Below are 113,981 nucleotides of genomic sequence, written 5' to 3'. Positions count from 1 at the left end.
CCGGCATCGCCGACCGCATGGCGCTGATCAACCGGCAGCGCCGCCACTACCTGGGGCTCATGAGCGACCTCAACGACCTGCTCGCCCGCACCCCGCCCACCGACCGGGTGGCCCTGCTGCTCATCGAGGGAGCCATGCTGCACCTTCAGGCCGATCTTGACTGGCTGGAGCGGTGCCAGGAGGATCTGGCATGACCTCCGTGGTGAAAACGGTCAACCTGGTCAAGATCTACCAGGACGGCGCCGTGCCGGTGCCCGCCGTGCGCGGCGTGGACCTCCAGGTCGAGCCGGGCGAGTTCGTGGCGATCATGGGCCCTTCGGGGTCCGGCAAGTCCACGCTCGTCCACCTGCTCGGCGGCCTCGACACCCGCACCAGCGGCGAGATCTGGCTCGACGGCAAGCGGGTCGACACGCTCTCCGAGAGCGCCTGGGCGGTGCTGCGGCGCAAGCGCATCGGCTTCGTCTTCCAGTTCTTCAACCTGGTCGCCAACATGACCGTCGGCGACAACGTCGAGCTGCCCGCCCTGCTCGCCGGAGCCTCGCCCAAGGTGGCCCGCGAGCGGCGCGAGAGCCTGCTGGCCGCGCTCAACCTCACCGACCGCGCCGACGCCGCGCCCGCCCAGCTCTCCGGCGGCGAGCAGCAGCGCGTCGCCCTGGCCCGCGCCCTCGCCAACCAGCCCGCCCTGCTGCTGGCCGACGAGCCGACGGGCAACCTCGACAGCCGCAACACCCGCGACGTGCTGCGCCTGCTCGGCAGCGTGCACAAGGAGGGCCAGACCATCGTCATGGTCACCCACGACGCGCGCGTGGCGAGCCTGGCCGACCGGGTGGTCTCGCTGTTCGACGGCGAGATCGTCGACGACGGCCGCATCGCCCGCCGCCGCACCCGCACGGCCGGCGAGGTGATCGACCTCAGATGAGCACCGCACGCGCGGGGAGCCGGTGGATCAGGGCCGACCTGCGGGCCCGCAAAGGGCAGGCGGTGCTCACCGTGCTCGCCGTCGCCGGCATCGTGGCCGCGCTGATCACCGCGGCCACCCTGCTGGAGGACGGCACCAACCCCTGGCGGAGCCTGTTCGGGCAGACCGACGGCGCGCACGTCTGGCTCTACACCGACGACAGCCCCGACGTGTCGCTGGCCGGCATCGACGGCGTCACGCAGGTCGCGGGCCCGTACCGCGCGGCGCCCGTCACCGTGGCCCAGGACGGCAAGAAGGAGCCCGCGGCGCTCCGCGCCATGCCGGCCGCGCTGCCGCGAGTGGCGCACCCGGTGGTGGCCGAGGGCCGCTGGCTGGACCCGGCGCAGCCCGACGGCGTGGTGGTCGAGCGGTCCTTCGCCGAGACGCTGCGGCTGCGGGTGGGCGCGCCGTTCACGATCATCGCGCTGGACGGCAAGCGGCACACCCTGTACGTGCGCGGCATCGCCGACTCCGCCGAGCAGGGCTTCTACCCGCAGTGGACGCCCGGCCTGGCCTACGTGCTGCCGCTCATGCTGGACCGGATCGAGCCCATGCTCGGCCGCAGCGAGTGGGTGACCGGGCTGCGCCTGGCCGACCCCGACGCCACGCAGGTGGTCGCGCAGCGCGTGGTCGTCATGCTGGAGGACAAGCTCCAGCGGGTCTACACCTGGCGTGAGGTCAGGGCCGCGATGGAGCTGGACAACCGGCTGCTCGGCACGCTGCTGGCGCTGTTCGGCGTGGTCGGGCTGGTGGCCGCCGCGCTGGCGCTGGCCAACGCGGCCGGCGGCCGGGTGCTCACCCAGCTCCGCGACCTGGCCACGCTGAAGTCCCTGGGCTTCACCAGGGGCCAGGTGGCGCTGCTGCTGCTGGTCGAGCACGGCGCGCTCGGCCTGATCGGCGTCGGCGCGGGCGCGCTCGCCGGCTGGGGCGTGATGGCGCTGGTGCTGGGCGGCACCTCGGTCGCGCCCGTGCCGGTGCTGGCCATCATCGGCGGCACGGCGCTGGTCGTGCTCGCCGCCGTGGGGCTGCCCGCCTGGCGCGGCGGGCGCACGCCGCCCATCCCCGACGTGCCGGCCGGGCCGCCGCGCGGCCGGCTGTCCAGGCTGGCCCGGCTGGCCCTCCTGGTACGCCTGCCGCCCGCGCTCGTGCTCGGCACCCGCGACGCCTTCACCCGGCGCACGCCGGCCTTCCTGACGGCGTTTGGGCTGGCCGTGCCGATGATGATGATCACCATCGGGCTGGGCGTGTGGGCCACGCTGGACGACTTCGCCGACCATCCCGAGCAGGTGGGCCAGCACGCCTCCCTGTACGTCCGCCCGGGCAAGATGGAGCCCGCCGAGGCCAAGCGCATCGCCGAGGGCGATCCCGAGGTGGCCGCGGTCTACCCCGGCACCGAGGTCAACGCCCTGGCACCGGGAGAGGCCCGCTCGGTCCGGGTGCGGGCCATCGGGGCCTCCGCGCGGCCGTACCCGTTCCCGGTGGTCGAGGGGCGCATGTACGGCCGTCCCGGCGAGGCCGTGGCCGGGCAGGGCCTGCTCGACCTGCTGGGGGTCAGGATCGGCGACCGGGTGCGGCTCACCGTGGGCGGCACGCCGCTGATCGTGCGGATCGTGGGCCGCAACGTCGAGCCCGACCTGGACGGCGAGGTGCTGTCGGTCGGGCTGGACAGCCTGGCGGCCAAGGACTCGGTGCCGCCGGAGTTCTACGCCCTCGCCCTCAAGCCGGGCGCCGACACCGCCGAGGTGCGGGGACGGCTGCTGGCCGAGTCGGCCGAGGGCCTGGACGTGCAGGTGGCGGTCAACCCGGCCGACCGGTTGTCGATCATCCGGGTGATCATCGTGGCGCTGATCGCGGTGCTCGCCCTCATCGGCCTGGCCAACCTGCTCACCGCCGTCGGGCTGGGCCTGCGCGACCACGCGCTGGACCTGGCCGTGCTGAAGGCCATGGGGCTGACGCCGCGCCAGGTCATGGCCACGCTGGTGACCGGCACGGGCCTGCTGGTGGTGCTCGGCGTCGCCGCGGGCGCGGCGGCCGGCATGTCGGTGGTGACGGGCCTGATCGACTACCAGGGCGCCACCAGCGGGGTGGGGGCGGGCATCGGCCGCGCCCCCTCGGCGCTGACGCTGGCGATCGCGCTGCTGACGGCGGTGGGCACGGCCCTCGCGGTGGCGCTCATCCCCGCGCGCCGCGCGGCCCGTGCCCAGGTGCCGGTCACCGCTCGCTGACGACCTCCGCCGACTCCCTGCGGGCGGCCGCGCCGCGCTTGAGCGAGAACCAGTAGAAGCCGTGGCCCGGCAGCGTCAGCAGGTACGGCAGCTGGCCGACCGGCGGGAACTGCACGCCGCCGCGCGCCTCGACCGGCGTCATGCCCTCGAAGCGGCGCAGGTCCAGCTCCACCGGCTGCGGGTACTTCGACAGGTTGTTGACGCACAGCATCACGTCGTCGCCGTCCTCGCGGACGAACGTGAGCACCGACGGGTTGGAGGACCACATCTCCGTGTACGCGCCCGTGCCGAAGACCGGGTGCTTGCGGCGGATCTGCAGCATCTTGCGGGTGAAGTGCAGCAGGGAGCCCTCGTGGCGCTGCTGGGCCTCCACGTTGACCGCCTGGAAGCCGTAGATCGGGTCCATGACGGCCGGCAGGTAGAGCCGCCCGGGGTCGGCCGTGGAGAAGCCCGCGTTGCGGTCGGGGCTCCACTGCATCGGCGTGCGCACCGCGTCGCGGTCCTCCAGCCAGATGTTGTCGCCCATGCCGATCTCGTCGCCGTAGTAGATGATCGGCGAGCCGGGCAGCGACAGCAGCAGGGCCGTGAACAGCTCGATGCGGTCGCGGTCGTTGTCGAGGAGCGGCGCCAGGCGGCGGCGGATGCCGAGGTAGGCGCGCATGCGCGGGTCCTTGGCGTACTCCTTGTGCATGTAGTCGCGCTCTTCCTCGGTGACCGTCTCGAGCGTCAGCTCGTCGTGGTTGCGCAGGAAGATGCCCCACTGGGCGTGCTCGGGCAGCTTGGGGGTGCGCGACATGATCTCGGAGATCGGCTCGCGCGTCTCCTTCTTCACCGCCATGTAGATGCGCGGCATCAGCGGGAAGTGGAAGGCCATGTGGCACTCGTCGCCGCCGGTGGTGGGGTCGCCGAAGTACTCCACGACGTCCTCGGGCCAGCCGTTGGCCTCGGCCAGCAGCACCCGGTCGGGGTAGAGGCGGTCGACCTCCGCGCGGATGCGCTTGAGGTACTGGTGGGTCTCCGGCAGGCCGGCGCAGGCGGTGCCCTCCCGCTCGAACAGGTAGGGGACCGCGTCCAGCCGGAAGCCGTCGATGCCGAGGTCGAGCCAGAAGCGCAGCACCTCCAGCATGGCCTCCTGCACCGCCGGGTTGTCGTAGTTGAGGTCCGGCTGGTGGTGGAAGAAGCGGTGCCAGTAGTACTGCTTGCGCACCGGGTCGTAGGTCCAGTTGGACTCCTCGGCGCCGATGAAGATGATCGGCGCGTCGGGGTAGCCGCCGGGATCGTCGGACCAGACGTAGAAGTCCCCGTACGGGCCCTCGGGGTCGTGCCGCGAGGCCTGGAACCACGGGTGCTTGTCGCTGGTGTGGTTCATGACCAGGTCGGTGATGATCCGCAGGCCGCGTTCGTGGGCGGCCTCGATCAGCTGCACGAAGTCCCCGAGATCCCCGAAGTCCGGAAGGATCTTCATGTAGTCGGAGATGTCGTAGCCGCCGTCGCGCAGCGGCGACTCGTACAGCGGCAGCAGCCACAGGCAGTCCACGCCGAGCCATTCGAGATAGCCGAGCTTCTCGATGAGGCCGCGCAGGTCGCCGGTGCCGTCGCCGTTGGAGTCCTTGAACCCCCGGACGAGAACCTCGTAGAACACCGCCCGCTTGTACCAGGCTGGATCCTCCGAGACGAAGGCCTCGGAGATCGGCTCCGGCGTTGGGGATGCGTTGATCATATGTCGCTCACAGGAAGAGATGTGGGCAGGACGAAGTCACCGGTTCCCCGGCGTTCTTGATTGGTGACCGCGCCGCCTGGAGTCGTCATCCCTGCGAACTCCATGCCCTCGAACGGGATCGGATTTGTGATCCGCTGCCCGTTTGTTGCGGCGCTTACGGGCCGAACACTACCAGCCCGGTGGCTTTCCGGAACCCGCTTCTGCTGTGCAGCCTGTAATACCCGCGAGATCCGTATGTAATCACCCTGTTACCCAGGGTTCATCAAAAAGGTGTAGCCAGGTCTGACAGGTCGTTCTCGAAGTCACTCAGCCAGAGTCCGAAGAGTACCAATCCGCGCACCCAGAAGCGGTCGTTCCAGCCATTGAACCTGGTCAGCGCGTCCGGGCCGCCCGCGATCACCTCGTGCAGCTCCTCCGACAACAGCCCAGGAACCCGGTTCACCACCGTCTCCAGCATGGCGTGCGCATAATTACGGGCCGGCGCCGCCGTGGAACGCAGCGGCACCCGCCGCAGCGGCTGCTTGACGACATTCGTCGAAGGAAGCGCCGCCACCCGCGGATGGGCCGCGTGCAGCAGCTCCCGGTAGAAGCGCCCCTTGTCCTTGCGCGCCACCCCGACGGAAAGCGCCGCGTCGAAGAATTCCGGATGGATGAACGGCGCGGCGAACGACGCCTCCGGGCCCACCAGGTTGACCGCCGAGCGCGCGATGCCCCGCACCGTCCTGGTGTGCAGCACCGACAGCGGCAGCTCGGCCCGGTGCCCGTGCAGCATCGAGGTGGCCGCGGCGAACTGCTCCCGCACGGTCGCCTCCATCCACTCCGCCGCCGCCCCGGACAGGAACGGCCGCGACGGCGCGCCCAGCGACAACGACCCGAGCAGCGCCGCCGACCGCTCGGCCTGCGTCCTGGCCTCCAGCGCGGCCCCGCTGACCATGAAGTTCTTCAGCAGCGGGCCGCCGGCCAGGCCGTCCACCAGGATGCGGCCGGCGCCGTGCACCTCCTTGGCGAAGGGGGCGTACCAGGCGTGGTGCGGCGTCAGGTACTCCAGCCTGCGGGCCACGTCGGCGGCGTCCTGCGGGTAGGCGGCCGGGTCCTGGGTGATCACCCGGTGCGGGATGCCCAGCTCCTTGGTGATCGCGCGGGCGAAGGCGATGTCGGTGTCGGTGCCGTCGTCGGGGCTCGTGGTCCACGACTCGACGTCCGCGCCCCGGGCCCTGGCCACGCTCGCCAGCAGGCGGGAGTCGTAGCCGCCGCTGACCGGCACGAGCAGCTTGCGGCCGTCGTACTCGGCGTAGGCGCGGTGCAGCAGCTCGACGAGCTCGGCGGGACTGATCCACGCCTCGTACGGCTCGGTGCGCAGCCAGCGCGGCAGCCGCCGCTCCACGCCCGCCCGGCCGTGCCGCCACACCAGCGCGCTCGACCCGGACAGCCGCTTGACCTCGGTGTACGGCGTCGCCTCGCCCAGCGGGAAGGTGACCTGGAGTATCGCGGCCCAGGCCGCCCAGTCGATCGCGATCGGCACCAGGCTGAGCAGCGGCTGGATCAGCGAGGAGAAGTAGACCGCGTCGCCCTGGCGCACGTAGTAGACGTCCACCAGGCCGAGCGCGCCGGCGTGCAGGATCGCCTGGTCGGCGTCGCCGATGAGGCCGGGCGTCTCGTACGTCTCGGCCACCGCCATCCAGTCGTCGGCGGCCTCGGGGCGGCGCTCGCCCCAGGCGAAGGCGTAGGAGTCGCCCGTGCGGTGGTAGGGCGGCAGCGGCGAGGAGCTGAACAGGGCGGCCTCGGGCGTCTGGAGCGCCGGGCGGACGCGGGGGCCCGCGCCGGTCAGCTTGCCGAGCATGGCGGTGTCGATCCGGCCGAGAGCGCCGCAGACGTAGGGCCGCACGTTGAACTGCACCGGATGTCATCCCTTCAAGCCGCTTTCCGGAAAAGAGTATCCTTTGCGGGCTGAGGGAGCGGAGGTCCGGAATTGTCCACTGAGCTTGAGAGCACGCGGCGAGCCCTGAGGGACGCCGTGGCGCAGGCCGCGCGCGCCGCCGAGCTGGCCAGGCTGCTGGACGCCGCCCAGGCGCGGCTGGCCGAGGCCGAGCACAGCGTCGAGGAGGCCCGGGCCCTGGCCGAGCGGCTGGCCGACACCGAGGCCGCGCTGGAGGCCGAGCGCGCCGCCGCCGACAAGCTGCGCAAGGAGCTGGCCGAGCAGCGCTTCCAGGCCGAGGTGGCCAACTGGAAGCTGTCGTCGATCAAGGTGGCCCGCTGGAACCGGCTCGGCGACGCGATCAAGAGCGGCAAGAACAACCCGGTCCGGCTCGCCAAGGGCCTGCGCGGCGCGGCCAAGCCGGTCAAGCGCCCCACCGCCCCCAAGCGCAAGCCCGTCGCCCCGGCCGCCAAGGCCAAGGAGGAGCGCCCGGGCGCCGCCTTCCAGGCCACCACCTCCACCCGCACCCTCGGCGGCGCCTCGTTCAAGCTCAAGCCCTTCCGGGTGCCGACCGGGCCCAACACCCGGCCGCACCTGACCGCCGCGGTGATCGCCGACCCGCACGCCGAGGCCCTGCTCCGCTACGAGTGGCGCCAGACCACCGGGTTCACGCCCCGCGACTTCGCCCGGGTGCTGCCGCTGGAGGTGCCCCACCTGCTCGTGGTCGAGTCGGTCACGCAGGGCCCGTGGGCCGAGGAGATCACCGGCGAGCCCGGCGAGGGCATCCGCGCGCTGCTGGCCTGGTGCGCCGAGCGGGGCATCCGCACCGTGTTCTGGCACACCCAGGGCGACGTCGCCGCCTACGCGGCCACCGCCCAGCTCTTCGAGCACCGCTTCACCAACGACCTGTCGGTGCCCTGGCCGCGCCTGCAGTTCGGCGTGCAGCCGCGCGTGCACAACCCGCTGCCGCTGGCGGGCGGCCGTATCGATCGGGTGCTCACGCTCGACCAGCTCCTGCCCGCCCACCTCACCTACCCCGACGTGCTGACCTCCTACCGGTGGCCGGCCGCGGCCGACTGCCCGCCCGGCACCCCGCAGTGGCGGCTGGCCGAGATCGCGGCCTGCGGCACGCCCATCGGCACCGAGGCCGACACCCGGCGGGCGCACGTGGCGCTGCGGCGGGCGTACCAGATGGGGACGATGACCGAGCGGGTGGACGAGATGCTGGAGGCGGTCGGGCTGCCCAGCGCGCGGGCCACGCTCGACACCTCCGTGCTGCTGCCGATCACCGACCCGTACCTGATGGAGCACGGGCTCGCCCAGGTCGCCAAGCAGAGCGGGGTGGCCCAGGTGATCGTCATCGGCCCGCCCGAGGCCGAGCTGCGCGCCCGCGACGTGCTGCCGGACCTGGAGGTGAGCTACCGCCGCCCCCACCCGTCGATGAGCGAGGGCGCGATGCTCGCCGCCGGCCTCGACCTGTGCGAGGCCGACCTGGTCGCGGTCATGGACCCGCGCGACGTCTACGGCCCCCACTACCTGTCCGACCTGCGCCGGGCGTTCCTGTTCTGCACCGCCGACATCGTCGGCAAGGCCGCCTACTACGCCCACCTGCGCAAGCCCCAGGCCACGCTGCTCAAGCAGCCCGAGGCCGAGTACTCCTACCTGCCGGAGATCGCCGGCGCCACGCTCCTGGCCCGCAGGAACGCGCTGCGCGAGATCGGCTTCGCCGACCTCAGCGAGGGCTGGGACGAGGTCATGATGCGGCAGTGCCGCACCGACGGCATCAGGGTGTTCTCCGCCGACCGGTTCGGCTACGTGCGGGTGCGCGAGGAGGACCGGTGGCTGCTGGGGGCCGCCCAGCTCGTCGAGTACGGCTCCGCCGAGCCGCACGCGCTCATCTGACCAGCCACAGCAGCAGGGCCAGGGCCATGAGGGCGTAGCCCGCCACGGCCCGGTGACGCCGCGTGCGTCCGCGCGGCCCGGGCGCGGGCCCCGTGATCGTGGGTGCCGTGATCGTGGGTGCCGTGATCGTGAACACGGCGAGGGCCACGGCGACGGCGAGGGTGAGCAGCGCCAGGTACGGGCTCCAGGCCACCAGCAGCCAGGGGGCGATCTCCCCGGCGATCCCGCCCAGGGCGACGACCACGCCGTCCCTGGGCGGCTCCGGGCCGTCCGGCCGCCCGGGCGGGGCGGTGAGCGCGGCCCCGAGGCCGAGCGTCAGGGTGGGGATCGCGGCCAGCAGCGCCGCCCACGCCGCCTCCCCGGGGCCCACCCCCGACCAGGTGACGAGCGCCAGCCGCACCAGCTCGTGCAGAGTGACGGTGACCAGGACGACCGGCGCCACGCGCCGGGGCGCCGGGCCGGCGAGGACGTCCGCCCGGGGCAGGAGGAGCCGCCCGGCGGCCACGCCGCCGGCCAGCGCCGCCACGACGTACGCGAGCCCGAGACCGGCGCTGAGCCAGGTGGGCCCGCCGGCCGTCAGCGCCAGCACGGCGGCGACGGCGAGGTGCAGGAGCAGCAGGCGCGCGAACGCGGCGGGCAAGCGGTTCAAGTGGCCCTCCTCCGACGACCGGTCAACGGCCCGGCGGGCCCGGCGGTTCCCCTAGGCTCGGCGCCGTGACGTTCCGGGAGCTGGCCGAGGCGCTGGGGGAGCCGCCCGCGCCCGAGGGGACGTGGGAGCGGCGGGCGCTGCTGGTCTCGGCGGCGGCGCTGCGGCGGCGGGTGCCCGCGGAGGAGCTGGCCGGCCGGGCGCGGGCGGTGCCCGGGGTGGCGGCGGTCGCGGTGCGCGGCAACGGGCTGCTGGAGGTCGAGGTGCGCGCGCCAGGGGAGCTGCTGGAGTCGTTCGAGCCGCCCGAGATCCCCGAGCCCGGCTGGCCCGACCTGCCCCGCACCTGGGACAACCCCGGTTTCGTGGTGCGCTACGGGCACGTCAGGGCGCGGGCCGTCGCGCGGTGGGCGCGGGAGCTGGGGGTGCCGGACGAGGGGTTCGACCCGGCGGCGCTGGACGGCCCCTGGGACCGGGCGGTGCTGCGCGCGCTGGCCGAGCTGCCCGGACGGGCGGGCAGCCGGGACCCGGGGTGGGCGGCGTACCTGGTGCGGCTGGCCCTCGCCTACCACGACGCGCACGAGCGCGCGCCCGCCGTGCCGAGGGGGGACGAGCCGGCGCGGGCGGTGCACACGGCGCGGGTGCGGCTCGCGGCGGCGGTGGCGCGGGTGTTGATGGGCCCGGAACGGCTGTGATCCATCACAAAATATCCGGCGAAACGGCGATAAATCGTAAAAATATCCCTCGTAGCCCTTGATCGCGTCTCGATACGTGGTCACCGGGTCATGAGGAAGTGGCGCTTCCGATAGCCTCGATCGGGTGAGTCGATTCGCCCATCCCGCCGGGGACCGGCACGCCGAGATGCTGCCCCACGAGCGCCCACCGCAGGCGCCCGCCGACCTCAACCGGATCAACCCCGCGATCTGGCCCCGAACGTCGACCCGGACGGAAGGCGCGCTCACGATCGGCGGCGTGGACGTGCGCGACCTCGCCCGCGACTTCGGCACCCCGCTCTACGTCATCGACGAGGACGACGTGCGCTCGCGCATGCGCGACTACGCCGCCGCCTTCGCCGGCTCCGACGTGCACTACGCCGGCAAGGCGTTCCTGTGCAAGGAGGTCGTGCGCTGGCTCCAGGACGAGGGCCTCGGCCTCGACGTCGCCAGCGGCGGCGAGCTGGCCGTGGCGCTCAGCGTCGGCTTCCCGCCCGAGCGCATCACCGTCCACGGCAACAACAAGTCCGTCGCGGAGCTGGCCAGGGCGCTGGAGGCCGGCGTCGGCCACATCGTGGTCGACTCCTTCGAGGAGATCGCCAGGCTCGGCTACCTCGCCCAGGAGACGGGCCGGCGGCCCAAGGTGATGATCCGGGTGACCACGGGCGTCGAGGCCCACACCCACGAGTTCATCGCCACCGCGCACGACGACCAGAAGTTCGGCCTGTCGCTCGGCCACGGCGCGGCGGCCGAGGCCGTGCGCCGGGTGCTCGCCCTGCCCCAGCTCGAGCTCGTCGGCCTGCACTCCCACATCGGGTCCCAGATCGTCGACACGGCCGGGTTCGAGGTGGCCGCGCGCCGCCTGGCCACGCTGCTCGTGCAGATCAAGGACGAGCACGGCGTCGTGCTGCCCGAGCTCGACCTCGGCGGCGGCTACGGCATCGCCTACGTCGAGGGCGACGAGGCGCCCGACATCAAGGAGCTGGCCGACGGCCTGCGCGAGATCGTCACCAAGGTCTGCGTGGACGCCGGCCTGCCGGTGCCGCGCCTCACCGTCGAGCCCGGCCGCACCATCGTCGGCCCCGGCGGCATCACGCTCTACGAGGTCGGCACGGTCAAGGACGTCGAGGGGCTGCGCACGTACGTGAGCGTGGACGGCGGCATGAGCGACAACGTCCGCACCGCGCTCTACGGCGCCGAGTACACCACGGTGCTCGCCAGCCGCGAGAGCGACGCCGAGCCCATGCTGAGCCGCCTGGTCGGCAAGCACTGCGAGAGCGGCGACATCGTCGTGCGCGACTGCTACTACCCGGCCGACCTGGCCCCGGGCGACCTGGTGGCCGTCTCCTCGACCGGCGCCTACTGCCGCTCGCTGGCCAGCAACTACAACTACCTGCCCAAGCCCGCTGTGGTGGCCGTCGCCGACGGCAAGGCCCGGGTCATCGTGCGGGGCGAGACCGAGGACGACCTGCTCAGGGGGCAGCTGTGAAACGTGAGGAGGCGGCCGTGAAGCCGCTGAAAGTGGCCCTGCTGGGCTGCGGCGTCGTCGGCTCGCAGGTCATCAGGCTCCTGCACGAGCAGGCCGGCGACCTCGCCGCCCGCGTGGGCGCGCCGCTGGAGCTGGCCGGGGTCGCGGTGCGCCGCCTCGGCCGCAAGCGCGACGTCGAGGTCGATCCCGCGCTGCTCACCACCGACGCCGAGGCGCTGGTCGCCCGCGACGACGTCGACATCGTGATCGAGGTCATCGGCGGCATCGAGCCGGCCCGCACGCTCATCGTCTCGGCGCTGCGCGGCGGCAAGTCCGTCGTCACCGCCAACAAGGCGCTGCTGGCCGAGGACGGCGCCACCCTGCACGAGGCGGCCAGGGCCGGCAACGGCGACCTCTACTTCGAGGCGAGCGTGGCCGGCGCGATCCCGCTGCTGCGGCCGCTCCGCGAGTCGCTGGCCGGCGACCACGTCAAGCGGGTGCTCGGCATCGTCAACGGCACCACCAACTACATCCTCGACAAGATGGACTCCACGGGCGCGTCCTTCACCGACGCCCTGGAGGAGGCCCAGACCCTGGGCTACGCCGAGGCCGACCCGACGGCCGACGTCGAGGGCTTCGACGCCGCCGCCAAGGCCGCCATCCTCGCCGGGCTCGCCTTCCACAGCCGGGTGACGGCCGCCGAGGTGCACCGCGAGGGCATCACCGAGATCACCGCCACCGACGTCGCCTCGGCCAAGGCCATGGGCTACGTGATCAAGCTGCTGGCCATCTGCGCCCGCTCCGACGACGGCCGCTCGTTCGGCGTGCGGGTGCACCCGGCGATGATCCCGCGCTCCCACCCGCTGGCGGGGGTGCGCGAGGCGTACAACGCGGTCTTCGTGGAGGCCGAGTCGGCCGGGCAGCTCATGTTCTACGGCAAGGGCGCGGGCGGCGCGCCGACGGCCTCGGCCGTGCTCGGCGACCTCGTGGCCGTGGCCCGCAACCGGCTGGCCGGGGCGCGGGGCCCCGAGGAGTCCACCTACGCCTCGCTGCCCGCCCACCCGATGGGCGAGACCGTCACCCGCTGCCACGTGGCGCTCGACGTGGCCGACAAGCCGGGCGTGCTGGCGCGGGTGGCCGAGCTGTTCGCCAAGCACGACGTGTCGATCCAGACCGTGCGCCAGGAGGGGCACGGCGACGACGCGCAGCTCGTCATCGTCACCCACCGCGCCACCGACGCCGCGCTCACCGCGACGATGGAGGGGCTGCGGGAGCTCGACATCGTGCGCGCCGTGGCGAGCGTCATGCGCGTCGAGGGCGACGAGTAGCCGCGCTCAGCCGCCGGGGAAGGCGATCCTGCGCACCCGGCGGACGGCGCGGCGCAGCACCGTGCGGTCCTGGGCGCGGGCCAGCTCCACGGCCTCGCGCCGCCAGGTCTCGGCCTTCTCCCGCCAGCGGGCCGCGTCCCTGGCGTGCTTGCCCGCCTCGCGCTTGAGCTGGGCTAGCTCGGCGCGCAGCGCGGCGACCCGCTTACGGTGCAGGGCCAGCTCCCTCTCGTGGCGGGCCGCGAGGAGGGCCGCTTCCGAGGGCCTGCGGCGGCGGGGCGGGTAGACGGCCGGGCGGCGGCGCAGGCCCCAGCTCTCGCCGTCCGCCCACTCCAGGCCGAAGACGGCGTCGAGGACGTCGTCGGGGTCCTCGCCCGGCGCCGCCACCAGGGCCGTCCTGGCGAGCGCCGCGGTGCGGTCCAGGCGGGCGGTCGTGACGCCCGTCGCCGTCTCCTCCAGCGCGATGAGCAGCGCGCCGAGGTCGTGCTCCTCCAGGTGGCCCACCAGGCGCTCCAGCGTGTCCGCGGCCGGGACCCAGCCGGGCGGGAGGGTCAGCAGGAACGGCGCGCCGGTGCCGGCCGGCCCGGCGGCCAGCCGCACCCGCGGGTCGTGCTCGAACGTGGCCCGGATCAGCCGCAGGTCGAGGTCCGGGTCGCGGAGCGGGGAGCGGCGCCCGTCGTCCAGCGACTCCCACGGGCCGGTGATCGTGACGCCGACGTCGGGCAGCGAGGAGGCCAGCAGGCCGTCCACCGTGGCGCGGACGTCCTCGTACGGCCCGGCCGGCACCGTCGCGTCCACGTACTGGACCAGCCACTGCCGCCCGGGGTCGGTGCGCAGGTAGCGGCGGTAGGGGACGCGGTCGGCGACGTACGGGTCGTTGTGCCGCTTCAGCGCGGCGTGCTCGCGCATGGCCGTCGGCAGGCCGAGGTGCCAGGCCCGCGCCTCCGGGTCCGGCACGAACGCCGCGCCCGCCTGCGTGAGGCGGTAGCCCAGCTCGGTGTCCTCGGCCAGGACGAGCGCCGTGTCCAGGCCGCCGATCGAGCGCAGCAGCGCCGCCGGGTACGACGCCGTCGCCCCCACGTGCACGCGGGAGACCAGCGAGCTGGGGGCGGTGCGCAGCCCGTCGTGCTCGGCGATGATCCGCTCCGCCCAGTCGTGGCGGTGCGGGGCGAGCGGGAACAGGTCCGCCTCCCGGCCGGCGGCCACCGCCCGCCGCACCTCGGCGGGGGAGGGCGGCGCGTCGGCGGCGGTGAAGTCGATCCAGCCGAGCACCACCGCGTACGGGACCAGATGGTGCCAGCGGAGCTGGGCCTCCACGTGGTGGCGGTGCGGCACCATGTCGGCGTCCAGCACGAGGATCACCTCGCCGGCGGCCGCGTCGAGGCCCGCCTGGACGGCCCACGCCCGGCCCCAGCCGCCCGGCGGGCTGCTGATCAGCTTGGTCCGGCCGGGCGCGAGGTCGGGCAGGCGCAGCGGGGTGGCGCTGCCGTCGTCCACGACGACGACGTCGAGCAGGTGCTCCGGGTAGGACTGGGCGGCGAGCGCGGCCAGCGTCAGCTCCAGCGTCTCCTGCCGGTCGTGGGCCGGGATGACGACGGTGACGGTGCGCGACGGCTCCCAGGCGCCGAGCGCGGGCGGGGTCAGCACGCCGAAGTCGTTGCGGCGGATGCGGATCATGGGGTCTCGTCCAGCTCCATCAGGGCGTTCGGCCGGAAACCGCGCCACTGGCGGCGGTTGCGCTGCAGGAACGTGCCGATCGGCTCCTGCCAGGTGTGGTTCGCGGCCGGGCCGCGGCGCAGGATGTAGCCGAGGCCGTGGGTGCGGTAGATCTGGCCGCCGGCCGCCTGCAGGGCCTCCTGGAACTGGGTGTCGACCGAGCGCCGCAGCGGGCGGAAGCCGCCCACCGCCTGGAACGCGGAGCGCTCCACCAGGATCGTGCCGCCCGCGACGAAGCTGGTGATCTGCTCGGTGACCTGCCTGCGGTGCACGGTGACGCCGATGGCGGCCAGGTACACGAACTCCGGGACCGTGCCGACCACCTGCGCGCCCGAGTAGGAGTGGGCGAGGAGCAGGTCGGACAGGAAGTCGGGGCCGTACCAGTCGTCGTCGTCCATCTTCAGCAGGAACGAGCCCGACGCGCGGGCCGCCGCCTCGTTCAGCACCTCGCCGAAGATCTCCTCGCGGCCGGCCTCGTACACGGTGAGGGGGTGCTTGAACGCCGCGACCGCCGCCGCCACCTCCGGATGCTCCTTCGGGACGCCGTGCAGGGCGAGCACCACCTCGAACTGCGCGCCGCGCTGGCGGGCGGCCTGGCCGAGGGCGAAGGCGACCATGTCGGCGCGGCGGGTGGCCAGCAGGATCGAGGTGAGCGGGGGAGCGGGCGGCGGCGCGCCGAGCTGCTCCCAGCGGGCCGCCACGCCGTGCGTGCGCAGGGCCGCCCGGCGCAGCCGGATGCTGTGCTCCTCGCGCCGCAGGTCGTCCGACAGGTCGGGGCGGCGCTCGATCAGCTCGATGACCTCGTCGCCGAGCGCCCCGGCCCAGCGCGGCACCCGCTCCGACACCAGCGGCACCCCGGCGGCGGCCAGCCCGGCGAGCACCCGCACGGCGGCCAGCGGGCCGCTGTGGGCGTGGTGCCAGCCGACCTCGACGGCGCGGATCTGGCGGAGTCTGGCCACGTCCGCGTCGGTGACGCCGCCCGACTCCGCGAACGAGGTGACGGCCTTGCCGTCCAGGACGACCGACCAGCGGCCGTCGCGCTCCAGCAGCGCGGCCGTGCCGCGCGACGGGGTGGTCACGAAGCCCTGGGGGTTGACCAGGCGCTCGTCCACCGGGGGGATCATGGAGGGGTCGGACAGGACGTCGGGGTCGGCGAGCGGCGAGCGGGCCATGCCGGGGCGGCCCAGGAGCTCCCAGCTCACGGCCTGGACGGCGGGGCGCTCGATCGGCTGCTCGTCGCCGGCCCAGGCGGGGGTCTCGTCCCCGCTCCAGGCGGGCGCGCCGGCCTCCCCGCCTGGCCCGGTGCCGGGCGGCGGCTCGTGGTCGTCGCCCGTCGTGCGCAGCACCATGTCGCCGCCGGGCGCTCCCACGCGCTCCGGGACCGGGCCGGTCAGGTCGGCGGGGGTCGCGTTCGGGTCGCCGGGACGCCAGTCGGCGGCCCCGACGCCGGCGATCGCCGCCGCCGGGGCGGTGATCACGTCGAGGCGGTGGCCGGCGAAGGCCCGGGCGGTGGCGGTGACCGTCCGGCCCGACGGGACGGGGGCGGAGAAGCGGGCGTCCACCACCCAGACCCGGTCGCGCGGCCGGTGCACGCGCAGGTCCGTCAGGGCCCGCCACCGGTGCGCGGGCGTCGGCGTGGGGACGGGCGCGGGGTGCGCGGCGGGCGTGTCCAGCACCGCCACGACCACCCGCGCCGACTCCGGCAGGAGCTTGTGGAGGGTAGCGGCGCGGCGCAGGTCGGCCGGGGTCCTGGCGAGGACCAGCACCGCGCGGGCCCGCCCGGGCCCGGCGTGCGGCTCCAGCAGGTCGTGGTCCAGGTCCACGACGCGGCGCCGGTCGCCGGCCGCGCGCAGCGGCTCCGGGTCGTCGAGCCCGGCGTGGAAGACGCTCGCGTCCGGGTGCTCGGTCAGGAGCTCGCGGATCATCCGGCGCTCCGGAGCTGCCGGATCAGGGCGGCGAGCGGTCCCTTCCCGTCGTCCTCCTCCTGGGGTTCGGCGGCGGACAGGCGCTCGACCTCGGCCCGCAGCCGCTCCACCGTGCGGGTCAGCTCCTTGATCTCGCCGAGCCGCCGTCCGGCGAGGGCCCGCCACTTCGCCGGGTCGCCGCCCAGCGGCTCGGCCTCCTCGGCGGTGGCGAAGCCGTACTCGGCGCCGCTGACCCACTCGGAGCCGTACATCTCGTGCACGAGGTCGTCGGGCGCGCCCGGGAAGAGGGCGGCGCGGGAGAAGGCGGCGGTGCGCTCCAGGCGGGCGGCGACGACGCCGTCCCGTCCCTCTGCCAGGGCGGCGCTGACCAGCCCCAGCGTCTCGCCGCCGGCGTGCTCGACGAGCCTGGCGAGGGTGTCGGCGCCGAGCACCCACCCGGTCGGCAGGCGGAGCCGGAACGGGGTGGGCGCGGCGCTCGGCGCCACGCCCTCCGCGAACGCGACCCGGGGCTCGTGCGCGTACAGGTTGTGCAGCAGCCGCAGGTCGAGCACGGGGTCGTCGAGGCTGGCCCGGCGTTCCCCGGTGAGCCGTCCCCAGGGGCCGACGAGGGTGACGGCGGCGTCGGGCAGCGTCCCCGCGAGGGCCGAGTCCACGCTCGCCCGCGTCTCCTCGTAGCCGCCGGCCGTGACGACCACCTCGACGTACGGCACCCGCCAGCAGCGGCGCGGATGGCTCCGCAGCCAGCGCAGGTCGGGGATCAGGTCGCCCAGGTACGACCAGTTGTGCCGGTGCACCTCCTTCTCCCGCAGCATCACGGTGGAGGGCCCGACGTGCCGGGCCCGCGCCTCGGCGTCCGGGACGAACACGGCGCCGGCCTGCGCCAGCCGGTAGCCCAGCTCGGTGTCCTCGGCCATGTTGAGCGTGACGTCCACGCCGCCGGCCGCGCGCAGCAGCCCGGCCCGCACGGACGCGGACGCGCCCGTGTGCAGCAGGTACGCCCCGCTCCCGGCCCGCCTGAGCCGGTCGGTGGCCGCCAGCCGCTCGCGCACGTACGCGGACTGCTCGCCCTCCTCGCCCGGCTCGCGCACGAACCGCGTCTCGCCCATCACCACCGCGTAGCCGAGGAGGTGGTGCCAGCGCATGTGCGCCTCGACATGGTCGTCGGCCGGCAGCATGTCGGCGTCCAGCCAGAGCACGACCTCGCCGGTGGCGGCGAGCTGCCCGGCCTGCCGGGCCGCGCCGCGTCCCCAGCCGTCGCGCACCCGCACGACCCGCGCCCCCGGCGCCTCCAGCGGCGGCTCGCTGCCGTCGTCGGCGACGACCACCTCGACCAGTTCGGCCGGGTACGTCTGCCGCGCCAGCGCCGCGAGCGTCCGCTCCAGCGCCTCCGCGCAGTCGCGGGCCGGGATGACCACGGAGACGGTCATCGACGGCCGCCAGGTCCCCGGCGCGGGCGGGCGGAGCACGCCGTAGTCGTTGTGCCTGATCCGGGGGCCGGGGTCCCGGCCGGCGAGGGGGCCGCTCATCCGCCGTCCCCGGCCAGGGCGCGGACCTCCGCGCGCAGCTCCTCCACCTCGCGCGCCCGCGCCATGGCGTTCACCCGGTCCTCGCCGAGGGAGGCGAGGATCGCGCCGATGTCCTCGGCCCGCCGCGCGGCGGACTCCTCGACGGCCTGCACCAGCAGGCCGAGGCGGGTGTCGATGGCCCTGAGCGCGGTGGTCGTGCGGGCCAGCTCGGCCTCGTACTTCTTGACCCGCAGGTCGATGCGGTGCGCCTTGCCGTCCAGGCGGCGCACGGTGACCGCGAGGAAGGCGAGGGCCGCCAGCAGGACGAGGAACGCCGCCGTGGCGGCGGCCACGCCGGCCGTCGTCCGTCCGGCGAGGACGAGCGTCACGAGGGCGGCGGCGGCCACGACTGCGAGGAGTGCGCCGATCGCTGCCAGTCGGCGGGGCGAGGACATCCGCGCATACCTTTCGTAGAGCACGCCTTCTACCACAAGGGAGGCGCTACGGACATGAGGGGATTATTGACACCCTAATCAACGGCGGCCCCTACCGTGCCACAAGTTCCTGGAGGAACCCTGGCAACCCGCGACCTCCCGCCACGCCCGGAGTGCCTGCTCTGCCGGAAACGCCACTCCACGGTCGGCACTTAACAAACGGGCGTAAGGTAGGCGCCGATCAATCCGCCCCGTGGTCCCGAGGAGCACCTGTCTCATGTCCGTCACCCCGTGCGGCTTCGTCCGCACGCCGGAGAAGGGCCTGGCCCGCCTGCACTGGGCGGGCACCGGCTGGGCCGTCGACGGCCGGCCGCCCGACGTCGCCGAGCTGCGCCCGCTGCGCGGCCTGGAGATCGAGTGGCCCGACGGGCCCGTGCCCCTGGACGGGCTGACCGCGCTGGCCGCGGCCGGCGTCCCGCTGACCGCCGAGGACGCCCCCGCCTGGGCCCCCGCCGACCTCGCCGCCCTGCTCACCGACCGCGACTGGCTGAGCCACGCCGCCGACGGCAGCCTCCGCTCCCTCGCCGACCTGCGGCGGGAGGAGCACAGCGTGCGCCTGCGCCGCCTGGCCCACCCGCTGCCCGAGCCCGGCCCGAGCGTCAGCGTCGTCATGTCCACCAAGCGGCCCGGCCTGGTCGGCGCCGCCCTCGCGCAGATGGAGCGGCAGCGCGGCGTCACGGCCGAGGTCGTGCTCGGGCTGCACGGCGTGCCGTTCGAGCAGGTGCGCGAGGCCGTCGAGAGCTGCGCGCTGCCGGTGCGGTGGGTGGCGGCCGAGGCGTCCGTGCCGTTCGGCGAGGTGCTCAACCGGGCGGCGGCGCTGGCCGAGGGCGACTACCTCGCCAAGTGGGACGACGACGACTGGTACGGCCCCCGGCACCTCGCCGACCTGTTCATGGCCCTGACGTACGCGGAGTCCGACGTGGTGGGCACCACGGCCGAGTTCTTCTACCTGGAGCCGCTGAAGGCCACGATCAGGCGCACCACGTTCGCCAGCGGGGCGCGCTACCCCAGCGAGGTGTACTCCGACCACGTGGCCGGCGGCACGATCATGGTCTCCACGGCGACGTTCCGCGAGACGGGCGGCTTCCCCGGCGTCGCGCGCGCGGTCGACCTCGAATTCCTCAAGGCCGCGAGCCAGGCGGGCGCCCGCGTCTACCGCACCCACGGGCTCGGGTACGTCCTGCGGCGCGGCCTCAGCGGCGACCACACCTGGCAGCTCCCGCTCGCCCACTTCCTCAAGGTCGCCGCCAACCAGTGGCGCGGCTTCCGGCCCAGCCTGCTCATGGAAGCCGTATGAGCGCACGCGCGCCCCGCGTGCGCGGGAACGACTACCGCACGATCCGGCCGCCCGCCCGCTTCACGCCGGAGCTCACGGTCAGCGTCGTCGTCCCCGCGTACGGCGGGCAGGACAAACTGGACCTGGTGCTCGCGGCGCTGGCCCGCCAGACGTACCCGGCGGAGCTCACCGAGGTGATCGTCGTCGACAACGGCAGCGAGCCGCCGCTGCGCCTGCCCGCCGACCGGCCCGCCCGCACCCGGCTCGTCGGCTGCCCCGAGCCCGGCCGGGCCACCGCCCGCAACGCCGGCCTCGCCGCCGCGACCGGGCAGGTCATCCACTGGCTCGACGCCGACGTGGTGCTCACGCCCGGCGCGCTCGAGGCCCACATGCGGTGGCACCACGCGGCGCCGTACCTGGTGGTCACCGGCTACCTCAGGTTCACCGAGGCCGAGGTGCCCGCCGAGCTGCCCGCCGACCTGGCGGCCGCCTTCGAGCCCGCCGAGCCGCACGCCTGGATCGTCGACCTCGTCGAACGCACCGACGGGCTCACCGACAACCCGCAACGCCCCTTCAGCCTGCACGTCGGCGGCGCGACCTCGGTCAACGCCCGCCTGATCGCCGCCGCCGGGCCCATGGACGACGACCTCGTCCTCGGCCAGGACACCGAGCTCGGCTACCGGCTGGCCCAGGCCGGCGCCGTCTTCGTGCCCGAGCCGGAGGCCCGCGCGTACCACCTCGGGCCCACCATGCGCATGCGCGACAAGCAGCCGATCGACCGGGTGAGCCACGCGTTCGTCGCCGACCGGATCCCGGCGTACCGGTGGCTGCGCGGGCATCCCGGACGGCAGTGGAAGGTGCCGTACGTGACCGCCGTGGTGGACGGCACCGCCGGCTACGACGCCGTGCGGGCCGCCGTGGACGCCCTGCTCGCCTCGACCGTGCCCGACCTGTCGGTGCTCGTCCTCGGCCCCTGGGACGACCTGCGCCGCGACCGCCGCGCCCCCCTCCTCGACCCCGCCCTCGACCTGGTGCTGGTCGAGGGCCACTACCGGCACGAGGGCCGGGTACGGCTCGCCGCCCGCGACGACGTGGACCCGGCCGTGCCGTTCGTGCTGCGGCTGCCCGCCGGCTGGGTGCCCGGCGAGGACAGCGTCGCCCGGCTGCTCGACCTGGCCCGCGACGACGGCCTCGGGCTCGTGGCCGTGCTGCTGCACGAGTCCGCCGACGGCGTCGTCGCCGCGCGGCTGGAACGCTCGTCCGCCTTCGCCCGGGCCCGGCTGGTCGCCGAGCCGGGGGAGGACCTGGACGACGTCGTGGACGAGGTGTCCGGGGTGACCTGGGTCGAGGGCGAGACGTACGGGTTCACCGCCTGCTCGCCCGGCGCGGCCGTCGCGCCGGTGGGGCGGCGCAGCGCGTACCGGGCCCGCGTGGAGGCGCGGGCCGAGGCCGAGCGGCTGGCCAAGGAGAACGAGCGGCTGCGGGAGCAGGTGGCCAGGTGGAAGGACGAGGCGGGGCGGTGGCGTAAGTCGGCGGTGGAGCTGCGGCGGGAGGTGGGGGCGCTGCGGCGGCAGCTGGCCGCCGCCGACCGGGCCCAGCGGAGCCTGCGGGCGCTCGTCTCCACCACCATGCGCCGCGCCCTCACCAAACGCCTCCGCGACTGACCCCGCCCCCGTGGCCGGACTCCTCCTGGCGGCCGTACGCACGCGGCCCTCGGTCGGTCACCCGCGTGCTCGGGCCGGGGGTGGGTCAGTTGGGGCGGAGGGCGGATTTGAGGCGGCGGAGGAGGGTCCGTTCGGCGGGTTCGACGGACACGGTCACCGGCTCGGGAGCCGGGATGGTGACCGGTTCGGGTTGCCGGGGCGCCGGCCAGAAGCGGTCCGGCGCCTCGTGGCGCACCCCGTGCGTGGCGTCGACGACGGCGTCCAGGTCGCTGCCGGGCTCGGCGAGCAGCAGCGCCCGCCCCAGCGCCGAGGTGCGCTCCAGCCGCGCCGTCCGCCCGTCGGGCAGGTCGACGACGAGCACGCCCGCGAGGTCCTTCTGCACGGACTCGACCATCCGCTCCAGCGTCGCCCGGTGCAGCGGCACGTCCACCGGCCCCCGGTAGCGGAACGGGCACGGCGCGGGCGTCGGGGCGGCCTCGTCGATGAGCCGGATGCGTTCGTCGTGCGCGAACAGGTCGCGCATGAGCCGCAGCTCGAAGCACGGGTCGCCGAGCACCGACCGCCGCCCGTCGCGCAGCCGCGACCACGGCCCCACCAGCGTCACCACGACGTCCTGGAGCTTGCCGCCGAGCGCCGCCGCCACCGCCTCGCGCACGACCGACTCGGAGGTGTCGGTGACGTCCAGCACCACCTCCACGTACGGCACCAGCCACCGCCGCCCCGGGTCCTTGCGCAGGTCCCTGCGCAGCGGGACGCGGTGCGCCAGGTACGGCTCCACGGCCCGCACGGCCCGCTCCCTGTCGCGGTGCTGCGCCGGCAGCCCCAGGTGCACGGCCTGCGCCTCCAGGTCGGGGACGAACACCACGCCGTGCATGGCGAGCCGGTAGGCGAACTCGGTGTCCTCGCCGCGCACCACCGTCGGGTCGAGGCCGCCCACGGCGTGGAAGACCTCGCGCGGCAGGGCGAAGGTCGGCCCGGTGCACACGTGGTACGGGTTGCGGCTCTTGCGCAGCCCGTCCGTCTTGGCGATCGTCGCCTCGGTGGAGCTGGCCACGGCCTCCTCCAGCGGGAACACCTCGCTCAGGTGCCCGGCGCGGAAGACCTGCGCCGGCGTGACGTCCGGCGGCTCGACGAACTTCTTCATCCCGATCGTGACCAGGTAGTCGGTCACGTGGTGCCAGCGGGCCAGCGCCTCGATGTGCTCGCGGCAGGCCACCATGTCGGAGTCGAGCCGCTGGATGATCTCCCCGTCGGCGGCCTTGGCGCCGGTGTTGACGGCGTTGGAGATGCCCCAGCCGTCGCGCACCCGGACCAGGCGCGTGTTGGCCGGCCGCAGCTCGGGCAGCCGGAGCGGCGGCTCGCTGCCGTCGTCGACGACGAGGACCTCCATCAGATGGTCCGGGTACGTCTGCGCCGCCAGCGCCGCCAGCGTCAGAGCCAGCTTTTCCGCCCCGCCGTGCGCGGGTATGACCACGCTCACGGAAAGGGCGGGTGACCAGGCGCCCAGCGTCGGCGCCTCGATCGGTGAGTAGTCGTTCTGCCACAGAGCAGGACGCGCGTTCATGGTCGTGACCCCCTGCCGAGACCTTATCGGGAGATGCTGAGAATTTCCTCAATAGCGTCGCTGTCCAACCGATAAGTCCGACCGGTGGACACGGCTCCGCGCCGGTCGCCCGCACCCCGTACACTCGGTGCCCAACACCGCAGGTAGGGAGTCATCATGAGCAGGTCGTGGCGTGGCCTCATCGAGGAGTACCGCGAACGTCTTCCCGTGACGACGAGGACGCCGGTCGTCACGCTGCTCGAAGGCGGCACGCCGCTGGTGCCCGCGCACCGCGTCTCCGCGCTCACCGGGTGCGACGTCTACCTGAAGGTCGAGGGGGCCAACCCCACCGGCAGCTTCAAGGACCGCGGCATGACGATGGCCATCAGCAAGGCGGTCGAGGAGGGGGCCAAGGCGGTCATCTGCGCCTCCACCGGCAACACCTCGGCCTCGGCCGCGGCCTACGCCGTCCGCGCGGGGCTGACCTGCGCCGTGCTGGTGCCGCGCGGGAAGATCGCCATGGGCAAGCTCGCCCAGGCGCTCGTGCACGGGGCCACGCTGCTGCAGGTCGAGGGGTCGTTCGACGACTGCCTGGAGATGACCCGCAAGCTGTCGTCCAGCTACCCGATCGCCCTGGTCAACTCGGTCAACCCGTTCCGGCTGCAGGGGCAGAAGACGGCCGCGTTCGAGATCGTCGACACGCTCGGCGACGCGCCCGACATCCACTGCATCCCGGTCGGCAACGCCGGCAACATCTCGGCGTACTGGATGGGCTACCAGGAGTACTTCACCGACGGCCTGGCGGCGAAGAAGCCGCGCATGTTCGGCTTCCAGGCCAGCGGCGCGGCCCCGATCGTCCAGGGCGCGCCGGTGACCCGCCCGCACACCATCGCCACCGCCATCCGCATCGGCAACCCGGCCTCCTGGTCGCTGGCCACGGCGGCGCGCGACGAGTCGGGCGGCACCATCCAGTCGGTGACCGACCGGCAGATCGCGGCGGCGTACAAGCTGCTGGCGCAGGAGGAGGGCGTGTTCGTGGAGCTGGCCTCGGCGGCCAGCGTCGCGGGCCTGCTCCAGGCGCACGGGCAGGGCCTGGTCGAGCCGGGGCAGCGCATCGTCTGCACGGTCACCGGCAACGGCCTGAAGGACCCTGACTGGGCCATCTCGGGGGCGCCCGCGCCGACGGTCATCCCCATCGACGTCCACGCCGCCGCGGCGGCGCTCAACCTCGCCTGACGGGGGTCACGGGGAGTGAGGATCTGATGTCCGAATGACGACCGTTCATGTCCGCGTGCCCGCCACGTCGGCCAACCTGGGCCCCGGATTCGACGCGCTCGGCCTGGCACTGAGCCTGTACGACGAGGTCGAGGCCACCCTCACCGGCACGCCCGGCGTCGAGGTGAGCGTGGCCGGCGAGGGCGCGGGGGAGGTCGATCTCGGCGAGGGCCACCTGGTCGTGCGGGCCATGCGCGAGGCGTTCGGCCGCATGGGCGTCCCGCAGCCCGCGGGCATCCGGCTGCGCTGCCACAACCGCATCCCGCACGCGCGCGGCCTGGGCTCGTCCTCGGCCGCCGTGTGCGCCGGCCTGCTCGCCGCCCGCGCGCTGAGCGGGGCCGAGTGGCCGGACGACGAGGTGTTCGCGCTGGCCGCCGAGCTGGAGGGCCATCCCGACAACGTGGCGCCGTGCCTGGCGGGCGGGCTGACCGTGGCCTGGTCCGACCACTCCGGCGTGCCGCGTATGGTGAGACTGGCTCCCGACCAGCGGGTCCGTCCTGTCGTCCTGATCCCGTCCGCGCGGCTGGCCACGGAGACCGCGCGGGGGCTGCTGCCGAAGGACGTGCCCCACAAGGACGCCTCCTTCAACGCCGGCCGGGCCGCGTTGCTGATCGCCGCGCTGACCCAGCGGCCCGAGTCGTGGCTTCTGCTCGCCGCCACCGAGGATCGGCTCCACCAGCACTACCGCGCGCCTGCGATGCCGGAGAGCGCGGGTCTGGTAGAACGTCTGCGTGGCGTGGGCGTCCCCGCGGTCGTTTCGGGAGCGGGTCCCACGGTTCTTGCGTTTTCGACCTCGGATACGCAGGATTTGATCGCGCCAGAAGTGGGTAATGACTGGCACATCCAGCTAATGGACGTCGACCCGGTTGGTGCGAACGTTCAGTTCCCCGAGACACGCTGATGCCTCTTTAGACCTTCAGGGAATAGCCGTGTGCGCTGGTGATGTTAGGCTGATAGCCGCACCAGATGCCCCCTTGGTGGGTGCGTGCTTGTCAGCCACACATCGCTGCATCATGCTTCACGTCGCGAGGCGTGGGCAGCGCGGCTGTCTCCCCGGAATTAGTCGCCTCCGGTTGGCCCACACCCGGTTGGCCCGAAAAGAGGCGGCGACGACGGGGATCTGCGCGTTCGAATCATTTCGTCATCTGGTTGGCGACAGCAATCTGGGGGGTGTCAGCCACGCGCCACGGCCCAGCGGCGGCGTGGACGAACCCCTCCCCAAGAGTGGCGGCCGTCTCCAGCGACAGCCGAAGATCGCAAAGTGCACCCCGACCCGGTCTGTCCCGCCGGATCGCAAGCACCTCCGGGACGCCCGGCAGAACAAAACCGGCGCCCGACCCCTGGGAAGGACCTTTTAGTTGAGCGACACCACCGAACTCCTCTCCGACGCACCAGGCGCTGAGCCCGCGTCCGGCGACACCCCCACTCGCGCCGCGGCCAAGCCCCGTGCGCGTCGCTCCGGCACCGGCCTGTCCGCCAAGGTGCTGCCCGAGCTGCAGAAGATCGCAGCTGAGCTGGGCATCAGCGGGACGGGGCGCATGCGGAAGAGCCAGCTCATCGCGGCCATCCAGGAGAAGCAGGGTGGCGGTTCCGGAGACGGCGCACCGGCCCAGACGGCCGTCGCCGAGGCGCCCGCGACGGCGCCCGCCGTGACGGCCGAGCCGGCCCCCGCGGCCGAGCGGCCCACCCGTACGCGCAGGGAGCGTTCCCGCGTCAAGCCGGCCGCCGAGGAGCCCGCGCCGCAGCCCGTGGCCGCCGCGCCCGAGCCCGTGGCCCAGGCTCCCGAGCCCGTGGCCGCGCCGGCCGACCCGGTCGTCGAGCAGCCGCAGGCCGCCGACGCCGGGCAGAACGAGACCCGCGCCGAGCGCGGCGAGAGCCGCAGGGAGCGCCGCAGCCGTGGCGAGCGCCGCGAGCGCGGCGAGCGCGCCACCGACCGCGGTGACCGTGGCGAGCGCGGTGACCGTGGCGAGCGCGGTGACCGTGGCGAGGGCGGCCGTTCCGAGAGCCGTTCCGAAGGCCGCGCGGACGGCCGCGACGGCCGCGCCGACGGCCGTGACGGTCGCGGCGACGGCCGTGACGGTCGCGGCGACGGCCGTGACGGTCGTGACGGCCGCGGCGACAGCCGCGCCGCCGACGCGGGCAGCCGCGCCGACCAGCGCGGTGACCAGCGCGGTGACCAGCGGGGTGACCAGCGCGGCGGCATCGACGACGACGAGCGCGGCGGCCGCGGCCGCCGGGGCCGCTTCCGTGAGCGCAACCGCGGCCGCGGCCGTGAGCGCTTCGAGGCCGGCGACCCCGTCATCGGCGACGACGACGTGCTCATCCCGATCGCCGGCATCCTCGACATCCTCGACAACTACGCGTTCGTCAGGACCAGCGGCTACCTGCCGGGCAGCAACGACGTCTACGTCTCGCTGGCCCAGATCCGCCGCAACGGCCTGCGCAAGGGCGACGTCATCACCGGCGCGGTCCGCCAGCCCCGCGAGGGCGAGCGGCGCGAGAAGTTCAACGCCCTGGTCCGCCTCGACACCGTCAACGGCATGGACCCGGACCAGGCCCGCAACCGGCCCGACTTCAACAAGCTGACGCCGCTCTACCCGCAGGAGCGCCTGCGCCTGGAGACCGAGCCGAACATCCTCACCACGCGGATCATCGACCTCGTCTCCCCGATCGGCAAGGGCCAGCGCGGCCTCATCGTCTCGCCGCCCAAGGCCGGCAAGACGATGGTGCTGCAGGCCATCGCCAACGCGATCACCCGCAACAACCCCGAGTGCCACCTGATGGTCGTGCTCGTGGACGAGCGGCCGGAAGAGGTCACCGACATGCAGCGGTCGGTGAAGGGCGAGGTCATCCACTCGACCTTCGACCGTCCGGCCGAGGACCACACCACGGTCGCCGAGCTCGCCATCGAGCGCGCCAAGCGCCTGGTGGAGCTGGGCCACGACGTGGTCGTCCTGCTCGACTCGATCACCCGCCTCGGCCGCGCCTACAACCTGGCGGCTCCGGCGTCCGGGCGCATCCTGTCGGGTGGTGTCGACTCCACGGCGCTCTACCCGCCCAAGCGCTTCTTCGGCGCCGCCCGCAACATCGAGAACGGCGGCTCGCTGACGATCCTCGCCACGGCCCTGGTCGAGACCGGGTCCAAGATGGACGAGGTCATCTTCGAGGAGTTCAAGGGCACCGGCAACATGGAGCTCAAGCTCAACCGCTCCCTGGCCGACAAGCGCATCTTCCCGGCGGTGGACGTCGACGCGTCCGGCACCCGTAAGGAAGAGATCCTCATGGCCAGGGAAGAGCTCCAGATCGTCTGGAAGCTGCGCCGGGTGCTGCACGCGCTCGACATGCAGCAGGCGCTGGAGCTGCTCCTGGAGAAGATGAAGGAGACCAAGTCCAACGCGGAGTTCCTCCTGCAGGTCCAGAAGACCACGGTGAGCAACGACCGCGACTAGCGGACAGGCGTCACGAGAAGGGCGGCGGGGCGACCCGCCGCCCTTTTTCGTGTCCGGAATACGGGGGCTAGCCCCACCTCATGAGGGAAGTCACCTGTATTCACCTTCCGGCCGTCGCCCGGCAGGCTGGAGGGCATGCGATCGGTGGCGTTGAAGGACCGGGTGCCGTTGGGGCCCCATGGGCCGCTCGGGGTGCTGATGGACCCCATGACGTGGCGGGCGGTGCCGTACCTGCTGGTCAGCGGGGCGATCGGGCTCGGCTGGTTCATGGTGTTGTCGTTCGCGGTGCCGGTCTCGCTCACGCTGGCGGTGGTGTGGGTCGGCGTGCCGCTGGCCATGGCGACGGTGCTGATGTGGCGCGGCGGGGCGATGCTGGAGCGCCGGATGCTGCGGGCGGCGTTCGGGGTGCGGATCGCCGACCCGTACCGGCGGCGGCCCGAGGGCGGGGTGGGCGCACACCTCCAGTGGCTCGTCACCGACCCCGCGACCTGGAAGGACCTCGGCTACCTGCTCATGCTGCTGCCGCTCGGCGCGGTCGAGGTGGCCGTGTCGGTCGCGTTGTGGCTCGGGTCGGCGGGGCTGCTGCTGGCGCCGCTGCTGCTGGAGGTGAGCCGCGCCCAGGGTGATCCTTACCGGGTGGAGGACCAGGTTGCGGCCTGGGTCTGCGTGCTGTTCGGCCTGGCGCTGCTCGTCCTGGCCGGCTATCTCACGCGCGGCATGGCCTGGCTGCACGGGACGCTCGCGACCGTGCTGCTCGGCGGCGGCGAGGAGGAGCGGCTGCGGGCCAGCCGCGCCCGTGGCGTGGACGCCGCCGAGGCCGAGCGGCGCAGGATCGAGCGCGACCTGCACGACGGGGCCCAGCAGCGGCTGCTGTCGGTCGCGGTGGACCTCGGCCGGGCGCAGGCCAAGTTCGACACCGACCCCGACGAGGCGCGCACCCTCATCGCGCAGGCCCACACCGGCACCAAGGCCGCCATCGCCGAGCTGCGCGACCTCGCCCGGGGCATCCACCCGGCCATCCTCAGCGACCGCGGGCTGGACGCGGCGCTGTCGGGCCTGGCCGCGCGGGCGCCCGTCCACGTGGACGTCAACGTCGAGCTGAGCGAGCGGCCGCCGGCCGCGGTGGAGAGCATCGCCTACTTCACCGTCGCGGAAGCCCTCGCCAACCTGGCCAAGCACGCCGCCGCCACGGAGGCGTCGGTGTCGGTGTTCCGCGACGGCGCCGCGGTGGTGGTGGACGTGTGGGACAACGGCGTCGGCGGCGCCCTCGTCACGCCCGGCGGCGGCCTGGCGGGCCTGGCGGACCGGGCGGCCACCATCGACGGCGTGCTGGTCGTGCACAGCCCGATCGGCGGCCCCACCATGGTGCGCGCGGAGCTGCCCTGCGAATGGTAGGCATGGGTCCATGCGCGTGGTCATCGCCGAGGACTCCGTACTGCTGCGCGAAGGGCTCGCCCGGCTGCTGGCCGACGGTGGCATCGAGACGGTGGCGGCCGTGGCCGACGGGCCGGCGCTGGAGGCCGCGGTCCGCGAGCACGAGCCCGACCTGGCCATCGTCGACGTCCGCATGCCGCCCACGCACACCGACGAGGGCCTGCGGGCGGCGCTGCGGGTGCGCGCCGAGCGCCCCGACTTCCCGATCCTGGTCCTGTCGCAGTACGTCGAGGAGCGCTACGCGGGCGACCTCATCGGCCGGGCCGTCGGCTACCTGCTGAAGGAGCGGGTGGCCGACCTCGCCGACTTCCTGGAGGCGGTGCGGCAGGTCGCGGCGGGCGGCACCGTCATCGACCCCGAGGTGGTCGTGCAGCTCCTCAGCCGGCAGCGGCGCGGCGCGCCCCTGGACTCGCTCTCGCCGCGCGAGCGCGAGGTGCTGGCCCTCATGGCCGAGGGCCGCTCCAACACCGCCATCGCGGCCCGCCTCGTCGTCACCGAGGGCGCGGTCGAGAAGCACATCTCCGGCATCTTCGCCAAGCTGGCCCTCGGGCCCGCGCCCGAGGACCATCGGCGGGTGCTCGCCGTGCTCACCTACCTCGGCAGGTGAGCTACCGGACGTCCACGAACTCCTGCGGCGACAGCGACGCCCTGGTCGTCCGCGTGCCGGGCACCCGGACGCGGTAGTAGCCGTCCTTGCGGGCCGTGTAGGTCTTGGCGTACCTGCCGGTGGAGGTGGTCTTGGCGAAGCCGAGCAGCTTGTACGTCCTGGTGCCCTTGACCTTGAAGTACACCTCGACCGTCTTGCGCGGGTACGCCTTCGTCCCCCGGTAGACCTTGCCGGACACCTTGACCGTGCCGCCGGCCCTGACCTTGTTCGGGGCCGAGATCGTGACCCGGGACTTGGTCTTCTTCGACGCGCCCGCCGCGGGCGCGGAGACCGTGAACCCGGCCACGCCCTTGAGCGTCTGGCCGTTCCTGTGGGCGTACACCTCCAGCGTCCAGTCGCCGGGCGCGGTGTCGTCGGCGAAGTACGTGCTGCCGCGGTACTTGCCGTCGGACTCCCTCGCCAGGTCGCCCAGGTCGTAGAACTCGCCGCCGCCCGCGCTGACCAGCTTGGCCGACACCGAGGCGGCGTCCTTCACCGTCGCCTCGACCGAGACCTTCACGTCCTTGCCGGTGACCAGCCTGACCGGGTCGGGGGTGACCTTGGCGGCGGAGATGCCCTGCTTGCCGGACACCTGCACGACGAACGGCGTGGTGGACGTGCCGGTGTCGCGGGCGACGACGACGCTGAGCTTCCACTCGCCCGCCGGGTCGTCCTGGCCGATGCGCCACCTGCCGACGATCTTCTGCGTGGCCGCGGTGTCGCCCGCCCTGAAGTCGAACGTCACCGTCCTGACGCCCTTGCCCGGCGCCTCGATGCCGCCCGTCACGCCCGTGACCTTGGCGGGCTCCTTGAGGTTGAGCGTGACGGTGCCCTCGACGTCGTTCTGCAGCGGGACGTACGCGGCGGCCGAGGCGTCACCCGTGAAGTCACCGGCCCGCGCGTACGAGGCGGGCGCGAACGACGTCGTCAGGAGAACGGCGGCCCCCATGGCGGTCACGAGCAGCGACCGCAGCCTTCTCTTCATCGACGGGAATCCTTACCGGAGTGAGGGATGGTGCGAAAGAGCCTATTGCGACGAGCCCGGGCCTGCCGAGGGGATGCGCGGGAATGGGCGATGGCCTGGGATGGTTGCACGATCTGGCACACTGGTAGCTGACCATTTTGCGGTTCCGGTTCCCGCCACGCTCGAAGGCGACCCGGCGGCCGCACCCCGAAAGGACAGCGATGAAGCGCGACATCCACCCCGATTACCACGTGACGCAGGTCTCCTGCTCCTGCGGTAACACCTTCACCACCCGCAGCACCGCCAAGAACGGCGTGATCCACGCCGACGTGTGCTCCGCCTGCCACCCGTTCTACACGGGCAAGCAGAAGATCCTCGACACGGGCGGCCGGGTGGCGCGCTTCGAGAAGCGCTTCGGCAAGAAGGCCGCGGGCAAGTAGCTCTCCACACGCCGGCCCGGCCGCACCTCCGCGTGCGCCGGGTCGGCGTTGTCGGTACGAGATCGCGACGCCCCTGGCCGACCCCACACACTGAAGGACCACGGTGAACCTCGACGAGTTGCTCAAGGAGTATTCCGAGCTGGAGCTGCAGCTCGCCGACCCCGCCGTGCACGCCGACCAGAGCAGGGCCCGCACGCTGGGCCGCCGCTACTCCCAGCTCACGCCGATCGTCACCACCTACCGCGAGCTGGAGTCGGTCCGCCAGGACCTCACCGCCGCCAAGGAGCTGGCGGGCGAGGACGACGGGTTCGCGGCCGAGGCCGTCGAGCTCGAAGGCCGCATCGGCCCGCTGGAGGAGCGGCTCAAGCACCTGCTGATCCCGCGCGATCCCAATGATGACAAGGACATCATCATGGAGATCAAGGCGGGCGAGGGCGGCGAGGAGTCCGCGCTGTTCGCCGGCGACCTGCTGCGGATGTACCTCCGCTACGCCGAGCGGGTCGGCTGGAAGACCGAGGTCATCGACTCCCAGCCGTCCGACCTCGGCGGCTACAAGGACGTCACGGTCGCCATCAAGGCCAAGGGCGACGAGGGCGTGTGGTCCAGGCTCAAGTTCGAGGGCGGCGTCCACCGCGTGCAGCGGGTGCCCGTCACCGAGTCGCAGGGCCGCATCCACACCAGCGCCGCCGGCGTGCTCGTCTACCCGGAGGCGGAGGAGGTCGACGTCCAGATCGACCCCAACGACCTGCGCATCGACGTCTACCGCTCCAGCGGCCCCGGCGGCCAGAGCGTCAACACCACCGACTCAGCGGTCCGCATCACCCACCTGCCCACCGGCGTGGTGGTCTCCTGCCAGAACGAGAAGAGTCAGCTCCAGAACAAGGAGTCGGCGATGCGCATCCTGCGCGCCCGGCTGCTGGCCATCGCCCAGGAGGAGGCCGAGGCCGCGGCGCAGGCCGAACGCAAGTCCCAGGTGCGCACGGTCGACCGCTCCGAGCGCATCCGCACCTACAATTTCCCGGAAAACCGCATCTCCGACCACCGCGTCGGCTTCAAGGCGTATAACCTCGACCAGGTTCTCGACGGCGAGCTCAACGCCGTCACCCAGGCCCTCATCGACGCCGAGATGGCGGAGAAGCTCGCACAACACTCATGAGTCTGCTGCTGGACGAGATCGCCCTCGCCACCGCCCGGTTGGCCGAGGCCGGCGTGCCCTCACCGCGCACCGACGCGGAGGAGATCGCCGCGTTCGTCCACGGCGTGCGCAGGAGCGAGCTCCACACCGTCAAGGACGCCGACTTCGACGCGCTGTTCTGGGAGGGCGTCGCGCGGCGCGAGGCCCGCGAGCCGTTGCAGCACATCACCGGGCACGCCTACTTCCGCTACCTGGAGCTCGCGGTCGGGCCCGGCGTGTTCGTGCCGCGCCCCGAGACCGAGGTCATGACCGGCTGGGCCATCGAGCGGCTGCGCGAGATGGACGTCAACGCCCCGCTCGTGGTCGACCTCGGCACCGGGTCGGGGGCCATCGCGCTGTCGATCGCGCAGGAGGTGGCGCTGGCCGAGGTGCACGCCGTGGAGGTCGACCCGGCGGCGTACACGTGGGCCAAGCGCAACATCTCCGAGCACGGCCAGGGGCGCACCCACCTGCACCCCGAAGACCTCGCCGAGGCGCTGCCCGAGCTCAACGGCAAGGTCGACCTCGTCATCTCCAACCCGCCCTACATCCCGCCCGGGGCGATCCCGCGCGACCCCGAGGTGCGCGACTACGACCCCTCGCGCGCGCTGTACGGCTCCGGCGAGGACGGGCTCGACGAGGTCCGCGCGGTCGAGCGCACCGCCCGGCGGCTGCTGCGTCCCGGCGGCCTGGTCGCCGTCGAGCACGCCGACCAGCAGGGCAGGGCCGTCTACCTGACCTTCACCGAGGACAACGGCTGGCGCGACGTACGCCTGCGTCAGGACCTCACCAGAAGAGACCGCTTCGTCACGGCCAAACTCGGCCAGGACTGAGCCCGCACGAGGAGTACGCCGTGGGACGACGCTTTGACTGCTCAGACCCGGAGCGGAAGGCCGAAGGGCTGACGGAGGCCGCCGCGGCCGTGCGACGGGGCGAGCTGGTGGTGCTCCCGACCGACACGGTCTACGGCATCGGCGCCGACGCCTTCACCCCGGCCGCGGTGACCGCGCTGCTGGAGGCCAAGGGGCGCGGGCGCGAAACGCCGCCGCCGGTGCTCGTCGGCACCGTACGGGCCGCCACGGCGCTCGTGGACGACATGGGGCCGTACGGGCAGGATCTCATCGACGCGTTCTGGCCGGGGCCGCTCACGATCGTCTGCAAGGCCAACAGGGCCCTTTCCTGGGACCTGGGGGAGACCAAGGGCACGGTGGCCGTCCGCATGCCGCTCCACCCGGTGGCGCTCGACCTGCTCAAGGAGACCGGCCCGATGGCCGTCTCCAGCGCCAACCGCTCCGGCGCGCCCGCCGCCATCACGGCGGAGGACGCCGAGGAGCAGCTCGGCGACTCGGTCGCGGTCTACCTCGACGGCGGCAGGACCACCGACAGCACGCCCTCCACCATCCTCGACCTCACCACCGCCGTGCCCAGGCTGCTGCGGCGCGGAGCCATCCCGGTCGAGAAGCTGCGCGGCATCATCGGCTACGTCGCCACGGACGACTGACCCGCCGGACGAGTTGACCTGGCGCGCGACGTATACCGTCTGCTTATCCCGGCTGCGAACGCGCTCCGGCCGTGCTTACGGTGAGGCCCGTAGCTGCGGCGAGACGTCGGGGAGTGGCCCATGGGCAAGTACGACGGCATGGATCCCAAGCTCGTGCGCGAGCTGCTGAGCGAGGTGAAGCACGCGGCGACGCAGCTGCGCACGGTCGAGGACCGGATTCGCGCCGCCCTGAGCCGGGCCGGGGTCTCCGCCCAGGCCACGCACCGCCCCGCCCAGATCGCCGACGCCGTCGACACCATGGTCAAGGACGTCAACGGGCGGCTGGCGGTGCTGGAGAAACGGGCGGAGCAGCCCCGAAAATCCGGCACCGGCCCCGGCGACACCCCACCGTCGTCCGGCGACCGGCCCAAGACGGACGATCCCCCCAAGGACGTACGCGGCGGCGACCAACCAACCCAGGAAACCCCCAAAAAGCACGACACCGACGGCAAGACGGGCTCGGACGGCAAGACCGGCGCCGACGGCAAGACGGGCTCCGATGGCAAGACGGGCTCGGACGGCAAGACCGGCTCCGACGGCAAGACCGGCTCGGATGGCAAGGCCGACGCTGACGGCAAGACTGGCTCGGACGGCAGGACGGGCTCGGATGGCAAGGCCGACGCTGACGGCAAGACCGGCTCGGACGGCAAGACGGGCTCCGATGGCAAGACGGGCTCGGATGGCAAGGCCGACGCTGACGGCAAGACCGGCTCCGACGGGAAGGCGTGTGACGGCAACGGGGCGAAGGACACGGGGACGGGCAAGGACACCGGCACCGGCACCGGCACCGGGACCGGGACGATCGACACACCCGCCAAGGACCACCCCGACGACACAGCCGCCACAAAACCCCACGTCGTAGAAGTCGACGGCGTCAAAGTCCTCCAAATCCCGCTGAACCCACCCACAGCCGAGCAAGTCGAGAACATGCTCAGGAACGCCGACCAGATCCAACCCGCCGAAATGCCCAAAGTGCCCGCCGACGCCACCGCAGCCGCCCCGGGCACGGACGTGAGCGCCTGGGCCGGCGACGGCAGCGACGTCGTCTCCGCCAACACCAACCCGCCCAGCTCCGACGCCCTCGGCACGGTGGTCGGCCACCACCGCGAGATCCCGCCCCAGGACATGCCGGACGTGCAGGTCCCCGCAGGCGAGTACGGCAAGGGCGAATGGGCCGGACGCGACATCCGCCCCGACGGGGCCGCCGGCTCCATCGCGCCAGGAGACCCGTCCGCCGGGTCCCACCACACCACCCTCCCGCCGTCCTCCTCCACCACCCCGCCCGCGGACGGGGCCGGCGGCGGAACGGCGGCCACCTCCGGCGTCGGCACCTCCACCTCGGACGGCTACAACGCCCCCAGCCTGCCCTCGTCCTCCCACGGCCTCGGCAGCGGAGGCGGCGACGCCAACGCAGGCTCGGCGGGATTCCAGCCCATCGACGACAAGCCCGCCGACGCGGGCGGCACCACCGGCTGCGACTCCGTCACCGACCGGACGCCCGGCGGCTCGCACACCTCACCCGGCGGTTCCGGAGCGGCCCCTGACGGTTCGCACACGTCGCCCGGCGGTTCCGGGACGGCTCCCGGCGGATCGGGCGCGACGCCGGGAGGGATCGGCTCGGGCTCGGGCGGTGCGGACCCCACCCCGCCCGGAGGCGGCGCGACCACGGACGGCGGCGGCTCCGGCGCTGGCGACGGCGGCTCGGCCACGGGCGGCACCAGCCAGACGCCCGGCGGCACGGGCGGTGCTACCGGTGACGCCGGGGCTTCAGGCGGCGCGACGGGCGACGCGGACGCGGCACCGCACGGAAACGGCGGAGACGACTCAGCGGCAGGCGGCCACGGCTCGGCCGCCGGCGGGAACGGCGGCTCGGCGCCCCACGGCAACGGCGGCTCGGCTGCCGGCGGAAGCGGAGGCTCGGCTGCAGACGGGAACGGCGGCTCGGCGCCCTATGGCAACGGCGGCTCGGCTGCAAGCGGAAACGGGTCGGTTTCGGGTGGGAACGGGTCGGTTTCGGGTGGGGGGCAGGGCGTGGTCATTCCGCCGACGCCTCCGGCAGCCGACGGCGACCCCGGGGCGGCGGGCACCGCACCGAGCGGCGGCGAGGGCGCCGCAGCGGGCAGCGGCCACAGCGCCACACCGGGTGCGGGCCAGGGCGCCACACCCGGCGCGGGCCAGGGCGCAACACCCGGCGTGGATCAGGGTGGGGCGCAGGGCTCCGGTCACGGCGCGGCACCCGGGAGCGGAACCGGGACCGGGCATGGGGCCGGGCATGGGGCCGGGCAGGGGAGCGGGTATGGGGATGGGCACGGAACCGGGCAAGGGAGCGGGACCGGGGCTGGGGCCGGGCAAGGGACTGGGACCGGGTACGGGGACGGGCAAGGGAGCGGGACCGGGGCTGGGGCCGGGCAAGGGACTGGGACCGGGTACGGGGACGGGCAGGGGAGCAGCCAGGGGAGCGGGCGGGAGGCCGGTGCGGGCGGTGGCTCGGGGATCCGGCTGGTCGCGGGTTCCACGGCCGGCGGTGACGTGGTGTCGGTCGAGGTGACGCCGCCCGACCTGGACGGTCTCCGCACCGTGGTCGAGCATCACCGCGACATCCAGCCCCAGGACATGCCCTCCGTCCAGGTCCCGCCCGGCGAGTACGGCACCGGCGCCTGGGCCCCGCAGGACGTCGGCCCCGACGGCCCGCCGGGCACGATCGACCCGAACCAGCCCGACCAGCCGAACCACCCCGACCGCCCCGATCGGCCCGATCGGCCCGATCGGCCAGGTGGCGGCGGAGGCGCGCCGGAAAGGACCTCGTGATGTACGTCGACCCCCCGGCCCCCAAGCCCAAGGCCGTGGACGAGCGCCCCCCGGCCACCTCCGCCGGCCCTCTGGACAACCGGCCCACCGCCTGGGAGTTCAACCCGGACTACCAGCGGCTCGTCATCGCCTGGCAGACCGCCGTCCCTCAGCTGGAGATCCTGAGGACGGCCCTCGACAAGGCCTACAACCTGGCCCGCAGCCCGCAGACGTGGGACGCCCCGGTCGGCGAGCGCTATGTCGAGGACATCCGCGAGTGGCGCACCCGGCTCGCGGTCTACCGTCACGCGGTCCTGACCGCGATCAGCGACGAGGCCCACGACACCCCCCGCTGGATCCCGGCCAGGACGAACGCCCCGCACGCCTTCCCCTGACCGAGGGCCGCCCTGGGAGAACCGGACACCGGGCCGTACAGTGAGGAAATGGGTACAGAGCCCTACTACGGCCCGGACTTCGGGCTGCTCAGGCGGCAGGACCCGGAGCTGGCCCAGGTGCTGCTCGACGAGCTCGACCGCGAGCGCGGCGGCGTGCAGCTCATCGCGAGCGAGAACTTCGCCTCGCCCGCCGTCCTGGCCGCCCTGGGCTCGGCCCTCACCAACAAGTACGCCGAGGGCTACCCGGGCCGCCGCTACTACGGCGGCTGCGAGGTGGTGGACCGCGCCGAGCGGCTGGCGGTGGCGCGGGCCAGGGAGCTGTTCGGCGCCGAGCACGCCAACGTCCAGCCGCATTCGGGCGCCTCGGCGAACCTGGCCGCCTACGCCGCGCTGCTCCAGCCCGGCGACACGATGCTGGCCATGGCCCTGCCGCACGGCGGCCATCTCACGCACGGCTCGAAGGTGAACTTCTCGGGACGGTGGTTCGACGTCGTGCCGTACGGCGTGCGGCGCGACACCGAGCTGATCGACCTCGACGAGGTGCGGGACCTGGCGCTGCGGCACCGGCCCAAGCTCATCGTCTGCGGCGCGACCGCGTACCCGAGGCTGATCGACTACGCGGTCTTCCGCGGCATCGCCGACGAGGTGGGGGCGTGGCTGCTGGCCGACGCGGCGCACCCGATCGGGCTGATGGCGGGCGGCGCGATCCCGTCGGCGGTCCCGTACGCGGACGTGGTCACGTTCACCACCCACAAGGCGCTGCGCGGGCCGCGCGGCGGGGCGATCGTGTGCACCGCCGAGCTGGCCGGGCGGATCGACCGGGCGGTGTTCCCGTTCGTGCAGGGCGGGCCGCTGATGCACGTGGTGGCGGCCAAGGCGGTGGCGTTCGGCGAGGCGCTGCGGCCGGAGTTCGCCGGGTACGCCCGCCGCGTGATCGACAACGCCCGCGCGCTGGCGGGGGCGCTGGCGGCGGAGGGCATGCGGCCGGTGTCCGGCGGCACCGACACCCATCTGGCGCTGGTCGACCTGCGCGGCACGGGGGTGTCGGGGGCGGAGGCGGAGCGGCGGTGCGCGGCGGCGGGCATCACGCTCAACCGCAACGTCATCCCGTACGACCCGGAGCCCCCGGCGGTGACGTCGGGCATCCGCGTGGGCACGCCCTGTGTCACCACGCAGGGGATGGAGCCCCAGGAAGTCGCGGAGATCGGCGCGCTGGTGGCCGCGGCGGTGCGTGATCCTGGCGTCGCGGGGAAGGTCAGGGAAAGAGTTTCGGCTCTTCTGGCCATCCATCCGCCATATCTCAGCGAATATTAAGCTGGTCTGTGTCGTTTTCCGGTCACAGCGGGCCGGGACATCCGGGAAACTAGGTCCGTGCGCGAATACCTGTTCATGGCGCTCATCGCGGCAGCGGTGACCTATCTGCTGGTTCCGCTCGTGCGCCGCTTCGCCATCCGCATCGGCGCCATGCCCGAGGTACGCGACCGCGACGTGCACACCACGCCGACCCCCCGCCTGGGCGGCCTGGCGATGTACGGGGGCCTGGTGGCCGGGCTGCTGGTGGCCAGCCAGCTCACGCACACGGGCAAGGCCCTGACCGAGACCGACGTCAACGCGGTCACGGCGCTCATCGTGGCGGGCGGCCTGATCACGCTGACCGGGTTCCTCGACGACTGGTGGGGCATGGACGCCTTCATCAAGCTCGGCGGCCAGGTCGCGGCGGCGGGCGTGCTGGTCTTCTTCGACCTGCGGCTGCTCTACATCCCGCTGCCACAGAACTGGGGCGGCTCCATCAGCCTCGACCCCACGCTCAGCACGGTGATCACCATCATGGTCGTGGTGGTCACCATCAACGCGGTCAACTTCGTCGACGGCCTCGACGGCCTGGCGGCCGGCATCGTCTGCATCGCGGGCATGGCCACCTGGGCCTACTCCATCTTCCTGGCCGTCAACATCAGCGGCGGGCGCATCACCACCACGGCGGCCATCGCGGCGATCCTCATCGGCACCTGCCTCGGCTTCCTGCCGCACAACTTCCACCCGGCCAAGATCTTCATGGGCGACACCGGGGCCATGCTCATCGGGCTCGTGCTCGCCTCGTCCATCGTCACCGTGACGCCGGTCGACCCCGGGATCATCGAGGGCATGAACAAGGTCCCGGTGCTGCTCCCGTTGCTGCTGCCGGCGGCGGTGCTGGTCCTGCCGCTGGTCGACCTCATCACGGCCGTGGTGCGGCGCACCTCGCGCGGCCTGTCGCCGTTCGCGCCCGACCGCGGCCACCTGCACCACCGGCTGATGGACATCGGCCACTCCCACCGCAGGTCGGTGCTCATCATGTACGCCTGGGCGTTCCTGTTCGCCTTCGGCGTGGTGAGCATGTCCACCATCGGCGTGCCGGTCCTGCTGTTCCCGGTGTTCATCGTGTTCGCGCTGGCGGTGCTGGTGCTGATGGCGCTGCCGCGCTGGCGGGGCAGGGGCGGCGCGCACGCGGCCTCGCGGGGCAAGCAGCCCGACGACGACGGCCCGCCCACCGGCCCGATGCCGCCCATCGCGCCGGAGCCGCAGGTCAGGCGGCCGATGCCGCCGGCGGACGGGCCGCGGGCCGAGCGCGCGACGGCCGAGGGCAATCCGGTCATCCCGGCATTTCCGAGCCGTTCTTGATCGCGAACTAGAAACGGCAGGTAAAAGCGGTCTTCCGTGAGCTTGTGATATCTTTCACGAGCAGGGGCCCCCGGACGCACATGTCCGAGGGGTAGCAAACGCTCGCTTGATAACATGCTGATGGAGCACCGATGCAGGCCAACGACGTGCGCGTACTCAAGGGCGCCGCGATTCCGACCGCGGTGGTCGGGGTGGCCGCGGTGGTCGTCGCCTTCCTGACCGCCGGCGGCAAGGGCGCGCTGGGCGCGGGGCTCGGCGCTTTGCTCGTCGGGGTTTTCTTCAGCATCAGCGTGGTAGCGGTCTCCTATGCCGCAAGGGTCTCCCCCCAGATGATGGCGATCGCGGCGATGCTCAGCTACCTCGTCAAAGTCGTCGTCATCATGGTCGTGCTGAACGCGTTCCGCGACACCACGGCCTGGAACACGCTGGCCTTCGCCTGGTCCGTCGTCATCTGCACCCTGGTCTGGACCGGGTTCGAGGTGCGCGCCTTCATGAAGACCAAGCTGCTGTACGTCGACCCCGAGGCCCGGGTCCCCGGAAAGGGCGACTCGTGAACCCGGTGACCGGGCGGGGCCCGATATGACTAGTCCTCCATACGCCTGCTATCGTCGGGGCCGCGATGAGCGCACAGGAACGCCGACCGGAAGAAGACGGTCGCGACTTCGCCGACGCCATGTGGTCAGTCCCCAGCTACCTGCTCGCCGGGATGGCCATCTACGGCGGTCTCGGGTGGTTGCTGGACCGGTGGTTGGACATGTCCGCGTTCTTCCCCATAGGCGTGGTCCTTGGGGTTGTGCTCGCCGGCTACCTGGCCTACCGGAAGTTCAGCCGCTAGCCCGGCGCCGCGATCTCTCCGCCGAGGTAACTCTTGTGATCCACTACGACGTTGAAGGGAACGCCGCGTGAGTGCGCTGACGGTCCTCGCTCCTCATGGCGATCAGTTCGGGGCGCCTACGCCTGAAGAGCTGTTCAACCTGCCGCCCATCATCCCCGGGGTCGACTGGTTCACCAAGCCGGTCCTGCTCGCGATGCTCACCTCGCTCGTGGTGATCGCCCTGTGCTGGGGCGCCTTCGCCAACCCCAAGATCGTGCCGAGGGGCCTGCAGAACGTCGTCGAGTACGGCTACATGTTCGTCCGCGACCAGGTCGCCCGGCCCTTCCTGGGCAAGGACGCCGACCGGTGGATGGGCCTGCTGGTCTCCATCTTCTTCGTGGTCCTGCTGTGGAACCTCATGGGCGTCATCCCCGTGCTGCAGTTCCCGGTGGCCTCCCACATCGCCTTCCCCGTCGTGCTCGCGGGCCTGATCTACATCATCAAGATCTACCTCGGCATGAAGCACCAGGGCGCCGTCGGCTACTTCAAGAACATGATGTTCCCGCCCGGCCTGCCCAAGTTCATCTACGTGCTGCTCGCGCCGATCGAGTTCCTGTCCAACCTGATCATCGCGCCCTTCACGCACGCGGTCCGACTCTTCGCGAACATGTTCGCGGGCCACATGCTGCTGGCCTTCTTCAGCATGGTCGGCTTCTGGTTCCTGTTCGAGAAGCTGACCCCGCTCGGCGCTCCCGTCGGCGTGGTCGGCGTGGTGATGACGATCCTCCTGACCGGCTTCGAGATGTTCATCCAGTTCCTGCAGGCGTTCCTGTTCGCGATGCTGGCGGCGATGTACATCGGCAACTCTCTGCACCCTGAGCACTGAGTACCACCGCACACCACACGGAATGTCCATGACCGGTGATACCCGCTTCACCGGCCGTTAAGTAAAGGAATACAAGAAATGAGCGTTCTCGCTGAGGTCTCCGGCAACGTCACCGCCATCGGTTACGGTCTCGCCGCCATCGGCCCCGGCATCGGCGTCGGCATCATCTTCGGTCAGGGCGTGCAGGCCATCGCGCGTCAGCCCGAGGCTTACGGCCTGATCCGCCAGAACATGCTCCTCGGCTTCGTCCTCACCGAGGCCCTCGCCCTGATCGGTCTGGTGGCGCCGTTCATCTTCTCGGGCATCTGATCGCCCCCAACTGACGAAAGGCTGCAACATGATCGTTAAGGCAGCTACGCTCCTTGCGGCGGAGGAGGGCTCCAACCCTCTGATCCCGCACACGTACGAGCTCGTCGTCGGTATCTTCGCGTTCCTCGTCGTCTTCCTCGTCGTCGGGCGCATGCTCGTGCCGCGTATCCAGAAGACGCTGGCCGAGCGTACGGACGCGATCGAGGGCGGCATCAAGCGCGCCGAGGAGGCCCAGGCCCAGGCCCAGGAGCTCCAGCGGCAGTACGCGGCCAACCTGGAGGAGGCCCGGCGTGAGGCCTCCCGTCTCCGCGAGGAGGCGCGCGAGCAGGCGGCGCAGATCAAGGCCGAGCTCCGCGAGGAGGCGCAGGCCGAGGCCCGCCGCCTCGTCGAGGCCGCGCACGCGCAGATCGAGGCCGACCGCCAGGCGGCCTTCGCCCAGCTCCGCACCGAGATCGGCCGCCTGTCGACCGAGCTCGCCGGCCGCATCGTGGGCGAGTCGCTGGAGGACGAGGTCCGCCAGACCCGCATCGTCGACCGGTTCCTCGACGAGCTGGAGAGCTCCAACGCGCAGGCGGTGCGCTGATGCGCGGTCTGAGCAGGACGTCGCTGGCCGAGGTCGAGGAGCGGTTCAACGCGGTGGCCGGCAGTGCCGACCTCGGGACGCTCTCCGACGAGCTGTTCGCGGTCGCGGATCTGCTCGACCGTGAGCACGGCCTGCGCCGCGCCCTGTCCGACCAGTCCAGGGCGGCCGAGCAGAAGGCGCAGACCGTGCGCGCGCTGCTGCAGGGCAAGGTCGGCGCGGCCACGCTCGCCACCGTCGAGACCGCGGTCGCGGCTCGCTGGTCGCGCGCGGGTGACCTCGCCGACGTGCTGGAGCGGCTCGGCGTGGTGGCCGCGGCCGCCGAGGCCGAGGGCCAGTCGCGGCTCGACGACGTGGAGGACGAGCTCTTCCGCTTCGGCCGCGTCGTCGCCGCCAACCCCGACCTGCGCCGCGCGCTCGCCGAGCCCGCCGCCCCGGCGGAGGGCAAGCGGCGGCTGCTGAGCGACCTGCTGGCCGGCAAGGTGGCCCCCACCAGCCTGCGGCTCATCTCGCAGGTGGTCCTGCACCCGCGAGGACGTAGCCTGGAAGTGGGCCTGGAGGAGTTCGGCCAGCTCGTGGCCCAGCAGCGCCAGCGCCTCGTGGCGGTGGTGCGCAGCGCGGTCGAGCTGACCGAGGAGCAGAAGCGGCGCCTGGCGTCGTGGCTGCGCACCTCGTACGGCCGTGACGTGCACCTGAACGTCGAGGTGGACAAGCGAGTGCTCGGTGGGTTCTCGGTCCGCATCGGCGACGAGATCATCGACACCACCATCGTGGGACGAATCGAAGAAGTCCGCCGCCGGTTGGCCGGCTAGGCGAAATAGGGAGACAGAGTAGAGATGGCGGAGCTTACGATCCGGCCGGACGAGATCCGGGACGCGCTTGAGCGCTTCGTCCAGGCGTACGAACCGGAAGGCGCCGCGCGCGAGGAGATCGGGACCGTCGTCGACGCCGGCGACGGCATCGCCCATGTCTCCGGCCTGCCCTCGGCGATGGCGAACGAGCTGCTCGAGTTCGAGAACGGCACGCGCGGCCTGGCACTCAACCTCGACACCCGCGAGATCGGTGTCGTCGTCCTGGGTGAGTTCAGCGGCATCGAGGAGGGCCAGACGGTCCGCCGGACGGGCGAGGTCCTGTCCGTGCCCGTCGGCGACGACTTCCTCGGCCGCGTGGTCGACCCCCTGGGCAACCCGCTCGACGGCAAGGGCGCCATCGCCGCGGAGGGCACCCGCGCCCTCGAGCTGCAGGCCCCCTCGGTCGTCCAGCGGCAGCCCGTCAAGCAGCCGCTGCAGACCGGCATCAAGGCGATCGACGCCATGACGCCGATCGGCCGCGGCCAGCGTCAGCTGATCATCGGCGACCGCGGCACCGGCAAGACCGCGATCGCCGTCGACACCATCCTCAACCAGCGCGAGGCCTGGGCCTCCGGCGACCCGGCGCAGCAGGTCCGCTGCGTCTACGTCGCCATCGGCCAGAAGGGCTCGACGATCGCCCAGGTCCGGGCCCGGCTGGAGGAGGCCGGCGCGATGGAGTACACCACCATCGTCGCCGCTCCCGCCTCCGACCCCGCCGGTTACAAGTACCTGGCGCCCTACACCGGCTCGGCCATCGGCCAGCACTGGATGTACCAGGGCAAGCACGTCCTCATCGTCTTCGACGACCTGACCAAGCAGGCCGACGCCTACCGCGCCGTGTCCCTGCTGCTGCGTCGCCCGCCGGGCCGCGAGGCCTTCCCCGGCGACGTCTTCTACCTCCACTCCCGGCTCCTGGAGCGCTGCGCCAAGCTCTCGGACGACATGGGCGGCGGCTCGATGACGGGCCTGCCGGTCATCGAGACCAAGGGCAACGACGTGTCGGCGTTCATCCCGACCAACGTCATCTCCATCACCGACGGCCAGTGCTTCCTGGAGACCGACCTGTTCAACGCCGGCGTCCGCCCGGCGATCAACGTCGGTATCTCCGTCTCCCGGGTCGGCGGCTCGGCGCAGGTCAAGGCCATGCGCAAGGTCGCGGGCACGCTGAAGCTGTCGCTGTCGCAGTACCGCGACCTGGAGGCGTTCGCCGCGTTCGCCTCCGACCTCGACGCCGCCTCCCGCGCCCAGCTGGAGCGCGGTCAGCGGCTGGTCGAGCTGCTCAAGCAGCCGCAGTACTCGCCGTTCCCCGTCGAGCGGCAGGTCGTGTCGGTCTGGGCCGGCACCACCGGCGAGCTGGACGAGGTGCCGACCGAGGACATCCGCCGCTTCGAGCAGGAGTTCCTCGACTTCCTCAGCTCCTCGCACAAGGGCGTCTTCGACAGCATCCGCGAGACCAAGGACCTCGGCGACGACACGGTGACCACCCTCAAGGACGCCATCACGGAGTTCAAGAAGGGCTTCACCACCTCCTCGGGCGAGCTGCTGGTCAAGGACGAGCCGGTCGCTCCGCTGGAGGCCGACGAGGTCGGCCAGGAGAAGATCAAGAAGGTCGTCCGGCCGGCGGAGAAGAAGTAGCCGATGGGAGCCCAGCTAAGGCTGCTGCGGCGGCGGATCAACTCGGTCAAGTCGACCGCCAAGATCACGCGCGCCCAGGAGCTCATCGCCTCTTCACGGATCGTGAAGGCGCAGCAGCGGATGCAGGCGGCGCTGCCGTACGAGCGGGAGATCACCCGCGCGGTCACCGGCGTCGTCAGCAACGCGGCCAGCGTCGACCATCCGCTGACCGTGGCGAAGGAGAACCCCGCCAAGGCGGGCGTCCTCATCGTCACCAGTGACAGCGGGTTCTGCGGCGGCTTCAACGCCAACGTGCTGCGCGAGGCCGAGGCCCTGCGCGGGCTGCTGGAGAGCCGCGGCCTGGAGGTCACGCCGTTCGTCACCGGGCGCAAGGGTGTCACCTGGCACTCCTTCCGCGGCCGCGACATGGGCGGCGAGTGGGTCGGCTTCTCCAGGAAGCCGGCCTACGCCGACGCCAAGGAGATCGCGGGCGTCCTCATCGAGTCGTTCAAGGACGAGAACGGGATCGACGAGATCCACATCGTCTCGACCGAGTTCGTCTCGATGCTGACCCAGAACGTCGTGGTCAAGCGCGTCCTGCCGCTGGAGGTCGAGGAGACCGAGGCGTCGGAGTCCACCCAGATTCCGCCGTACTTCGAGTTCGAGCCGACCGCCGGCGACGTGCTGGAGACGCTGCTCCCGCGCTACGTGGAGTCCCGGATCTTCACCGCGCTGCTGCAGTCGGCGGCCTCCGAGGAGGCCGCGCGGCGGCGCGCCATGAAGTCGGCGACCGACAACGCCAACGAGCTGATGCGGGTGCTCACCCAGCAGATGAACCAGGCTCGCCAGGCCGAGATCACCCAGGAAATCAGCGAGATCGTCGGTGGGGCCAACGCGCTCGCTGACGCCGCAGCGGGGAAAGAGTGAAATGACTGCAGAGGCTGTTGAAACTGTAGAAGCCCCCGCGGCCGGCACCGGCCGCGTGGCACGCGTCACCGGCGCCGTCGTCGACGTGGAGTTCCCCGTCGACGCGATGCCCGACATCTATAACGCGCTCAAGGTCGAGGTCACCCTCGGCGGCGAGACCAAGACGCTGACCCTGGAGGTCGCCCAGCACCTGGGCGACAACCTGGTCCGCGCGATCTCCATGCAGCCCACCGACGGCCTGGTCCGCGGCCAGGCGGTCCGCGACACCGGCGCGCCGATCTCGGTGCCCGTCGGCGACGTCGTCAAGGGCCACGTGTGGAACGCGCTGGGCGAGACGCTGGACGTCCCGACCGCGTCGCTGAAGATCGAGGAGCGGTGGGGCATCCACCGCCCGGCCCCGGCCTTCGACCAGCTGGAGTCCCGCACCGAGCTGCTGGTCACCGGCATCAAGGTCATCGACCTGCTGACCCCGTACGTGCAGGGCGGCAAGATCGGCCTGTTCGGCGGCGCCGGCGTGGGCAAGACGGTGCTCATCCAGGAGATGATCCGCCGCGTCGCCCGCAACTTCGGCGGCACCTCGTGCTTCGCCGGCGTGGGCGAGCGCACCCGTGAGGGCAACGACCTCTGGCTGGAGATGGAGGAGGCGGACGTCCTCAAGGACACCGCGCTCGTCTTCGGCCAGATGGACGAGCCCCCGGGCACCCGGCTGCGGGTCGCGCTGTCGGCGCTGACGATGGCGGAGTACTTCCGCGACGTGCAGAAGCAGGACGTGCTGCTGTTCATCGACAACATCTTCCGCTTCACGCAGGCCGGCTCCGAGGTCTCCACCCTGCTCGGCCGCATGCCGTCGGCCGTGGGTTACCAGCCCACGCTGGCCGACGAGATGGGCGTGCTCCAGGAGCGCATCACCTCGACCCGCGGTCACTCGATCACCTCCATGCAGGCGATCTACGTGCCCGCGGACGACATCACCGACCCGGCCCCGCACAACGCCTTCGCGCACCTCGACGCGCAGACCGTGCTCTCGCGGCCGATCTCGGAGAAGGGCATCTACCCCGCGGTGGACCCGCTCGACTCCTCCTCCCGGATCCTCGACCCGCAGATCGTGGGCGAGGAGCACTACCGGGTGGCCCAGGAGACCAAGCGGATCCTGCAGAAGTACCGCGAGCTCCAGGACATCATCGCGATCCTCGGCATCGACGAGCTGTCGGAGGAGGACAAGGTCACCGTCCAGCGGGCCCGCCGCATCGAGCGCTTCCTGTCGCACCCGATGTACGCGGCCGAGGCCTTCACCGGCCAGCCGGGCGAGACCGTGCCGCTCGACGAGACCATCGCCTCGTTCAAGGGCCTGTGCGCCGGTGAGTACGACCACCTGCCCGAGCAGGCGTTCTTCATGGTCGGCGGCATCGAGCAGGCCGTGGCCAAGGCCAAGGAACTCGAGCGTCGCTAATCGCCCCACGGTAGTGGCGCGGATCCACCGCGCCACTACCTGATCGGAAAGGAACCTGCATCGTGGCGAAGCTACGCGTAGGGGTTGTCTCACCCGAGCGTGAGATCTGGTCGGGCGAGGCCGACATGGTGATTGCCAAGACCGTGGACGGCGAGATCGGTATTATGCCGCAACACGCACCTGTGCTCGGCGTCCTCGTCGAGGGCGGCGTGCTGCGCGTCAAGCGGGAGGGCGAGGGCGACCTCGTGGCGGCCGTTCACGGTGGGTTCATCTCCGTGGCCGACAATGAGGTGTCCGTGCTCGCCGAGGTCGCCGAGCTCGGGTCGGAGGTCGACGTCGCGGCTGCCCGTGACGCTCTCGACCGGGCTCAGGCCTCGATCGAGGCCAACCAGGAGGACGCCGACGCGGCGATCGAGGCCAAGCGGGCCAGGGCCCGGCTCCGCGCGGCGGGCGAAGAGGTATAACACAGCTACAGGGGGGCGGCATGTGGGCGACGGTATCGGTACTCGTAGTGTTGCTCGCCGCCCTCGTGGTGCTGCGCGCGGTCATGCTCATGCGCTCGCGCGGCAGCGTGCCCTGCCGGTTGCGGGTCGGTGACCGGCGCTGGCGCAGCGGGGTCGCCCGTTACGCCGACGGGGAACTCCACTGGATCCCGCTCCTGGACGTCCGGCTGAGGCCGCGCCACGCGATCGCGAGGCGCGGCCTCGTCGTTTCCGCCCGCCGCGAGCTCGGCGACGGGCTCTACGCGGTCGACTGCAGCGGCAGCACCCGCGGCGTCTCGCTGGCGATGAGCGCCGACGCGCTCACGGGCTTCCTGGCGTGGCTGGAGTCGGCGCCGCCCAGCGCCTACCTCGACGTGGCCTGAGCGCGGCGCAGCGGGTGCCTGAGCGTCGCGGGGACGGCGCTCAGCGGGTGCCCCCCGGCCGCCACAGGATCTCCTCGCCGGCGTGCGCCACGCGGCAGGCGATGAACAGCAGGTCCGACAGGCGGTTGAGGTATTTCGCGGTCAGCGCGTTCATGTCGTCGTGCGTCTCCAGCGCCGCCCACGTGGTGCGCTCGGCGCGGCGGACGGTGACGCGGGCCACGTGCAGCGCGGCCGTGGCGGGGTCGCCGCCCGGCAGGATGAAGCTGCGCAGGGGCTTCAGGCCCTCGTTGAAGCGGTCGCACTCGGCTTCCAGCCGGTCGATGTAGGACTGCTCCACCCGCAGCGGCGGGAACTCCGGGTCGTCGGTGACGGGCGTGGCCAGGTCGGCCCCGACGTCGAACAGCTCGTTCTGGACGCGGACCAGCGCCTCGGCCAGCTCGCCGGGGAACGTGCCGAACGACAGGGCGAGCCCCAGGTGGGCGTTGGCCTCCTCGACGTCGGCGTAGGCGGCCAGGCGCGGATCGGTCTTGGCGGCCCGGCTCATGTCGCTCAGCCGCGTGGTGCCGTCGTCGCCGGCCCGGGTGTAGATGCGGGAGAGGACGACCGGCTTGTCCTTGTCCTTGTCGGCGCGCGTCATGGGGCCAGCGTAATGACAAAAGTCATCCCGATCGGACGCGGGACGCATGCCGGGCCGGTGATTTCCGCGACTACCTGGGCGTACGGGACGAAGGCCACTATGGACGCATGACGAAGGAGAGGACCTGATGCTGGAGATCAGCGAGCTGCGCAAGCGCTTCGCGGGCGGCCCCGGCGCCCCCGGCGGGAAGGTCGCGCTGGACGGCGTCGGGTTCAGCGTGCGGCCCGGGGAGATGTTCGGTTTCGTGGGCGCGAACGGCGCCGGCAAGACGACCACCATGCGCATCGTCATGGGCGTGCTGGAGGCCGACTCGGGGTCGGTGAGCTGGCAGGGCCGGCCGCTCGGCTACGACGCGCGCCGCCGCTTCGGCTACATGCCGGAGGAGCGCGGGCTCTACCAGAAGATGCGGGCCGGCGAGCAGATCGAGTACTTCGGCCGGCTGCACGGGCTGAGCGCCCCCGCCGCCCGCAAGGCCACCGAGGAGCTGATGGAGCGGCTGGGCGTGGCCGAGCGCAGGAACGACCAGGTACAGGCGCTGTCGCTGGGCAACCAGCAGCGCGTGCAGCTAGCGGTCGCGCTGGTGCACGACCCCGAGGTGCTGGTGCTGGACGAGCCGTTCTCCGGCCTGGACCCGATCGCCGTGGACGCCCTCGCCGCCGCCCTCCAGGAACGCTGCCGCGGCGGGGTGCCGGTGATCTTCTCCAGTCACCAGCTCGACCTGGTCGAGCGGCTGTGCGACTCGGTCGGCATCGTCGCGGCCGGGCGGATGGTCGCCTCCGGCACCGTGGCCGAGCTGCGCGCGGCCGAGTCCGACACACTCCGCGTGGTGGTGCGCGACCCGGCCCCCGGCTGGGCGGACGGCCTGCCCGGCACGGTCACCGTCCAGGGCGACCGGCACATCCTGCGCACCTCGGGCGGCGACGACCAGGAGATCCTGCGCCGCGCGCTCAAGGCCGGCCGGGTCGAGCACTTCGGCGCCGAGCAGCCCACTCTCACCGAGATCTTCAAGGAGGCCGTGGCGTGAACGGCGTGATGCTGGTGGCCCGCAGAGAGGTCATGACGCAGATCCGCACGAAGGGGTTCGTCATCGGCCTGCTGGTGACGGCGATCCTGGTGGCGGCGGTCTCGTTCGCGCCCAAGCTCATGGACGGCCCCGACTCCTACACGGTCGGCACCGTCAACAGCCAGCGGCTGCCGCTGGAGGCGGCGGCCCCCGAGGCGAAGTTCGAGTGGCGCTCGTTCCCCGACGAGGCCGCGGCCCGGCAGGCGGTGGTGGCCGGCGACGTGGACGCCGCCCTGGTGGACGGGACCAGGGTGCTCAGCCACGGGCAGCTCGACGAGCAGCTCGGCGTGCTGCTGCAGAGCGTCAACCGCGAGGTGCGGCTGGGCGCGGCAGGGGTGTCGATCCCGCCGCTGCGGGTGGAGTCCGTGGGCGCCGACGCGCGCTACGAGTCGGCCCGCACCGGGATCGCCGTGGTGCTCGTGCTGGTGCTGTTCATGCTGCTCATGGGGCAGGTCATGATGGTCGCGATGGGCGTGGTCGAGGAGAAGGGCAGCCGGATCGTGGAGATCCTGCTCTCCACGCTGCGGCCGTGGCAGCTCCTCGCCGGGAAGATCGTCGGGCTGGGGCTGATCGGCCTGATCAACCTGGTGGTGATCCTGGCCGTCGGCCTGGCCGCGGCGGGGGTCTCGGGCCTCGCCGCCGACTTCCCGCCCGGCATCGGGGGGCTGGTGGCCGGCGTCCTGGTGTGGTTCGTGCTGGGGTACGCCTTCTTCGCGACGCTGTCGGCCTCGTTCGCCTCGCTGGTCTCACGCCAGGAGGAGGTCAACACGGTGATGACGCCGCTGACCATGACCATCATGGTGACCTACTTCGTGGCCTTCTACGCCACCACCGACCCGACCGGCACGCTGGCCACGGTCGTGTCGTACGTGCCGCCGTTCTCCTCCATGGTCATGCCGGTGCGGATGGCGGCGACCGAGGTGCCGCTGTGGCAGGTGGGCGCGTCGATGGCGGCCATGGTGCTGGCCGTGCTCGCGGTGCTGTCCTTCGGCGCCCGCGTCTACCGGCGGGCGGTGCTGCGCACCGGGGCCCGGCTGCGGCTCGGCGAAGTGTTGCGCGCCCGCTAGATGGACGAGATCCAGCGGGCGCGGCGCATCACCTGGATCACGCTCGTCGGCGGCCTGGTCCTGTCGTGGGCGCTCCTCGTGCTGGGCAGCGTGGTCCTGCTCGGCCAGGAGCGGCTCCCGTGGTGGCGCGCCGCGCCCGCGCTGGTCGCCGCGGTGGGCTTCACCTGGCTCGCCTGGCGGGCGATCGCCGCCGTGATGGACGGCCGCTACGCCCGCCGCGAGGTGGCCGCGAGCGCGGTCCTCGCGGTGCTCGGGGCGTTCGCGGGCGGGGGCGACCCCTTCGGCTGGGGCTTCCTCATCATGGCCTGGCTGTACGTCGCCACGCTGCGGGTCACCAAGCGCACGGCGGTCCTCCAGTCGGCGGGGGCCTGGGCGGTCGCCGTCGGCACGGGCGTGCTGGGGGTGGCGACCGGCATCGGCGCCACCGACCTGAGCCCGGCCGAGGCCGCGCTCTTCTACGGCGGGGTCCACGCCGTCTGGGCGGTGACGCTGCCGCCGTCCGGCCGGTTGTGGGTGTGGATCTGGGAACTGGCCGTGCGGGCGCACGAGGGCCGCGAGGCGCACACCCGGCTGGCGCTGGCCGAGGAGCGGCTGCGCGTGGCCCGCGACCTGCACGACCTGGTGGGCCACCAGCTCTCCGCGATCGCGGTCAAGACCGAGCTGGCCGGGCGGCTGTCCGACGCCGACCCGGCGGCGGCCAGGGCCGAGCTGGCCGAGATCAACACGCTCACCCGGCGGGCCCTCCGCGAGCTGCGCGCGACCGTGCGCGGCTATCGCGAACTTGACTTGACGGCGGAGCTGGATAGCGTGAAGGGAGTGCTCGAAGCGGCCGGGGTCCGCTGCGTGACGCGCCTGCCCTATCGCGAGCTGCCCGGCGGGCTGGCGCCCGTCTTCGCCTACGCGGTGCGCGAGGCGGTCACCAACGTGCTGAAGCACAGCACGGCGACGTTCTGCGACATCACCATCCGCTTCACCGCCGAGCAGGCGGAGCTCGCCGTCCGCAACGACGGCGTGGCCCGGCGGCAGGCCCCCGCCGAGGAGGCCGACGGGCTGGGCAGCGGCCTCACCGGCATGGCGGAGCGGCTGGCCGCGGTGGGGGGCACGGTGGAGGCCCGTCCGGTGGAGGAGGGAGAGTTCCTGCTCAAAGCTGTCGTGTCACTGCCCATACCTGGGTAGAGGTGACATGCAGGAGGTCCGTCTCGCGCGTGACCGCGCAGAGGCACGACCGGCTGTGCGCGTGACTGAGGAGGTGGCATGCGCGTCCGAGGCAATCCGAGAGCCCAGGTGGTGCGGATCGGGGCCAGGCTCGACGCCGGCACGTCGGCGGGAGTGCGCGAGCGGCTGCACGAGGCCATCGACGCCGGTGCGGGCGACCTGATCCTCGATCTCGCCGAGCTGGAGATGATCGACGCGACGGGTCTCGGCGTGCTCGTGGGCGCGCATCGGCGGGCGATGGACGCCGAGCGCCGCCTCGTCCTCCGGGGGGTGCCCCCGCGGATCATGCGGATCCTCGCGGTGACCCGGCTGAACCGGGTGCTGCACGTGGAGGTCCCGGCGGCCGCTGTGGCCTGATGCGCGGCCTGAGGGCTTATCGGGACGGGCGGCGATGAGCCGCCGCCCGCTCTTTCCCGACTTAGACAAAATCTAGATTACGGCCGGCGCGCATCCGCCGCGTATGCCATGGAATAGCGCGGCGAATGCTGATTTATCGTCAGATGGACGAGGTGTCGCACTTGCTTCAGGCCGTCGCCGGGCCGCCGAGACTCCTCATGAAGATGTGCACGGCGGCCGCCACGAGTTCGTCGATCTCCGGCTGCGTCTCCGACAGCAGCCATTCGATGAGCAACTCCTGTAACGCCCCAATGACGCCGAGTGCCAGCAAGCGCCGATTCAGGTGCGGCTCCTGCGGGAAATCGGAGGAGGCGTCTTGGATGATCCGGGCGAAGGCATCCACGGCCCGCTGGCGCGACATTGTCAGGACATCTCCTGATCTGCGCACCTCAACGTGCATGATGCGCGCCCGGCGCCAGTCGGCCGTGGCGAACTCGATATAGGCACGAATGCCTGCCTTGACCCGTCCATCAAGGGTGTTAGGCGCATCCTGTAACGCTTTGGACACGACGCCGAGGCTTTCCTCCACGCAGCGCTCGTGCAGCGCCTGAAGCAGCTCCTCGCGGCCACCGAAACATTCGTAGAAGGCGCGGTTGGAGATCCGCGCCTCCGAGCACAACCTTTCGATGGTCGTCGCCGCGAAACCCGGCTTCGCGTATAGCGTGTACGCGGCTGTCATCAGCCGCTCCCGTCTGTCCGCCAGCCTTTGCTCAGCCGACATTCCCCGGTAAGACCGGTTCACAATCCACCCGTCCAACATGATCGTGGCCCCCAGAGCACACAATTATGGACGGATGATCCGTTAAGGGAAAGGGCAAGAAGATTATCTTTTACGTCGCCCGTGCAAGAACGTGACAAGCCTGATCAGCCGCTCAAGCTCGTCGGGGCCGCGTGAGAACGATGTCAGGTTCATCCCCGGCATCGCGAAACGCTGCCGCGAGATGGCCTTCGGCCTGGCGAACTCGCGCAGGCCGTCCGCGCCGTGGATGCGTCCGAAGCCTGAGTCGCCGACGCCGCCGAACGGCAGGGCCGGCACCCCGGCGAACGAGATGACCGAGTTGATCGCCGTCATGCCGGACCGCATGAGCCGGGCCAGCTCGCTCGCCCGGCGCGCGTCGCGCGAGAAGATGGTGCCACCCAGCCCGTACGCCGACGCGTTGGCCAGCTCCAGCGCCTCCTGCGCGTCGCGGGTGCGGCGGACGGTGATCGTCGGGCCGAAGGTCTCCTCGCGCACGGCGGGGGAGTCTTCGGGCACGTCCTCGACGATGACCGGGTCGACGAACGGCGGGCGCACCGCGCCGGGGCCGCCGGTGACGACCCGGCCCGCCTTGGCCGCGTCGTCGATGTGCCGCTTGATCACCTCGACCTGGCCGGGCATGGTGATCGGCCCGTAGTCCTCGCCGGCCCGCACGCCGGCCGCCCGCTCCGACAGCTCGCGCATGAAACTTTCATAGACCGCGTCCACGACGTAGACCCGCTCGACGCCCACGCACGTCTGCCCGGCGTTGGACATCGCGCCCCACAGGCAGGCGTCGGCGGCGGCGCGGAGGTCGGCGTCGGCGTCCACGATGAAGGCGTCCTTGCCGCCGCACTCGGCGACGATCGGCGTGAGGTTCTCGGCGCAGGCGGCCATGACGCGCTTGGCGGTGGCGGTCGAGCCGGTGAAGGCGATCTTGCGCACGCGCGGGTCGGCGGCCAGCGCCGCCCCCGTCTCGCCGAGCCCGGTCACCGCCTGGAACACCGGCTGCTCGGGCACCGCCTCGGCGAACAGCTCCGCCAGCCGCACCCCGACGCCGGGGGTGAACTCGCTCGGCTTGAACACCACGGCGTTGCCGGCGGCCAGCGCGTACGCGATCGACCCCATGGGGGTGAACACCGGGTAGTTCCACGGCCCGATGACGCCCACCACGCCGAGCGGCAGGTACTCGAGCGTCGCGGATAGGTTGAGCCCGATCATGCCGGTCGCCACCCGGCGGCGGCCCAGCACCTTCTGGGCGTTGCGGGCGGCCCAGTCGACATGGGTGATCGCCAGCACGATCTCCAGCGTGGCGTCGCCGACCGGCTTGCCCGTCTCCTCGTGCACCAGCCGGGCCAGCCCGCGCAGGTCGCGGGTGATGACCGCCTTGTAGTCGAGCAGGCGGCGGCGCCGCTCGGCGTGCCCCAGCCCGGCCCACCAGGCGGCGGCCTCGTCGGCCCGCCCGACGGCCGCGCGCACGGCTTCGGGGCCCTGTTTGGGGTGACTGCCGACCACCTCGCCGGTGGCCGGGTTGAGCGAATCGAAGGTCGTGGTCATGGCGTCACGATAAACCGGTAAGCCACCGCTTACTAGGCCGGGCGCGCGCTCACGCGGGGGCCGGGGGCACCGGGTGAAGGATCAGAAAAGCGTGGGGTTCTCCGGCTCGATGCCGCGCAGGGCGTCGTAGTCGAGGGTGACGCAGTCGATGCCGCGGTCGGTGGCGAGCACGCGCGCCTGCGGCTTGATCTCCTGCGCGGCGAAGACGCCGCGGACCGGGGCCAGCAGCGGGTCGCGGTTGAGCAGCTCCAGGTAGCGGGTGAGCTGCTCGACGCCGTCGATCTCGCCGCGGCGCTTGATCTCCACCGCCACCGTCGCGCCCATCCCGTCGCGGCACAGGATGTCGACCGGCCCGATGGCCGTCATGTACTCGCGCCGGATCAGGGAGTAGCCCTCGCCCAGCGTCGAGATGTGCTCGGCGAGCAGCTCCTGGAGGTGGGCCTCCACGCCGTCCTTGATCAGCCCGGGGTCGACGCCCAGCTCGTGGCTGGAGTCGTGGAGGATCTCGGCCATCGTCAGGACCAGCTTCTCGCCGGTCTTGCCGTGGGTGACCGTCCAGGTCTCGCCGTCCTCCTTGAGCTTGCACGGCGGGTTCATCCAGTTGAGCGGCTTGAACGCGCGGTCGTCGGCGTGGATGCTCACGCTGCCGTCCGCCTTGATGAGCACGAGCCTCGGGGCCATCGGCAGGTGCGCCGTGAGCCTTCCTACGTAATCCACGCTGCATCGCGCGATGACCAGCCGCATGACGACCCACCTTATCGGCTCTGGAAAACTGGACGCATGGTGTTCCAAGGGTCTGGAGGCAGCACGGGATGAGCCCGCGACGGGCCCGCCGCAAGGAGTCCTCCCGCCCTTTCGGCTTCCCGACCGGCCTGGACAAGGTGGAGGAGTGGCCGGACGGCGAGTGGAAGGTCCGGCTGCTCACCGGCGCCTCCTCGACCAAGGACTACCGCTGCCCCGGGTGCGACCAGGAGATCCGCCGCGGCCAGCCGCACCTGGTGGCCTGGCCCGCCTGGTCCGGCGGCGACGAGGAACGCCGGCACTGGCACCAGCCCTGCTGGCGCAAGAGGCTCGACCGCGGCCCCGGCCGCAGCCGTTACTGAAGGGAACCATTGGTGGAGATTCGCGCGGCGACCGTGCTGCCGGCCCGGCGGGAGCCGATCGAGCTGCACACGGCCGACGGCCTGACCCTGGTCGGCGAGCTGGCCCAGCCGCTCGACCGCCCCCCGGTCGCGACGCTGGTGACCCTGCACCCGCTGCCGACCCACGGCGGGTTCATGGACAGCCACGTCTACAAGAAGGCCGCCAACCGGCTGCCCGCCCTCGCCGGCCTCGCGGTGCTGCGCTTCAACACCCGCGGCACGTCGTCGGAGCGCGGCACCTCCGAGGGGGCGTTCGACGGGGGCGAGGGCGAGCGCTTCGACGTGGCGGCCGCGCTCGAGTACGCCGAGTTCCACGACCTGCCGCACGTGTGGGTGGTCGGCTGGTCGTTCGGCACCGAGCTGGCGCTCAAGTGGGCGCACGACCCGCTGGTGGAGGGCGCGGTCCTGCTCTCGCCGCCGCTGCACAGGGCCACCGACGCCGATCTCGACGCGTGGGCGTCCTTCGGCCGGCCGCTGACCGCGCTGGTGCCGGAGTTCGACGACTACCTGCGGCCGGAGGAGGCGCGCCGGCGCTTCGCCCGGGTGCCGCAGGCCGAGGTCGTCGGCGTCGACGGGGCCAAGCACCTGTGGGTGGGGGAGCCGTACGTGCGGATCGCGCTGGACGAGATCGTCAAACGGGTGAACCCGGAGGCATACCCGCTGCCGACCGAGGTATGACGATAATTTGCACATTTCTGTCGGCTCTGAAAGTTTTTTGAGCAGAATGAGCAGAACTCTGGACCTGTGCGCTGACACAAGGTGAGAATCCGGACGTCAACCGAAGATCGTGGAGACGCCGGACGGCCTCCGTTCCGTGCGTAACACCTGCTCAGCATGGGCGAGGACAGATGCGGGTCGTACGTTTACTGAGTGCGGCGGCGATGGCGTTTCCGATGGCGGTGACGGCGCTGACCCCGGCGCCGGCCGCCGTGGCCGAGACCCCTCCGGCGGCGCATGCCGCGACGCCGCCGGAGCAGGCCGGCCAAGCCGGCCGGGCGAGCGCCGAACGGCAGGCGTCGCTGCTGGCCAGGCGCGAGAACCGGACCGTCGAGATCGAGTCGCTGCGCGGCGAGACCCGCCAGGTCTTCGCCAAGCCCGACGGCACGTTCGTCCTGGAGCAGCACGTCCGCCCGATCCAGGTCCGCAGGGACGGCCGCTGGGTGCCGGTGGACACCACGCTCCGCCTGCGCCCGGACGGCGCGGTCGAGCCGGTCGCCGCCGCGGTGGACGTCACCTTCTCCGGCGGCGGCAGCGGCCCGCTGGCCCGCCTGGCGCGCGGCGGCAAGTCCATGGAGCTGGGCTGGACGGGCGCCCTGCCCAAGCCCACGCTGAACGGCGACACCGCGACCTACGCCGAGGTCATGCCCGGCGTCGACCTCCAGGTCACCGCCGACGTGGACGGCTTCTCCCACCTGCTCGTGGTCAAGACGCGGGCCGCGGCCGCCGCACTCACCGAGCTGAGCTACCCGCTGGCCGCCGAGGGCCTGTCGGTGAAGACCGACGCCGCCGGCAACCTGCGGGCCGTGGACGAGGCGGGCGGCGACCTGTTCCTCGCCCCCACGCCGAAGATGTGGGACTCCCAGGGCATGACCAGCCCCCGGGCCCTCAAGGAAGGACGCTCGCCGGAGGCCCGCGAGGCCACGATGGGCGTCACGCTGAAGGGCCGCGACCTGCGGCTCAAGCCCGACCGCGCGATGATGACGGACCCGGGGACGCGCTTCCCCGTCTACCTCGACCCGTACTTCTCGGCCGCCCGCGGCTCCTGGACCGCGGTCTGGAGCAACTGGCCCAACTCCAACTACCTCAACTCCAGCGACGTCGCCCGGGTGGGCCACGTCGAGTCGCAGAAGAACCGCTCGTTCTTCCAGATGGCGACCGGCTCGACCATCCACGGCAAGCAAATCATCAAGGCGACGCTCCGGACGTACGAGACGTGGTCGTACTCGTGCAGCGCCCGTAAGGTCGAGGCGTGGGGCACCGGCGCGATCAGCTCCAGCACCACCTGGAACAAGCAGCCGACCTGGACCAGGCTGCTGAGCACGGTGAACGTGGCCAAGGGCTGGGGCACCTCGTGCATGCCCGGCGGCGTCGAGTTCGACATCACCTCCTGGGCCGCCGACGCCGCCGCCAAGAAGTGGAACTCGATGACCGTCGGCTTGCGCGCCACCAGCGAGACCGACGTGTACGCGTGGAAGAAGTTCAAGAACAACCCGACCGCGGTCATCGAGTACAACTCCATCCCGGCCGACCCGGTCGCCGCCGACGTCTGGTCGGACCCGGGCGGCCCGTGCGTCTCCGGCGACGACCGGCCGGTGATCAGCACCGCCACCCCGAAGCTGTGGGCCAAGCTCAAGGACGCCGACAACTCGGTCAAGGGCCGCTTCGAGTGGTACAACGCCGACGGCGTCAAGACCGGCGAGTACGTCACCGCCACCGGCTCCTCCGGCATCGCCTTCTCCGCGACGGTCCCGGCGACCCTGTACGCCGACGGCGCGCTGGTCCGCTGGCGGGTGCGCGGCGAGGACGGCAAGGCCACCAGCGCCTGGAGCCCCTGGTGTGAGGCCACGGTCGACGCCACCGCGCCCGGCCGCGAGCCCGAGGTGAGCTCCCCGCAGTACCCCGAGGACACCTGGAGCGACGGCCTCGGCCTGGCCGGCACGTTCACCTTCGCCCCGAACGGCGTCACCGACGTGGCCTCCTACCTGTACGGCCTCGACACCAACCCGGCCACCGCGGTCGCGCCCGGCGCGGACGGCAGCGCCACGATCCGGCTCACCCCGCGCCACGACGGCCCCAACGTGCTGGCGGTGCGCAGCAAGGACCGCGCGGGACAGCTCGGCCCGATCCGCACGTACGTCTTCAACGTCAATCCCGGCAGCGCCCCGGCCGGCCACTGGCCGCTGGACGAGGGCCAGGGCGGCACGGCCGGCGACGCCGCGAACGCCCACCCGGCCACCCTGTACGGGGCCGCGTGGACCAGCGGCCGCACCGGCTCGGCGCTGAAGCTGGCCAACGCCTACGCCCAGACCGCCGGCCCGGTCGCCGACACCACCCGCAACCTCACCGTCTCCGCCTGGGCCCGCCTGACCTCCAACGCGGGCACCGCCACCGTGGTCACCCAGGAGGGCGGCAGGACCGGCGCGTTCGCCCTGCAGTACTCCAAGTCCGACGACCGCTGGGCGTTCACCCGCACCGCCGCCGACGCCGACGGCGCCGCGGTCACCCGGGCCCTGTCGGCCGCCGCGCCCCGCCTGAACGAGTGGACCCACCTGACCGGCGTCCACGACACGGCGACCGGGCAGCTCTCGCTCTACGTCAACGGCCGCCTGGAGTCCTCGGTCGCCTTCGGCCAGCCGTGGAACGCCACCGGCCCGCTCACCGTCGGCCGCGGCAAGGCCGCCGGGGCGGCGGCCGAGTTCTGGCCCGGCGACGTGGACGACGTGCGGGTCTACGGCCGGGCGATGTTCGCCGACGAGATCGCCGACCTGATCAACAGCGCCTCGACGCTGGTCGGGCACTGGACGCTGGACGAGGAGACGGGCACCACCGCCGCCGACTCCTCCGGCCGGGCCACGCCCGCCACCCTGGCCGGCGCCGCCACCTGGACCTCCGGCTGGCTGGACGGCGCGCTCGCGCTCGACGGCGTCACCGGCGCCGCCCAGACGAGCAAGCCCGCCGTCTCGACCGCCAACGGCTTCACGGTCGCCCTGTGGACGCAGCTCGACTACCTGCCGGCGAAGGACGTCTCGGCGGTGGCGCAGACCGGCAGCCGGGCGGCCGGGTTCCAGCTCGGCTACGACACCGCGCAGCAGCGCTGGGTGTTCGGGATGGCCGCCGACGACACCGACACCGCGACGCTCGTGCGCACCCGCTCCGACTCCCTCGCCAACCCCCTGGAGTGGGCGCACGTGGCCGGCGTGTACGACCCGCTGGCCGGCCAGATCCGCATCTACGTCAACGGCCGGCTGTCGGCCACGACGGTCGCCGCCCACACCAGCAAGTGGAACGCCACCGGCCCGGTGCAGCTGGGCCGGACCAAGGCCGGGGGCGTCCTGACCGGTTACTGGCCGGGCACGGTGGACGACGTCCGCACCTACGACGGCGTGCTCAACGCGGAACAGATCGCCCAACTAGCCGCCCAATAGCCCGTCCCCTGTCGCCTCCTCTCACCAAGAGCAGCACCCCTTTCGCCCAGTAGTCCCCCCTCGAAAAGAGCAGCACTCCTTTCGCCCAGTAGTCCCCCCCTCGAAAAGAGCAGCACCCCCGACTGGGAGAGGTTCATGGACCTGCCAGATGAGTTAGAGCTGCCCGAATCCCGGTGGAACCGACCGCCAGACCCCACCGGACCCGACGACGAGACCGCCGACCCCTTCTGGAACCGCTTCGTCCAGCCCAAGCCGGAGTCCCCCTGGCCCCGCCGGCTGGCCACCGTCCTGTCCGTCCTGCTGATCGCCCCGGCGGCCTACGCCATGCCCGCCGAGGCGGCCCCCCGCACCGCTCCGGAGACGCAGAAGGAGACCCCGGTCAAGGGCGGCAAGGTCCCGGTCCTGCCGCCGCTGCAGAACCCGGTCACCGAGCAGGCGTGGAAGGCCCCGCCGGGCGTGAAGTGGCCCAAGCCGCAGACCGTCGAGCTGGGCGGCGACAGCGGCGACAGCAGCGGCAGCGGCGGCAGCGGCGCCACGGCGAGCACCCTCGCCGCCGCCGACTTCCCGGTGAAGCTGGCCCCGCCCGCCAAGGGCGCCGCGGCCAAGGCGGCCGCGGCGACGCCGGTCAAGGTCGAGCTGCTGGACGCCGCCAGGTCCGGCCGCCTCGGCCTGGCCATGCGCGTCTCGCCGGGCTCCGGCGCGGGCGCCGCGACAGCGAAGGCGGCGGGCCCGACCCGCCTCCAGATCGACTACTCCGGCTTCCGCTACGCCTACGGCGGCGACTACGGCGCCCGCCTGCGCGTGGTCAAGCTGGAGGAGTGCGCGCTCACCGGCGCTGACGACTGCCCGCGGCCCGAGCCGGTCAAGAGCGAGAACAACGCCAAGGACGGCACGCTGACGGCCGAGGTCGCGACGGCCGGCCTGTACGCGGTCACCGCCGCCGCCTCCGGCTCCTCCGGCGACCACTCGGCCACCTCGCTCGGCCCGTCCGCCCAGTGGAGCGTGGGCGCGCAGTCCGGCGACTTCAACTGGGGCTACGACCTGCGCGTCCCGCCCGCGCTGGGCGGCGACGAGCCCGAGGTGTCGCTCGCCTACTCCTCGCAGAGCGTGGACGGCCGCACCGTCTCCACCAACAACCAGCCGTCCTGGGTGGGCGAGGGCTTCGAGCTCAACCCGGGCGGGTTCATCGAGCGCCGCTACAAGTCCTGCATGATCGACGGCAAGAAGACCGGCGACCTGTGCTGGGACCAGGACAACGCGGTCCTGACGCTCGGCGACTCGGCGGTGGAGCTGGTCAAGGACGCCACCACCAAGCAGTGGCGGCCCAAGCGCGACGACGGCATCCGCATCGAGTACCTCACCGGCGCCGTCAACGGCGACAACAACGGCGAGTACTGGCGGGTCACCACGCAGGACGGCACCCAGTACACCTTCGGCCTCAACCGCCTGCCCGGCTGGGCCAGCGGCAAGGCCGAGACCAAGTCGGTGCAGACCGTGCCGGTGTTCGGCAACAACAGCGGCGAGCCCTGCTACAACAGCACCCCGGCGAACGCCTGGTGCCAGCAGGCCTACCGGTGGAACCTGGACTACGCGGTCGACCCGCACGGCAACGCCACCACGTACTGGTACGTCCAGGAGAAGAACTACTACGGCCGCAACGGCAAGCCCGAGCTCGGCACCGGCTACGACCGGCACGCCTACCTGAGCCGGGTCGACTACGGCTACCTGTCGGGCGAGCTGTTCACCAAGCAGCCCGCCGCCCGGATCGTCTTCGAGGTGGCAGAGCGCTGCCTGCCGAGCGGCACCGTCACCTGCGCCGCCGACCAGCTCAAGAAGGAGACCGCGGCGAGCTGGCCGGACGTGCCGTTCGACCAGATCTGCGACGCGGGCGTGAAGTGCGTCGACCGGCTGACGCCGACGTTCTTCAGCCGCAAGCGGCTGACCAAGGTCACCACGCAGATCCTCACCACCGCCGGCCAGTACACGCCGGTGGACTCCTGGACGCTCACCCACCAGTTCCCGGCGACCGGTGACGGCCTCAGCCCGTCGCTCTGGCTCGCCTCGATCCAGCAGACCGGGCACGTGGGCGGCACGTTGTCGCTGCCGAGGACCACCTTCGTCGGCGTGCAGCTGCCCAACCGGGTGGACGCGAACGAAGGCCGCGCGCCGCTGGTCAAGTGGCGGGTGCAGGCGGTGGACAACGGCACCGGCGGCGAGGTGCGGGTCAACTACAAGGCCGCCGAGTGCAAGCCCGGCGAGCTGCCCGCGGCCGACAAGAACAGCAAGCTCTGCTTCCCGCAGCGCTGGGCCCCGCCGGACGAGACCGAGGTCACCGACTGGTTCCACAAGTACGTGGTCGCCCAGACCATGGAGGTGGACCGGGTCGGCGGCGGCACCCCCGCCGTCACCTCCTACGAGTACCTCGACGGCGCCGGCTGGCACTACGCCGACAACATCCTGGTCAAGCCGGAGCACCGCACGTGGGCGGACTGGCGCGGCTTCGGCCGGGTCCGGGTGCGCGAGGGCGACGGCCAGGACACCAAGCGCACGCTCACCGAGTTCCGCTACTTCCGCGGCCTGCACGGCGACAAGCAGGCCGACGGCTCCAAGCGCGTCGCGCAGGTGGAGGACACCGAGGGCGGCAAGGTCGACGACCTCGACCAGTACGCCGGCTTCGAACGCGAGGAGGTCCTCTACGACGGCGACGGCGGCACGCTGCTGAGCGCCACCGTCGAGCAGCCGTGGTCGGTCAAGACCGCCGAGTCCACGCAGGGCGGCGTCACGAAGAGCGCGTACGTGGTCGAGGCCCAGTCGATGACCACCCGCAAGGCGGTCGCCGGCGGCAAGTGGCGGCGCACCGGCGAGCAGCGCTCGTTCGACGAGAAGGGCATGCTGCTGTCGGTGGAGGACAAGGGCGACCTGTCCACCGCCGACGACGACCAGTGCACCCGCTACACCTACGCCCGCAACGACACGAGCTGGATGCTCGACTACACCAGCCGCGTCCAGAAGGTGGCCGCCCCCTGCTCCACGGGCGTGTCCACGCTGGCGGCGGGCGACCTCATCTCCGACGAGAAGATCCAGTACGACGGCAAGGCCAACGGCCAGGCGCCCAGCAAGGGCGACGTGACCTCGGTCCAGGTCGTCGTCGGCGGCGACGGCGCCACGATCACCGACACCACGCACACCTACGACATCTACGGCCGCGAGACCAGCGAGACCGACACCGTCGGCACCAAGTCCACGACCGCCTACACCCCGGCCACCGGCGTCCTCGCCACCGAGATCGCCGAGACCAACAACCTGGGCCACGTCGAGCGCACGTACGTCGAGCCGGCCTGGGGCGAGCCCGTCGCCGAGGTGGACGCGAACAACCGGCGCGTGGAGATGGAGCACGACGCGCTCGGCCGCCTGGTCAAGGTGTGGCAGGCCGACCGCAGCAAGGCGGCCCAGCAGACGCCCAACACCGAGTACTCCTACGTGATGCGCTCGGACGGGCCGAGCTACGTCGTCACCAAGACGCTGCGCGACGACGGCGGCTACACCACCAGCTACGAGCTGTACGACGGCCTGATGCGCGAGCGCCAGACCCAGGAGCCCGCGCCCAGGGACGACCAGACGCAGGACCCCGCCCTGCGCGACGGCCGCACGGTCACCGACACCTTCTACAACTCGCAGGGCGAGCAGTACAAGTCGAACACCGGCTACTTCGCCACCGGCACCCCCTCCACCGACCTGCTCGGCGTCACCGACGCGGCGGTGCCGAACCAGGTGGTGACGACGTTCGACGGCACCGGCGAGGCCAGCGCCCAGATCCTCAAGGCGAAGGGCGTGGAGAAGTACCGGGTGTCGGTCGTCAACGAGGGCGACCGGATCCACATCACGCCGCCGCCGGGAGGCACCGCGACCACCCGCATCGGCGACTCCGAGGACCGGCTGATCGAGCTGCGCCAGTACAAGGGCCAGACCCCGACCGGCGAGTACGAGTCCACCAAGTACACCTACGACTACGCCGGCCGCCTGTCCACGGTGACCGACTCCGCGGGCAACGTGTGGCGCCACCACTACGACATGCGCGGCCGGGAGATCAAGACCGAGGACCCCGACAAGGGCGTCACGACCATGACGTACAACGACGCCGACGAGCTGGTCTCCACGACCGACTCGCGCGGCAAGACGTTGTACTACGTCTACGACGAGCTGGGCCGCAAGAAGGAGATGCGCGAGGGCTCGGCCACCGGCCCGCTGCTGGCCGAGTGGAAGTACGACGCGCTGGCCAAGGGCCACATGAACGCCAGCATCCGGTACGTGGGCGGGCAGGCGTACAAGGCCGAGATCAACGCCATCGACGTCGACTACCGCCCGCTGCGCGAGACGGTCACCATCCCCGAGCGCGAGGGCAAGCTGGCCGGCTCGTATGTGCTCAACACCCGCTACACGGCCGACGACCAGGTGCAGTCGGTCAGCTTCCCCGGCGTCGGCGGGCTGCCCGAGGAGCAGGTCGTCTACGGCTACGACGGGCTCGCGCAGCCGGTCAAGGTCACCGGCCTGACGACGTACGTCAACGCCACCCGCTACTCCAAGCTGGGCGAGACCCTGCAGTACGAGCTGGGCGGCTCCGGCACCAAGAAGGCGTGGCTCACCTACAACCACGACGAGTCCACCCGGCGGCTGACCAGCTTCCGGCTCGACCGTGAGGGCGCCGCGAAGACCGACCTCGACCTGGGCTACAGCTACGACGCGGTCGGCAACATCACCAAGATCGCCGAGGCCGGCGGTCAGGACACGCAGTGCTTCACCTACGACCACCTGCGCCGGCTGACCTCGGCGTGGACGGCCACGGACGACTGCGCGTCCGGCTCCCCGCAGTCCGGCACGATCGGCGGCGTGGCCCCGTACGCGGTCAGCTACGGCTACGACTCCACCGGCAACCGGATCAAGGAGACCAGGCACGCCTGGGGCGGCGCGGGCGAGACCTCGCGCACGTACACCTACCCGCAGGCCGGCGGCAAGCAGCCGCACGCGCTGCAGAGCGTCGGCGCCGACCTGTTCGAGTACGACGCCGCGGGCAACACCACCAGGCGCAAGATCGGCACCGCCGACCAGAGCCTGGTCTGGGACGCCGAGGGCAACCTGGAGTCGGTGACGGAGGCGGGCAAGACGACGTCGTTCATCTACGACGCCGAGGGCGACCGGCTGATCCGCAAGACGCCGACCGACGCCACCCTCTACATCGACGACATGGAGCTGCGCTTCGACTACGGCAAGGACACGGTCGAGCAGACCCGCTACTACACGATCAACGACGAGCCGATCGCCGTCCGCACCCCGGACAACCAGGTGTTCTTCCTGGTCAACGACCACCAGGGCACGGCGCAGGCCGCGGTGAACGCCGCGACGGGCGAGCTGGCGGTGCGGCGGACGACGCCGTTCGGCGAGGACCGGGGCTCGCCGCCACCCTGGTGGCCGGGCCAGCGCGGGTTCGTCGGCGGCACCAAGGACGCCACGACCGGGCTGGTGCACCTGGGCGCCCGCGAGTACGACCCCAAGCTCGGCCGCTTCCTGTCGGTGGACCCGGTCATCGACGACGTGGACCCGCAGCAGCTCAACGCCTACGCCTACGCCAACAACAGCCCCGTCACGATGAGCGACCCCGACGGGCAGTGGGTGTGGATCGTGGTCGCGGTGGGCGTGCGGATCGGCGCCCGCTACCTCGCCAAGCGGGCGGCGCAGCGGGCGGCCGCGGCGGCCCTGCGGCGGGCGGCCATCAGGCGGGCCAGGGAGGCGGCGCGCAAGCGCGCGCTGGCCGAGGCCAGGAAGCGGGCCGCCGAGGAGGCCAAGAAGCGGGCCCGTGAGGCGGCCAAGAAGCGGGCCGCGGCCGAGGCCAAGCGCAAGCGGCTCGCCGCGGCCAGGAAGAAGGCGCGGGAGAAGGCGGAGCGGGCGCGCGAGGCCGCGGCCAAGCGGCGGGCGGCGCTCGCGGCCCGCCGGGCGGCGCGCAAGGCGGCCAGGGAGGCGGCGGCCAAGCGGCGGCTGGCTCTGGCGGCCCGCAAGCGCAACCACTACCGCGGCCGCGTCCCGCGGGGCATCCAGCGGGCCCGGTCCACCCCGGCGCGGCGTCCGACGAGCCATCGCGCGGCGCAGCGGCACTCGCCGCCGCGGGCGAGCAGGCAGCCGGCGCAGCCGAGACCGAGCCAGGTCTACCGGAACGACGGGACCACGCAGCCGACGCAGTCGTACAGCGTGTACGGCAACGGCCGGCTGTACCCCGAGGGCCGGCCGCCGTCCAACCTGCCGAACGGCGGCGGGTCGGGCCAGGGCGAGAAGCAGATCTTCAAGCCCGAGAAGATCGAGCTCGAACCGAACAAGAGGGGCCTGCAGACGCAGCTCTTCAACCGCACCGACAAGCTGATGGACAGCATCGCCGACATCATCGACGGCTTCGGCCTCGGCGGATGACCGGACGATGATGACCGGACGATAGAGCCTCACCAGGGCGCACCCGGCGCGGGACTCACGAGGTCCCGCGCCGGTGGCGTACCCGGGGCCGGCCTCCGTAGAATCTTGTTCGGTTCGGTCTGTCGGGGCACGGCATGGAGGAGGCGGCGTTGGGCGCGTTCGATCTGAGCGGCAAGCAGGCCCTGGTCACGGGGGCGTCGAAGGGCATCGGACGGGCGGTCGCGCTCGCCTACGCCGCGGCCGGCGCGGACGTGGCGCTGGTGTCCCGGTCGGCGGAGACGCTCGCCGAGGTCGCCAAGGAGATCGAGGCCCTGGGCCGCCGGGCCGTGGTGCTGCCCGCCGACCTCACCGACCGCGAGGCCGCCGCCGGGGCCGTGGCCGCCGCCGTCGACGGGCTAGGCCACCTCGACATCGTCGTCAACAACGCGGGCGGCTCCAACTTCATGGTCGAGTTCAAGGACCTGCGGCTGTCCGGCTGGGACAAGATCATGCGGCTCAACCTCGACTCGGCCATGGCCGTCTGCCACGCGGTCGCGCCGCACCTGCTGGAGCGGGGGAGCGGGTCGGTGATCAACGTGGCCTCGGTGGCGGCCCTCGGCGCGCCCTTCCTGGCCCCGTACGCCGCCGCCAAGGCCGGGGTGGTCGCGCTCACCAAGACGCTGGCCGTGGAGTGGGCGGCGGCCGGCGTCCGGGTCAACGCCCTGTGCCCCGGCTGGACGGCCACCGAGCTCAACCGCAACCTCTGGGACGACGAGAGCGGCGGCGCGGCCACGGTCGCCGCCGTGCCCATGCGGCGCTGGGGCACCGTCGAGGAGATGGCCCAGCCGGCGATCTTCCTGGCGAGCGAGGCGTCGGCGTACATGACCGGGCAGGTGCTCTTCGTGGACGGCGGCGCCACCGCGATCTGAGGCGTTACCGAAGCGGTCGTACGCTTTGCGGCATATCGGCATGCGACATCGTGTGCTCAAGAGCGTGAACCGCGTTACCGTGGGGGCCGTGCAGCTCTACACGAGATCGTCCGGGACCGGGCTCCCGGTTGTGCTGCTTCACGCGTTCCCGCTGTCGTCGGCCATGTGGCTGGCCCAGCGGGAAGGGCTGAGGAAGGTCTGCCGGGTCATCACGCCCGACCTGCGCGGCTTCGGCGGCTCCCGGCTGGGCGACGACGAGCCGTCGCTCGACCTCATGGCCGACGACGTCGCCAGGCTGCTCGACGACGAGGGCGTCGACCGGGCCGTGGTGGGCGGGCTGTCCATGGGCGGCTACGTCACGCTGGCGTTCTGCCGCAGGCACCCCGACCGGCTGCTCGGCGCGGTCCTCGCCGACACCAAGGCCGTCCCCGACCCGGCCCCGGCGCGCGCCAACCGGGAGCGCATCGCGCAGGCCGTGTTGTCCGAGGGCAGCGACGTGCTGGTCAGCGAGGTGCTGCCGGCGCTCATCGGGCCCACCACCAAGGAGCGGCGCGCCATGGTGTTCGGCCGGGTCAAGGGGCTCGTGCAGTCCGCGCCGCCGGGCGCGGTCGCCTGGGCGCAGCGCGCCATGGCCGCGCGCCCCGACTCCTCCGACACGCTCGCCGCGCTGAAGGTCCCCCTGCTGGTCGTCGTGGGCGAGGAGGACGAGCTGACGCCGCCCGCCGAGGCCAAGGCCATGGCGGAGGCGGCCCCCGGCGGCCGGCTGGAGGTCATCCCCAAGGCGGGTCACCTCAGCGCGGTCGAGCAGCCCGAGGCGTTCAACGCGGCCGTGTCGGAGTTCCTGCACGCCGAGCTCGGCGTCGCCCGCTCCTGACGAGCTCGGCGCCGTCGCCCCCTTCTGACGCTCAGGCCCGCGCCTGCCGCGGGATGACGACCTCGCGGATGATCAGCGCGATGGCCGCGGCCACCGGGATCGCCAGCAGCGCGCCCACGATGCCCAGCAACGCGCCGCCGAACAGCGCGGCGATCACGGTGACGGCCGGCGTCACGTCCACCGAGCGCTTCATCACCCGCGGATAGATGAGGTAGTTCTCCACCTGCTGGTAGACGAGGAAGAAGACCGCGCAGGCGATGCCGGCCGGCACCGACTGCAGCAGCGCCACGGCCGTCACCACCACCGCCCCGATCGTGGCGCCCACCAGCGGGATCAGGTCCGTCAGCGCGACGACCAGGGCGAGCGCGAGCGCGTACTTGACGCCCGCGACCGACAGGAAGATCCAGGTCAGCACGCCCGCGATGACCGAGATGAGCACGTTGCCGGCGACGTAGCCGCCGATCCCGGCCAGGATCTCCTCGCTGATCGCGCCCGTGCGCGCCCGGCGCGAGGCCGGCACCAGCTTGAGCAGGTACGCCTTGATCGTGTGCAGCGAGCCGAGGAAGTACAGCATGAGCACCAGCAGCGTCACCGTGGTGAACACGCCGTCCAGCACCACCAGGCTCGCCCCCATGATGCCGGTGGCGAGCGAGGGGCCGAGCGTGGTCGTCACGAACTGCGCGAGCTGCGGCAGGATCTGGTAGTCGGCGTCGAGCTGCTTCAGCGTCGGATGGCTGCTCAGCTCGTCGAGGTAGCCCGGCACGGCGGCGACGAAGTCGGCCAGCTCCTTGCCCACCGGCGGCACGACCGCCAGCCCGAACAGCGCGAACGTCACGATCACCCCGGCGAACACGATCGTGATCGCCGCGCGCCTGGCCAGGCCGCGCCGCTGCAACGCCTCCACGGCCGGGTTGAGCCCGACGGCCAGGAACATCGCCACCACGACGAGGATGATCGTGCTCAGCGAGTTGACGACCATCTGCGCGATCGCGATCGCCGTCAGCACCCCCAGGCCGCCGACCAGCCCGAACAGGAACGGGCCGCGGGCGAGCGGCTTGCCGGGCAGCCCGTACGGCTGCCGCTCGGTGGCGTCGGCTCCGGTGGCCTCAGCTTCGGCTCCGGTGGCCTCGGCTCCGGCCTCGGCCTTGGCCTCGGCTTCGGCTGCGGCTCCGGCGGCATCCTCGACATCGGTCTCGGCATTCGCGGACAACGGCGAGCAACTCCTCCCAGATCGGGCCGGTCCCCCCAGATCGGGCCGGAAACACAGAGAGAGCCTAGCGATCTCCTCGATCGCCAGGCTCTCTCCAGCCGTCAATCAGCCCAGCCGTCAATCGGCCCCCGTGCCGGACACCCCTGCCGTCACTTCTGTGCCGCTTACTCCTGCCACCACTCCGCGTCGTCGTCGCTCTTGGCCTCGACCTTGGGCGCGGGCGTCGTGGGCGGCGCCTCGGCCACGGGCGCGGGCGCCGGGATCGCGGGCTTCGGCGGGGCCGCGGTGACCGCGGGCTCGGGGTCCATGCCCGGCAGCGCGGCGCCGCCGAGGAGCTGGCGGAGCTGCGCGAGGTGGCTGGTGATGCTGTCGCGCTGGCGGGTCAGCTCGTCGACCTGGCGCTGCATCGCGGTGCGGGTGCGCTCGGCCTCGTTCTTCGCCTCGGTGACGATGGTCTCGGCGCTCGACTTCGCCTCGGCCACGATCGACTCGGAGCTCTTGCGGGCGTTGGCGACGAGCTGCTTGGCGTGCAGGTCGGCCTCGCGGCGGGTCTGCTCGGCCTGCTGGGTCGCCTTCGTGGCCCGCGACTCGGCGGTGGCGGCGCGCTGCTCGGCCTCGGCGACCAGCTTCTGCGTGGCGGCCTGGGCGGTGGCGTGCCGCTCGGCCTCCTGGCGCTCGGCCTCCTCGCGGCGCGAGGCGAGCTGGATCTCGAACTCCGCCTCGTCCTGCGCCCGCTTGGCCTCCGACTCCTCCAGCACCCGCTGCGCCTGGGCGCGCATCTCGTCGGCCTGCCGCTTGGCGGTGGTCAGCACCTCGTCGCGCTCACGCTTGGTCGAGGCACGCAGCTGGGCCACCTCGCGCTCGGTGGTGGTGCGGAGCTTGGCGATCTCGCGCTCGGCGTCGGCGCGCTTCTCGGCCACCTCGTGGTCGGCCGTGGCGCGCAGCTTGGCGACCTCGCGCTCGGTGGTGTTGGTCAGCTCGTCGGCCTCGCGGCGGGCGGTGCCCCGGATCTCCTCGGCGTCGCGCTCGGCGGCCGTGCGCATCTCGTCGCTCTCGCGGGTGGCCTGGGCGCGCTTCTCGGCGGCCTCGGCCTCGGCGGCGGCGCGCAGGTCGGCGGCCTCGACCTTGGCGGCGGCCTTGATCTCGTTGGCCTCGGACCTGGCGGCCTGGACGAGCTCGGTGGCCTGCTCCTCGGCGAGGCGCAGCAACTGCTCGATGCGGGCGCCGAGACCGGAGTAGGTCGGGCGCTCCTGCTCCTGCAGCTGGCGCTGGGAGTCGGACAGATCGCGCTGCAGGCCGGTGATCTGCTCGCGCGCCTGGCGTAGCTCCTGGTCGAGCTGCTTGAGGTGATCGTGGACCTGATGCCGGTCGTAACCACGAAGCACCACATCGAACTCGCGTGCGGGTGCGTCCTCGAAGAAGTTGTTGAGCTGGGCGTCGATGTCGGACTGCATGGAGGCTCGATCCTGGGTTGTCGAGACGGCTACAGGTGCCGGACGGGGGGTTCGGGGCATCCGAGCCGGGAGCCTGTGCCTCACGGCAGGCTCCCTGTCCGGTCGGGAGGTCCAGCGTACTCCGCCGGTGCCGCCTGCGAAGCCCCGTCCAATTTTCTGCGTGACTAGTTACATATGAACGTTTTTTACGATTTGTCGGGATCGGCGGCTTGAACCAGCTCCGTGAGCATTCCCCCCACATCCTTGGGATGCAGGAAGGCGATCCGGGAATCCATGGAACCGTGCCTCGGACGCTCGTCCAGCAGCCTCACACCCTTTGCGCCGATCTTAGCCATGGTTTCGGTGACATCGCGTACACCGAACGCAACATGGTGGACGCCCTCGCCGCGCCGGGCGAGGAACTTCCCCACGGGTGAGTCCTCGGACAAAGGCTCCAGAAGCTGGATGTAGGAGCCGCCGCCCTCGCCGTCCGCGATGTGCAGCATGGCCTCCTTCACCCCCTGCTCCTCGTTGACCTCGCGGGCCACCACCGTGAGCTCGAACGTCTCCGAGAACAGGCGGATCTTCTCCTCCAGATCCCGGCAGGCGATCCCTATGTGGTCGATCCGCATGAACATGTGTGGCCTACCTCCATGGCGAGCGACGTCCTACCCGTGGGTATCGTGTCAAAGACCCGACGCGCGAGCACAGGAGGCCGTTGTCATGTCCGGTTCAGTCTCTGGATCCGTCATCGTCGCCGGAGCTCGCACCCCCATCGGCAAGCTGCTCGGCGCACTGTCCGGGCTGCCGGCCGTCGAGCTGGGCGGCATCGCGATCAAGGCCGCGCTGGAGCGCGCCGGGGTCGCCCCCGAGTCGGTCGAGTACGTGATCATGGGCCAGGTCCTCCAGGCCGGCGCCGGGCAGATCCCCTCCCGCCAGGCCGCCGTCAAGGCCGGCATCCCGATGACGGTGCCGTCCATCACGATCAACAAGGTCTGCCTGTCCGGCCTCGACGCGATCGCGCTGGCCGACCAGCTCATCAGGGCCGGCGAGTTCGACATCGTGGTGGCCGGCGGCATGGAGTCCATGACCAACGCCCCCCACCTGCTGCCCGGCCTGCGCAAGGGCGTCAAGTACGGCGGCTCCGACGTGGTCGACTCGATGGCCCACGACGGCCTGTTCTGCGCCTTCGACCAGTGCGCGATGGGTGAGTCCACCGAGCGCTACAACGCCCGCCTCGGCATCGGCCGCGAGGAGCAGGACGCTCTGTCGGCCCGCTCCCACCAGCTCGCCGCCGCCGCCGTCAAGAACGGCGTCTTCGACGACGAGATCGTGCCGGTGCCGATTCCGCAGCGCCGCGGCGAGCCGGTGCTCGTCAAGGAGGACGAGGGCGTGCGCGGCGACACCACCGTGGAGACGCTGGCCAAGCTCCGCCCCGCCTTCGCCGCCGACGGCACGATCACCGCCGGCTCGGCCTCGCAGATCTCCGACGGGGCCTGCGCGGTGGTCGTCATGTCCAGGGCCAAGGCCGAGGAGCTGGGCCTCCCGTGGCTGGCCGAGATCGGCCGGCACGGCAACGTGGCCGGGCCCGACGCCTCGCTGCAGTCGCAGCCGGCCAACGCCATCAAGCAGGCCATGGCCAAGCAGGGCGTCACCGCCGCCGACCTCGACCTGGTCGAGATCAACGAGGCGTTCGCCAGCGTGGTGCTCCAGTCGGCCAAGGAGCTCGGCGTGCCGCTGGACAAGGTCAACGTCAACGGCGGCGGCATCGCGCTCGGCCACCCCATCGGGGCGTCCGGGGCGCGCATCGTGCTGACCCTCGCCCACGAGCTCAGGCGCAGGGGCGGCGGGCTCGGCGCGGCCGGGCTGTGCGGCGGCGGCGGCCAGGGCGACGCGCTGCTCATCAGCGTGCCGAAGCGCTGATCACGGCCCCCGCGTCCTGATCACGGCACTCACGTCCTGGTCACGGCCCCGCGTCCTCCGGCGGGTCGTCGCTCGCGAGGTGGACGCGGGCGGCGTCGCCGGTGGAGATGACGCCGCTGTTGTCGCCGCCGACGGCGACCGAACGGGTGCCCGAGGCCGTCACGGAAGGAGCCTCGTCCTCCGCCGCCTCCCCGGCGGCGCGGGCGGCGCGGGCGGGGAGCGCGCCGTATCCGGCCAGGGCCAACCCGATCAGCGCGGCGAACACGCCGATCACGCTGGACAGCTTGTCGGCGGCGTCCAGCCCCACCCGGGCGAAGTAGACGCCGAGCCCCGCCAGGGCCGCCACCGTGACCGCGGCCCCGGTCCACACGAGCCTCCGCTTGCGCATACCGGCATCATGAGCCGCCGATCCCGCTCCGCACAATGTGCGCGAAGCGTTGCATTCACATTACTCTCCGTGTGCATAATGGAGTCACAACTTTCACACCCGCCTCCCCTCCCCGAACGACGGGCAGGCAACGATGCCGTCGCAGCCCTCCGCCAACCCCACCCCCGATCCGCCCGCTCCCGCCCACCAGCGCTCCCGGGCCTGGGCCCAGGAGCAGGGCCTGCTGGAGACCTGGGACGAGACCAGGTTCGAGTCCCTGGCCCTTTCGTCCAAGGCCGGCCACTGCCATCCCGGCGCGAACGCCGAGGAGCTGGAACTGGCCGCCGACTGGTACGTGTGGGCGGCCTGGCTCGACGACCACTTCTTCGGCACGTACCGGGGTGAGCGGCGGCAGGCCGGGCGGTTCCTCGACCGGCTGGCCCGCCTCGTCCCCGAGGAGGCGGACGAGCGCCCGCCCTCCCCGTCCGGGCCGGGCGAGCGCGCCCTGGCCGAGCTGTGGGCCCGTACGGCGCGCCTGGACGAGGCGCGGTATCCGACGTCCGGCGCGTGGCGCCGCAGGTTCGCCGACAGCACCCGGAGTCTCGTGCGCGGGCGGCTGCGCCTGCTGGACGGCCTCGCCGCCGGGCGGGCCCCCAACCCCCTGGAGTACGTCGCCGCGTGGCGCTCCTGCGGGGGCGCGGCCTGGGCGGCCGTACTCGTCGAACGCGTCGGCGGGGCGGAGCTGCCGGAGGCGGTGGTGGAGGCGCGGGCGGTCCGGGCCGTCCAGGACGCCTTCGCCGACGGCGTGCATCTGCTCGGCGACCTGCGCGGCCACGCGGCCGGCGAGCCCGCCTGGGGGCCCGGCTGGAACGCGGTGGCGGTGTTCGAGCGGTTCCTGCGCTGCGACGCGCGGACGGCGGCCGAGCGGGTGGACCGGCTGCGGCTGTCCCGGCTGCGGCGCTTCGAGCACGCCGCCCTCGCCGGGATCCCGCTGCTCGCCGAGGCCGCCCGGCTCGGGACCGGGGAACGGGACCGGCTCTGCCGCTACGTCGCCGCCCTCCGCGACTGGCAGACCGGCCACGCCACCTGGCACCCCACCCCGCCCCCTGACGCCTCCGCCCACCGGTGGCGGCCGACGCGCGCCCGGGTAACGGGCGGCCCCGCGTCGGGCGATCCCGCGTCGGGCGGCCCCGCGTCGGGCGGCCCCGCGTCGGGCGGCCCCGCGTCGGGCGGCCCCGCGTCGGGCGGCCCCGCGTCGGGCGGCCCCGCGTCGGGCGGCCCCGCGTCGGGCGGCCCGCGCCGGGCGACCCCTCATCGGGCGAGCGGTCGGCGGGTGGCCGGTCGGATGGCGAGCGGCCATCGGGCGAGCGGTCGGCGGGTGGCCGGTCGGATGGCGAGCGGCCATCGGGCGAGCGGTCGGCGGATGGCGGGCCACTGGACCAGCGGCGGCAATTCGAGCAGCGGCCGCTTGAGCAGGGGCCGCCGGACCAGCGGCCACTCGACGGGCGGCGACCTGACGGGCGGCCCCCTGACAAGCAGCCATCTGACGGGCAGCCATCTGGCGAGCGGCCATCGGGCGAGCGGCCAGTGGGCGGGCGGTCGGTGGGGGAGCATTCGCCGGGGTATCCGTTCCGGTTGCCGGATCTCGCGCTGCCCTGGACCGTCCGGGTGAACCCGCACTGGGCCGGCGCCCAGCGCGCGGCCGGTGAGTGGGCGCGGGAGATGGGCATGGTCGGCGGCCCCGGCGCGGTGTGGACGCCGGGCCGGTTCGAGGCCATGCGCTTCGCCGGCTGGTGCGCGATGGCCGCCCCCGACGCCGCGCCGGACCGCCTGGAGCTGGTGGCGCTCTGGTTCACCTGGGCGCTCGCCGTCGACGACTTCTTCATCGCCGGCTACAAGGCCCGCGACGACCTCGCCGGCGCCGGCCGTTTCGTCGAGGGCCTGGCCCGCTTCATGCCCCTGCCCGGCGGCACGGCGGGCGGCACGGCGGGCGGCACGGCGGGCGGCACGGCGGGCGGCACGGCGGGCGGGCCCCGGACGGGCGGTCACGTGGAGCGCGGGCTGGCGGACCTGTGGGCGCGCACCGTCCCGCTGCTGCCGCCCGGCCGGCGGCCGGCGTTGCGGGAGGACGTGCTGCGTTTCGCGGCGGGCAACCTGTGGGAGATGGCGCACAGCGTCCGCCGCCGGGTGCCCGATCCGGTGGACTACCTCGTGCGTTCGCGGGCGGCCAAGGGCGTGAGCGGGCTGGGGGCCCGGCTGATGGCGCTGGCGCTCGGGCTGGAGCCGCCGGAGCGCCTGCTCGCCGGCCGGGCCGCGCGCGAGCTGGTGAACGCCTGCGCCGACCACGTCTGCCTGGTCAACGACATCGTCTCCTACAGCCTGGAACGGGAGGTCGAGCGGCACTCCAACAACGGGGTGGTGGCCGTCCAGGACTTCCTGGGCTGCGGGCTGCAGCAGGCCGTGGACGTCCTCGGCGACCAGCTCGCGACCTGTCTTCGCGTCTTCGAGACGCTGGCGGCCGAGGAGCCGGCGGCCGGGCTCGGCGAGCGCGACGGCCCGGCGTACGTGCGGGGCCTGCGCGACCTGATGGGCGGCAACCTGGCCTGGCACCTCGGCAACAGCCGTTACGTGGACCTCGACCACGCCTCCGTGCCGCTGCCGCCGGGCCCCCGCCGGGCCGTGCACGACAGCGCGGCCCCGGCGCCGAGCGAGCCGAGCACCGCCGGCTCGTCGTCCGGGCCCTTCGGCACACCCTCCACGACCTGCGCGATGTAAAAAATTGTAGACATGATGTCCGCGCTGTTTTACATTCGAGCCATGCCTCCCGAAGAGAAACGCGCCTGGATCATGGTGGTGGTCTCGGTGCTCGCGTACGGCGCCTACCTCGCGACGATCCTCGGCCGGGCGGGCTCCGTCCCGCTCGCCGAGGTGCCCTACGTCGTGCCGCTGCTGTGGAGCGTCGGCGGCGCGTGCGCGGCCTCGATCGTGGCGTTCATCGCGGTCAGCCTGCTCTCGCCCGCCGACATCGGCAGCAAGGACCAGCGCGACCGCGAGATCCACCGCTACGGCGAGTACGCCGGGCAGTGGTTCCTCGTCGCCGGGGCGCTGGCCGCGCTCGTCATGGCGATGGCCGAGATCCCGCACTTCTGGATCGCCAACGTGCTCTACCTGGGGTTCGTCCTGTCGGCCGTCCTCGGGTCCACGCTCAAGATCGTCGCCTACCGGCGGGGGATGCCGGGATGGTGAAGCCCACGAAGGTCACCAACTCGATCCGGGCGCTGCGCTTCGCGCACGGCGAGATGACCCAGGCCGAGCTGGCCGACCGGGTCGGCGTCACGCGGCAGACGATCATCGCCATCGAGCAGGGCCGGTACTCGCCGTCCCTGGAGATGGCCTTCCAGATCGCGCGGGCCTTCGGCGTCCCGCTCGACGACGTGTTCCAGTACCCGGACGGAGAGAACCGATGAGAGCGATCACCCGGCAGGCGTACGGCTCGGCGGACGTCCTCGGCCTCGGCGAGGTCGCCGAGCCCGTGCCCGGCGACGACGAGGTGGTGTTACGGGTCCGCGCGGCCGGCGTGGACCAGGGCGTGTGGCACGTGCTGACCGGCCTGCCCTACGTCATGCGGCTCGGCACCGGCCTGCGCGGCCCGAAGAGCCCCTTCGTCGGCACCGACGTGGCGGGGGAGGTGCGGGCCGTCGGGGCGGGCGTCACCGCGTACAAGCCGGGCGACCGCGTCTTCGGCACCTGCGGCGCGGCCTACGCCGAGTACGCCTGCGCCCCGGCGGGCCGGCTCGTCCCGATGCCCGCGAACCTGTCGTACGAGCAGGCGGCGGCCATCCCTACGGCGGGCATGACCGCGCTGCGGGCGCTGCGCGAGGCCGGCCGGGTGCGGCCCGGGCAGCGCGTGCTGGTCATCGGCGCGGGCGGCGGCGTGGGGACGTTCGCGGTGCAGCTCGCCGCGCACTTCGGCGCGCACGTCACCGGCGTGTGCAGCGGCTCGAAGGCCGAGCTGGTCCGCTCGCTCGGCGCGGAGGACGTCGTCGACTACACCCGCGAGGACTTCGCCGACGGCCGCCGGCCCCGCTACGACCTCATCCTGGACACGGCGGGCCTGCGCCCCCTGTCCCACCTGCGCCGGGCGCTCACGCCGCGCGGGACCTTCGTCATCGTGGGCGGGGAGGGCGGCGGCCGGTGGCTGGCCGGGTTGGACCGGCAGTTGCGCACGGTGCTGCTCGGGCCGTTCACCCGGCAGCGGCCCCGGGTGGTCTTCGCCTTCCCCCGCGAGGCGGACCTGCGGACGCTGGCCGAGCTGGCCGGCGACGGGCGGATCAAGGCGGTGGTGAGCGGGACGTACCCGCTGGAACAGGTGCCCGAGGCCATCCGCGAGCTGGAGAAGGGCCACGTGCACGGCAAGCTCGTGATCACGCTCTGATCGCCTCGCGCCCCCGGGCAGCGCGATGCCCCGGCCCAACCAGGAAAGGACCGGGGCTTCGCGTGTGCCTGCCGGCGCCGGGACCAGGACCCGGATCCGGATCCCCCCTACGGGGGTTGTTCAGCCCGGCCGCGAGGGAGGGTGCGGCCGGGCTGCTTGTGGGCGGTCATGAGGCGAGGAAGCGGGCGAAGACCGAGCGGTGCCGGCGGTCGGCCCGCGAGCTCCGCAGCGCCTCGCGTACCCGCCGCTGCTCGGCGGCGGCCCGGCGGAGCTCGGAGGCGTGGTGCTGCATGATGCTGTATTCGAGTTCGGCGTTCATCTGGAGTGCTCCTGAAGGCGATTCGGTGGTGCCTGCTGTCTGCACTCTCAAGATTGCTCCTAAGGCCCTTCCCGGCACATCGGGCGTATGTCCTATCTCTCGCCCTAGGACTCGGGACGGGGTACCTAGGCCGTGCGCACAGGGGTCCTAAGACGGGTGTGCGGGGCCCTAGGAACGCCTTACGGTCAGGGCTCGTCGGTGAACTTGACCGTGACCTTGGTGAAGCCGAGCGACTTGAGCAGGCCCGTCATCATCGCCTTGGTGTTGGCGTCGGCGCGGGCCCGCAGGTCGCTCGCCACGGCCGCCTCGGTGATCTTCTTCTCGGCCAGCAGGTACAGCTCGCGCTGGTCGCCGGGCGAGCCCGACAGGAAGTCGGAGACGCGGTCGAACAGGCCGCGCTGCTGCGCGAAGACGTACGAGCGGCTGTTGTCCAGGTTGGGCTTCTCCAACTGGGCGTGCGGGAGGCGGATCGTCGCCTCCGTGCGGTCCTCGGAGACCGTCACCGCGTTCGTCGCGAGGGCGCCGAAGTCCACGTAGGCGTCCACGCCGCCCGCGCCGACGAAGAGGGTGCGGGTGCCCTTGACCGCGTCGGGCAGGAAGTTGGCGTCCTTCTCCAGGTCGACCACGACCTGGAAGGTGCCGGTCGCGGCCTCGAACCGGCTGAGGTCCTTGATGGACTGGAGCAGGACCGGCTGGCTGCGGTCGACGGTGCGCTCGCCCGTGGGGTCGAGCCAGGTCCAGGCCAGGCGGCCGGCCACCACCAGCAGGACCGCCAGGACCAGTAACCCCGCTGCATATCGCCACCTGCGGCGTCGCCCGGTGACGACCTCGGGCGGCGCTGTACGGGAAGTCGTCATGGTGGCATGACTACCCGCTGAGCGATCATCAGTGCCAGCCCCAGGGTGACATCTCCGATTCCGCCTGGTCGGTTCACGCCTGTGCCGGGCGGGCGGGACCCCTTCCGTGCGCCGGCTGCGCGGGGCGGCCCGCCTGGGCGAGCCGGTCCGCCCCGTGGCGCGGGCCGGCGCGGCGCGGACCGGCGGGCCGGGCAGGCGGGGCCGCGGCGACCCAGCCCGGCGCCGGGGCCGGGACGTAACCCAGGGCGGGCGCGTCCGGGGTGACGTACCCGGGGGTGACGTACGAGGCGGGCGGCGCGGCCGGCGGGTCCGGGTACACGGGGTACACGTGCGTGGAGTCGGGCGACGGCTGCACCGACTGCGGCACGAGCTGCGGCCGCGCCGGGGCGCCGCCGAAGTGGGTGCTCGACAGCCGGCAGTTCTGGAAGTCGTTGTAGAACATGCGCAGCCACTCGCGCCGCTGGTGCTCGTTCAGCCACGAGAACCACGACGTGGCGTACTGGTGCTCGGCCAGCGGCCCGCCCGCGGGCGGCTCGCCGCGCAGCCACACCATCACGATCTCCCGGTACCCCTCGGCGACCGTGCCCGGGCACGGGCTGGACAACGACTCGATGTACTCGTACGCCGCCTTCTCCGCGAACCCGGCCGACAGGTCGGGCACGTGGATCGGCGCGAGGCCGAGCGAAGGCCGCAGCTTCTCCTCCAGCGGTCGCTGCTCCACCCGCTTGAACGCGGCCGGAGTGCCGTCCAGGCGCATCGCGATCTGCGTGAACACCGCCCCCAGCTCGGTCAGCCCGGCCCGCATCCCCGGGTGCACGCACACGGTGATCGGCCAGTCCTGGCAGGCGTAGGCGATGTCCTCGGCGGCGGCCGGCCGGGTCTGGGCCAGCACCCGCGACACCCCCATGCCCGCCGCCAGCACCGCGAGCAGCGCGCACGCCAGCACCAGCGCCTGCCGGGTGACCAGCGCCGCCCAGCCCAGCAGCAGCGCCGCCGTCAGCCCGAGCAGCCAGATCGTCTGGTCGAAGAAGGCCGCCCCGCTGAGCGCCTGGAACAGGTCGTACGGCTCGCCGGTGCCGGGCGCCAGCTTGTCGGCCCAGCCGCGGTCGTCGGCCAGCCACGAGAACGCCCCGTAGCAGGCCAGCCCGGCGAGCGGCGGCGTGAACGGCTTGGGCGCCACCCATCCGGCCACCCACCCGATCACCGAGTACAGCGCCAGCCCCGCCATGCCCATGCCCAGCCCGGGCAGGCTCAGCCGGCCCGCCTGGTCGGTGAGCACCGTCTTGACCGCCAGCACCAGCACCGTGGCCCCGAACGAGCCCAGCACCACCACGACGATCGCCAGCGGCGCCTTCAGCGCCCGCCACGTGGTGAGCGAGCGCCCGCGCAGCGCCCGGCGCTTGCGGAGCGCCACCCAGGCGGCGAAGGCCGCCGCCACGGGCCCGGTCAGCCGGAGCGAGCCGATGACCGCGGCCACGATGTTCTCCCAGGCGTCCACGCCCGGTATCAGGACGTTCCACGCCGCGATCAGGCCGACAGCAAGCAGCACGGCAACCGTGACGGCCGCGCTCTGCTTCAGCTCCTCCCGTGAAACGCCCGCGTGCTCACGCACCCTTTGCCCCGTTGAAGTCCATCAAAGCACCCCCCGTGCCCCTCGGTGACGTGCAAGCGGGCAGTCCGGCCGGTCCCCACAGGCTGATGGACTTGGCTTCCGCGTCACCATACGTACGAGAACCATAACTGAGCGTGATGATTGATGTCCGGATTCTTGGTCAAGGAGGAAAGCCTGTCGCTCCAGATCACCCGACGAACCGGGACGACCGGCGCGCTAACGTAGCTGCGTGTCGCAGCCGAAGCCGCTCAACCTGCCGTTCGACCCGATCGACCGCGCCGCGGAGAGCTGGCGCGCCCACTTCGGGCCCTCCGCCGCCATGGCGGCCGTGACCTCGATCATGAGAGCGCATCAGATCCTGCTGTCGCACCTCGACGCGCTGCTGAAGCCGTACGGGCTGACCTTCGCCCGCTACGAGGCGCTCGTCCTGCTGACCTTCAGCAGGACCGGCGCGCTCCCGCTGTCCAAGATCGGCGAACGGCTCATGGTCCATCCCACCAGCGTCACGAACACGGTGGACCGGCTGGAGAAGTCCGGCTACGTCCGCCGGCTGCCCAACCCGCGCGACGGCAGGGGCGTGCTCGCCGAGATCACCGACTCCGGCCGCGACGTCGTCCGCCACGCCACCCGCGACCTCATGGCCGCCGAGTTCGGCCTGTCGATGTACGCCGAGGACGAACTCCACGCCATGTTCGACCAGTTGCGCACCCTGCGGGTCGCGGCGGGTGACTTCGACTGCCCGCCGATGCGGCAAGATGAAGGGCATGGCGGACTTCTCTAGGCCCGGGTCGCTCTACGGGGCGATCGATCTGGGCGCTCGCAAGCAGGCACTGGAGGCGCAGGCCCGGCGGGAGGCCGCAGGTCCCCAGGCCGCGTCGGCCTCGGTCGTCGAGGTGACCGAGGAGACGTTCACGACCGACGTCGTCGACCGCTCCATGCAAGTGCCGGTCGTCCTCGACCTCTGGTCACCCCGGGCCCCGGCGAGCGCGCAGCTCGGCCCGGTGCTGGAGAAGGTCGTCGGCGACCTCGGCGGCCGGGCGGTGCTGGCCAGGGTCAACGTCGACGCCAGCCCGCAGATCGCGGCGGCGCTGCGCGTGCAGGCCGTGCCCACCGTGCTGGCGATCTTCCAGGGGCAGGCCGTCACCGGCTTCCAGCAGGTGCTGCCCGAGCAGGAGGTGCGCCGCTGGCTCGACGAGCTGATGGCCGCCGTCGAGCAGTTCTACCAGGCCAACCCGGGCGCCCGGCCGCCCGGCGCGGAGGGCGAGGAGGAGGGCCCGGCGGGCCCGCCCGCCGACCCCGACCTCGCCGCGGCCGAGGAGGCCGTCGAGCGCGGCGACCTCGACGCCGCCGCCGCGGCCTACCAGCGGCTGCTGGCCCGCGCCCCCGGCAACGAGGACGCCAAGATGGGCCTGGCCGGCGTCACCCTGATCAAGCGCACCGAGGGCGTCGACCCGGCCGACGTCGAGCGCAGGCTCGGCGACCCCGCCGACCTCGACGCCCACCTCCTCGCCGCCGACCTGGAGATGTTGTCCGGCCAGGTCGACGAGGCGTTCGCGCGCGTCATCGCCGTGGTCAAGCGCACCTCGGGCGACGACCGCGACCGCGCCAGGAAGCACCTGCTGGGCCTGTTCGACACCTTGCCGAGCGATGACCCTTCCCTGGCGAAAGCGCGCAGAGCGCTGGCGAGCGCCCTGTTCTAACCTGGAGCTATGCGGGTCGTCACCATCTCGGCGACGTACGGCACGGCCGGCAGCCAGATCGGCCCGGCCGTGGCCGAGCGGCTGGGCGTGCCCTTCGTCGACCGCGCGATCCCGAGCGCCGTCGCCCAGGAGCTCGGCTGCACCCTGGAGGAGGCGCTGGCCTGCGACGACCGCGCCGAGCGCGGGCTCGGCCGGCTCCTGTCGGGGGCCCTGCGGCTGCCCACCGTCACCTTCGGCGGCGTCGACATGTACGTGCCGGGCGCGATGCCGCTCGCGCCCGAGGAGTACGTCCGCCGCGCCGAGCACCTCATGCGCGAGACCGCCCGCGCCCAGGGCGGCGTCTTCCTGGGCCGGGCCGGCGCCCTGGTGCTCGCCGACCACCCAGGAGCGCTGCACGTGCGGCTCGACGCGCCGCTCAAGCGGCGGGTGCGGCAGACGGCCACGCTCGCCGAGACCGACGAGCGCGAGGCCCGGCGCGTCATCGACGACAACGACCGCGCCCGCGCCGCCTACTGGCGCCACTTCTACCGGGCGGACCCGGCCGATCCGTGCCACTACCACCTGGTCGTCGACAGCACCACGATCCCCGTACCGGTCTGCGTCGACCTGATCGTCTCGGCCTCGGCGGCACTCGATTGACCCAACGCCCCCTAACATGGGAGGACTTCTTGGTCAGTCCCGAAGGAGCGATTGACGTGGCCACCGTCCCGAGTGTGTCGTACTCCATCACCGTGCGTCTCGAGGTGCCCGCAGGCGGCAAGGCCGTCAGCCAGCTCACCCACGCCGTAGAGTCGGCCGGAGGCGTGGTGACCGCCCTCGACGTCACCAACGCCGGCCACGAGAAGCTCCGCATCGACGTCACCTGCGCCGCCCGCGACACCGACCACGCCCAGGCCATCGTCGACCAGCTCGAAGCGGTCGAGGGCGTCGTCATCCACAAGGTGTCCGACCGCACGTTCCTCATGCACCTCGGCGGCAAGATCGAGATGAAGTCGAAGGTGCCGCTGCGCAACCGCGACGAGCTGTCCATGGCGTACACGCCGGGCGTGGCGCGCGTGTCGATGGCGATCGCGCGCAACAAGGAGGACGCGCGCCGGCTCACCATCAAGCGCAACAGCGTGGCCGTCGTCACCGACGGCTCGGCCGTGCTCGGGCTCGGCAACATCGGGCCCGAGGCGGCGCTGCCCGTCATGGAGGGCAAGGCGGCGCTGTTCAAACGCTTCGCCGGCATCGACGCCTGGCCCATCTGCCTCGACACCCAGGACGTCGACGAGATCGTGCGCACCGTCCAGGTCATCGCGCCCGGCTTCGGCGGCATCAACCTGGAGGACATCGGCGCGCCGCGCTGCTTCGAGGTGGAGCGGCGGCTGCGCGAGCTGCTCGACATCCCGGTCTTCCACGACGACCAGCACGGCACCGCGATCTGCGTGCTGGCGGCGCTGCAGAACGCGCTGCGCGTGGTCGGCAAGAGCCTGGAGAACGTCAAGATCACGATGGCGGGGGCCGGCGCGGCCGGCAACGCCGTGCTGCGGCTGCTGCTCGCCGCCGGGGCGCGCAACGTCGTCGTCTGCGACTACCTGGGCGCCGTGCACAAGGGCCGCGACGACCTCGACGACTCGCTGCGCTGGATCGCCGACCACACCAACGCCGAGGGCTACGCCGGCGACCTGCGCGGCGCGCTCAAGGGCGCCGACGTCTTCGTCGGCGTGTCCGCGCCCGGCATCCTGACCGGCGACGACATCGCCACCATGGCCAAGGACGCGGTGGTGTTCGCGCTGGCCAACCCGGAGCCCGAGGTGTCGCCCGACGACGCCCGCGAGCACGCCACGGTCGTCGCCACCGGGCGCTCCGACTACCCCAACCAGATCAACAACGTGCTGGCCTTCCCCGGCGTCTTCCGCGGCCTGCTCGACGCGCAGGCCGCCGGGGTGACGCAGGAGATGCTGCTTGCCGCGGCCGGAGCGCTGGCCGCCGTGGTCACGCCCGAGGAGCTGGGGCCCAACTACATCATCCCGAGCGTGTTCCACCCGGACGTGGCGGGGGCGGTGGCGGCGGCGGTCCGCGAATCCGCCGGCGGCCGCGCCCGCGGCTTCACCGAGGCCTGACCCACCGGGCCCATCCCGCGGCCGGTTGCCCGGCTGGGCCGTCCGGTTCGGTCGTCCGGTTCGGTCGTCGGGGTCACCGTGCCCTCGACCGGGTGAGCGCAGGTCCCGAGCACGCGCGCCCGCCACTGGATCGAGAGCCAGGGCGCCCCGGTGGCGTGCGCGGGAGTCAGGGCCGGGTGGGGGTGGGGTGGGTGAGGGCGGGCATGAGGCGGTAGGACTCCTGGAAGACCAGGTTGTGGGCGTCCCCGGCGGCGATCACCCGCAGCGTGTCGATCTGGGCGTCGGCGTCGGCGGGGTCGAAGACGTTCAGCGGCCAGTCGCCCACCGTGTTGCCACGCAGGTGCGGGTGGTGGAAGCCGGCCCCATAGTGGGCGACGACGGCGATCGGCTGCACCTGGGCGGCCCGCTGCTCGGGCCAGGTCAGCGACCACATGGCGTTGAGGCCGCCCTCCTTCGAACGGGTGAGTCCGCTCGCCACCACCTCACCCGTCCCGAGCAGCAGGTCGGCGTCGAACTCGGCGAGCACCCGCCGCGCCACGGGGTCGAGCAGCTCGACCGCCGTGGCGAACAGGCGCTCCTTGTCCTCCCGCGCGGCGGCCCGGCCGTGGACGCCGTCGCGCAGGTCGCGGAAGTGGCGGATCAGGGCTTCGGTCATGGGAGTGCGCATGCCTGCCCCCTGCCCCGTCAGGCGGCGGGCCCACCTGCCGCGGCGGCCCGGAGCGGGTCAGGCGGCCACGGGGCGGCTCCTGGCCGTCTCAGCCCAGCAGCTCGGCGATCCTGGTGCGGACCTCCGGGGTGTCGAGGCCGCGCACGGTGAGCGTGGTGCGGCGGCGTACGACGTCGTCGACCGTGGCGGCCCACTCGTGGTCGCGGGCGTAGACGGCCTGCGCCCAGATGTCGGGCCCCTCGGGGTGGATGCGCTCGCCCAGCGCCGGGTCCTCGCGGATGAGCCGCACCAGGTCGAACGCGATCGAGCCGTAGTGCGTGGCGAGGTGCCTGGCCACCAGCGGGTCCATGCGGGCCTCGCGCTCGCGGTCGGTGTAGAGGCGCAGGGCGACCGCGTCGGGGCTGGCCAGGCCGGGCAGCGGCACGGCGGGCAGGATGTCGGCCAGGTCGTCGCCGAGCGGCCGGCCGGGCAGGTGGGCGAGGGTGTCGAAGACGGTCCTGCCGATGTGCCGGTAGGTGGTCCACTTGCCGCCCGCCACCGACAGCATGCCGCCCTTGCCGCGGCTCAGCACGGTCTCCCGCTTGGCCGCCGCCACCTCGCCGGGACCGCCGGGCAGCACCCGCAGGCCGGCGAAGGCGTAGGTGATGTCCTCGCGGCGGAGCTGCTCGTCGCGGACCGCGTGCCCCGCCTCGTCGAGGATCTGGGCGATGTCGGCCTCGGTCGGGCGCACCGCGGCCGGGTCGCCCTCGTACGCCTCGTCGGTGGTGCCGAGCAGCAGGTGGTCCTCCCACGGGATGGCGAACGACACCCGGTACTTGTCGATGGGGGTGGTCAGCGCCGCCTTCCACGGCTCGTGCCGGCGCAGCACCAGGTGGGCGCCCTTGGACAGGCGGATGCTGGGGGCCGCGCCCGGGTCCTCCATGCGCCGCAGGTGGTCGACCCAGGGGCCGGTGGCGTTGAGCACGAGCCGGGCGTCCACCCCGAACTCGGCGCCGGCCAGCCGGTCGCGCAGCTCGGCGCCGGTCACCGTGCCGCCGGTGGTGCGGAGGCCCACGACCTCGGCGTGGTTGAGCACGGTCGCGCCGGCGTCCACGGCGGCCCGCACGGTCATGACGGCGACGCGGCTGTCGTTCATCTGGTGGTCGCCGTAGACGGCGGCGGCCCGCAGGCCCTCGGTACGCAGCGCCGGCACCTTGGCCAGGGCCTGGTGCGGCGTGACGACCCTGCCCATGCCGTCGCCGAACACCGACAGCGCCGAGTACAGGAACACCCCCGCGCCCAGCTTGGCCGCCCCGTGCGGCCCGCCCTTGTAGATCGGCACCAGGAACGTGAGCGGCTTGACCAGATGGGGGGCGATGTCGGCGGCCAGGGCGCGCCGCTCCCGGTGGTTCTCGGCGACCAGCCGGACGTTGCCGGTCTGCAGGTAGCGCAGGCCGCCGTGGACCAGCTTGGAGGAGGCGCTGGAGGTGGCGCCGGCGAAGTCGCCGGCGTCGACCATGGCCACCCGCAGCCCGGCCTGCGCCGCCATCCAGGTCACGGACGTGCCGAGGATGCCGCCGCCGATCACCAGCAGGTCGTACGTGGTGGCGGACAGCTCCTCCCTGGCCTTGGCGCGGTCGGTCCCCATCGCGGTCATCATCGCTGAAACTCCTACTGCTCGACCCAGTCGAGGGTGCGGGCGACGGCCTTCTTCCAGTTGCGGTACTCCCGCTCGCGTTCGGCCTCGCCGATCTCCGGCCGCCATTCGGCCGCCTTGTGCCAGTTGGCGCGCAGGCTGTCGACGTCCGGCCAGTAGCCGGTGGCGAGGCCCGCCGCGTACGCCGCGCCGAGCGCGGTGGTCTCGGCGACCATGGGCCGGATCACCGGCACCGCCAGCACGTCGGCGAGGGTCTGCATGAGCAGGTTGTCGGCGGTCATGCCGCCGTCGGCGCGCAGCGTGCTGAGCTCGAGGCCCGAGTCGGCGTTCATGGCGTCCACGACCTCGCGGGTCTGCCAGGCCGTGGCCTCCAGGACGGCCCGCGCGAGGTGCCCCTTGTTGACGAACCCGGTCAGCCCCGCGATCACGCCGCGCGCGTCGGCCCGCCAGTGCGGCGCGAACAGCCCGGAGAACGCCGGCACGAAGTAGCAGCCGCCGTTGTCGGGGACGGTCTTGGCCAGCGTCTCGATCTCGGCGGCGCTGGAGATGAGCCCCAGGTTGTCGCGCAGCCACTGCACCAGCGAGCCGGTGACCGCGATCGCGCCCTCCAGCGCGTACGTGGCCGGGGTGTCGCCGAGCTGGTAGCCGACCGTGGTGAGCAGGCCGTGCTTGGAGACGACCGGCTGGCCGCCGGTGTTCATGAGCAGGAAGCTGCCCGAGCCGTAGGTGCTCTTGGTCTCGCCGGGGTCGAAGCAGGTCTGGCCGAACAGCGCCGCCTGCTGGTCGCCGAGTGCGCTGGCCACCGGGACGCCGGCCGCCGTGCGCCCGTACACCTCGGCCGACGGGCGGATCTCCGGCAGCATCGCGCGCGGCACGCCGAGCGCGGCCAGCAGCTCGTCGTCCCAGGCCAGCGTGTGGATGTTCATGAGCATGGTCCGGCTGGCGTTGGTGACGTCGGTGACGTGGCGGCCGGTCAGGTTCCACAGCAGCCAGCTGTCCATGGTGCCGAACAGCACCTCGCCGCGCTCGGCCCGCTCGCGCAGCCCCGGGTGCTCGTCCAGCAGCCAGCGGATCTTGGGGCCGGAGAAGTACGTGGCCAGCGGCAGCCCCGCCCGCTCCTTGAACAGGGACTCGTGCTCGGCGAGCGCGCGGGTCAGCGGGTCGGTGCGGGTGTCCTGCCAGACGATCGCGGGGCACACGGGCCGGCCGGTGTCGCGCTCCCACAACACGGTGGTCTCGCGCTGGTTGGTGATGCCGAGCGCGGCGATCTCGCCGTCCACGCCGCCGACGGCCTCGGCGAGCACGGTCTGGACGGACTGCCAGATCTCCTCCGCGTCGTGCTCGACCCAGCCGGGCCGGGGGAAGATCTGGCGGTGCTCGCGCTGGGCGACGGAGATGATGTTGCCGGTGCGGTCGAAGACGATGCACCGGCTGGACGTGGTGCCCTGGTCGATGGCGGCGACGTAGTGCGGTCGAGGCACTGGGGTTCCTCGCTAGGCTCGGGTTCGACATTGTCGAACGACGTAAGGCATGCTATGCGCTCGCCGGGGGCGCGTTCAACTGTTCACGCCCGCGCGCGTGGTCCAGGCCCGGGTCATCGGCGCAGGTCGCGGGTGATCGCGCGGGCGGCGTCGCGCACGTACGAGACGAACTCCATGCGCGGCCCGCCCTCGGGCGCCAGGCGTTCGAGCGCGCCCCGGATGCCGATGGCGCCCACCACGATGCCGCGCGAGTCCTTGATGGGCGCGGCGATCGCCACCTCGCCCTCGGTCAGCTCCTCCATCTCGGCCGCCCAGCCGCGCGCCCGGACCAGCTCCAGCTCGGCCTCCAGGCGCTCGGCGTCGGTGATCGTCGCGCTGGTGTGCCGGTGCAGCGGCCCGGGGGCCTCGCCGTACGGGTCGTGGGCGAGCAGCACCTTGCCGAGCGCGCTGGCGTGCACCGGCAGGTACGTGCCGACCTGCAGCGTCTGCATGCTGTCGTCGGGACGGAAGACGTGGTGGATCACCAGCACGTGGCCCTCGTGCAGGGTGCCGATCCAGGCGCTCTCCCTGCTGCGGCCGGCGAGGGCGTCGGCCCAGTTGATGGCCCGGGTGCGCAGCTCGTTGACGTCGAGGTAGCTGCTGCCGAGGTGGAGCAGCGTGGCGCCGAGCCGGTACTTGCCGGTGGCCGGGTCCTGCTCGACGAAGCCGACCCGGACGAGCGTGCGCAGGATGCCGTGCAGCGTGCCCTTGGGCAGGCCCAGCGCCCGGGCCAGCTCGGCCACCCCGAGCTGGCGGGGGCCGGAGGCCAGCAGCCGCAGGATCGCGGCCGCCCGCTCGACCGACTGAATCGTCTCTCCCACATCCGGCACCCTAGCGCAGCTCGGTTCGGTATTGCCGAACAGTGGCCGTCCGCGTGAGGACGCCCGCCGCCCGGCCCTAGAATTGCCGCGGCGGCCAGGAAACCTCCAGCCAATCCTCAGCTGACGTCCAGGCGCGCCCACACCTCACGGTCCACGGGACGGCCGTCCCGTCGATCGGGCACGCCGTCAGGCGAGGAGAGCAGATGGACTTACCCTCCCGCGTCGCGGGAACCGTGCGGCCGGGCGGCCGCACCGCCCGGGTGCGTGCGGCCGTGCTCCAGGCCACCCAGGACGAGCTGGTCGAGCGCGGCTTCCAGGGCCTCGCCATGGACCAGGTCGCGGCCCGGGCCGGCGTCGGCAAGACCACGGTCTACCGGCGCTGGGGCGACCCGGCGGGCCTGGTCACCGACCTCATGACCGAGCTCGCCGACCAGTCCTCGCCGCACGCCGACACCGGCTCGATCGAGGGCGACCTGCGCGCCAACGCCCTGGCCGTGGTCGAGGCGGTCAACGACGGCCGGCTCGGGGCCACGTTCCAGGCCATGATCGCCGCCGCCACCTGCGACGAGCGGGCCGCCGCCGCGCTGCGCGCCTTCTACCTGCGGCGCATCGCCGAATGGGCGGACGTGGTCGAGCCCGCCGTCGCGCGCGGCGAGCTGCCGCCGGGCACCGACGCCGGCGAGCTGATCAGGGCGGTCTCGGCCCCCCTCTACTACCGGCTGGTCGTCACCCGCGAGCCGGTGACCGCGGAGACCGCCGAGCGGTCCGTGCGCCGCGCCCTCGCCGCCGCGAAGGCGGGCGCCTTCGTCGCCGGCGAGGGGTGAGGCCCGTCCTGGCGCGGCCAGACGGAGCCGTACCACCAGAGGATGCCGCCCGTCACCACCAGGCCGCCCGCCGTGGCGAGCTTGGCCATGAGGTCGGCGGGCGGGCCGGTGTAGGGCAGCCGGCCGTGGCGGTGGCCCCAGGGGCAGTCGTTCCTGACCCGGGTGGAGTCGATGAGGGTGTCCGGGTGCTGGTCGCTGACCTGGTACGCCTCGATCTCGGCGGTGCCGCCCCTGCCGACGGGCACCTGCCGCACGACGCTCTTGCGGGCCGGGATCGAGCCGCTGGCCACGCTGACCGCGTCGGCCTGGAGGTCGAAGCGGACCGCCTGGCGGGTCTGGTTGCGCAGCGTGACGGCCGCCCGTCCCGAGCGGCAGGCGACGTCGTCCACGCTCATCGTGAACGGGTCGCCGGGGTCCGGCAGTCGTGGCCAGGCCCAGGCCGTCGCGGCGGCCGGGAGGAACAGCGCCGCGGCCGGGAAGAACAGCGCCGCGCCCAGCGGCAGGGCGGCGAGGGCAAGACGGGTCCCGATGCGCATGTGCTCCCCTCGAGCTTCGCAAGTGGTGATCATTGCTACTTGATGTGCTCTTACGAACACGAAAAGTAACATGAGCCCACTGGGGCAGCGCGAACCCCCCCACACCCTTCATGATGGAGGTATGGCGGAAGCGATCTACGTCGGCGGGTTGTTGGTGGCGACGCCGCTTCTCGACGACCCCAACTTCCGGCGTAGCGTCGTGCTGATCCTCGAACACGACCGCGACGGGGGCACCCTCGGCGTGGTGCTCAACCGCCCGAGCGACATCTCGGTGACGCAGGTGCTCCCGGTGTGGGACCCGCTGGTCACCGGGCCGCCGGTGCTCTTCGAGGGCGGGCCCGTACAGACCGACAGCGCGCTGGCGCTGGCGGCGGTGCCGAGCGGGGAGGAGCCGCTCGGCTGGCGCAGGCTGCACGCAGGCACGCCCGCGGTGTCGAGGCTCGGCACCGTCGACCTCGACGCCCCGCCGGAGATCCTGCAAGGGGAGATCGCCCAGATGCGCATCTTCGCCGGCTACGCCGGCTGGTCCTCAGGGCAGCTGGAGAGCGAGATCGCCGAGGGCGCCTGGTACGTCGTCGACTCCGAGGTGGGCGACACCTTCCACGCCGACCCCGGGTCGCTGTGGCGGCACGTGCTGCGCCGGCAGCCGGGCGAGCTGGCCTTCGTCGCCACGTGCCCCGACGACCCCACGATGAACTGAGGCCGGAAAGGCCCTACCGCAGGTCCCAGCCGGGCCGCAGCGAGCGCTCGGCCAGCTCGATGCTCTCGGCCATGCGGCCGGTGATCTCGGGGACGCCGCCGTCGCGGCGCGGGCACTCGAAGCCGACCCGCATCGTGGACATCGCCCAGGCCACGATCAGGTGCGAGAGCTGGTCGTCGGCGGCCTTCACGCCGCGCCGCGCGGCCACCAGCTCGGCCAGCCGGCTCTCCGTCTCCGCGCCCCTGGCCACGGACTGGCCGACCAGGCGCGGGTTCTCGTCCAGGATGCGGCGCAGCTTCAGGAAGCGCTCGTGCTCCTGCGGTGTGGCGTTCTCCATGTCGGCGAGCATCGCGCGCAGGGCGTGCATGAGCGCGGTGAACGGCGGCTCGTCGGCGGGCCGGGTGGCCAGCGTGCCGGCGACGATCTCCTCGCACTGGTCGTGGAACCACAGCACCAGGTGGTCCTTGCTGGTGAAGTAGCGGAAGAAGGTGCGCGGGGAGACGTCGACGGCCCCCGCGATCTGCTCGACGGTGGTGGACTCGTATCCTTGTTCGAGGAACAGGTCGAGCGCCGCGTCGAGGATGCCCAGGCGCGTCTTCTCCTTCTTGAGCTCGCGGAGACCCACTGCCGTCACTCCCTCGCAACCTTTCTGTCACAGTGTGACAGATGTCATCCGCTGCCGAATAAAAGTCGTTTGTCATTAGTCATCGGCTGCCACTAGATTACCTGAGGCTTAAGAGACTTGTGCCCTGATACGGGGCGCGTGCGTAACTAGGGGGACCTCATGGCTAACGCGAAGGCGGTGGACGCACCGTCCTCGCCCGGCTCGGTGAAGACGGGGACGGGGGGCAATCCATGGCTCGTGCTGCTGGCGGTCAGCCTGGGCGTCATCATGGTGATGCTGGACGGCACCGTCGTCGGCATCGCCAACCCGGTGATCCAGGTCGACCTGAAAGCCTCGCTCTCCGACCTGCAGTGGGTGACCAGCGGCTACCTGCTGGCGCTGGCGGTGTTCCTGATCACCGCCGGCAAGCTCGGTGACCTTTTCGGGCACAAGCGGGTCTTCCTCATCGGTGTGGCCGGGTTCGCCCTCACGTCGGTGGGCATCGGGCTCAGCGCCGAGCTGGCCGACATCATTCCCGGCATCTCGCCGGTCGGCGCCCTGATCGGCCTGCGCGTGCTGCAGGGCCTGTTCGGCGCGCTGCTCCAGCCCGCCGCGCTGGCGCTGCTGCGGAGCGCGTTCCCGGGGGAGAAGCTGAACCAGGCGATGGGCGCGTGGGGCGCGATCATCGGCCTGTCCAGCGCCGCCGGGCCGATCGTCGGCGGCGTGCTCGTGGAGAAGGTGAGCTGGGAGTCGGTCTTCTTCATCAACGCCCCCGTCGGCGTCGCCGCGCTCGTCCTGGGCGTCCTGCTGATCAAGGAGAGCCGGGCCGAGACGCTGGCGCGGATCGACTGGCTGGGCGTGCTGCTGCTGTCCGGCGCGATGTTCTCCCTGGTGTGGACCATCATCAAGGCGCCCGACTGGGGCTGGGGCGACAGCACGACGCTGGGCTTCCTCGCCGCCTTCGCGGTGCTGATCGGGCTGTTCGTCTTCTGGCAGAACCTCACGCAGAAGCGCGGCCGGCAGCCGCTGGTGCCGCTGTCGCTGTTCGCCAACCCGTCCATCTCCATCGGCATCCTGCTCATGATGATGGTGGCGTTCGCGATGTTCGGCGCGATGTTCTTCCTGGGCTTCTTCTTCCAGGGCGTGCACGGGCTGACCCCGCTGGAGGCCGGTCTGCGCATGCTGCCGATGAGCGCGGGCATGATCGTCGCCTCGCCGCTGGCCGGCATGGCGATCGGCAAGCTGGGGCCGAAGATCACGATGACCGGCGGCCTGCTCATCACCGCGCTGGCGATGTTCCTGATGTCCCGCCTCGGCCTCGACGCCACCTTCGTCGAGAGCGCGATCCCGTTCGTGCTGCTGGCCTTCGGCATGTCGCCGGTGTTCGTGGGCGCCACGGAGATCATCGTCGGCAACGCGCCGGTGCGGCTCAGCGGCGTCGCGGGCGGCCTGCAGCAGTCCGCGATGCAGGTCGGCGGCGCGCTCGGCACCGCGATCCTCGGCGCCGTGATGGCCGCCGAGATCTCCGGCGCGCTGCCCGGCTACCTCGGCCCGGCCGCGCAGGCGCTGTCGCCGGCGCAGCTCGACGGGCTGGAGAAGGCCGCCGCGTTCGGCACCGCGCCGGCCGGGCTGCCCGACGTCGTCGTCAACGCCATCCACAACTCCTTCATGGACGGCATGCACTTCGCGTTCCTGGTGAGCACGGCCACCATGGTGCTGACCGCGGTCCTCACGCTGTTCGTCAAGGCCGGTCGCAAGACCGAGGGCGCGCCGGTGCACATCGGCTGAGCCCTCCCTCCGACGGCCCTCGCCCAGGTGGCGGGGGCCGTCGCGCTGTCCGGGGAGAGCGGGGTCGCGGGCGGGCATAGACTCGATGGGGTGAGCACGAAGATCCTTCCAGAGCAGGAAACCACGCCGCGGACGTCGCACGGCGACGGCGATCACGAGCGGTTCGCGCACTACGCGGACAAGCACAAGATCACCGAGAGCATGGTCACCGGCACGCCCATCCGCGCCCTGTGCGGCAAGGTCTGGGTGCCCAGCCGCGACCCGAAGAAATACCCGGTGTGCCCGGAGTGCAAGGAGATCTACGAGGGCCTGCCGACCGGCGGCGGCGACCAGGGCGACAACAAGCAGTGAGTGTTGCTGACCGGTAATCCCGGTCCGTGAGGCTACGGTCGGTACCCTGACCAGCTCACACGGTAACGGGGGTACCGGATGACCCGGCGCGCGACCGCCGTCTCGTCGGCATGCCTGCTCGCGGTGGCGCTCGCGCCGCCGGCCGCGTCCTCGGCAGCCGTCCCGGCTCTCCGCGCCGCCTGCGCCGCCACGCCCTCCGGCGGGTCCCCTGCGCTCCCGGGCCGGTTCCGGGAGCGGGCGAGGGCCGGGGCCGCCACGAGTGCGCCGGGGCCGCGTTCGCCGCAGCCGCAGGACGTCTCCTTCGTCGCGGCCGAGCTGGGCCGGCGGCTGGCGGGCGTCACGCCGCCCACGAAGATCACCGTGCCCACCCGCGTCCACGTGCTCACCCGGGGCCACCGCAAGGTCTCCGACCAGGACATCAGGAGCCAGATCGCGGTGCTCAACGCCGCGTACGGCGGCGCCTTCGGCGGCGCCGACACCGGCGTGCGCTTCCACCTGGAGAGCATCGCCGTCAAGGACGAGCCCGCCTGGTTCGCCGACCCCGTCGGCGCCGAGCAGGCCATGAAGACCGCGCTGCACAAGGGCGGCCGGGCCACGCTCAACCTCTACATCGCCCAGCTCAGCGAGCTGATGCTGGGCTTCGCCAGCTACCCCTACTGGTACGAGGGCGCCCCGAAGCTGGACGGCGTCGTCATCGACTGGCGCAGCCTGCCCGGCGGCCCGATGACGAACTACAACCGGGGCTTCACCGCCGTGCACGAGATCGGCCACTGGCTCGGCCTGTTCCACACCTTCGAGAACGGCTGCGCCGAGCCCGGCGACGGCATCGACGACACCCCTGCCGAGGCGACCGCCACGGAGGCGTGCCCCGCCGAGAAGGACACCTGCGGCCAGCCGGGCCACGACCCGATGCGCAACTTCATGGACTACGCCCACGACCGCTGCATGGCGGAGTTCACCGCCGGCCAGGCGCGGCGCATGCAGGAGATGTGGGCGGCGTACCGGAACATCCCCGAAAAGTAATTTGTGCGACAAATTACGATGTGTAGGTGACAGCACCAAAGACACTCGACGCCCCCCACGAAACACCCCGGCTCTTCGGTGCCGCCTACCGCATCGCCACGTTCGGCATCCTGCTCGTCGTCACGCTCATCGCCTTCGAGGGCATGTCGGTCGGCGTCGTCATGCCGGACGTCGCCCGCGACCTGGACGCCCTCAACCTCTACGGATTGAGCTTCTCCGCCTTCCTGGTCTCCAGCCTGTTCGCGAACGTGGTGGCCGGGCTCTTCTCGGACCGGCGCGGGTTCGCGGTGCCGTTCGTGGCGGGGCTGGCGCTGTTCGTGACCGGCATGGCGCTGGCCGGGGCGGCGCAGTCGGCGATGATGTTCCTCGCGGCGCGGGCCGTGCAGGGGCTCGGGGGCGGGGCGTCGTTCGTGGCGCTGTTCGTGATGATCGCCCGGGTGTACCCGGCGGACCTGCGGCCGAAGGCGTTCGCCGCGGTCTCGGCCGCCTGGGTGGTGCCGTCCATGGTCGGCCCCGCGATCGCCGGGTCGGTCGCCGGCCAATGGGGCTGGCGGTACGTCTTCTACGGCATCGTCCCGCTGGTCGTGCCCGCGTTGCTGATGCTGCTGCCTTCGCTCAAGCGCTCGTCCGGCACCGGTGAGGAGGCCGCGGCCGGTCCCCGCTCGCGGCCGCTCGCCATGACGCTGGCCGCCGCCGCCACTGCGGGCGGCGCGGGCGTCCTGCTGCACGGCGTGGACCGCCTGCACCTGACGCCCGTCGCCGGCGTCGCCGAGACCGTCGCCGGGCTCGCGTTCCTGCTCTACGGCCTGTACCGGCTGCTGCCCCCGGGCGCGCTCCGCCTGGCCCGCGGGCTGCCCACGACCGTGCTCATGCGCGGCTTCCTGTCGGCCTCCTTCTTCGGCGTGAACTCCTTCATCCCGCTCGCGCTGCAGGAGGTGAAGGGGTTCGGGGTGCGGGAGGCCGGGATCGCGCTGACGACCGGCGCGCTGGGCTGGTCGGCGGGATCGTACCTGCAGAGCCGCCGGACGGGGGAGCCGCACCTGCGGCTCAGGTTCGCCGCGGCCTGCGTCACCGTGGCCGTCCTGCTGGCGCTGCTCGCCGTGCTGCCCGGGGTGACGGGCTGGGTCATGGTGCCGGCCTGGATCGTGGCCGGGCTCGGCATGGGGGTCGGCATGGCGACCGTCAGCGTGACCGCGCTCAAGCAGTCGCCGGTCAACGAGCAGGGGGCCAACTCGGCGGCGCTGACCGTCACCGACATGCTCGGCTCGGCGCTGTCCATCGGCGTGGGCGGCGCGCTGGTCAACCTCATCGGGCACTCCCCGGCGCAGATCGCCACCGGGTTCGTCGTCATCTGCCTCCTCATGGCGGTCATCGGGGCGAGCGGCACGGCGCTCGCCGGTCGCACCCGCTGAATTCCGTCCCTCCTGTCACAGCGGTCACAGATCGCCTGATGCCCGTCGCGATGAGTGATAGGACAGCGGGCGAGGAGGTGTCATGGAGGGTGATCACCGGGTCTGGCCGCCCAGCCCGCCGGGGGCCAGGCATCGCCGCAGTCCTCCGCCGGCCCAGGAGGAGCGCGCGTCCGAGCCCGCAGATCCCCGGCGGCCGCACCCGCTCGACCTGGACACGGAGGAGACCGTGGACCTCGGCGAGCCCTGGAACCCGCGCATCCGCCGCACCGCCCCGCGCGAGGCCCGGCCCCGGTCGGGGCGGGCGCCGTACGCGGACGCCGTGCCCCGCCGGCCGATCCCCGACGACGACGAGGACGAGGCCGCACCCCCCGACCCCGGGCCCCCCGTTCCCGGGCCCCCCGACCCCGGGCCGCTGGACCGGCTCGGGCAGCGGCGCGGGCTGGAGCGGGACTCCGCCCGCAGCCTGCGACGCCCCTACGACCGCGGCCTCGGCCGCGACGCCACCCCGCCCCCGGACGCCGACCCCGACGCTTTCCCCGCCCCCGCCCCCGCCCCCGGATCTGGCGCCTTCGCCGGCCCGGACGCCTTTCCCGGCCCCGCCCTGGACGCCGGATCCGGCTTCTTCGACGACGAGCCGTCCTCGTTCCCCGTCTCGGTGTCCGCCCCGTCCCCGTTCCCGCCCATGCCGCGCCCCGCGTCCAGGGACGGGGCGAGGGACGCGCTCCCGCCCTCCGCCCGCCTCTACGGCACCCCCGCCGCCCCGGGCAGACGCCCGGCCGCCCCGGGCGGCCTGCGGCGCTGGGCGATCGTCCTGGCGGCGCTCCTGGCCGGCGGCGGGCTCGTCGCGGGCGCCGCCGCCGTGGCGCTGCGGCTCACCGCGCCCGACCCCGGCCCGGGACGGCTGAGCGACGCCCTGGCCGGGGTGGCGGCGACCCTCCCGCAGGGCTGGCACGTGGCGCCCATGCCGCCCGTCACCGGTTTCACCTCCGTGGCCAGGGACGACGCCGGCAGCCTGGTGATGGCCCGCCCGGTGCCCGGCCCCGTCGCGGACGCGAGAAAGGCCACCGCCGAGGCCGCCGAGCTGTACTCCCGGCTGCTGCTCAAGGGCGACCGGGTCGCGGTCGTCGAGGACCGGCAGATCCCCGGCGGCCACACCCGCGCGCTGCGGGCGGAGTACCGCGACGTGGTCAACCGGCCGGCGTTCCTGAGAGTGATGCTGCTCACGCGCGGCGAACGGGCCGTGCTCCTGCTCGGGCTGCTGCAACCCGAGGAGAACGCCCGCAGACAGGCGCTCGACACGGTGATGACGAGCCTCCGATAAGCCGCATAGCACGTGAGGACGACCTTGGCCAGAATCCACGGCTCACGGCACGTCTTGTCGGTGGGCCCGATTACTCTTGGGTCACTGTGAGAGAGCGAAGCACACGAACCCCAGAGGTGATGCGGTGAGCACCTTCGCCGCGTCCCACCTGTCGCCTTCCTACCCGGACCGGGCCGCGTGGGGCACCGCTCCCAAGCTGCGCGCCTGGCAGCAGGAGGCGTTCGACCTCTACTTCAGGCGCGAGCCGCGTGACTTCCTCACCGTCGCGACGCCGGGCGCCGGCAAGACGACCTACGCCCTGCGCATCGCCAGCGAGCTGCTGGCCCGCGGGGTGATCAGGGCCGTCACCGTCGTCACCCCGACCGAGCACCTCAAGCGCCAGTGGGCCGACGCCGCCGGGCGGGTCGGCATCGGCATCGACCCCGAGTTCAAGAACAGCCAGGGCACCACCTCGCGCGACTACACCGGCGTGGCGGTGACGTACGCGCAGGTCGCCATGCACCCGGCGCTGCACCGGGCGCGCACCGAGGCGCGCAAGACGCTGGTCATCTTCGACGAGATCCACCACGCCGGCGACGCCAAGTCCTGGGGCGACGGCGTGCGCGAGGCGTTCGAGCCGGCGGCCCGGCGCCTCCAGCTCACCGGCACCCCGTTCCGCTCCGACGACAACCCGATCCCGTTCGTGGGCTACGAGGAGGACGCCGAGGGCTTCAAGCGCAGCGTCGCCGACTACTCCTACGGCTACGGCCCGGCCCTCGACGACGGCGTGGTGCGCCCGGTCATCTTCCTCGCCTACTCCGGCGAGATGAAGTGGCGCACCCGGGCCGGCGACGAGCTGGCCGCCACCCTCGGCACCCCGCTCACCAAGGACCAGCTCTCCCAGGCGTGGCGGGCCGCGCTCGACCCCAAGGGCGACTGGATCCGCCAGGTCATGCAGGCCGCCGACCGACGCCTCACCGAGGTGCGCAGGGGCGTGCCCGACGCGGGCGGCCTGGTCATCGCCACCGACCACGAGACCGCCCGCGCCTACGCCCGCCACCTGCGCAACATCACGGGCGAGGGCGCCACGGTGGTCCTGTCCGACGACCCGGGCGCGTCGAAGAAGATCAAGCAGTTCGCGGCGTCGCACGACCGCTGGCTGGTCGCCGTCCGCATGGTCTCGGAGGGCGTCGACATCCCGCGCCTGTGCGTCGGCGTCTACGCCACCTCCACCTCCACGCCGCTGTTCTTCGCCCAGGCCGTCGGCCGGTTCGTGCGGGCCCGCAAGCGCGGCGAGACGGCCTCGGTCTTCCTCCCCTCGGTGCCCATGCTCATGGGGCTGGCCAACGAGATGGAGGTCGAGCGCGACCACGTGCTCAACAAGCGGCCGCCGGAGGACGGGCTCGACGACACCCTGCTGGAGCAGGCCAACCGCAAGAAGGACAACCCCGACGTCCTGGGCGACGAGCTGCCGTTCGAGACCATGGAGACCTCGGCCACCTTCGACCGGGTGCTCTTCGACGGCGGCGAGTTCGGCACCGGCGCCGAGATCGGCTCCGCCGAGGAGGAGGACTTCCTCGGCCTGCCCGGCCTGCTGGAGCCCGACCAGGTCGCCACGCTGCTCCGCAAGCGGCAGTCCGACCAGCAGGCCGCCAAGCGCAAGCAGGCGACGGCCGAGCCGCAGCAGACGCTCGCCCCGCACGAGCAGATCGCCGAGCTGCGGCGCGAGCTCAACGGCCTGGTCGGCGCCTGGAACCACCGCACGGGGCAGCCGCACGGCGTCATCCACGCCGAGCTGCGCCGCGTCTGCGGCGGTCCGCCGATCGCGCAGGCGACGGCCGAGCAGATCCAGGAACGCATCGCCATGATCCGCCGCTGGGCCACCCAACGCCGCTGACCCCGCGTCCTCACGTCACCGCTGCCCATCTCGCGCCGCCTGCGGGTAGCGGGGTCAGCCGGCGGGGCCCAGGCTCTTGACCAGGATGCGGCAGATCTCCGGCCGTGACTCGCGCTTGCCGTCGGGGTGGTAGACGGTCTCGGTCGTCGCCAGCTCGCCGTGGGCCCACTCCGCATAGCCCAGGCGCCGGTAGAGGTGGTGGGCCCGGTCGTTGCCGAGGTTCACGCCCAGCGCCACCCGCCGGTGCCCCAGGGCGCGCAGCCGGTCCTCGGCCGCCCGCACCAGGCGGGTGCCGATGCCCTGGTCACGGCGTTCCGGGACGACCTCCAGGTGGGTGAGCAGCGGCACGCGCGGCAGGAGCTCGCGCAGCCTGGCCTCCTCGGCCGGGGCCAGCCAGAGGTAGACGTTCCCGACCACCCGGCCGTCCTGCCAGGCCACCAGCAGGCGGCCGTGACCCTCGGCCTGGCGGGCGAGGCGGTCGGCGAAATACGCCTCCTGCCGCAGCGCTTCGGTGATCGCCGGGAGATCGGCGTGATCCGCCTCGCGGATGTCCAGTGACCCCACGGACAGCAGATTTCCCGTATGGGCCTTTCGTGAATCATTGACCACTTACAGGCGGCAACTGTACTCAAGAGATTTTGCTCCGCTTCTGGTAAGCCATCGCACTGCTTGTCGCGGATCGTGCAGTCCTTTCCGGGCTCCCGCGAGATGCCGCCTCCAGGTGTCGCGATCCTTCGCCCACGCTTTGACGTAAGCGACGCAGAACTCCGGTTCGATGCGGAGCAACCGGCCCAGGGCGCCTTTCAGCGATTCCTCCATGGCCCGGCGATCGGCTCCCGGCTTCAGCGCTCCGCCGCGTACGCGGGCGAGCACGTCCTCGATGAAAGCCCTGCGCTTGCCGAGGAACTCGCGCCAGTGATCGGCGTCGGCCGCGGCCTGCCAGTCCTTGGGCCGGTCCTCGTCGAGGAGCCAGTAGATGCCCTCGGCCAGCACGTCGCCGAGCTCCTGGTCGCGGGCCCGGGAGGGGCGGTCGTAGGGGTTGTAGGGCCGCTGCCGCACCTCGCCCGCCAGCGCGGGCCTGCGCAGGGCCTTGTCGTCCAGCAGGTAGAACCAGTCCTCGTTGTAGATGTTGGGGAAGAACGACGGATCCCGCCTGGTCTCCACCGCCAGGGCGCCGCCGCCGACGAACGTGTCCTGCCGCCCGCCCGCCTCCCGGTGCGCGTGGCAGACCACCGAGTTGTCGGGGAACCCGCCGATGCGCATGCCGACGGCGTCGAAGAGGTCGAGCAGCGACGCGGCCCGCCGGATCTCCTCCGGCCTGGTGACCTCGATGTCGTCGTCCAGGAACATGATCCGCCGCCAGCCCATGAGGCGGGCGAGCAGCAGGCCCAGGTTCCGCTTGGGGGCGAGGTCCGTGCGCCGCTGGAACAGCGTCCCCTCCAGCAGGCGGGTGGTCTCGAAGCGGGGCAGGTTGAGGTGCTCGACGTCGCCGATCTCGATCGCCAGGTAGCGCGTGCCCGCCGGCATCACCGTGCCGGCCGTCGGCAGGACGCTCCACCTGCCGCTGTGCAGGGTGACGACGGGGCAGCCGAGCGCGCCCGCCAGCGCGCCCGCGTGCGCCAGCCAGCGCGGATGGCGGACGGTGGGCACCACGAGCGCGTCCACCCGCCCGGGTACGGCGGGCTCCAGCCCGACGGCCAGGTGCCGGTGCGAGCCGTGGTGGTGCTGGGCGGGAGTCGCGAGATCAGGGCGCATCGGCGGGCTCCGGCCATTCGTGCAGCCGGAACGCGTCCACCGTCCAGTCCGGGGTCACCACGACGCCGCCGGTGAGGCGCACGCTGGTGAGCACGCTGTAAGCCTTCGCGGCGCCGAATCGCTCGCGGACGAAGGCGGCATTGCGGTCACGGAACCGCTCGTCGGTCAGCGCCCGCACGGCGCCGTACACGCCTCTGGCGTAAATGCCGTTGCAGATGGTGAGCGTACGCCGGTTGTTGTAGGGGTTCGCGCCCCGGTAGAAGAAGGCGACGTCGGCCTGCAGGTGATCGTGCTCGCCCGCGGTGGCGTGATGCCGCCGGCGCACGCCGTTGCTGTCGCTCACCTCGAAGTAGGGCCCTTTCTCGCCGTTCCAGTCGGGCACCTGCTGCACGGGCATCTCGATCTCGTTCAGCATGGCCTTGGTGATCTCGTTGAAGTCCACTCCGCCGAGCAGCACCACGTGGGTGGTGAGGTCGTCGGAGCCGATGTCCTCGGCGGCCCGCAGCGTGACCAGGCTGTTCGGGTTGGCCGCCCGGAGGTGACCGTGCAGCTCGAAGAGCGAGTCGAGGTCGTTGAACCGGTACAGGTCGATGTAGTCGCCGGAGTCGGGGCTGTGGCTGGGCATCTTCTCGCGGTCCTCGGGCGGCACCGTGGAGCAGATGATCGTGATGGGCTCTCCGTCAGCGAAGTGCCACGGCCCGTCGAGGTGCTCGTCCTCGCCGGGCGCGGCCCCGCCTCGCGGGCTCACGCCGCCGCTCTGGACGCGTAACGCCGCGTTGCGGAGCTGCTTGAGCTCGTCCAGCAGCATGCGGTACTGGGCGTGCTCGTCAGCGGTGAGCTGCGGCAGCGGGAGCACGCGGGCCGAGCCGTTGGCGATCGAGCGCCGGGTGGCGAAGAAGGCGGCGTACTTCTCCAGCCTCGCCAGCGGCGGGATCTTGGGCGCGGTGGCGGACTCCCAGGAGGAGATCAAGGGGACGCTGATGCCGAAAGCGTCACGGAGCTGAGCCTGGGTGATCCGCACGTCGGGCCAGCGGCCCTCGCGTAGTTCGCGCAGCCGGCGCGCCAACGCGGATTCGTTCACGGTTCGTCCCGAACTTCAGCGAACTCCACTTAATGCAAAGCGCGCCATGAAGTCGCAGCTCGGCGCGTTAGCCAGACAGTGTAGCCCTGGATTCGCCCCGGACGGACATGCGTACGTGGACCACTTCACGGGAACGTGATGAATGTCAGCGAATTAACTGAACGTCTGAAATTCGCTGAAATTCGCTGAATAAGAGTGGAGGTGTTGCCGCCGTACGGCTGTGACCCCATAGGAGCCGCACCCGAGCAAGAGGCGGCCGCCTCCGAGGACGAGCCCATCATCGACGGAGGCGCCGCGACAAGGCTTCCGACACAGCGCAGGGAACCTCGATGCCCACATTAGTCTTTTACGACATCATCGCAATCGCGCCGCCGCCGACCGAGACGCTCACGCTCCTGATCCTCGGGGGAATGATCACTCTGGTGGTGGCCTCGATCCGCTGGACCGCCCGGCACCGGCGCGTCGTCGTGGTGGTCGGCGGCACGACCGTGCTGACCGTGTTCCTCCTCGTCCTCCTGCTCGCCTACCTCGTCGTCGAGAGAGCACCCGGAGGATGACCCCGCGCGCGCGGCGCATCCAGCTCGGCGCTGCGCGCGTCCGCCCCGCCCGCGCCGGCGGCCGCGTGCGAACCATGCGGATTTGGACACAGAGCAGTGGCCTTCCGTTAGAAGCTCGCGTGCAGCGGCAACAACTCCACTTGGCTCGTCTTGAGATGTCAAAGGACTCCGCCCATGTCATCTGAGGCCTACCGCAAGTCGGCGCTCAGCGTCACTTCAGGCCTCTCCCGTAACGCCGTCATCATCCGGCTCGAAGGCGAGCTCGACGTCAACGCGGTGTCCGTGCTGCGGGAGCACCTGCGGCCGGTGTGGGAGTTGCCGCCGCAGCCGTTCCTCATCCTCGACCTCGGCGAGGTGCAGTTCTGTGACTCCATGGGCATGAACGAGCTCATCGGCGTGATGCAGCGGTGCGAGGCCCGGGGCACGCGGTTGTTGCTCGGCGGGGTGCACGGGGTCATGGCGCGGGTGTTGTCGATCACCGGGCTGCGGCACGCGTTCGAGGTGTTCGCGCAGTTCGACGACGCCTTGCGGCTCACCGTCGCAGCTCCCTGAGCGGCCCTTGCTAGGCGGGCGCCGCGGACGTGGCGGCCAGGGGGATGCGGTGGCCGCTGCGGCCGTCGACCGGGACGCGGCCGGGCATACGGGGCAGCGGCAGCGGCACCGTCACCGCGGCCGTGTGGCCCTTGACGTGCACCGGCAAGGTGAACAGCGTCTGAGGCGCGCCCGGCTGTCGTACGCGGGTCTGCATCGTGCGGGGCGGGCCGCCCGCGGCGGTGCGTTCGGTGTGCAGCCAGAGCAGCAGCCGCCGGCCCTTGGCGCGCATGGCGACCTCGGCCGTGTCGCACTCGTGGCGGCCGGCCGGCCAGGTCAGCACCAGGCTGCGGCCCAGCTTCGCCGAGCGCGGCGTGGGGGCGCGCTCCTGGCAGGCCGCCCGGACGGGCGGCACGTCGTGGGCCACGACCGTGTGGTCGGGCATGACGTGCGGGGTCAGCCGGCCCATCGCGACCGTGCCGCCCTCCAGCAGCAGCAGGGTCACGAGCGCGCCCGCGCGCTCGACGGCGCGGCCCCTGACCAGGAGCCAGAGGCTGAGCGGAGCGAGGAGCAGCCAGGCCGCCCCGAGAGAGAGGGCCAGCATGGGAGACCTTCTGAGTAGGGGATCATGTCACTCTCCGTACTACTCCGGCTCCGGAGAGGCTTCGCCCTCTTGAATATCACATAACCGGTGCGTTGCGCACCGTGTACCGTATGTGATCGAACCAGGATGGTCAGCCGGTGACAGGGGCGCCGGTCAGCGTGACGCCGGCCTGCTTCAGCTCCTCCAGCGCCGCCTGCGTGGTCGCCGGCGCCACCCCTGCCGTGAGGTCGAGGAGCACGCGCACGGCCAGGCCGTGCTTGACCGCGTCGAGCGCGGTGGCGCGCACGCAGTGGTCGGTGGCGATGCCGACGACGTCCACCTCGGTGACGCCGCGCTCGCGCAGCCAGTCGCTCATCGGCGCCCCGTCGCCCGAGGCGCCCTCGAAGCCGCTGTAGGCCGCCGCGTACGCGCCCTTGCTGAAGACCTCCTCGACGGCCGCGACGTCGAGCGAGGGGTGGAAGTCGGCCCCCGGCGTGCCCGCCACGCAGTGGGCGGGCCAGGTGGAGACGTAGTCGGGGGAACCGGAGAAGTGCTCGCCGGGGGAGACGTGGTAGTCGCGGGTGGCCACCACGTGGTCGTAGCCGTGGTCGGCCACATGGTGGGTGATCGCCGCCGCCACCGCCGAGCCGCCGGCCACGGGGAGGCTGCCACCCTCGCAGAAGTCGTTCTGCACATCGACGATGATCAACGCGGTGCCCATAGGAGCACGATACGTCACGCGAACTCGGTCGGGATCGCCGCGTACCCCCTGCCCAGGTGGAGGGCCTCCTGGGGGAGCGTGGCGACCGCCCGCCGGTGCCGCTCGCGCGCCTCGGCCAGCGGCTCGCGCCCGACGACCTTGCCGTCGCGGACCAGGTCGTGCAGGAGCGGGACGCCGCCCTCGGGGGCGAGGCCGCCGGTGGTGATCAGCTCGGTCTCGGCCCGTCCCGACTCGTCGAGCAGCCGGTACGCCTCCTTGCGCCCGCCACGCGACGGCTTGCCCACCGAGCGTTTGGCCACGGCCTCCAGCCTGCCGTTGGCCGTCTCGCGCGCGACCAGCTTGTACACCAGCGCCGCCGTCGGCACGCCCGACCCGGTCACCAGCGAGGTGCCGACGCCGTAGCCGTCCACGGGGGCGGCGGCGAGGGCGGCGATGGCGTACTCGTCCAGGTCGGAGGTGACCAGGATGCGGGTCTTGACCGCGCCGAGCGCGTCGAGCTGCTCGCGCACCTCCTGCGCGGCGGCGGCGAGGTCGCCGGAGTCGATGCGCACCGCGCCCAGCTCGGGCCCGGCCAGCTCGACGGCCGTGCGCACGGCCTCGGCCACGTCGTAGGTGTCGACGAGCAGGGTGGTGGAGGGGCCGAGCGAGGCGATCTGGGCCTTGAACGCGTCGCGCTCGGTGTCGTGCAGCAGGGTGAACGCGTGGGCCGCGGTGCCGGCGGTGGGGACGCCGTAGCGGTGGCCGGCCATGAGGTTGGAGGTGGAGGCGAAGCCGGCGATGTAGGCGGCGCGGGCGGCGGCCACGGCCGCCTCCTCGTGCGTCCGCCGCGAGCCCATCTCGATGAGGGGGCGCTGACCGGCGGCGTTGGTCATGCGGGAGGCGGCCGAGGCGATGGCGCAGTCGTGGTTGAGTATCGACAGGATGACCGTCTCCAGCAGCACGGCCTCGGCGAACGTGCCCTCGACGACCAGGATGGGGGAGGCGGGGAAGTAGAGGTCGCCCTCGCGGTAGCCGCAGATGTTCCCGGAAAACCGGTAATCGGCCAGAAACGCCAGAGTGGCCTCGTCGACGACCCGCTGCTCGCGCAGGAAGGTGAGTTCCTCGTCACCGAAACGGAAGCGTTCGAGCTCGTCCAGGACACGTCCGACGCCCGCGACCACTCCGTACCTGCGTCCGCCCGGCAGGTGCCTGGCGAACACCTCGAAGACCGCGCGCCGGTGCGCCGCACCGCTGCGCAGGGCCGCCTGCAGCATCGTCAGCTCATAGTGATCTGTGAGCAACGCAGTGCTCATGGTCATTGTCACGACTCGAAGACTACGGCCCAGATAGGGCAGACTCGGGGATGTGGGTACCACCGCTCCAATCGCCGTCGAGCGTCCGTCATCGGACGTCCGGCCCGATCTGCCATGGGTAACCATCGTGTGGAACGACCCGGTCAACCTCATGTCGTACGTGACCTACGTCTTCCAAACGGTCTTCGGCTACACGCGTGAGAAGGCCGAGAAGCTCATGCTGGACGTGCACCACAAGGGCAAGGCGGTCGTGTCCAGCGGCACGCGCGAAGAGATGGAACGCGATGTGCAGATTCTCCACTCCTACGGCTTGTGGGCGACGCTCCAGCCGGATTCGGTCAAGTAGGGCGTATGACGCTCTGGAAGCTCCGGAAGAGGTGCGGGTGAGTTCGGGGTTCTCGCCGGGCAAGGGCGGCCACGTGGTCGCGCGCTTCGAGGCCGCGGAGGTCTCGCTGCTGCGCTCGCTGGTGTCGATGATGCTCGGCCTGGTCTCGCCGGGGGAGACCAGCGACGACCCGCTGGAGCGGGCGCTCGGCATCGGCGGGGGCGAGGCGCCGTCCGACCCGGTGCTGGCGCGGCTGTTCCCCTCGGCGTACGAGGACGAGAAGGACGCCTCGGAGTTCCGCCGCTACACCGAGGCCACCCTGCGCGACGGCAAGCGGGCCGACGCCCAGACCGTCTACGACACCGCCGCCTCGGGCCGCTTCGAGCTGACGCCGGAGCAGGCCCAGGCGTGGCTGCGGGCGCTCAACGACCTCCGGCTCACGCTCGGCACCAAGCTGGAGGTGACCGAGGAGGTCCACGACGAGATCGCGATGATGTCCGAGGACGACCCCCGCTACCCGGCCTACGTCACCTACGACTGGCTCACCTACCTCCAGGACAGCCTGGTCCGGGCCCTCTGGTAACTTCCGGGCCATGCTGTCGATCTCGCAGGAACTGGCTGACAAGATCGTCGCCCATGCCCGGGCCGACCACCCCGACGAGGCGTGCGGGGTGATCGCCGGCCGCGACGGCGTGCCCGAGCGGTTCGTCCCGATGGAGAACGCCGAGCGCTCGCCCACCTTCTACCGCTTCGACTCCAAGGAGCAGCTGCGGGTCTGGCGGGAGATGGACGACCGCGACGAGACGCCCGTCGTCATCTACCATTCCCACACCGCGACCGAGGCGTACCCGTCGCGCACCGACATCTCCTACGCCTCCGAGCCGGACGCGCACTACGTCCTGGTGTCCACCCGCGAGGAGGACGAGACGGAGTTCCGCTCCTACCGCATCCTCGATGGGGTGGTAACGGAGGAAGAGGTAGAGTTCCTCCCATGATGGTCCGGCCTGTGCAGAGCTTCCTCTTCGCGCACACTCCGGCCGTCGTCGTCTACGACTGTCGCTGATCCGGAATCCGCTGCCACACCCCGGGCGTTGACGCCCGGTGGGACGACGACCTGACCACCCAAGAGGAGACTGACCGCGATGGCCATCGAGGTTCGCATTCCGACGATTCTCCGCACCTACACCGACGGCGCGAAGGCCGTGGACGCGGAGGGCGCGACTCTCAACGACCTGATCAGCAACCTGGAGTCCAACCACCCCGGGATCAAGGACCGCCTCGTGGACGAGGGCGGCAGCCTGCGCCGCTTCGTCAACGTCTACCTCAACGACGAGGACGTGCGCTTCCTCGGCGGCCTCGGCACCCCGGTGTCCGACGGCGACACGGTGACCGTGCTCCCCGCCGTCGCCGGCGGGTGACATGCGCTTCGAATCGCTGATCGACTCGGTGGGCCGCACGCCGCTCGTCGGCCTGCCGAGGCTGTCGCCGTCCGCCGACGTGCGGCTGTGGGCCAAGCTGGAGGACCGCAACCCGACCGGCTCCATCAAGGACCGTCCCGCGCTCTGGATGGTCGAGCAGGCGGAGAAGGACGGCCTGCTCACGCCCGGCTGCACGATCCTGGAGCCGACCAGCGGCAACACCGGCATCTCGCTCGCCATGTCGGCCAAGCTCAAGGGCTACAAGCTGATCTGCGTCATGCCGGAGAACACCTCCGAGGAACGCCGCCAGCTCCTGCGCATGTGGGGCGCGGAGATCATCTCCTCGCCGGCCGCCGGCGGCTCCAACGAGGCCGTCCGGGTGGCCAAGGAGCTCGCCGCCCAGAACCCGTCGTGGGTGATGCTCTACCAGTACGGCAACCCGGCCAACTGGCGCTCCCACTACGAGACCACCGGCCCCGAGATCTTCGCCGACCTGCCCACCGTCACGCACTTCGTGGCCGGCCTCGGCACCACCGGCACGCTCATGGGCGTGGGCCGCTTCCTGCGCGAGCGGGTGCCCGAGGTGCAGATCGTGGCCGCCGAGCCGCGCTACGGCGAGCTGGTGTACGGCCTGCGCAACGTGGACGAGGGCTTCATCCCCGAGCTCTACGACGAGTCCGTGCTGACCACCCGCTTCTCGGTCGGCTCGGCCGACTCCCTGCGCCGCACCCGCGAGCTGCTGGCCGCCGAGGGCATCTTCGCCGGCGTCTCCACCGGGGCCGCGCTGCACGCGGCGCTCGGGGTGGCGAAGAAGGCGGTCCAGGCCGGCGAGCGCGCCGACGTCGTCTTCGTGGTGGCCGACGGCGGCTGGAAGTACCTGTCCACGGGCGCCTACGAGGGCACCCTGGAGGAGGCGGAGGACCGCCTCGAAGGCCAGCTCTGGGCCTGAGCGCCCGTGACTGAGGGCACGTGACGAGGGGGAGGAGGGCCGCCGCCCTCCTCCCCCTCGCCGGCTCAGTTGAACAGCACCCGCAGCGAGAACGTCGCCTCGGTGTCGGTCACCTTGCCGCTCATGCCCACGGCCTTCAGCACCTGGAGGTTGGCCTTGTCGTCGCCCTGCATGTCGGCGAGGTAGAGGTTCTCCACCTTGTCCAGGTCCACGTAGAGGGCGTAGGCGGCCTCGCCGGCGTCCGGGATCGCCGTCCTGAACGTCTCCGACTCGCCGAGCGTGCCCTCCCCGGCCAGCTTCTTGGCGTAGTCGTCGCTGGTCGCGACCGTGTAGACGCCGTCGCCCGAGACCTTGGCGAGCTGCGGCGCGGGCTGGCCGCTCGCGGTCATCGCCTTCTGCACCTTGTCCAGGACGGCCTGCGCCGCCGCCGGGTCGGTCGCCACGCGGAGGCCGGCCTTGATCTGGTCGGAGTCCAGGCCCTCGGAGTCGACCGCGACCGTGAGGTTCTTGCCGAGCACGGTGGCGAGGTCGCCGGGCAGGTTCAGGCCGTACTGGCTCTTGGCCTGGTCGATGAGCTGCTTGATCTCCGCGGAGCCGCTCGCGCCGGCCTGCTTCTCGATCTCCGCCCACTGCTTGGTGACGACCTGGTCGAGGCCGGAGACCGACAGGGCGCCGGCCGTCGAGGCGGGCAGCGTGCTCAGGTCGGCCTTCGGCAGGTCGCCCTCCGCCATGCCCTTGGCCCCCCGCACGGTGCCGGCGAGCTCGACGTAGGAGCCGTCGAACCGCAGCGCCCCGGCGAAGCGGGCGTCCTTGATCTGCGCCACCGCCGCCTGCTGGTCGGCCGTGATCGCGTTCTTGGCCAGGTCGGCCAGGCCGCCCATGTCGGCCCAGAACGACAGCACGCCCTGCTCGCCGACGGCGTCCATGTCGTCGCCGAACTCGGCGTTGTCGGCCAGGCTGCCGTCGGCGGCGGCGTACTTGTCGGCCAGCGACTGGTTCGGCGTCAGCAGGGCGTAGTCGTCGCGGAAGGCGATGCCGTACTTGTCGCCCTCCATCAGCTTGGCGATGCCGGCCTTGGCCTGCGCCTGGTCCTTGACCTGGACCGCCACCGCGAAGTCGGGCTCCTCCTTGCCGGAGGGGACGGCGGCGAAGCCGATCCTGCTGCCGAGCCAGGGGTCCACGTCCTTGGCGAAGTCGAGCTTGCGGTCGGAGTCCTCGTTCAGCGTGTCGAACAGCGCCTTGCGCGGGTCCTCGCCGGTGAAGGCGTCCTTGGTGACCGTGAACTTCCTCGCGAGCTGGAACAGCGCCAGCTTCTGGTTCGCGGCCGGGTCCAGGTCGAGGCGGGCGTAGGCGATCGCGTTCGCGGGCAGCACCTCGGCCGGCTGCGTGCCGCCGCCGCCCAGCGTGCCGACGGCCCACACCGCGCCGCCGCCGAGCAGCACCACGGCGAGGGCCGCGGCGCCGGCGACGAGCCAGCCCTTGCGGCCCTTCTTCGGGGGCTGCGCGGGCGGCTGCTGCTGCCAGCCGTGCTCCTGCTGCCAGCCCTGCTGCTCCTGCTGCCACCCGGCCTGCTGCCCGTACTGGCCCTGCTGGGCGTACTGGCCCTGCTGCCCGTACTGGTTCTGCTGGGCGTACGGGTCCTGCTGCTGCTGGCCGCCGTACTGGCCCTGCTGGCCGTACTGCGGCTGCTGGCCGTACTGCTGCTGGCCGTAGGGGTCCTGCTGCCAGCCGCCCTGTGGAAGCTGCTGCGTCGGCTGCTGCTGGTAGCCCGGCTGCTGGCCCGGCTGACCGTAGGACTGCTGCGGCGGATACGGCTGTCCCTGGTTCCAGTTGTACGCCTGAGTGCGGTCAGGGTCCTGACCCGCACCGTAGGGGGGATTATTCGCAGACATCACTTCACTCACAATGTGGACTTCTGGCCACACCAGAACGTAGTGCCTACGGCTTATCGGGCGCTTGCAGAACGCTGAAGCCCGCACTCAGGAGCGTTCGAGCTGGCCTTTGAGCACGCTGATGTGCACCTCCCCGCCGGCGTGGTCGGCGACGTCCGCCCACGGCACGAACGTGCAGCCGGCGTACACCACCCGCGCCAGCGCCTTCGACATCCAGGGCGCCCGTCCCTCGCGCTCGCGGGTCAGCCCCAGCAGGAGCGGCGCCCGGCGCTGCGAGACCACCAGGCCGTAGACGGTGTGGCTCTGCTGGAGCTCGCCCTTGTGCCGGACGACCCGGATGTCGACCACGTGACCGACCCACACCCCGTTGGCGTCCCAGACGGACTGGCCAATGAGTTCGGTAACAGTTGCCATGATCGGACTGTCTCATTCCGATCACGTTTCCGCAGGTAGGCGCGCTGATGAGGGGATGCCGTAGAGTATGGGGGCGACTAGAACATAGTTCCAGACTTGATGGGGTAGGGCGGATGACGAAGTTCGACGAGGCCACGCAGGCGATCAAGGTCGACGACACCACGTACGACGTGTGCCTCGACCCCGGTTACTCGATCGGCGGCCCGCTGAACGGCGGTTACCTCATGGCCGTGGTCCTGCGCGCGGCGGTGGACGCCTCGCCGTTCGAGCACCCGGTGAGCACCACGGCGCAGTTCCTCAAGGCCCCCGTGCCCGGGCCCGCGCAGGTCAGGGTCGAGCCGCTGAAGGCCGGCCGGACGGCCGCGTTCGCCCGCGCCACCCTCGTGCAGGACGGCGTGGCCAAGATCGAGTGCCTGGTCACCGCCGCCACGCTGACCGACGTGACCCCCGACTACCAGGACGACGAGGTCCACCCCATGCCGCCGGTCGAGGAGTGCCTGCGGCTGCCCGACCCCAAGCCCGAGTCGGGCATGACGCTGAACGCCCAGATGGAGCTGCGCTTCGACCCGCCCACCATCGGCTGGCTCAAGGGCGAGCCCACCGGCCGGCCCGAGTCGCGGGCCTACTTCCGCATGGCCGAGCCGCAGGACCCGGACGCGTACGTGCTGGCCCTCGCCGTGGACGCCCTCCCGCCCGTGGTCTTCTCGGCCGGGGCGCGCGGCTGGGCCCCCACCGTGGACCTCACCTGGCATCTCCGCGCCCTGCCCGCCCCCGGCTGGCTCACCCTGCTCGGCAGCGGCCGGATGATCTCCGACGGCTGGTTCGACGAGGAGGTCGAGGTGCGCGACTCCACCGGCCGGCTGGTCGCGCAGTCCCGTCAGCTCGCCCGCGTGGGACGTGGCTGAGCGGCAGCGCACGGTAGCGGTGTGACCAAGACGACACCGCATCATGCTCACGCGTCGCACATGTGAGCATTCTTACGCAGTGTTGATCGCCCTGGTCGCCTACGCTCTGAAGCGTGCCGGACACGAGTATTGGGATCTTCGACAGCGGGGTCGGCGGACTGACGGTCGCCAGGGCGATCATCGATCAGCTTCCTCACGAGTCCATCACCTACGTGGCCGACACGGCCCGGCAGCCGTACGGGCCGAAGTCCATCCCCGAGGTCCGCGCCTGCGCCCTGGAGGTGATGGACCACCTCGTCGAGTTCGGCGTCAAGATGCTGGTGATCGCGTGCAACAGCGCCAGCGCCGCCGTGCTGCGCGACGCCCGCGAGCGCTACGACGTGCCGGTCGTCGAGGTGATCCAGCCCGCCACCAGGCGCGCCGTGCGCGCGACCCGCAACGGCAGGGTCGGCGTGATCGCCACCAGGGCCACCATCGAGTCCATGGCCTATCACGACGCCTTCACCGCGGCTCCCGACGTGCAGCTCACCGGCGTGGCCGCCCCACGCCTGGTGGAGTACGTCGAACGAGGAGAGACGATGAGCGGCGAGCTCATCGAGGTCGTGCGCGACTACCTGGAGCCCGTCAGGGCCGCCGGGTGCGACACTCTCATCCTCGGCTGCACCCACTATCCGCTGCTCGCCGGCGCGATCTCGTACGTCGCCGGCGAGGAGGTCACGCTGGTCTCCAGCGCCGACGAGACGGCCAAGGACGTCTACCGGATCCTGCACGACCGCGACCTGGCGTCAGGAGGAGGGGCCACCCCCCGGCACCGCTTCCTCGCCACCGGCGACTCCAAGCTCTTCGCCCGGCTCGGGCGGCGCTTCCTGGGGCCCGAGATCGACGCGGTCGAAGTCGCACCTGTGGGGGGTACCACCTTTAACGGCCACTCGACCCCGGCGTACGGCCTGCTCTCCGGGTTCGGGCGGCCGAGCCGCGACGCCGCGCGTCGCAACGAGAAGGAGCCCACATGAAGGTGACCGTCGTCGGCTGCTCGGGGAGCTACCCCGGGCCCGACAGCCCCGCGTCCTGCTACCTGCTCGAAGCCGACGGGTTCAGGCTGCTGCTCGACCTCGGCAGCGGAGCGCTCGGCGCGCTCCAGCGCCACGTCGGGCTGTACGACGTGGACGCCATCTGCCTGTCCCACCTGCACGCCGACCACTGCCTCGACCTCTGCGGCTACCACGTCGCCCGCACCTACGGGCCGGAGGCCCCCTACCCGGCGATCCCCGTCCACGCGCCCGCCGACGCCCCGTCCCGGCTGGCGGCCGCCTACGGCATGCCGGACGAGCCCGGCCTGGAGACCGCCTTCGACTTCGTGCCGCTGGAGCCCGGCTGCTTCGAGATCGGCCCGTTCGTCCTCACCGCCGGGCTGGTCAACCACCCGGTCGAGGCGTACGGCTTCCGCGTCGCCGCGGGCGGCCGGGCCGTGGCGTACTCCGGCGACACCGGCGAGTGCGAGGAGCTGGTCAAGCTGGCCGGCGGGGCCGACCTGCTGCTGTGCGAGGCGTCGTTCGTCGAGCGCCCCGGCCTGCCCGAGGGCCTGCACATGACCGGCCGCCAGGCCGCCGAGCACGCCGCCAAGGCCGACGTCGGCCGGCTCGTGCTGACCCACCTCGTCCCCTGGAACGACCAGGCCGCCGTGCTCGGCGACGCCGCCGACGGCGGCTACGGCGGCCCGATCGAGCTGGCCCGCAGCGGCGCCGTCTACGACCTGGCCTGAACCCGGCCGGCCTCGTCGAACTCCCGCATCCGCGGCAGCGGCGAGAACAGCAGCGGCACGAACGCCAGCGCCCGGCCCGTCAGCAGGATCCACAGCGCCTGCCGCACGCCGAGCTGCGCCGCGATGAGGCCGCCGAGCAGCGCCCCCACCGGCATCGTGCCCCACACCAGGAAGCGCACCGAGCCGTTGACCCGCCCGAGCATGTGCTCGGGGGTCATGGTCTGGCGGTAGGTGAGCTGGCCGACGTTGCTCATCGTCGCGCCCCACGAGATCATGAACGAGGTGATCGCGAAGAACGAGGCCCGCCAGTCCGCCTGCGTCATGGGCAGCAGCAGGCAGAACGGCGGCACGATCACGGCCGCCGCCCAGGTCATCCTGGCCGTGCCGAAGCGGCGCGCCAGCCGGCCCGCGCTGAGCCCGCCGACCACCCCGCCGACGCCGCCCGCGGTGAGCAGCGCGCCGAGCACGCCCGGCTCCAGCCGCACCGTGTCCGACAGGAACAGCACCGAC

The 113,981-nt window shown here is 72.4% G+C and carries 106 protein-coding genes (2 of these 106 cut by a window edge); 71 read left to right on the top strand and 35 right to left on the bottom strand.

What is annotated here, in order from left to right:
• The 3 genes in view from MF672_RS49245 to MF672_RS49235 are tightly spaced (each overlapping or abutting the next) and all read left to right on the top strand, a layout consistent with a single transcriptional unit that may run on beyond the window.
• Positions 1-194: the end of a PadR family transcriptional regulator gene (locus tag MF672_RS49245; RefSeq protein WP_242376262.1), read on the top strand. 313 nt of this gene lie to the left of the window's left edge; 194 of the gene's 507 nt are visible here — the last part of the coding sequence; its start codon lies off the left edge, out of view; it ends in the stop codon at positions 192-194.
• Positions 191-919, top strand: coding sequence for an ABC transporter ATP-binding protein (locus MF672_RS49240; protein ID WP_242376263.1), 729 nt, complete (start codon positions 191-193; stop codon positions 917-919). The genes MF672_RS49245 and MF672_RS49240 overlap by 4 nt, the downstream gene beginning before the upstream one ends.
• Positions 916-3,183, top strand: coding sequence for an ABC transporter permease (locus MF672_RS49235; RefSeq protein WP_242376264.1), 2,268 nt, complete (start codon positions 916-918; stop codon positions 3,181-3,183). The genes MF672_RS49240 and MF672_RS49235 overlap by 4 nt, the downstream gene beginning before the upstream one ends.
• On the opposite strand, the gene treS is transcribed toward MF672_RS49235, so the two are convergent.
• Together treS and MF672_RS49225 are read right to left on the bottom strand one after the other, a co-directional pair.
• Complete coding sequence (gene treS, locus MF672_RS49230; RefSeq protein WP_242376265.1) at positions 3,170-4,903, bottom strand: maltose alpha-D-glucosyltransferase; 1,734 nt, start codon at positions 4,901-4,903, stop codon at positions 3,170-3,172. The genes MF672_RS49235 and treS overlap by 14 nt on opposite strands.
• A gap of 262 nt (positions 4,904-5,165) precedes the next feature.
• Positions 5,166-6,800: an asparagine synthetase B family protein gene (locus tag MF672_RS49225; protein ID WP_242376266.1), complete on the bottom strand. Its 1,635-nt coding sequence runs from the start codon at positions 6,798-6,800 to the stop codon at positions 5,166-5,168.
• A gap of 72 nt (positions 6,801-6,872) precedes the next feature.
• Here MF672_RS49225 and MF672_RS49220 point away from each other — a divergent pair, with 72 nt between their 5' ends.
• A complete protein-coding gene (locus MF672_RS49220) occupies positions 6,873-8,720 on the top strand; it encodes a hypothetical protein (RefSeq protein ID WP_242376267.1) in 1,848 nt (615 codons plus the stop codon).
• On the opposite strand, the gene MF672_RS49215 is transcribed toward MF672_RS49220, so the two are convergent.
• Entirely contained in the window at positions 8,713-9,369 is a 657-nt protein-coding gene (locus MF672_RS49215) for a hypothetical protein (protein WP_242376268.1), read from the bottom strand. The two genes, MF672_RS49220 and MF672_RS49215, sit on opposite strands and share 8 nt — an antisense overlap.
• A 65-nt stretch (positions 9,370-9,434) precedes the next feature.
• Between MF672_RS49215 and MF672_RS49210 the strand changes: the two genes are divergently transcribed.
• The 3 genes from MF672_RS49210 (at position 9,435) to MF672_RS49200 (ending at position 12,872) form a co-directional block, all read left to right on the top strand.
• On the top strand, positions 9,435-10,058 hold the full coding sequence (locus MF672_RS49210; RefSeq protein ID WP_242376269.1) for an anticodon-binding protein: 624 nt from the start codon (positions 9,435-9,437) through the stop codon (positions 10,056-10,058).
• Positions 10,059-10,182: 124 nt separating this feature from the next.
• Positions 10,183-11,565, top strand: coding sequence for a diaminopimelate decarboxylase (gene lysA, locus MF672_RS49205; RefSeq protein WP_242376270.1), 1,383 nt, complete (start codon positions 10,183-10,185; stop codon positions 11,563-11,565).
• A gap of 17 nt (positions 11,566-11,582) precedes the next feature.
• A complete protein-coding gene (locus MF672_RS49200) occupies positions 11,583-12,872 on the top strand; it encodes a homoserine dehydrogenase (protein ID WP_242376271.1) in 1,290 nt (429 codons plus the stop codon).
• 6 nt (positions 12,873-12,878) lie between these two features.
• Here the strand turns inward: MF672_RS49200 and MF672_RS49195 are convergent, their stop codons facing one another.
• From MF672_RS49195 to MF672_RS49180, 4 genes are read right to left on the bottom strand one after another with little or no spacing between them, the layout of a single operon-like run.
• Positions 12,879-14,546 carry a glycosyltransferase family 2 protein gene (locus MF672_RS49195; RefSeq protein ID WP_242376272.1) on the bottom strand — a complete coding sequence of 556 codons (1,668 nt, stop codon included), beginning with the start codon at positions 14,544-14,546 and terminating at the stop codon, positions 12,879-12,881.
• Positions 14,543-16,510 (bottom strand): glycosyltransferase, encoded by a 1,968-nt coding sequence (locus MF672_RS49190; RefSeq protein WP_242376273.1) that lies wholly within the window; start codon positions 16,508-16,510, stop codon positions 14,543-14,545. The genes MF672_RS49195 and MF672_RS49190 overlap by 4 nt, the downstream gene beginning before the upstream one ends.
• Entirely contained in the window at positions 16,507-18,036 is a 1,530-nt protein-coding gene (locus MF672_RS49185; RefSeq protein WP_242376274.1) for a glycosyltransferase family 2 protein, read from the bottom strand. The genes MF672_RS49190 and MF672_RS49185 overlap by 4 nt, the downstream gene beginning before the upstream one ends.
• A complete protein-coding gene (locus MF672_RS49180) occupies positions 18,033-18,470 on the bottom strand; it encodes a hypothetical protein (protein WP_242376275.1) in 438 nt (145 codons plus the stop codon). Before MF672_RS49180 ends, MF672_RS49185 begins: the two co-directional genes overlap by 4 nt.
• Before the next feature lie 256 nt (positions 18,471-18,726).
• On the opposite strand from MF672_RS49180, the gene MF672_RS49175 reads away from it, so the two are divergent.
• Both MF672_RS49175 and MF672_RS49170 read left to right on the top strand, forming a co-directional pair.
• Entirely contained in the window at positions 18,727-19,806 is a 1,080-nt protein-coding gene (locus tag MF672_RS49175; RefSeq protein WP_242376276.1) for a glycosyltransferase family 2 protein, read from the top strand.
• Positions 19,803-21,449, top strand: a complete 1,647-nt coding sequence (locus MF672_RS49170) for a glycosyltransferase family 2 protein (protein ID WP_242376277.1) — start codon at positions 19,803-19,805, stop codon at positions 21,447-21,449. Before MF672_RS49175 ends, MF672_RS49170 begins: the two co-directional genes overlap by 4 nt.
• An 85-nt stretch (positions 21,450-21,534) precedes the next feature.
• Here MF672_RS49170 and MF672_RS49165 read toward each other — a convergent pair whose 3' ends face one another.
• Positions 21,535-23,013, bottom strand: coding sequence for a glycosyltransferase family 2 protein (locus tag MF672_RS49165; protein ID WP_242376278.1), 1,479 nt, complete (start codon positions 23,011-23,013; stop codon positions 21,535-21,537).
• Between the two features lie 156 nt (positions 23,014-23,169).
• On the opposite strand from MF672_RS49165, the gene thrC reads away from it, so the two are divergent.
• The 5 genes from thrC to MF672_RS49140 all read left to right on the top strand — a co-directional run bounded on the left by thrC (position 23,170) and on the right by MF672_RS49140 (position 29,757).
• Positions 23,170-24,228: a threonine synthase gene (gene thrC / locus MF672_RS49160; protein WP_242376279.1), complete on the top strand. Its 1,059-nt coding sequence runs from the start codon at positions 23,170-23,172 to the stop codon at positions 24,226-24,228.
• A gap of 34 nt (positions 24,229-24,262) precedes the next feature.
• Positions 24,263-25,168 carry a homoserine kinase gene (gene thrB / locus MF672_RS49155; RefSeq protein WP_242376280.1) on the top strand — a complete coding sequence of 302 codons (906 nt, stop codon included), beginning with the start codon at positions 24,263-24,265 and terminating at the stop codon, positions 25,166-25,168.
• Positions 25,169-25,625: 457 nt separating this feature from the next.
• Positions 25,626-27,716 (top strand): transcription termination factor Rho, encoded by a 2,091-nt coding sequence (gene rho / locus MF672_RS49150; RefSeq protein ID WP_247815811.1) that lies wholly within the window; start codon positions 25,626-25,628, stop codon positions 27,714-27,716.
• A gap of 135 nt (positions 27,717-27,851) precedes the next feature.
• Entirely contained in the window at positions 27,852-29,111 is a 1,260-nt protein-coding gene (locus tag MF672_RS49145; RefSeq protein ID WP_242379424.1) for a sensor histidine kinase, read from the top strand.
• A gap of 10 nt (positions 29,112-29,121) precedes the next feature.
• Positions 29,122-29,757 carry a response regulator gene (locus MF672_RS49140; protein WP_242379423.1) on the top strand — a complete coding sequence of 212 codons (636 nt, stop codon included), beginning with the start codon at positions 29,122-29,124 and terminating at the stop codon, positions 29,755-29,757.
• A 1-nt stretch (position 29,758) separates the two neighbouring features.
• Here the strand turns inward: MF672_RS49140 and MF672_RS49135 are convergent, their stop codons facing one another.
• The gene (locus MF672_RS49135) at positions 29,759-30,781 is read right to left on the bottom strand and encodes a hypothetical protein (protein ID WP_242379421.1); all 1,023 of its coding nucleotides are present in this window, start codon (positions 30,779-30,781) and stop codon (positions 29,759-29,761) included.
• Positions 30,782-30,981: 200 nt separating this feature from the next.
• On the opposite strand from MF672_RS49135, the gene rpmE reads away from it, so the two are divergent.
• The 19 genes from rpmE (at position 30,982) to MF672_RS49040 (ending at position 48,050) form a co-directional block, all read left to right on the top strand.
• Positions 30,982-31,200 (top strand): 50S ribosomal protein L31, encoded by a 219-nt coding sequence (gene rpmE / locus MF672_RS49130; RefSeq protein ID WP_111179920.1) that lies wholly within the window; start codon positions 30,982-30,984, stop codon positions 31,198-31,200.
• A gap of 103 nt (positions 31,201-31,303) precedes the next feature.
• On the top strand, positions 31,304-32,356 hold the full coding sequence (gene prfA / locus MF672_RS49125) for a peptide chain release factor 1 (RefSeq protein ID WP_242379420.1): 1,053 nt from the start codon (positions 31,304-31,306) through the stop codon (positions 32,354-32,356).
• On the top strand, positions 32,353-33,207 hold the full coding sequence (gene prmC, locus MF672_RS49120; protein ID WP_242379419.1) for a peptide chain release factor N(5)-glutamine methyltransferase: 855 nt from the start codon (positions 32,353-32,355) through the stop codon (positions 33,205-33,207). The genes prfA and prmC overlap by 4 nt, the downstream gene beginning before the upstream one ends.
• 20 nt (positions 33,208-33,227) lie before the next feature.
• Positions 33,228-33,875 carry an L-threonylcarbamoyladenylate synthase gene (locus MF672_RS49115; protein WP_242379418.1) on the top strand — a complete coding sequence of 216 codons (648 nt, stop codon included), beginning with the start codon at positions 33,228-33,230 and terminating at the stop codon, positions 33,873-33,875.
• Between the two features lie 120 nt (positions 33,876-33,995).
• Entirely contained in the window at positions 33,996-36,722 is a 2,727-nt protein-coding gene (locus MF672_RS49110; RefSeq protein WP_242379417.1) for a collagen-like domain-containing protein, read from the top strand.
• Positions 36,722-37,096, top strand: a complete 375-nt coding sequence (locus MF672_RS49105; RefSeq protein ID WP_242379416.1) for a hypothetical protein — start codon at positions 36,722-36,724, stop codon at positions 37,094-37,096. Before MF672_RS49110 ends, MF672_RS49105 begins: the two co-directional genes overlap by 1 nt.
• Before the next feature lie 48 nt (positions 37,097-37,144).
• Positions 37,145-38,410 (top strand): serine hydroxymethyltransferase, encoded by a 1,266-nt coding sequence (gene glyA, locus MF672_RS49100; RefSeq protein ID WP_242379415.1) that lies wholly within the window; start codon positions 37,145-37,147, stop codon positions 38,408-38,410.
• Positions 38,411-38,467: 57 nt separating this feature from the next.
• A complete protein-coding gene (locus tag MF672_RS49095; RefSeq protein WP_242379414.1) occupies positions 38,468-39,754 on the top strand; it encodes a glycosyltransferase family 4 protein in 1,287 nt (428 codons plus the stop codon).
• A gap of 131 nt (positions 39,755-39,885) precedes the next feature.
• On the top strand, positions 39,886-40,308 hold the full coding sequence (locus MF672_RS49090) for a Cg1360 family ATP-synthase-associated protein (protein WP_242379411.1): 423 nt from the start codon (positions 39,886-39,888) through the stop codon (positions 40,306-40,308).
• 65 nt (positions 40,309-40,373) lie between these two features.
• The gene (locus MF672_RS49085) at positions 40,374-40,589 is read left to right on the top strand and encodes an AtpZ/AtpI family protein (RefSeq protein ID WP_242379410.1); all 216 of its coding nucleotides are present in this window, start codon (positions 40,374-40,376) and stop codon (positions 40,587-40,589) included.
• Between the two features lie 67 nt (positions 40,590-40,656).
• Positions 40,657-41,454 (top strand): F0F1 ATP synthase subunit A, encoded by a 798-nt coding sequence (atpB, locus tag MF672_RS49080; RefSeq protein ID WP_242379409.1) that lies wholly within the window; start codon positions 40,657-40,659, stop codon positions 41,452-41,454.
• A gap of 78 nt (positions 41,455-41,532) precedes the next feature.
• Complete coding sequence (gene atpE, locus MF672_RS49075) at positions 41,533-41,763, top strand: ATP synthase F0 subunit C (RefSeq protein ID WP_020546689.1); 231 nt, start codon at positions 41,533-41,535, stop codon at positions 41,761-41,763.
• A gap of 28 nt (positions 41,764-41,791) precedes the next feature.
• Positions 41,792-42,346, top strand: a complete 555-nt coding sequence (locus tag MF672_RS49070; protein ID WP_242379407.1) for a F0F1 ATP synthase subunit B — start codon at positions 41,792-41,794, stop codon at positions 42,344-42,346.
• Positions 42,346-43,155 (top strand): F0F1 ATP synthase subunit delta, encoded by an 810-nt coding sequence (locus MF672_RS49065; RefSeq protein ID WP_242379404.1) that lies wholly within the window; start codon positions 42,346-42,348, stop codon positions 43,153-43,155. Before MF672_RS49070 ends, MF672_RS49065 begins: the two co-directional genes overlap by 1 nt.
• Positions 43,156-43,179: 24 nt before the next feature.
• Positions 43,180-44,829, top strand: coding sequence for a F0F1 ATP synthase subunit alpha (gene atpA / locus MF672_RS49060; protein ID WP_242379402.1), 1,650 nt, complete (start codon positions 43,180-43,182; stop codon positions 44,827-44,829).
• 3 nt (positions 44,830-44,832) lie between these two features.
• Positions 44,833-45,735, top strand: a complete 903-nt coding sequence (locus MF672_RS49055) for a F0F1 ATP synthase subunit gamma (RefSeq protein WP_242379400.1) — start codon at positions 44,833-44,835, stop codon at positions 45,733-45,735.
• 1 nt (position 45,736) lies between these two features.
• Positions 45,737-47,185: a F0F1 ATP synthase subunit beta gene (atpD, locus tag MF672_RS49050; protein WP_242379398.1), complete on the top strand. Its 1,449-nt coding sequence runs from the start codon at positions 45,737-45,739 to the stop codon at positions 47,183-47,185.
• Between the two features lie 62 nt (positions 47,186-47,247).
• Positions 47,248-47,649 carry a F0F1 ATP synthase subunit epsilon gene (locus MF672_RS49045; RefSeq protein WP_138666580.1) on the top strand — a complete coding sequence of 134 codons (402 nt, stop codon included), beginning with the start codon at positions 47,248-47,250 and terminating at the stop codon, positions 47,647-47,649.
• A gap of 47 nt (positions 47,650-47,696) precedes the next feature.
• Positions 47,697-48,050, top strand: coding sequence for a DUF2550 domain-containing protein (locus MF672_RS49040; RefSeq protein ID WP_242379391.1), 354 nt, complete (start codon positions 47,697-47,699; stop codon positions 48,048-48,050).
• Positions 48,051-48,090: 40 nt separating this feature from the next.
• Here MF672_RS49040 and MF672_RS49035 read toward each other — a convergent pair whose 3' ends face one another.
• The gene (locus MF672_RS49035; RefSeq protein WP_242379390.1) at positions 48,091-48,687 is read right to left on the bottom strand and encodes a cob(I)yrinic acid a,c-diamide adenosyltransferase; all 597 of its coding nucleotides are present in this window, start codon (positions 48,685-48,687) and stop codon (positions 48,091-48,093) included.
• 127 nt (positions 48,688-48,814) lie between these two features.
• Between MF672_RS49035 and MF672_RS49030 the strand changes: the two genes are divergently transcribed.
• The 4 genes from MF672_RS49030 to MF672_RS49015 all read left to right on the top strand — a co-directional run bounded on the left by MF672_RS49030 (position 48,815) and on the right by MF672_RS49015 (position 52,389).
• The gene (locus MF672_RS49030; RefSeq protein ID WP_242379389.1) at positions 48,815-49,711 is read left to right on the top strand and encodes an ABC transporter ATP-binding protein; all 897 of its coding nucleotides are present in this window, start codon (positions 48,815-48,817) and stop codon (positions 49,709-49,711) included.
• A complete protein-coding gene (locus MF672_RS49025; protein ID WP_242379388.1) occupies positions 49,708-50,817 on the top strand; it encodes an ABC transporter permease in 1,110 nt (369 codons plus the stop codon). Before MF672_RS49030 ends, MF672_RS49025 begins: the two co-directional genes overlap by 4 nt.
• Positions 50,818-51,993 (top strand): sensor histidine kinase, encoded by a 1,176-nt coding sequence (locus MF672_RS49020; RefSeq protein WP_242379387.1) that lies wholly within the window; start codon positions 50,818-50,820, stop codon positions 51,991-51,993.
• A gap of 78 nt (positions 51,994-52,071) precedes the next feature.
• Positions 52,072-52,389, top strand: a complete 318-nt coding sequence (locus MF672_RS49015) for an STAS domain-containing protein (RefSeq protein ID WP_242379384.1) — start codon at positions 52,072-52,074, stop codon at positions 52,387-52,389.
• Between the two features lie 166 nt (positions 52,390-52,555).
• Here the strand turns inward: MF672_RS49015 and MF672_RS49010 are convergent, their stop codons facing one another.
• From MF672_RS49010 to nucS, 3 genes are all read right to left on the bottom strand, one after another.
• Positions 52,556-53,107 carry a TetR/AcrR family transcriptional regulator gene (locus MF672_RS49010; RefSeq protein WP_242379382.1) on the bottom strand — a complete coding sequence of 184 codons (552 nt, stop codon included), beginning with the start codon at positions 53,105-53,107 and terminating at the stop codon, positions 52,556-52,558.
• Positions 53,108-53,251: 144 nt separating this feature from the next.
• The gene (locus MF672_RS49005) at positions 53,252-54,721 is read right to left on the bottom strand and encodes an aldehyde dehydrogenase family protein (protein ID WP_242379379.1); all 1,470 of its coding nucleotides are present in this window, start codon (positions 54,719-54,721) and stop codon (positions 53,252-53,254) included.
• An 81-nt stretch (positions 54,722-54,802) separates the two neighbouring features.
• Positions 54,803-55,465 carry an endonuclease NucS gene (nucS, locus tag MF672_RS49000; protein WP_242379378.1) on the bottom strand — a complete coding sequence of 221 codons (663 nt, stop codon included), beginning with the start codon at positions 55,463-55,465 and terminating at the stop codon, positions 54,803-54,805.
• Positions 55,466-55,533: 68 nt separating this feature from the next.
• On the opposite strand from nucS, the gene MF672_RS48995 reads away from it, so the two are divergent.
• The 6 genes from MF672_RS48995 (at position 55,534) to MF672_RS48970 (ending at position 68,246) form a co-directional block, all read left to right on the top strand.
• Complete coding sequence (locus MF672_RS48995; protein ID WP_242379377.1) at positions 55,534-55,824, top strand: Rv1322 family protein; 291 nt, start codon at positions 55,534-55,536, stop codon at positions 55,822-55,824.
• Between the two features lie 12 nt (positions 55,825-55,836).
• Entirely contained in the window at positions 55,837-56,541 is a 705-nt protein-coding gene (locus tag MF672_RS48990; protein ID WP_242379376.1) for an alpha/beta hydrolase, read from the top strand.
• Positions 56,542-56,744: 203 nt separating this feature from the next.
• Complete coding sequence (locus MF672_RS48985) at positions 56,745-60,008, top strand: LamG-like jellyroll fold domain-containing protein (protein WP_242379374.1); 3,264 nt, start codon at positions 56,745-56,747, stop codon at positions 60,006-60,008.
• Between the two features lie 135 nt (positions 60,009-60,143).
• Complete coding sequence (locus MF672_RS48980; protein ID WP_247815810.1) at positions 60,144-66,464, top strand: RHS repeat-associated core domain-containing protein; 6,321 nt, start codon at positions 60,144-60,146, stop codon at positions 66,462-66,464.
• 149 nt (positions 66,465-66,613) lie between these two features.
• On the top strand, positions 66,614-67,372 hold the full coding sequence (locus MF672_RS48975; protein WP_242383564.1) for an SDR family NAD(P)-dependent oxidoreductase: 759 nt from the start codon (positions 66,614-66,616) through the stop codon (positions 67,370-67,372).
• A gap of 130 nt (positions 67,373-67,502) precedes the next feature.
• Complete coding sequence (locus MF672_RS48970) at positions 67,503-68,246, top strand: alpha/beta fold hydrolase (RefSeq protein ID WP_308210683.1); 744 nt, start codon at positions 67,503-67,505, stop codon at positions 68,244-68,246.
• 31 nt (positions 68,247-68,277) lie between these two features.
• Here the strand turns inward: MF672_RS48970 and MF672_RS48965 are convergent, their stop codons facing one another.
• The 3 genes from MF672_RS48965 to mce form a co-directional block, all read right to left on the bottom strand.
• Positions 68,278-69,456 carry an AI-2E family transporter gene (locus MF672_RS48965; RefSeq protein WP_242383562.1) on the bottom strand — a complete coding sequence of 393 codons (1,179 nt, stop codon included), beginning with the start codon at positions 69,454-69,456 and terminating at the stop codon, positions 68,278-68,280.
• 164 nt (positions 69,457-69,620) lie between these two features.
• On the bottom strand, positions 69,621-70,910 hold the full coding sequence (locus MF672_RS48960) for a DivIVA domain-containing protein (protein WP_242383561.1): 1,290 nt from the start codon (positions 70,908-70,910) through the stop codon (positions 69,621-69,623).
• 185 nt (positions 70,911-71,095) lie between these two features.
• Positions 71,096-71,527: a methylmalonyl-CoA epimerase gene (gene mce / locus MF672_RS48955; protein WP_242383560.1), complete on the bottom strand. Its 432-nt coding sequence runs from the start codon at positions 71,525-71,527 to the stop codon at positions 71,096-71,098.
• A gap of 85 nt (positions 71,528-71,612) precedes the next feature.
• Between mce and MF672_RS48950 the strand changes: the two genes are divergently transcribed.
• Positions 71,613-72,812, top strand: a complete 1,200-nt coding sequence (locus MF672_RS48950; RefSeq protein WP_242383559.1) for an acetyl-CoA C-acetyltransferase — start codon at positions 71,613-71,615, stop codon at positions 72,810-72,812.
• 40 nt (positions 72,813-72,852) lie between these two features.
• Here MF672_RS48950 and MF672_RS48945 read toward each other — a convergent pair whose 3' ends face one another.
• The gene (locus MF672_RS48945) at positions 72,853-73,200 is read right to left on the bottom strand and encodes a hypothetical protein (protein WP_242383558.1); all 348 of its coding nucleotides are present in this window, start codon (positions 73,198-73,200) and stop codon (positions 72,853-72,855) included.
• A 133-nt stretch (positions 73,201-73,333) separates the two neighbouring features.
• Between MF672_RS48945 and MF672_RS48940 the strand changes: the two genes are divergently transcribed.
• Genes MF672_RS48940 through MF672_RS48920 form a run of 5 tightly spaced genes read left to right on the top strand, consistent with a single transcriptional unit; the run spans position 73,334 to position 77,614 of the window.
• Positions 73,334-74,851, top strand: coding sequence for a terpene synthase family protein (locus MF672_RS48940; RefSeq protein ID WP_247815809.1), 1,518 nt, complete (start codon positions 73,334-73,336; stop codon positions 74,849-74,851).
• The gene (locus MF672_RS48935) at positions 74,815-75,954 is read left to right on the top strand and encodes a terpene synthase family protein (RefSeq protein ID WP_247815808.1); all 1,140 of its coding nucleotides are present in this window, start codon (positions 74,815-74,817) and stop codon (positions 75,952-75,954) included. Before MF672_RS48940 ends, MF672_RS48935 begins: the two co-directional genes overlap by 37 nt.
• A gap of 42 nt (positions 75,955-75,996) precedes the next feature.
• On the top strand, positions 75,997-76,425 hold the full coding sequence (locus tag MF672_RS48930) for a hypothetical protein (protein WP_242383997.1): 429 nt from the start codon (positions 75,997-75,999) through the stop codon (positions 76,423-76,425).
• The gene (locus MF672_RS48925) at positions 76,419-76,646 is read left to right on the top strand and encodes a helix-turn-helix transcriptional regulator (RefSeq protein ID WP_242383998.1); all 228 of its coding nucleotides are present in this window, start codon (positions 76,419-76,421) and stop codon (positions 76,644-76,646) included. The genes MF672_RS48930 and MF672_RS48925 overlap by 7 nt, the downstream gene beginning before the upstream one ends.
• The gene (locus MF672_RS48920; RefSeq protein WP_242383999.1) at positions 76,643-77,614 is read left to right on the top strand and encodes an NAD(P)-dependent alcohol dehydrogenase; all 972 of its coding nucleotides are present in this window, start codon (positions 76,643-76,645) and stop codon (positions 77,612-77,614) included. Before MF672_RS48925 ends, MF672_RS48920 begins: the two co-directional genes overlap by 4 nt.
• 166 nt (positions 77,615-77,780) lie before the next feature.
• Here MF672_RS48920 and MF672_RS48915 read toward each other — a convergent pair whose 3' ends face one another.
• From MF672_RS48915 to MF672_RS48905, 3 genes are all read right to left on the bottom strand, one after another.
• Positions 77,781-77,933, bottom strand: a complete 153-nt coding sequence (locus MF672_RS48915) for a hypothetical protein (RefSeq protein ID WP_242384000.1) — start codon at positions 77,931-77,933, stop codon at positions 77,781-77,783.
• Between the two features lie 185 nt (positions 77,934-78,118).
• Positions 78,119-78,790, bottom strand: a complete 672-nt coding sequence (locus tag MF672_RS48910) for a DUF4230 domain-containing protein (protein WP_242384001.1) — start codon at positions 78,788-78,790, stop codon at positions 78,119-78,121.
• Between the two features lie 73 nt (positions 78,791-78,863).
• Positions 78,864-80,402, bottom strand: coding sequence for a hypothetical protein (locus MF672_RS48905; RefSeq protein ID WP_247815807.1), 1,539 nt, complete (start codon positions 80,400-80,402; stop codon positions 78,864-78,866).
• Between the two features lie 229 nt (positions 80,403-80,631).
• Between MF672_RS48905 and MF672_RS48900 the strand changes: the two genes are divergently transcribed.
• From MF672_RS48900 to MF672_RS48885, 4 genes are read left to right on the top strand one after another with little or no spacing between them, the layout of a single operon-like run.
• The gene (locus MF672_RS48900) at positions 80,632-81,183 is read left to right on the top strand and encodes a MarR family winged helix-turn-helix transcriptional regulator (RefSeq protein ID WP_242373147.1); all 552 of its coding nucleotides are present in this window, start codon (positions 80,632-80,634) and stop codon (positions 81,181-81,183) included.
• Positions 81,167-82,102: a tetratricopeptide repeat protein gene (locus MF672_RS48895; RefSeq protein WP_242373148.1), complete on the top strand. Its 936-nt coding sequence runs from the start codon at positions 81,167-81,169 to the stop codon at positions 82,100-82,102. The genes MF672_RS48900 and MF672_RS48895 overlap by 17 nt, the downstream gene beginning before the upstream one ends.
• A gap of 9 nt (positions 82,103-82,111) precedes the next feature.
• Complete coding sequence (locus MF672_RS48890; RefSeq protein WP_242373149.1) at positions 82,112-82,741, top strand: cytidylate kinase-like family protein; 630 nt, start codon at positions 82,112-82,114, stop codon at positions 82,739-82,741.
• 56 nt (positions 82,742-82,797) lie between these two features.
• On the top strand, positions 82,798-84,207 hold the full coding sequence (locus tag MF672_RS48885) for an NAD-dependent malic enzyme (protein WP_242373150.1): 1,410 nt from the start codon (positions 82,798-82,800) through the stop codon (positions 84,205-84,207).
• A gap of 166 nt (positions 84,208-84,373) precedes the next feature.
• Here MF672_RS48885 and MF672_RS48880 read toward each other — a convergent pair whose 3' ends face one another.
• The 4 genes from MF672_RS48880 to MF672_RS48865 form a co-directional block, all read right to left on the bottom strand.
• Complete coding sequence (locus MF672_RS48880; protein WP_242373151.1) at positions 84,374-84,874, bottom strand: hypothetical protein; 501 nt, start codon at positions 84,872-84,874, stop codon at positions 84,374-84,376.
• 88 nt (positions 84,875-84,962) lie between these two features.
• Complete coding sequence (locus MF672_RS48875) at positions 84,963-86,501, bottom strand: glycerol-3-phosphate dehydrogenase/oxidase (RefSeq protein ID WP_242373153.1); 1,539 nt, start codon at positions 86,499-86,501, stop codon at positions 84,963-84,965.
• Positions 86,502-86,524: 23 nt separating this feature from the next.
• Complete coding sequence (glpK, locus tag MF672_RS48870) at positions 86,525-87,991, bottom strand: glycerol kinase GlpK (RefSeq protein WP_242373154.1); 1,467 nt, start codon at positions 87,989-87,991, stop codon at positions 86,525-86,527.
• A gap of 113 nt (positions 87,992-88,104) precedes the next feature.
• Positions 88,105-88,851, bottom strand: coding sequence for an IclR family transcriptional regulator (locus MF672_RS48865; RefSeq protein ID WP_242373155.1), 747 nt, complete (start codon positions 88,849-88,851; stop codon positions 88,105-88,107).
• 203 nt (positions 88,852-89,054) lie between these two features.
• Here MF672_RS48865 and MF672_RS48860 point away from each other — a divergent pair, with 203 nt between their 5' ends.
• Positions 89,055-89,675, top strand: a complete 621-nt coding sequence (locus tag MF672_RS48860; RefSeq protein WP_242373157.1) for a TetR/AcrR family transcriptional regulator — start codon at positions 89,055-89,057, stop codon at positions 89,673-89,675.
• Here MF672_RS48860 and MF672_RS48855 read toward each other — a convergent pair.
• Complete coding sequence (locus tag MF672_RS48855) at positions 89,564-90,211, bottom strand: hypothetical protein (protein WP_242373159.1); 648 nt, start codon at positions 90,209-90,211, stop codon at positions 89,564-89,566. The genes MF672_RS48860 and MF672_RS48855 overlap by 112 nt on opposite strands.
• A 121-nt stretch (positions 90,212-90,332) precedes the next feature.
• Between MF672_RS48855 and MF672_RS48850 the strand changes: the two genes are divergently transcribed.
• Complete coding sequence (locus MF672_RS48850; RefSeq protein WP_242373161.1) at positions 90,333-90,911, top strand: YqgE/AlgH family protein; 579 nt, start codon at positions 90,333-90,335, stop codon at positions 90,909-90,911.
• Between the two features lie 13 nt (positions 90,912-90,924).
• Here the strand turns inward: MF672_RS48850 and MF672_RS48845 are convergent, their stop codons facing one another.
• Positions 90,925-91,545, bottom strand: coding sequence for a TetR family transcriptional regulator (locus tag MF672_RS48845; RefSeq protein WP_242373162.1), 621 nt, complete (start codon positions 91,543-91,545; stop codon positions 90,925-90,927).
• Between the two features lie 150 nt (positions 91,546-91,695).
• On the opposite strand from MF672_RS48845, the gene MF672_RS48840 reads away from it, so the two are divergent.
• The 6 genes from MF672_RS48840 (at position 91,696) to MF672_RS48815 (ending at position 99,286) form a co-directional block, all read left to right on the top strand.
• Positions 91,696-93,303 carry an MFS transporter gene (locus tag MF672_RS48840; RefSeq protein ID WP_242373163.1) on the top strand — a complete coding sequence of 536 codons (1,608 nt, stop codon included), beginning with the start codon at positions 91,696-91,698 and terminating at the stop codon, positions 93,301-93,303.
• A gap of 90 nt (positions 93,304-93,393) precedes the next feature.
• Positions 93,394-93,654 carry a DUF3039 domain-containing protein gene (locus tag MF672_RS48835; protein ID WP_242373164.1) on the top strand — a complete coding sequence of 87 codons (261 nt, stop codon included), beginning with the start codon at positions 93,394-93,396 and terminating at the stop codon, positions 93,652-93,654.
• A 78-nt stretch (positions 93,655-93,732) separates the two neighbouring features.
• Positions 93,733-94,677, top strand: coding sequence for a zinc metalloprotease (locus tag MF672_RS48830; protein WP_242373165.1), 945 nt, complete (start codon positions 93,733-93,735; stop codon positions 94,675-94,677).
• A gap of 26 nt (positions 94,678-94,703) precedes the next feature.
• Complete coding sequence (locus MF672_RS48825; RefSeq protein WP_242373166.1) at positions 94,704-96,089, top strand: MFS transporter; 1,386 nt, start codon at positions 94,704-94,706, stop codon at positions 96,087-96,089.
• Positions 96,090-96,171: 82 nt separating this feature from the next.
• Positions 96,172-97,410 (top strand): hypothetical protein, encoded by a 1,239-nt coding sequence (locus tag MF672_RS48820; protein ID WP_242373168.1) that lies wholly within the window; start codon positions 96,172-96,174, stop codon positions 97,408-97,410.
• 124 nt (positions 97,411-97,534) lie between these two features.
• Positions 97,535-99,286 (top strand): DEAD/DEAH box helicase, encoded by a 1,752-nt coding sequence (locus tag MF672_RS48815; protein WP_242373170.1) that lies wholly within the window; start codon positions 97,535-97,537, stop codon positions 99,284-99,286.
• Positions 99,287-99,340: 54 nt separating this feature from the next.
• Here the strand turns inward: MF672_RS48815 and MF672_RS48810 are convergent, their stop codons facing one another.
• Genes MF672_RS48810 through MF672_RS48800 form a run of 3 tightly spaced genes read right to left on the bottom strand, consistent with a single transcriptional unit; the run spans position 99,341 to position 102,122 of the window.
• Entirely contained in the window at positions 99,341-99,850 is a 510-nt protein-coding gene (locus tag MF672_RS48810; protein WP_242373172.1) for a GNAT family N-acetyltransferase, read from the bottom strand.
• Positions 99,851-99,895: 45 nt separating this feature from the next.
• Complete coding sequence (locus tag MF672_RS48805) at positions 99,896-101,041, bottom strand: hypothetical protein (RefSeq protein ID WP_242373174.1); 1,146 nt, start codon at positions 101,039-101,041, stop codon at positions 99,896-99,898.
• Positions 101,031-102,122 carry a helix-turn-helix domain-containing protein gene (locus MF672_RS48800; protein ID WP_242373175.1) on the bottom strand — a complete coding sequence of 364 codons (1,092 nt, stop codon included), beginning with the start codon at positions 102,120-102,122 and terminating at the stop codon, positions 101,031-101,033. The genes MF672_RS48805 and MF672_RS48800 overlap by 11 nt, the downstream gene beginning before the upstream one ends.
• A 410-nt stretch (positions 102,123-102,532) precedes the next feature.
• Here MF672_RS48800 and MF672_RS48795 point away from each other — a divergent pair, with 410 nt between their 5' ends.
• Together MF672_RS48795 and MF672_RS48790 are read left to right on the top strand one after the other, a co-directional pair.
• Entirely contained in the window at positions 102,533-102,679 is a 147-nt protein-coding gene (locus MF672_RS48795) for a hypothetical protein (RefSeq protein WP_247815806.1), read from the top strand.
• Between the two features lie 174 nt (positions 102,680-102,853).
• Complete coding sequence (locus tag MF672_RS48790; protein WP_242373180.1) at positions 102,854-103,231, top strand: STAS domain-containing protein; 378 nt, start codon at positions 102,854-102,856, stop codon at positions 103,229-103,231.
• A gap of 10 nt (positions 103,232-103,241) precedes the next feature.
• Here MF672_RS48790 and MF672_RS48785 read toward each other — a convergent pair whose 3' ends face one another.
• The 3 genes from MF672_RS48785 to MF672_RS48775 all read right to left on the bottom strand — a co-directional run bounded on the left by MF672_RS48785 (position 103,242) and on the right by MF672_RS48775 (position 105,812).
• Complete coding sequence (locus MF672_RS48785; protein WP_242373182.1) at positions 103,242-103,814, bottom strand: hypothetical protein; 573 nt, start codon at positions 103,812-103,814, stop codon at positions 103,242-103,244.
• 130 nt (positions 103,815-103,944) lie between these two features.
• Positions 103,945-104,514, bottom strand: coding sequence for an isochorismatase family protein (locus tag MF672_RS48780; protein WP_242373184.1), 570 nt, complete (start codon positions 104,512-104,514; stop codon positions 103,945-103,947).
• A 14-nt stretch (positions 104,515-104,528) separates the two neighbouring features.
• Positions 104,529-105,812, bottom strand: a complete 1,284-nt coding sequence (locus MF672_RS48775) for a nicotinate phosphoribosyltransferase (RefSeq protein WP_407654824.1) — start codon at positions 105,810-105,812, stop codon at positions 104,529-104,531.
• 46 nt (positions 105,813-105,858) lie between these two features.
• On the opposite strand from MF672_RS48775, the gene clpS reads away from it, so the two are divergent.
• The 5 genes from clpS to MF672_RS48750 all read left to right on the top strand — a co-directional run bounded on the left by clpS (position 105,859) and on the right by MF672_RS48750 (position 108,498).
• Positions 105,859-106,152, top strand: coding sequence for an ATP-dependent Clp protease adapter ClpS (gene clpS / locus MF672_RS48770; protein ID WP_026215058.1), 294 nt, complete (start codon positions 105,859-105,861; stop codon positions 106,150-106,152).
• 37 nt (positions 106,153-106,189) lie between these two features.
• Positions 106,190-106,714, top strand: a complete 525-nt coding sequence (locus tag MF672_RS48765) for a DUF2017 domain-containing protein (RefSeq protein WP_242373187.1) — start codon at positions 106,190-106,192, stop codon at positions 106,712-106,714.
• 10 nt (positions 106,715-106,724) lie between these two features.
• The gene (locus MF672_RS48760) at positions 106,725-107,126 is read left to right on the top strand and encodes a M67 family metallopeptidase (RefSeq protein WP_242373189.1); all 402 of its coding nucleotides are present in this window, start codon (positions 106,725-106,727) and stop codon (positions 107,124-107,126) included.
• Positions 107,127-107,273: 147 nt separating this feature from the next.
• Positions 107,274-107,549 (top strand): MoaD/ThiS family protein, encoded by a 276-nt coding sequence (locus tag MF672_RS48755; RefSeq protein WP_242373191.1) that lies wholly within the window; start codon positions 107,274-107,276, stop codon positions 107,547-107,549.
• Position 107,550: 1 nt separating this feature from the next.
• On the top strand, positions 107,551-108,498 hold the full coding sequence (locus MF672_RS48750; RefSeq protein WP_242373193.1) for a PLP-dependent cysteine synthase family protein: 948 nt from the start codon (positions 107,551-107,553) through the stop codon (positions 108,496-108,498).
• A gap of 65 nt (positions 108,499-108,563) precedes the next feature.
• Here MF672_RS48750 and MF672_RS48745 read toward each other — a convergent pair whose 3' ends face one another.
• Both MF672_RS48745 and MF672_RS48740 read right to left on the bottom strand, forming a co-directional pair.
• On the bottom strand, positions 108,564-110,390 hold the full coding sequence (locus MF672_RS48745; protein ID WP_242373309.1) for a DUF3352 domain-containing protein: 1,827 nt from the start codon (positions 110,388-110,390) through the stop codon (positions 108,564-108,566).
• Positions 110,391-110,477: 87 nt separating this feature from the next.
• Positions 110,478-110,804: a hypothetical protein gene (locus MF672_RS48740; protein ID WP_242373195.1), complete on the bottom strand. Its 327-nt coding sequence runs from the start codon at positions 110,802-110,804 to the stop codon at positions 110,478-110,480.
• A gap of 113 nt (positions 110,805-110,917) precedes the next feature.
• Here MF672_RS48740 and MF672_RS48735 point away from each other — a divergent pair, with 113 nt between their 5' ends.
• From MF672_RS48735 to MF672_RS48725, 3 genes are all read left to right on the top strand, one after another.
• Positions 110,918-111,709, top strand: a complete 792-nt coding sequence (locus tag MF672_RS48735) for a thioesterase family protein (protein ID WP_242373197.1) — start codon at positions 110,918-110,920, stop codon at positions 111,707-111,709.
• 113 nt (positions 111,710-111,822) lie between these two features.
• Complete coding sequence (gene murI / locus MF672_RS48730; protein ID WP_242373199.1) at positions 111,823-112,722, top strand: glutamate racemase; 900 nt, start codon at positions 111,823-111,825, stop codon at positions 112,720-112,722.
• Positions 112,719-113,471: an MBL fold metallo-hydrolase gene (locus MF672_RS48725; protein ID WP_242373201.1), complete on the top strand. Its 753-nt coding sequence runs from the start codon at positions 112,719-112,721 to the stop codon at positions 113,469-113,471. The genes murI and MF672_RS48725 overlap by 4 nt, the downstream gene beginning before the upstream one ends.
• Here the strand turns inward: MF672_RS48725 and MF672_RS48720 are convergent.
• On the bottom strand, positions 113,456-113,981 hold the end of the coding sequence (locus MF672_RS48720; protein WP_242373202.1) for an MFS transporter. Its footprint extends 722 nt past the window's final position; only the last 526 of its 1,248 coding nucleotides appear in the window; its start codon lies off the right edge, out of view — the gene reads right to left on this strand; its stop codon occupies positions 113,456-113,458. The genes MF672_RS48725 and MF672_RS48720 overlap by 16 nt on opposite strands.

The sequence above is a fragment of the Actinomadura luzonensis genome (assembly GCF_022664455.2).
Lineage (GTDB): Bacteria > Actinomycetota > Actinomycetes > Streptosporangiales > Streptosporangiaceae > Nonomuraea > Nonomuraea luzonensis.
The sequence above is the reverse complement of the archived record's forward strand: the minus strand, read 5'-3'. Positions and strand labels throughout refer to the sequence as shown.

Bases quoted from the DNA above. Each gene is read 5' to 3' on its own strand.
- MF672_RS48775 (WP_407654824.1), bottom strand. From the start codon at position 105,812: ATGACCATGAGCACTGCGTTGCTCACAGATCACTATGAGCTGACGATG.
- MF672_RS48785 (WP_242373182.1), bottom strand. From the start codon at position 103,814: ATGCTGGCCCTCTCTCTCGGGGCGGCCTGGCTGCTCCTCGCTCCGCTC.
- MF672_RS49105 (WP_242379416.1), top strand. From the start codon at position 36,722: ATGTACGTCGACCCCCCGGCCCCCAAGCCCAAGGCCGTGGACGAGCGC.
- MF672_RS48755 (WP_242373191.1), top strand. From the start codon at position 107,274: ATGGCCATCGAGGTTCGCATTCCGACGATTCTCCGCACCTACACCGAC.
- MF672_RS49140 (WP_242379423.1), top strand. From the start codon at position 29,122: ATGCGCGTGGTCATCGCCGAGGACTCCGTACTGCTGCGCGAAGGGCTC.
- MF672_RS48930 (WP_242383997.1), top strand. From the start codon at position 75,997: ATGCCTCCCGAAGAGAAACGCGCCTGGATCATGGTGGTGGTCTCGGTG.
- MF672_RS48980 (WP_247815810.1), top strand. From the start codon at position 60,144: ATGGACCTGCCAGATGAGTTAGAGCTGCCCGAATCCCGGTGGAACCGA.
- thrC (WP_242376279.1), top strand. From the start codon at position 23,170: ATGAGCAGGTCGTGGCGTGGCCTCATCGAGGAGTACCGCGAACGTCTT.
- MF672_RS48855 (WP_242373159.1), bottom strand. From the start codon at position 90,211: ATGCGCATCGGGACCCGTCTTGCCCTCGCCGCCCTGCCGCTGGGCGCG.
- MF672_RS48850 (WP_242373161.1), top strand. From the start codon at position 90,333: ATGGCGGAAGCGATCTACGTCGGCGGGTTGTTGGTGGCGACGCCGCTT.
- MF672_RS49165 (WP_242376278.1), bottom strand. From the start codon at position 23,013: ATGAACGCGCGTCCTGCTCTGTGGCAGAACGACTACTCACCGATCGAG.
- mce (WP_242383560.1), bottom strand. From the start codon at position 71,527: ATGTTCATGCGGATCGACCACATAGGGATCGCCTGCCGGGATCTGGAG.
- MF672_RS49180 (WP_242376275.1), bottom strand. From the start codon at position 18,470: ATGTCCTCGCCCCGCCGACTGGCAGCGATCGGCGCACTCCTCGCAGTC.
- MF672_RS48890 (WP_242373149.1), top strand. From the start codon at position 82,112: ATGCGGGTCGTCACCATCTCGGCGACGTACGGCACGGCCGGCAGCCAG.
- MF672_RS48830 (WP_242373165.1), top strand. From the start codon at position 93,733: ATGACCCGGCGCGCGACCGCCGTCTCGTCGGCATGCCTGCTCGCGGTG.
- MF672_RS48840 (WP_242373163.1), top strand. From the start codon at position 91,696: ATGGCTAACGCGAAGGCGGTGGACGCACCGTCCTCGCCCGGCTCGGTG.
- MF672_RS49085 (WP_242379410.1), top strand. From the start codon at position 40,374: ATGAGCGCACAGGAACGCCGACCGGAAGAAGACGGTCGCGACTTCGCC.
- MF672_RS49110 (WP_242379417.1), top strand. From the start codon at position 33,996: ATGGGCAAGTACGACGGCATGGATCCCAAGCTCGTGCGCGAGCTGCTG.
- MF672_RS48920 (WP_242383999.1), top strand. From the start codon at position 76,643: ATGAGAGCGATCACCCGGCAGGCGTACGGCTCGGCGGACGTCCTCGGC.
- rpmE (WP_111179920.1), top strand. From the start codon at position 30,982: ATGAAGCGCGACATCCACCCCGATTACCACGTGACGCAGGTCTCCTGC.
- MF672_RS48750 (WP_242373193.1), top strand. From the start codon at position 107,551: ATGCGCTTCGAATCGCTGATCGACTCGGTGGGCCGCACGCCGCTCGTC.
- MF672_RS49035 (WP_242379390.1), bottom strand. From the start codon at position 48,687: ATGACGCGCGCCGACAAGGACAAGGACAAGCCGGTCGTCCTCTCCCGC.
- MF672_RS48795 (WP_247815806.1), top strand. From the start codon at position 102,533: ATGATCACTCTGGTGGTGGCCTCGATCCGCTGGACCGCCCGGCACCGG.
- MF672_RS49145 (WP_242379424.1), top strand. From the start codon at position 27,852: ATGCGATCGGTGGCGTTGAAGGACCGGGTGCCGTTGGGGCCCCATGGG.
- MF672_RS48985 (WP_242379374.1), top strand. From the start codon at position 56,745: ATGGCGTTTCCGATGGCGGTGACGGCGCTGACCCCGGCGCCGGCCGCC.
- MF672_RS49015 (WP_242379384.1), top strand. From the start codon at position 52,072: ATGCGCGTCCGAGGCAATCCGAGAGCCCAGGTGGTGCGGATCGGGGCC.
- MF672_RS48820 (WP_242373168.1), top strand. From the start codon at position 96,172: ATGGAGGGTGATCACCGGGTCTGGCCGCCCAGCCCGCCGGGGGCCAGG.
- MF672_RS48960 (WP_242383561.1), bottom strand. From the start codon at position 70,910: ATGCAGTCCGACATCGACGCCCAGCTCAACAACTTCTTCGAGGACGCA.
- MF672_RS49240 (WP_242376263.1), top strand. From the start codon at position 191: ATGACCTCCGTGGTGAAAACGGTCAACCTGGTCAAGATCTACCAGGAC.
- MF672_RS48895 (WP_242373148.1), top strand. From the start codon at position 81,167: ATGGCGGACTTCTCTAGGCCCGGGTCGCTCTACGGGGCGATCGATCTG.
- MF672_RS49010 (WP_242379382.1), bottom strand. From the start codon at position 53,107: ATGACAGCCGCGTACACGCTATACGCGAAGCCGGGTTTCGCGGCGACG.
- MF672_RS49135 (WP_242379421.1), bottom strand. From the start codon at position 30,781: ATGAAGAGAAGGCTGCGGTCGCTGCTCGTGACCGCCATGGGGGCCGCC.
- prmC (WP_242379419.1), top strand. From the start codon at position 32,353: ATGAGTCTGCTGCTGGACGAGATCGCCCTCGCCACCGCCCGGTTGGCC.
- MF672_RS48925 (WP_242383998.1), top strand. From the start codon at position 76,419: ATGGTGAAGCCCACGAAGGTCACCAACTCGATCCGGGCGCTGCGCTTC.
- MF672_RS48740 (WP_242373195.1), bottom strand. From the start codon at position 110,804: ATGGCAACTGTTACCGAACTCATTGGCCAGTCCGTCTGGGACGCCAAC.
- atpD (WP_242379398.1), top strand. From the start codon at position 45,737: ATGACTGCAGAGGCTGTTGAAACTGTAGAAGCCCCCGCGGCCGGCACC.
- MF672_RS49235 (WP_242376264.1), top strand. From the start codon at position 916: ATGAGCACCGCACGCGCGGGGAGCCGGTGGATCAGGGCCGACCTGCGG.
- MF672_RS48860 (WP_242373157.1), top strand. From the start codon at position 89,055: ATGGACTTACCCTCCCGCGTCGCGGGAACCGTGCGGCCGGGCGGCCGC.
- atpA (WP_242379402.1), top strand. From the start codon at position 43,180: ATGGCGGAGCTTACGATCCGGCCGGACGAGATCCGGGACGCGCTTGAG.
- MF672_RS49090 (WP_242379411.1), top strand. From the start codon at position 39,886: ATGCAGGCCAACGACGTGCGCGTACTCAAGGGCGCCGCGATTCCGACC.
- MF672_RS49065 (WP_242379404.1), top strand. From the start codon at position 42,346: ATGCGCGGTCTGAGCAGGACGTCGCTGGCCGAGGTCGAGGAGCGGTTC.
- MF672_RS49020 (WP_242379387.1), top strand. From the start codon at position 50,818: ATGGACGAGATCCAGCGGGCGCGGCGCATCACCTGGATCACGCTCGTC.
- MF672_RS48805 (WP_242373174.1), bottom strand. From the start codon at position 101,041: ATGCGCCCTGATCTCGCGACTCCCGCCCAGCACCACCACGGCTCGCAC.
- MF672_RS48995 (WP_242379377.1), top strand. From the start codon at position 55,534: ATGAGCCCGCGACGGGCCCGCCGCAAGGAGTCCTCCCGCCCTTTCGGC.
- treS (WP_242376265.1), bottom strand. From the start codon at position 4,903: ATGATCAACGCATCCCCAACGCCGGAGCCGATCTCCGAGGCCTTCGTC.
- MF672_RS49175 (WP_242376276.1), top strand. From the start codon at position 18,727: ATGTCCGTCACCCCGTGCGGCTTCGTCCGCACGCCGGAGAAGGGCCTG.
- MF672_RS49030 (WP_242379389.1), top strand. From the start codon at position 48,815: ATGCTGGAGATCAGCGAGCTGCGCAAGCGCTTCGCGGGCGGCCCCGGC.
- MF672_RS48790 (WP_242373180.1), top strand. From the start codon at position 102,854: ATGTCATCTGAGGCCTACCGCAAGTCGGCGCTCAGCGTCACTTCAGGC.
- nucS (WP_242379378.1), bottom strand. From the start codon at position 55,465: ATGCGGCTGGTCATCGCGCGATGCAGCGTGGATTACGTAGGAAGGCTC.
- MF672_RS48725 (WP_242373201.1), top strand. From the start codon at position 112,719: ATGAAGGTGACCGTCGTCGGCTGCTCGGGGAGCTACCCCGGGCCCGAC.
- MF672_RS48780 (WP_242373184.1), bottom strand. From the start codon at position 104,514: ATGGGCACCGCGTTGATCATCGTCGATGTGCAGAACGACTTCTGCGAG.
- MF672_RS49195 (WP_242376272.1), bottom strand. From the start codon at position 14,546: ATGATCCGCATCCGCCGCAACGACTTCGGCGTGCTGACCCCGCCCGCG.
- glyA (WP_242379415.1), top strand. From the start codon at position 37,145: ATGGGTACAGAGCCCTACTACGGCCCGGACTTCGGGCTGCTCAGGCGG.
- MF672_RS49170 (WP_242376277.1), top strand. From the start codon at position 19,803: ATGAGCGCACGCGCGCCCCGCGTGCGCGGGAACGACTACCGCACGATC.
- MF672_RS49070 (WP_242379407.1), top strand. From the start codon at position 41,792: ATGATCGTTAAGGCAGCTACGCTCCTTGCGGCGGAGGAGGGCTCCAAC.
- MF672_RS49190 (WP_242376273.1), bottom strand. From the start codon at position 16,510: ATGATCCGCGAGCTCCTGACCGAGCACCCGGACGCGAGCGTCTTCCAC.
- MF672_RS48915 (WP_242384000.1), bottom strand. From the start codon at position 77,933: ATGAACGCCGAACTCGAATACAGCATCATGCAGCACCACGCCTCCGAG.
- MF672_RS48735 (WP_242373197.1), top strand. From the start codon at position 110,918: ATGACGAAGTTCGACGAGGCCACGCAGGCGATCAAGGTCGACGACACC.
- MF672_RS48945 (WP_242383558.1), bottom strand. From the start codon at position 73,200: ATGCGCAAGCGGAGGCTCGTGTGGACCGGGGCCGCGGTCACGGTGGCG.
- MF672_RS48760 (WP_242373189.1), top strand. From the start codon at position 106,725: ATGCTGTCGATCTCGCAGGAACTGGCTGACAAGATCGTCGCCCATGCC.
- MF672_RS48880 (WP_242373151.1), bottom strand. From the start codon at position 84,874: ATGCGCACTCCCATGACCGAAGCCCTGATCCGCCACTTCCGCGACCTG.
- MF672_RS48950 (WP_242383559.1), top strand. From the start codon at position 71,613: ATGTCCGGTTCAGTCTCTGGATCCGTCATCGTCGCCGGAGCTCGCACC.
- MF672_RS48745 (WP_242373309.1), bottom strand. From the start codon at position 110,390: ATGTCTGCGAATAATCCCCCCTACGGTGCGGGTCAGGACCCTGACCGC.
- atpE (WP_020546689.1), top strand. From the start codon at position 41,533: ATGAGCGTTCTCGCTGAGGTCTCCGGCAACGTCACCGCCATCGGTTAC.
- MF672_RS49005 (WP_242379379.1), bottom strand. From the start codon at position 54,721: ATGACCACGACCTTCGATTCGCTCAACCCGGCCACCGGCGAGGTGGTC.
- MF672_RS49185 (WP_242376274.1), bottom strand. From the start codon at position 18,036: ATGAGCGGCCCCCTCGCCGGCCGGGACCCCGGCCCCCGGATCAGGCAC.
- MF672_RS48910 (WP_242384001.1), bottom strand. From the start codon at position 78,790: ATGACGACTTCCCGTACAGCGCCGCCCGAGGTCGTCACCGGGCGACGC.
- MF672_RS49055 (WP_242379400.1), top strand. From the start codon at position 44,833: ATGGGAGCCCAGCTAAGGCTGCTGCGGCGGCGGATCAACTCGGTCAAG.
- MF672_RS48940 (WP_247815809.1), top strand. From the start codon at position 73,334: ATGCCGTCGCAGCCCTCCGCCAACCCCACCCCCGATCCGCCCGCTCCC.
- thrB (WP_242376280.1), top strand. From the start codon at position 24,263: ATGACGACCGTTCATGTCCGCGTGCCCGCCACGTCGGCCAACCTGGGC.
- MF672_RS48875 (WP_242373153.1), bottom strand. From the start codon at position 86,501: ATGGGGACCGACCGCGCCAAGGCCAGGGAGGAGCTGTCCGCCACCACG.